Source organism: Streptomyces sp. P9-A4 (assembly GCF_036634195.1).
Classification (GTDB): Bacteria; Actinomycetota; Actinomycetes; order Streptomycetales; family Streptomycetaceae; genus Streptomyces.
This window is the reverse complement of the sequence record NZ_JAZIFY010000001.1, coordinates 5,201,854-5,316,821: the sequence shown is the minus strand read 5'-3', so window position 1 is coordinate 5,316,821 and position 114,968 is coordinate 5,201,854. Positions and strand designations below refer to the sequence as shown.

At 71.8% G+C, this 114,968-nt stretch carries 101 protein-coding genes and 1 tRNA gene (2 of these 102 only partly in view); 42 read left to right on the top strand and 60 right to left on the bottom strand.

Going from position 1 to position 114,968, the window contains the following annotated elements; genetic code table 11:
• The 3 genes from V4Y03_RS24090 to V4Y03_RS24080 all read left to right on the top strand — a co-directional run.
• Positions 1 to 677 carry the 3' end of a M4 family metallopeptidase gene (locus V4Y03_RS24090; RefSeq protein WP_317876802.1) on the top strand. 1,348 nt of this gene lie to the left of the window's left edge, so only the last 677 of its 2,025 coding nucleotides appear in the window; its start codon lies off the left edge, out of view; its stop codon occupies positions 675 to 677.
• Positions 678 to 753: 76 nt separating this feature from the next.
• Positions 754 to 1,410: a response regulator transcription factor gene (locus V4Y03_RS24085; protein WP_317876801.1), complete on the top strand. Its 657-nt coding sequence runs from the start codon at positions 754 to 756 to the stop codon at positions 1,408 to 1,410.
• Positions 1,403 to 3,043, top strand: a complete 1,641-nt coding sequence (locus V4Y03_RS24080) for a sensor histidine kinase (RefSeq protein WP_332436261.1) — start codon at positions 1,403 to 1,405, stop codon at positions 3,041 to 3,043. The genes V4Y03_RS24085 and V4Y03_RS24080 overlap by 8 nt, the downstream gene beginning before the upstream one ends.
• Positions 3,044 to 3,056: 13 nt before the next feature.
• Here the strand turns inward: V4Y03_RS24080 and glgP are convergent, their stop codons facing one another.
• The 6 genes from glgP to V4Y03_RS24050 all read right to left on the bottom strand — a co-directional run bounded on the left by glgP (position 3,057) and on the right by V4Y03_RS24050 (position 12,407).
• Positions 3,057 to 5,612: an alpha-glucan family phosphorylase gene (gene glgP / locus V4Y03_RS24075; protein WP_332436260.1), complete on the bottom strand. Its 2,556-nt coding sequence runs from the start codon at positions 5,610 to 5,612 to the stop codon at positions 3,057 to 3,059.
• A 106-nt stretch (positions 5,613 to 5,718) separates the two neighbouring features.
• Positions 5,719 to 7,128 carry an FAD-dependent monooxygenase gene (locus V4Y03_RS24070; protein WP_332436259.1) on the bottom strand — a complete coding sequence of 470 codons (1,410 nt, stop codon included), beginning with the start codon at positions 7,126 to 7,128 and terminating at the stop codon, positions 5,719 to 5,721.
• Positions 7,129 to 7,149: 21 nt separating this feature from the next.
• On the bottom strand, positions 7,150 to 8,259 hold the full coding sequence (locus V4Y03_RS24065) for a monodechloroaminopyrrolnitrin synthase PrnB family protein (protein ID WP_332436258.1): 1,110 nt from the start codon (positions 8,257 to 8,259) through the stop codon (positions 7,150 to 7,152).
• 104 nt (positions 8,260 to 8,363) lie between these two features.
• Positions 8,364 to 9,848 (bottom strand): MFS transporter, encoded by a 1,485-nt coding sequence (locus V4Y03_RS24060; protein WP_332436257.1) that lies wholly within the window; start codon positions 9,846 to 9,848, stop codon positions 8,364 to 8,366.
• Entirely contained in the window at positions 9,845 to 11,275 is a 1,431-nt protein-coding gene (locus V4Y03_RS24055; RefSeq protein ID WP_332436256.1) for a 4-hydroxyphenylacetate 3-hydroxylase family protein, read from the bottom strand. The genes V4Y03_RS24060 and V4Y03_RS24055 overlap by 4 nt, the downstream gene beginning before the upstream one ends.
• A 151-nt stretch (positions 11,276 to 11,426) precedes the next feature.
• Positions 11,427 to 12,407: an AraC family transcriptional regulator gene (locus tag V4Y03_RS24050; RefSeq protein ID WP_317875956.1), complete on the bottom strand. Its 981-nt coding sequence runs from the start codon at positions 12,405 to 12,407 to the stop codon at positions 11,427 to 11,429.
• A 117-nt stretch (positions 12,408 to 12,524) separates the two neighbouring features.
• On the opposite strand from V4Y03_RS24050, the gene V4Y03_RS24045 reads away from it, so the two are divergent.
• From V4Y03_RS24045 to V4Y03_RS24020, 6 genes are all read left to right on the top strand, one after another.
• Complete coding sequence (locus V4Y03_RS24045; RefSeq protein WP_332436255.1) at positions 12,525 to 13,475, top strand: SDR family oxidoreductase; 951 nt, start codon at positions 12,525 to 12,527, stop codon at positions 13,473 to 13,475.
• Positions 13,476 to 13,840: 365 nt separating this feature from the next.
• Positions 13,841 to 15,826 (top strand): alpha-1,4-glucan--maltose-1-phosphate maltosyltransferase, encoded by a 1,986-nt coding sequence (locus V4Y03_RS24040; protein ID WP_317875958.1) that lies wholly within the window; start codon positions 13,841 to 13,843, stop codon positions 15,824 to 15,826.
• The gene (treS, locus tag V4Y03_RS24035; RefSeq protein ID WP_332436254.1) at positions 15,823 to 17,517 is read left to right on the top strand and encodes a maltose alpha-D-glucosyltransferase; all 1,695 of its coding nucleotides are present in this window, start codon (positions 15,823 to 15,825) and stop codon (positions 17,515 to 17,517) included. The genes V4Y03_RS24040 and treS overlap by 4 nt, the downstream gene beginning before the upstream one ends.
• Positions 17,518 to 17,762: 245 nt before the next feature.
• Positions 17,763 to 19,112, top strand: a complete 1,350-nt coding sequence (locus V4Y03_RS24030; protein WP_317875960.1) for a maltokinase N-terminal cap-like domain-containing protein — start codon at positions 17,763 to 17,765, stop codon at positions 19,110 to 19,112.
• Positions 19,113 to 19,287: 175 nt separating this feature from the next.
• Positions 19,288 to 21,537 carry a 1,4-alpha-glucan branching enzyme gene (gene glgB / locus V4Y03_RS24025; protein ID WP_332436253.1) on the top strand — a complete coding sequence of 750 codons (2,250 nt, stop codon included), beginning with the start codon at positions 19,288 to 19,290 and terminating at the stop codon, positions 21,535 to 21,537.
• Positions 21,538 to 21,710: 173 nt separating this feature from the next.
• Entirely contained in the window at positions 21,711 to 22,601 is an 891-nt protein-coding gene (locus tag V4Y03_RS24020; RefSeq protein ID WP_332436252.1) for a ScbA/BarX family gamma-butyrolactone biosynthesis protein, read from the top strand.
• Here V4Y03_RS24020 and V4Y03_RS24015 read toward each other — a convergent pair.
• From V4Y03_RS24015 to V4Y03_RS24000, 4 genes are all read right to left on the bottom strand, one after another.
• Entirely contained in the window at positions 22,576 to 24,819 is a 2,244-nt protein-coding gene (locus V4Y03_RS24015) for a HelD family protein (RefSeq protein ID WP_332436251.1), read from the bottom strand. The genes V4Y03_RS24020 and V4Y03_RS24015 overlap by 26 nt on opposite strands.
• Before the next feature lie 168 nt (positions 24,820 to 24,987).
• Complete coding sequence (locus V4Y03_RS24010) at positions 24,988 to 25,326, bottom strand: thioredoxin family protein (protein ID WP_317876990.1); 339 nt, start codon at positions 25,324 to 25,326, stop codon at positions 24,988 to 24,990.
• Positions 25,327 to 25,331: 5 nt separating this feature from the next.
• Positions 25,332 to 25,742 (bottom strand): MerR family transcriptional regulator, encoded by a 411-nt coding sequence (locus V4Y03_RS24005; RefSeq protein ID WP_332436250.1) that lies wholly within the window; start codon positions 25,740 to 25,742, stop codon positions 25,332 to 25,334.
• Between the two features lie 379 nt (positions 25,743 to 26,121).
• Positions 26,122 to 27,534: a cation:dicarboxylate symporter family transporter gene (locus tag V4Y03_RS24000; protein ID WP_442809780.1), complete on the bottom strand. Its 1,413-nt coding sequence runs from the start codon at positions 27,532 to 27,534 to the stop codon at positions 26,122 to 26,124.
• 129 nt (positions 27,535 to 27,663) lie between these two features.
• Between V4Y03_RS24000 and V4Y03_RS23995 the strand changes: the two genes are divergently transcribed.
• The 4 genes from V4Y03_RS23995 to V4Y03_RS23980 all read left to right on the top strand — a co-directional run bounded on the left by V4Y03_RS23995 (position 27,664) and on the right by V4Y03_RS23980 (position 31,607).
• Positions 27,664 to 29,391, top strand: coding sequence for a sensor histidine kinase (locus tag V4Y03_RS23995; protein ID WP_332436249.1), 1,728 nt, complete (start codon positions 27,664 to 27,666; stop codon positions 29,389 to 29,391).
• A complete protein-coding gene (locus V4Y03_RS23990; RefSeq protein ID WP_332436248.1) occupies positions 29,388 to 30,086 on the top strand; it encodes a response regulator in 699 nt (232 codons plus the stop codon). The genes V4Y03_RS23995 and V4Y03_RS23990 overlap by 4 nt, the downstream gene beginning before the upstream one ends.
• Positions 30,087 to 30,230: 144 nt before the next feature.
• Positions 30,231 to 30,839, top strand: a complete 609-nt coding sequence (locus V4Y03_RS23985; RefSeq protein ID WP_332437254.1) for a helix-turn-helix transcriptional regulator — start codon at positions 30,231 to 30,233, stop codon at positions 30,837 to 30,839.
• Positions 30,840 to 30,866: 27 nt separating this feature from the next.
• Complete coding sequence (locus tag V4Y03_RS23980) at positions 30,867 to 31,607, top strand: tyrosine-protein phosphatase (protein WP_332436247.1); 741 nt, start codon at positions 30,867 to 30,869, stop codon at positions 31,605 to 31,607.
• Between the two features lie 21 nt (positions 31,608 to 31,628).
• On the opposite strand, the gene V4Y03_RS23975 is transcribed toward V4Y03_RS23980, so the two are convergent.
• Positions 31,629 to 32,822, bottom strand: a complete 1,194-nt coding sequence (locus tag V4Y03_RS23975) for a helix-turn-helix transcriptional regulator (RefSeq protein ID WP_332436246.1) — start codon at positions 32,820 to 32,822, stop codon at positions 31,629 to 31,631.
• A 276-nt stretch (positions 32,823 to 33,098) separates the two neighbouring features.
• Positions 33,099 to 34,124, bottom strand: a complete 1,026-nt coding sequence (locus V4Y03_RS23970) for an ATP-dependent 6-phosphofructokinase (RefSeq protein WP_317875539.1) — start codon at positions 34,122 to 34,124, stop codon at positions 33,099 to 33,101.
• Between the two features lie 280 nt (positions 34,125 to 34,404).
• On the opposite strand from V4Y03_RS23970, the gene pta reads away from it, so the two are divergent.
• The 3 genes from pta to pyk all read left to right on the top strand — a co-directional run bounded on the left by pta (position 34,405) and on the right by pyk (position 39,261).
• Complete coding sequence (gene pta / locus V4Y03_RS23965) at positions 34,405 to 36,498, top strand: phosphate acetyltransferase (protein WP_332436245.1); 2,094 nt, start codon at positions 34,405 to 34,407, stop codon at positions 36,496 to 36,498.
• Complete coding sequence (locus tag V4Y03_RS23960; protein WP_332436244.1) at positions 36,495 to 37,748, top strand: acetate kinase; 1,254 nt, start codon at positions 36,495 to 36,497, stop codon at positions 37,746 to 37,748. The genes pta and V4Y03_RS23960 overlap by 4 nt, the downstream gene beginning before the upstream one ends.
• 82 nt (positions 37,749 to 37,830) lie before the next feature.
• Positions 37,831 to 39,261, top strand: coding sequence for a pyruvate kinase (pyk, locus tag V4Y03_RS23955; protein WP_317875536.1), 1,431 nt, complete (start codon positions 37,831 to 37,833; stop codon positions 39,259 to 39,261).
• A gap of 162 nt (positions 39,262 to 39,423) precedes the next feature.
• Here pyk and V4Y03_RS23950 read toward each other — a convergent pair whose 3' ends face one another.
• The 4 genes from V4Y03_RS23950 to V4Y03_RS23935 all read right to left on the bottom strand — a co-directional run bounded on the left by V4Y03_RS23950 (position 39,424) and on the right by V4Y03_RS23935 (position 43,645).
• Positions 39,424 to 40,731 (bottom strand): hypothetical protein, encoded by a 1,308-nt coding sequence (locus V4Y03_RS23950; RefSeq protein ID WP_332436243.1) that lies wholly within the window; start codon positions 40,729 to 40,731, stop codon positions 39,424 to 39,426.
• A complete protein-coding gene (locus V4Y03_RS23945; RefSeq protein ID WP_317875534.1) occupies positions 40,721 to 41,299 on the bottom strand; it encodes a DUF6114 domain-containing protein in 579 nt (192 codons plus the stop codon). The genes V4Y03_RS23950 and V4Y03_RS23945 overlap by 11 nt, the downstream gene beginning before the upstream one ends.
• A gap of 106 nt (positions 41,300 to 41,405) precedes the next feature.
• Positions 41,406 to 42,074 (bottom strand): DUF6230 family protein, encoded by a 669-nt coding sequence (locus tag V4Y03_RS23940; RefSeq protein WP_332436242.1) that lies wholly within the window; start codon positions 42,072 to 42,074, stop codon positions 41,406 to 41,408.
• Positions 42,075 to 42,673: 599 nt separating this feature from the next.
• Positions 42,674 to 43,645 (bottom strand): tetratricopeptide repeat protein, encoded by a 972-nt coding sequence (locus V4Y03_RS23935; protein WP_317875532.1) that lies wholly within the window; start codon positions 43,643 to 43,645, stop codon positions 42,674 to 42,676.
• Positions 43,646 to 43,943: 298 nt separating this feature from the next.
• Between V4Y03_RS23935 and V4Y03_RS23930 the strand changes: the two genes are divergently transcribed.
• Positions 43,944 to 44,579, top strand: a complete 636-nt coding sequence (locus tag V4Y03_RS23930) for a TetR/AcrR family transcriptional regulator (protein WP_332436241.1) — start codon at positions 43,944 to 43,946, stop codon at positions 44,577 to 44,579.
• A 54-nt stretch (positions 44,580 to 44,633) separates the two neighbouring features.
• The gene (locus tag V4Y03_RS23925) at positions 44,634 to 45,074 is read left to right on the top strand and encodes a PPOX class F420-dependent oxidoreductase (protein ID WP_332436240.1); all 441 of its coding nucleotides are present in this window, start codon (positions 44,634 to 44,636) and stop codon (positions 45,072 to 45,074) included.
• Between the two features lie 115 nt (positions 45,075 to 45,189).
• On the opposite strand, the gene V4Y03_RS23920 is transcribed toward V4Y03_RS23925, so the two are convergent.
• From V4Y03_RS23920 to V4Y03_RS23905, 4 genes are all read right to left on the bottom strand, one after another.
• Positions 45,190 to 46,890, bottom strand: coding sequence for an acyl-CoA mutase large subunit family protein (locus tag V4Y03_RS23920; RefSeq protein ID WP_317875529.1), 1,701 nt, complete (start codon positions 46,888 to 46,890; stop codon positions 45,190 to 45,192).
• Between the two features lie 71 nt (positions 46,891 to 46,961).
• Positions 46,962 to 47,294, bottom strand: coding sequence for a DUF3817 domain-containing protein (locus V4Y03_RS23915; RefSeq protein ID WP_056567618.1), 333 nt, complete (start codon positions 47,292 to 47,294; stop codon positions 46,962 to 46,964).
• Between the two features lie 43 nt (positions 47,295 to 47,337).
• On the bottom strand, positions 47,338 to 47,847 hold the full coding sequence (locus V4Y03_RS23910) for a MarR family winged helix-turn-helix transcriptional regulator (protein ID WP_317875528.1): 510 nt from the start codon (positions 47,845 to 47,847) through the stop codon (positions 47,338 to 47,340).
• A 9-nt stretch (positions 47,848 to 47,856) separates the two neighbouring features.
• Positions 47,857 to 49,239 carry an MFS transporter gene (locus V4Y03_RS23905; protein WP_332436239.1) on the bottom strand — a complete coding sequence of 461 codons (1,383 nt, stop codon included), beginning with the start codon at positions 49,237 to 49,239 and terminating at the stop codon, positions 47,857 to 47,859.
• Between the two features lie 79 nt (positions 49,240 to 49,318).
• Between V4Y03_RS23905 and V4Y03_RS23900 the strand changes: the two genes are divergently transcribed.
• A complete protein-coding gene (locus tag V4Y03_RS23900) occupies positions 49,319 to 50,311 on the top strand; it encodes an ArsR/SmtB family transcription factor (protein ID WP_332436238.1) in 993 nt (330 codons plus the stop codon).
• 76 nt (positions 50,312 to 50,387) lie between these two features.
• Positions 50,388 to 51,404, top strand: a complete 1,017-nt coding sequence (locus V4Y03_RS23895; protein WP_317878238.1) for a glycoside hydrolase family 6 protein — start codon at positions 50,388 to 50,390, stop codon at positions 51,402 to 51,404.
• Between the two features lie 51 nt (positions 51,405 to 51,455).
• On the opposite strand, the gene V4Y03_RS23890 is transcribed toward V4Y03_RS23895, so the two are convergent.
• The 4 genes from V4Y03_RS23890 to V4Y03_RS23875 form a co-directional block, all read right to left on the bottom strand.
• Positions 51,456 to 53,417, bottom strand: coding sequence for a kelch motif-containing protein (locus V4Y03_RS23890; RefSeq protein ID WP_332436237.1), 1,962 nt, complete (start codon positions 53,415 to 53,417; stop codon positions 51,456 to 51,458).
• Between the two features lie 3 nt (positions 53,418 to 53,420).
• Positions 53,421 to 55,235, bottom strand: a complete 1,815-nt coding sequence (locus V4Y03_RS23885; protein WP_332436236.1) for a glycosyltransferase family 2 protein — start codon at positions 55,233 to 55,235, stop codon at positions 53,421 to 53,423.
• 184 nt (positions 55,236 to 55,419) lie between these two features.
• Complete coding sequence (locus V4Y03_RS23880; RefSeq protein ID WP_043219759.1) at positions 55,420 to 55,713, bottom strand: MTH1187 family thiamine-binding protein; 294 nt, start codon at positions 55,711 to 55,713, stop codon at positions 55,420 to 55,422.
• Positions 55,710 to 56,063 (bottom strand): DUF3817 domain-containing protein, encoded by a 354-nt coding sequence (locus V4Y03_RS23875; RefSeq protein ID WP_317876908.1) that lies wholly within the window; start codon positions 56,061 to 56,063, stop codon positions 55,710 to 55,712. Before V4Y03_RS23875 ends, V4Y03_RS23880 begins: the two co-directional genes overlap by 4 nt.
• A 107-nt stretch (positions 56,064 to 56,170) precedes the next feature.
• Between V4Y03_RS23875 and V4Y03_RS23870 the strand changes: the two genes are divergently transcribed.
• The 4 genes from V4Y03_RS23870 to V4Y03_RS23855 all read left to right on the top strand — a co-directional run bounded on the left by V4Y03_RS23870 (position 56,171) and on the right by V4Y03_RS23855 (position 58,834).
• Complete coding sequence (locus tag V4Y03_RS23870; protein ID WP_317876909.1) at positions 56,171 to 56,809, top strand: AIM24 family protein; 639 nt, start codon at positions 56,171 to 56,173, stop codon at positions 56,807 to 56,809.
• On the top strand, positions 56,809 to 57,459 hold the full coding sequence (locus tag V4Y03_RS23865; protein WP_317876910.1) for an AIM24 family protein: 651 nt from the start codon (positions 56,809 to 56,811) through the stop codon (positions 57,457 to 57,459). The genes V4Y03_RS23870 and V4Y03_RS23865 overlap by 1 nt, the downstream gene beginning before the upstream one ends.
• Positions 57,456 to 58,274, top strand: coding sequence for an AIM24 family protein (locus V4Y03_RS23860; RefSeq protein WP_317876911.1), 819 nt, complete (start codon positions 57,456 to 57,458; stop codon positions 58,272 to 58,274). The genes V4Y03_RS23865 and V4Y03_RS23860 overlap by 4 nt, the downstream gene beginning before the upstream one ends.
• 83 nt (positions 58,275 to 58,357) lie before the next feature.
• Complete coding sequence (locus tag V4Y03_RS23855; protein WP_332436235.1) at positions 58,358 to 58,834, top strand: MarR family winged helix-turn-helix transcriptional regulator; 477 nt, start codon at positions 58,358 to 58,360, stop codon at positions 58,832 to 58,834.
• Between the two features lie 85 nt (positions 58,835 to 58,919).
• Here the strand turns inward: V4Y03_RS23855 and meaB are convergent, their stop codons facing one another.
• Both meaB and V4Y03_RS23845 read right to left on the bottom strand, forming a co-directional pair.
• Complete coding sequence (gene meaB / locus V4Y03_RS23850; protein ID WP_317876913.1) at positions 58,920 to 59,876, bottom strand: methylmalonyl Co-A mutase-associated GTPase MeaB; 957 nt, start codon at positions 59,874 to 59,876, stop codon at positions 58,920 to 58,922.
• 25 nt (positions 59,877 to 59,901) lie between these two features.
• Positions 59,902 to 61,110 (bottom strand): acetyl-CoA C-acetyltransferase, encoded by a 1,209-nt coding sequence (locus V4Y03_RS23845; RefSeq protein WP_317876914.1) that lies wholly within the window; start codon positions 61,108 to 61,110, stop codon positions 59,902 to 59,904.
• A gap of 137 nt (positions 61,111 to 61,247) precedes the next feature.
• Between V4Y03_RS23845 and mce the strand changes: the two genes are divergently transcribed.
• The 7 genes from mce (at position 61,248) to V4Y03_RS23810 (ending at position 71,529) form a co-directional block, all read left to right on the top strand.
• A complete protein-coding gene (gene mce / locus V4Y03_RS23840; RefSeq protein WP_056567577.1) occupies positions 61,248 to 61,700 on the top strand; it encodes a methylmalonyl-CoA epimerase in 453 nt (150 codons plus the stop codon).
• A gap of 212 nt (positions 61,701 to 61,912) precedes the next feature.
• Positions 61,913 to 66,403, top strand: a complete 4,491-nt coding sequence (scy, locus tag V4Y03_RS23835) for a polarized growth protein Scy (protein ID WP_332436234.1) — start codon at positions 61,913 to 61,915, stop codon at positions 66,401 to 66,403.
• Positions 66,404 to 66,517: 114 nt separating this feature from the next.
• Complete coding sequence (locus tag V4Y03_RS23830) at positions 66,518 to 67,453, top strand: cellulose-binding protein (RefSeq protein ID WP_317878003.1); 936 nt, start codon at positions 66,518 to 66,520, stop codon at positions 67,451 to 67,453.
• A gap of 101 nt (positions 67,454 to 67,554) precedes the next feature.
• The gene (locus V4Y03_RS23825) at positions 67,555 to 68,523 is read left to right on the top strand and encodes an ABC transporter ATP-binding protein (protein ID WP_317878004.1); all 969 of its coding nucleotides are present in this window, start codon (positions 67,555 to 67,557) and stop codon (positions 68,521 to 68,523) included.
• 3 nt (positions 68,524 to 68,526) lie between these two features.
• The gene (locus V4Y03_RS23820; RefSeq protein WP_317878005.1) at positions 68,527 to 69,306 is read left to right on the top strand and encodes an ABC transporter permease; all 780 of its coding nucleotides are present in this window, start codon (positions 68,527 to 68,529) and stop codon (positions 69,304 to 69,306) included.
• Positions 69,307 to 69,517: 211 nt separating this feature from the next.
• Positions 69,518 to 70,690 (top strand): ABC transporter ATP-binding protein, encoded by a 1,173-nt coding sequence (locus V4Y03_RS23815; RefSeq protein WP_332436233.1) that lies wholly within the window; start codon positions 69,518 to 69,520, stop codon positions 70,688 to 70,690.
• Entirely contained in the window at positions 70,687 to 71,529 is an 843-nt protein-coding gene (locus V4Y03_RS23810) for an ABC transporter permease (protein WP_332436232.1), read from the top strand. The genes V4Y03_RS23815 and V4Y03_RS23810 overlap by 4 nt, the downstream gene beginning before the upstream one ends.
• Positions 71,530 to 71,569: 40 nt before the next feature.
• On the opposite strand, the gene V4Y03_RS23805 is transcribed toward V4Y03_RS23810, so the two are convergent.
• Positions 71,570 to 71,896 carry an ATP/GTP-binding protein gene (locus V4Y03_RS23805; protein ID WP_317878320.1) on the bottom strand — a complete coding sequence of 109 codons (327 nt, stop codon included), beginning with the start codon at positions 71,894 to 71,896 and terminating at the stop codon, positions 71,570 to 71,572.
• 198 nt (positions 71,897 to 72,094) lie between these two features.
• Here V4Y03_RS23805 and V4Y03_RS23800 point away from each other — a divergent pair, with 198 nt between their 5' ends.
• Positions 72,095 to 73,129, top strand: a complete 1,035-nt coding sequence (locus tag V4Y03_RS23800; RefSeq protein ID WP_332436231.1) for an LLM class flavin-dependent oxidoreductase — start codon at positions 72,095 to 72,097, stop codon at positions 73,127 to 73,129.
• A 156-nt stretch (positions 73,130 to 73,285) separates the two neighbouring features.
• Here the strand turns inward: V4Y03_RS23800 and V4Y03_RS23795 are convergent, their stop codons facing one another.
• Positions 73,286 to 73,678, bottom strand: coding sequence for an SCO5389 family protein (locus V4Y03_RS23795; RefSeq protein ID WP_073808533.1), 393 nt, complete (start codon positions 73,676 to 73,678; stop codon positions 73,286 to 73,288).
• 249 nt (positions 73,679 to 73,927) lie between these two features.
• Here V4Y03_RS23795 and nucS point away from each other — a divergent pair, with 249 nt between their 5' ends.
• A complete protein-coding gene (gene nucS / locus V4Y03_RS23790; RefSeq protein ID WP_317878322.1) occupies positions 73,928 to 74,599 on the top strand; it encodes an endonuclease NucS in 672 nt (223 codons plus the stop codon).
• A 96-nt stretch (positions 74,600 to 74,695) separates the two neighbouring features.
• Here the strand turns inward: nucS and V4Y03_RS23785 are convergent, their stop codons facing one another.
• The 3 genes from V4Y03_RS23785 to V4Y03_RS23775 form a co-directional block, all read right to left on the bottom strand.
• Positions 74,696 to 77,389 (bottom strand): ATP-binding protein, encoded by a 2,694-nt coding sequence (locus V4Y03_RS23785; RefSeq protein ID WP_332436230.1) that lies wholly within the window; start codon positions 77,387 to 77,389, stop codon positions 74,696 to 74,698.
• Between the two features lie 191 nt (positions 77,390 to 77,580).
• Complete coding sequence (locus V4Y03_RS23780) at positions 77,581 to 77,904, bottom strand: STAS domain-containing protein (protein ID WP_015036221.1); 324 nt, start codon at positions 77,902 to 77,904, stop codon at positions 77,581 to 77,583.
• 126 nt (positions 77,905 to 78,030) lie between these two features.
• Positions 78,031 to 78,879, bottom strand: coding sequence for a 3-hydroxyacyl-CoA dehydrogenase family protein (locus tag V4Y03_RS23775; RefSeq protein ID WP_317873986.1), 849 nt, complete (start codon positions 78,877 to 78,879; stop codon positions 78,031 to 78,033).
• A gap of 221 nt (positions 78,880 to 79,100) precedes the next feature.
• Between V4Y03_RS23775 and V4Y03_RS23770 the strand changes: the two genes are divergently transcribed.
• A complete protein-coding gene (locus V4Y03_RS23770) occupies positions 79,101 to 79,349 on the top strand; it encodes a hypothetical protein (protein WP_332436229.1) in 249 nt (82 codons plus the stop codon).
• On the opposite strand, the gene V4Y03_RS23765 is transcribed toward V4Y03_RS23770, so the two are convergent.
• Positions 79,328 to 79,966 carry a TetR/AcrR family transcriptional regulator gene (locus V4Y03_RS23765; RefSeq protein ID WP_332436228.1) on the bottom strand — a complete coding sequence of 213 codons (639 nt, stop codon included), beginning with the start codon at positions 79,964 to 79,966 and terminating at the stop codon, positions 79,328 to 79,330. The two genes, V4Y03_RS23770 and V4Y03_RS23765, sit on opposite strands and share 22 nt — an antisense overlap.
• 88 nt (positions 79,967 to 80,054) lie before the next feature.
• Here V4Y03_RS23765 and V4Y03_RS23760 point away from each other — a divergent pair, with 88 nt between their 5' ends.
• The 3 genes from V4Y03_RS23760 to V4Y03_RS23750 are packed head-to-tail and all read left to right on the top strand — an operon-like array spanning position 80,055 to position 82,174.
• Complete coding sequence (locus tag V4Y03_RS23760; protein WP_332436227.1) at positions 80,055 to 80,828, top strand: ABC transporter ATP-binding protein; 774 nt, start codon at positions 80,055 to 80,057, stop codon at positions 80,826 to 80,828.
• Between the two features lie 10 nt (positions 80,829 to 80,838).
• Positions 80,839 to 81,588: an ABC transporter permease gene (locus tag V4Y03_RS23755; protein ID WP_317873982.1), complete on the top strand. Its 750-nt coding sequence runs from the start codon at positions 80,839 to 80,841 to the stop codon at positions 81,586 to 81,588.
• Between the two features lie 13 nt (positions 81,589 to 81,601).
• Positions 81,602 to 82,174, top strand: coding sequence for a cob(I)yrinic acid a,c-diamide adenosyltransferase (locus tag V4Y03_RS23750; protein WP_317873981.1), 573 nt, complete (start codon positions 81,602 to 81,604; stop codon positions 82,172 to 82,174).
• Here the strand turns inward: V4Y03_RS23750 and V4Y03_RS23745 are convergent.
• On the bottom strand, positions 82,094 to 82,768 hold the full coding sequence (locus V4Y03_RS23745; RefSeq protein WP_332436226.1) for a hypothetical protein: 675 nt from the start codon (positions 82,766 to 82,768) through the stop codon (positions 82,094 to 82,096). The genes V4Y03_RS23750 and V4Y03_RS23745 overlap by 81 nt on opposite strands.
• 152 nt (positions 82,769 to 82,920) lie before the next feature.
• Here V4Y03_RS23745 and V4Y03_RS23740 point away from each other — a divergent pair, with 152 nt between their 5' ends.
• From V4Y03_RS23740 to V4Y03_RS23730, 3 genes are all read left to right on the top strand, one after another.
• Entirely contained in the window at positions 82,921 to 84,153 is a 1,233-nt protein-coding gene (locus V4Y03_RS23740; RefSeq protein ID WP_332436225.1) for a sensor histidine kinase, read from the top strand.
• The gene (locus V4Y03_RS23735; protein WP_317873978.1) at positions 84,150 to 84,803 is read left to right on the top strand and encodes a response regulator transcription factor; all 654 of its coding nucleotides are present in this window, start codon (positions 84,150 to 84,152) and stop codon (positions 84,801 to 84,803) included. Before V4Y03_RS23740 ends, V4Y03_RS23735 begins: the two co-directional genes overlap by 4 nt.
• Positions 84,804 to 84,924: 121 nt before the next feature.
• A complete protein-coding gene (locus V4Y03_RS23730; protein WP_442809555.1) occupies positions 84,925 to 86,772 on the top strand; it encodes a glycosyl hydrolase family 18 protein in 1,848 nt (615 codons plus the stop codon).
• A gap of 59 nt (positions 86,773 to 86,831) precedes the next feature.
• On the opposite strand, the gene V4Y03_RS23725 is transcribed toward V4Y03_RS23730, so the two are convergent.
• The 25 genes from V4Y03_RS23725 to V4Y03_RS23605 form a co-directional block, all read right to left on the bottom strand.
• On the bottom strand, positions 86,832 to 87,278 hold the full coding sequence (locus V4Y03_RS23725; protein WP_317873977.1) for a DUF2550 domain-containing protein: 447 nt from the start codon (positions 87,276 to 87,278) through the stop codon (positions 86,832 to 86,834).
• A gap of 143 nt (positions 87,279 to 87,421) precedes the next feature.
• Entirely contained in the window at positions 87,422 to 87,796 is a 375-nt protein-coding gene (locus V4Y03_RS23720; RefSeq protein WP_317873976.1) for a F0F1 ATP synthase subunit epsilon, read from the bottom strand.
• 111 nt (positions 87,797 to 87,907) lie between these two features.
• A complete protein-coding gene (gene atpD / locus V4Y03_RS23715) occupies positions 87,908 to 89,350 on the bottom strand; it encodes a F0F1 ATP synthase subunit beta (RefSeq protein ID WP_317873975.1) in 1,443 nt (480 codons plus the stop codon).
• Positions 89,350 to 90,267: a F0F1 ATP synthase subunit gamma gene (locus V4Y03_RS23710; protein ID WP_317873974.1), complete on the bottom strand. Its 918-nt coding sequence runs from the start codon at positions 90,265 to 90,267 to the stop codon at positions 89,350 to 89,352. Before V4Y03_RS23710 ends, atpD begins: the two co-directional genes overlap by 1 nt.
• Positions 90,268 to 90,287: 20 nt before the next feature.
• The gene (gene atpA, locus V4Y03_RS23705) at positions 90,288 to 91,886 is read right to left on the bottom strand and encodes a F0F1 ATP synthase subunit alpha (protein ID WP_056567515.1); all 1,599 of its coding nucleotides are present in this window, start codon (positions 91,884 to 91,886) and stop codon (positions 90,288 to 90,290) included.
• A 149-nt stretch (positions 91,887 to 92,035) separates the two neighbouring features.
• Positions 92,036 to 92,851 (bottom strand): F0F1 ATP synthase subunit delta, encoded by an 816-nt coding sequence (locus V4Y03_RS23700; protein WP_317873973.1) that lies wholly within the window; start codon positions 92,849 to 92,851, stop codon positions 92,036 to 92,038.
• Positions 92,848 to 93,393, bottom strand: a complete 546-nt coding sequence (locus V4Y03_RS23695) for a F0F1 ATP synthase subunit B (protein WP_056567509.1) — start codon at positions 93,391 to 93,393, stop codon at positions 92,848 to 92,850. Before V4Y03_RS23695 ends, V4Y03_RS23700 begins: the two co-directional genes overlap by 4 nt.
• Before the next feature lie 41 nt (positions 93,394 to 93,434).
• Complete coding sequence (gene atpE, locus V4Y03_RS23690; protein WP_317873972.1) at positions 93,435 to 93,701, bottom strand: ATP synthase F0 subunit C; 267 nt, start codon at positions 93,699 to 93,701, stop codon at positions 93,435 to 93,437.
• A gap of 91 nt (positions 93,702 to 93,792) precedes the next feature.
• A complete protein-coding gene (gene atpB, locus V4Y03_RS23685) occupies positions 93,793 to 94,602 on the bottom strand; it encodes a F0F1 ATP synthase subunit A (RefSeq protein WP_317873971.1) in 810 nt (269 codons plus the stop codon).
• 222 nt (positions 94,603 to 94,824) lie between these two features.
• Entirely contained in the window at positions 94,825 to 95,238 is a 414-nt protein-coding gene (locus V4Y03_RS23680; RefSeq protein WP_332436224.1) for a hypothetical protein, read from the bottom strand.
• Positions 95,239 to 95,502: 264 nt separating this feature from the next.
• On the bottom strand, positions 95,503 to 96,819 hold the full coding sequence (locus tag V4Y03_RS23675) for an MraY family glycosyltransferase (RefSeq protein WP_317873970.1): 1,317 nt from the start codon (positions 96,817 to 96,819) through the stop codon (positions 95,503 to 95,505).
• Positions 96,820 to 96,937: 118 nt separating this feature from the next.
• On the bottom strand, positions 96,938 to 98,185 hold the full coding sequence (gene glyA, locus V4Y03_RS23670) for a serine hydroxymethyltransferase (RefSeq protein WP_332436223.1): 1,248 nt from the start codon (positions 98,183 to 98,185) through the stop codon (positions 96,938 to 96,940).
• A 70-nt stretch (positions 98,186 to 98,255) separates the two neighbouring features.
• On the bottom strand, positions 98,256 to 98,903 hold the full coding sequence (locus V4Y03_RS23665; RefSeq protein WP_317873968.1) for an arsenate reductase/protein-tyrosine-phosphatase family protein: 648 nt from the start codon (positions 98,901 to 98,903) through the stop codon (positions 98,256 to 98,258).
• On the bottom strand, positions 98,900 to 99,547 hold the full coding sequence (locus V4Y03_RS23660) for an L-threonylcarbamoyladenylate synthase (RefSeq protein WP_317873967.1): 648 nt from the start codon (positions 99,545 to 99,547) through the stop codon (positions 98,900 to 98,902). The genes V4Y03_RS23665 and V4Y03_RS23660 overlap by 4 nt, the downstream gene beginning before the upstream one ends.
• A 49-nt stretch (positions 99,548 to 99,596) precedes the next feature.
• Entirely contained in the window at positions 99,597 to 100,442 is an 846-nt protein-coding gene (gene prmC, locus V4Y03_RS23655; protein WP_015036198.1) for a peptide chain release factor N(5)-glutamine methyltransferase, read from the bottom strand.
• A 46-nt stretch (positions 100,443 to 100,488) separates the two neighbouring features.
• Positions 100,489 to 101,565 carry a peptide chain release factor 1 gene (gene prfA, locus V4Y03_RS23650; RefSeq protein WP_317873966.1) on the bottom strand — a complete coding sequence of 359 codons (1,077 nt, stop codon included), beginning with the start codon at positions 101,563 to 101,565 and terminating at the stop codon, positions 100,489 to 100,491.
• Positions 101,566 to 101,662: 97 nt separating this feature from the next.
• The gene (rpmE, locus tag V4Y03_RS23645; RefSeq protein ID WP_015036196.1) at positions 101,663 to 101,884 is read right to left on the bottom strand and encodes a 50S ribosomal protein L31; all 222 of its coding nucleotides are present in this window, start codon (positions 101,882 to 101,884) and stop codon (positions 101,663 to 101,665) included.
• 158 nt (positions 101,885 to 102,042) lie between these two features.
• Positions 102,043 to 103,140, bottom strand: a complete 1,098-nt coding sequence (locus V4Y03_RS23640; RefSeq protein WP_332436222.1) for an LCP family protein — start codon at positions 103,138 to 103,140, stop codon at positions 102,043 to 102,045.
• Between the two features lie 215 nt (positions 103,141 to 103,355).
• Positions 103,356 to 105,410, bottom strand: coding sequence for a transcription termination factor Rho (rho, locus tag V4Y03_RS23635; protein WP_332436221.1), 2,055 nt, complete (start codon positions 105,408 to 105,410; stop codon positions 103,356 to 103,358).
• A 421-nt stretch (positions 105,411 to 105,831) separates the two neighbouring features.
• On the bottom strand, positions 105,832 to 106,749 hold the full coding sequence (gene thrB, locus V4Y03_RS23630; RefSeq protein WP_317874072.1) for a homoserine kinase: 918 nt from the start codon (positions 106,747 to 106,749) through the stop codon (positions 105,832 to 105,834).
• A 284-nt stretch (positions 106,750 to 107,033) separates the two neighbouring features.
• Entirely contained in the window at positions 107,034 to 108,104 is a 1,071-nt protein-coding gene (thrC, locus tag V4Y03_RS23625) for a threonine synthase (protein ID WP_332436220.1), read from the bottom strand.
• Between the two features lie 6 nt (positions 108,105 to 108,110).
• On the bottom strand, positions 108,111 to 109,409 hold the full coding sequence (locus V4Y03_RS23620) for a homoserine dehydrogenase (protein ID WP_317874076.1): 1,299 nt from the start codon (positions 109,407 to 109,409) through the stop codon (positions 108,111 to 108,113).
• Between the two features lie 146 nt (positions 109,410 to 109,555).
• A complete protein-coding gene (lysA, locus tag V4Y03_RS23615) occupies positions 109,556 to 110,947 on the bottom strand; it encodes a diaminopimelate decarboxylase (RefSeq protein WP_317874070.1) in 1,392 nt (463 codons plus the stop codon).
• An 11-nt stretch (positions 110,948 to 110,958) separates the two neighbouring features.
• Positions 110,959 to 111,975 (bottom strand): ArgS-related anticodon-binding protein NrtL, encoded by a 1,017-nt coding sequence (gene nrtL, locus V4Y03_RS23610; protein ID WP_332436219.1) that lies wholly within the window; start codon positions 111,973 to 111,975, stop codon positions 110,959 to 110,961.
• A 165-nt stretch (positions 111,976 to 112,140) separates the two neighbouring features.
• The gene (locus V4Y03_RS23605) at positions 112,141 to 112,653 is read right to left on the bottom strand and encodes a response regulator (RefSeq protein ID WP_332436218.1); all 513 of its coding nucleotides are present in this window, start codon (positions 112,651 to 112,653) and stop codon (positions 112,141 to 112,143) included.
• A gap of 181 nt (positions 112,654 to 112,834) precedes the next feature.
• Between V4Y03_RS23605 and V4Y03_RS23600 the strand changes: the two genes are divergently transcribed.
• A tRNA-Arg gene (locus V4Y03_RS23600) sits at positions 112,835 to 112,906 on the top strand.
• A 356-nt stretch (positions 112,907 to 113,262) separates the two neighbouring features.
• Here V4Y03_RS23600 and V4Y03_RS23595 read toward each other — a convergent pair.
• On the bottom strand, positions 113,263 to 113,481 hold the full coding sequence (locus V4Y03_RS23595) for a hypothetical protein (protein WP_332436217.1): 219 nt from the start codon (positions 113,479 to 113,481) through the stop codon (positions 113,263 to 113,265).
• On the bottom strand, positions 113,435 to 114,322 hold the full coding sequence (locus tag V4Y03_RS23590) for a hypothetical protein (protein WP_332436216.1): 888 nt from the start codon (positions 114,320 to 114,322) through the stop codon (positions 113,435 to 113,437). The genes V4Y03_RS23595 and V4Y03_RS23590 overlap by 47 nt, the downstream gene beginning before the upstream one ends.
• Between V4Y03_RS23590 and V4Y03_RS33940 the strand changes: the two genes are divergently transcribed.
• Positions 114,306 to 114,968, top strand: partial view of a DEAD/DEAH box helicase gene (locus tag V4Y03_RS33940; RefSeq protein WP_443079886.1) — the 5' portion only. Its footprint extends 66 nt past the window's final position; 663 of the gene's 729 nt are visible here — the first part of the coding sequence; the start codon lies at positions 114,306 to 114,308; the stop codon falls past the right edge of the window. The genes V4Y03_RS23590 and V4Y03_RS33940 overlap by 17 nt on opposite strands.

Here is a 114,968-nt window from a genome sequence, read left to right as displayed (position 1 = left end):
TCCACTACTCCTCGGGCCCGGCGAACCACTTCTTCTACCTGCTCTCCGAGGGCAGCGGCGCCAAGACCGTCAACGGCGTGAACTACGACTCGCCGACCTCCGACGGCCTGCCGGTCACCGGCATCGGCATCGACAAGGCCCGGCTGATCTGGTTCAAGGCGCTCACCACCAAGTTCGGCTCCTCGACCAACTACGCCGGCGCCCGCACGGGTGCCGTCGCGGCGGCCACCGAGCTGTACGGCGCCGGCAGCCCCGAGGTCAAGGCCGTGGAGGACTCCTTCGCCGCCATCAACGTGGGTCCGCGCTCCGGTGGCGGCACCCCGCCCACCGGCACCTCCTTCGAGAACACGGCCGACGTCGCCATCCCGGACGCCGGCGCCGCGGTCACCTCGACGGTCAACGTCACCGGCATCACCGGCAACGCGCCGAGCAACCTCTCCGTCGGCGTGGACATCGTCCACACCTGGATCGGTGACCTCGTCGTCGACCTGATCGCCCCCGACGGCTCGGTCTACAACCTGCACAACCGGACCGGCAGCAGCGCGGACAACATCCAGCAGACCTACACCGTGAACGCCTCCTCCGAGGTCGCCAACGGTGCCTGGAAGCTCCGCGTCCAGGACAAGGCCGGGTCGGACACCGGCTACATCAACAGCTTCAAGCTGACCTTCCCGTAAGCCTCACGGCACGGGAGCGGGCGCCCGGAGGGAAGCTTCCCTCCGGGCGCCCGCGCGTCTGCATACCCTGGACCGCATGATCAGGGTGCTGCTGGCCGACGACGAGACGATGATCAGAGCCGGGGTGCGGGCCATCCTCGCCTCCGACCCGGGGATCGAGGTGGTCGCCGAGGCCGGCGACGGCCACGAGGCCGTCGAGCTCGCCCGCGAGCACCGGCCCGACGTCGTCCTCCTCGACATCCGGATGCCCCGGCTCGACGGACTCGGCGCCGCCGAGGAACTGCGCGGGGTCCTGCCGGACGCGGCCGTCGTCATGCTCACCACCTTCTCCGAGGACGCCTTCATCGCCCGCGCCCTCGGCTGCGGCGTCAGCGGCTTCCTGCTCAAGTCCGGGGACCCGCGCGAGCTGATCGCCGGGGTCCGGGCCGTCGCCGGGGGCGGCGCCGCCCTCTCCCCCACCGTCGCCCGCCGGGTCATCGACACCCTCGGCGGCGAGCGGTTCACCCGCGCGGCCGAGGCACGGACCCGCCTGGAGCCGCTCACCGGCCGGGAGCGGGAGGTCGTGGCCCTCCTCGGCGCGGGCCTCTCCAACCAGGAGATCGCCGAACGGCTGTACGTCGTCGAGGGCACCGTCAAGGCGCACGTGAGCGCCGTCCTCGGCCGGCTCGGCCTGCGCAACCGGGTGCAGCTCGCGGTCCTCGCGTACGAGGCGGGGCTGGTCCCCGATGCCTGAGCCGCGCCGCGGGGCCGCCCGGGAACGCCTCTTCGACCTGGTCCTGTGGCTGCTGCTGTGCGTGCCGGTGCTGCTGAAGTCCGACCCGAACGACGGCGGCAGCTGGCCCCTGGTCGCCATCGGCGTCGTGGTCCTCGCCGGCTGTGTCGCGGTGAGCCGCAGATGGCCACTGCTCGCACTCGGCGTCACGGTCGCGGCGAGCCTGCCGGCCTCCCTTGAGCTGTTCACCCCCTCGTACAGCCTGGCCCTGATCGCCTTCGGCTACCTCGCGGGACGGCGGCAGGAGCACACCCGGGCGGCGCTGTGGCTGTTCGGCGCGGTCGCGGCCGTCGGTCTCCTCCTGACCCGCCTCACCCACACCTCGCTGGGGCAGTGGTTCACCCTGCTGCTCGCCCTCGCGCTGGCCGTCGTGGCGCCCTGGCTGATCGGCCGGTACGTGCGGCAGTACGACCGCCTCGTCCGGAGCGGCTGGGAGCTGGCGGACCGGATGGAACGGGAGCAGGCCGCCGTCGCCGACCGGGAGCGGCTGCGCGAGCGGTCCCGGATCGCGGGCGACATGCACGACTCCCTCGGCCACGACCTGGCCCTGATCGCGATCCGGGCGGGTGCCCTGGAGGTCTCGCCGGAGCTCGGACCCGCCCAGCAGCGGGCGGCGGGCGAGCTGCGCGGGGCGGCGGCGGACGCCACGGCCCGGCTGCGGGACATCATCGGCGTGCTCCGCGAGGAGGACGCGGGGGCGCCCACCACCCCGCCCGGCGAGACGGTGGAGGAGCTGGCCGCCCGCGCCCGCGCCTCGGGCCTGGCGGTCACCCTCGCCACGACCCCGGTCCCCACCCTGCCGGGGATGTCGGGGCTCGCGCTGCACCGGATCGTGCAGGAGGGCCTGACCAACGCGGCCAAGCACGCGCCGGGCGCGGCCGTCACGGTCACCGTCACCCCGAATCCGACGTACGTCCGGGTCAGGGTGGTCAGCGGGCCCGGCAGGGAACAGGGCGGCGGGGGTACGGACACGGGCGCGGCTGCCGGTACGGGTACGGGCGCCGGGCCCGACGGGCAGGAGCGGATCTCCGGCCACCGCCCCGAACCCGGTTCCGGACCCGGCCCCGACTCCGATTCCGGCGGCACCGGGCTCGTCGGTCTCGGCGAGCGGGTCCGGCTTGCCGGCGGCACGCTCACCCACCGGGCCACCCCGGACGGCGGCTTCGCCCTGGAGGCGGAGCTGCCCAGGAAGCCCCCCGCCCCGCTGCCCACCGCGCCCACCTCGGCCCGGGAGCTGGACCGGGCCCGCCGCGAGGTGCGCAAGGGCCTCGCGCGGGCGATCTGGATCCCGCTCGCGCTGCTCGCCGCGCTGGGCCTGCTGATGGCCGGGGTGGCGCTGTGGACGCAGTACCAGTCGTATCTGGAGCCGGAGGACTACGCGAAGCTGCGGGTCGGGATGAGCCTGGCGCAGATCTCCGAGGCCTCCGACGACCTGCCCGACCACCCGCTCGGACATCCCCCGCACGGGGTGCCGCCCGAACCGGCCGGCATGCACGAGTGCCGGTACTACCGGGCCTCGATGCTCGCGGCGATCCCGGTGTACCGGCTGTGCTTCGTCGACGGGCACCTCGCCGACAAGGCCGAGGTGCCGTGACCGCCGCCGGCGGCTACCGCAGCAGCACCCCCGCCCCCGCCCCCGTCGTCTCCTCCGGCAGTGCCATCAGGCCCAGTTCCGCCGGGTGGGCGAGGAGCGGATGGGCGGGGCGGACCCGGACCGTGCAGCCGAAGGTGCCGGTGCGGTCGAGTTCCAGGGTTCCCGCGTACGGCTGACGGCCCTCCAGGTCCGGGCCGCCCGCCGGCTTCAGCGGGACGGCACGGCTGTCGGCGAGGGTGTCGTCGGCGTCGACCCGGCCGGTGACGGCCTGCACCTCGACGTCCTCGGGGCCGAGCCCGCCGAGGGCCACCCGGACCCGGACGATCGGGGTCGCCCCGAGATCCGCGTCGGCCAGGTCGTCGGCGAGCCCGTCGCCGACCTCGACGTGGTCGACGGTCACCTTGGGCCAGGCGTCCCTGACCCGGGCCTTCCAGGCGGCGAGGTCGCGCGCCCGCTCCGGGGTGAGGGCCCGCCGGGCGCCGGCGGCGGGCACGTACAGCCGCTCGACGTACTCGCGGACCATCCGGTCGGCGAGCACCTTCGGGCCGAGGTCGGTGAGGGTGCGCCGGACCATGGCCGTCCAGCCGGCCGGGACGCCGTCGGCGCCCCGGTCGTAGAAGCGGGGGGCGACCCGGCGCTCGATCAGCTCGTACAGCGCGGCGGCCTCCAGGTCGTCGCGCCGGTCCTCGTCGGCGGCGGCGGCCCCGTCGGCGGTGGGGATCGCCCAGCCGAAGTCGGGCTCGAACCACTCGTCCCACCAGCCGTCGAGGACGGAGAGGTTGAGGCAGCCGTTGAGGGCGGCCTTCATGCCGCTGGTGCCGCAGGCCTCCAGGGGGCGCAGCGGGTTGTTGAGCCAGACGTCGCAGCCGGGGTAGAGGCCGCGGGCCATCTCCATGCCGTAGTCGGGCAGGAAGACGATCCGGTGCCGGACCCGGGGGTCGTCGGCGAACCGGACGAGTTCCTGCACGAGCCGCTTCCCGCCGTCGTCGGCGGGGTGGGCCTTGCCCGCGACGACGAGCTGCACGGGCCGCTCGGGGTGGAGGAGGAGGGTCCGCAGCCGGTCCTTGTCGCGGAGCATCAGGGTGAGCCGCTTGTACGAGGGGACCCGGCGGGCGAAGCCGATGGTGAGCACGTCGGGGTCGAGGACGGAGTCGGTCCAGCCGAGTTCGGCGGCTGCGGCCCCGCGCTGCCGCCAGGAGGCCCGCAGCCTCTCCCGTACATCGGTCACGAGCCGTTCGCGGAGGGTGCGGCGCAGGGCCCACAGCTCCCGGTCGGCGGGGTCGGGTCCGAGTTCGCCGACCTCGGGGGCGGCCCAGGTGGGGGCGTGGACGCCGTTGGTGATGGAGGTGATCGGCACCTCGTCGGCGTCGAAGCCCGGCCAGAGCCCGGCGAACATGGACCGGCTGACGGCGCCGTGGAGGGTGGAGACGCCGTTGGCGCGCTGGGCGAGGCGCAGGCCCATGGCGGCCATGTTGAAGACGCCGGGCTCGCCGCCGAGGGGGGTCTCTTCGCCGAGGGCGAGGACCCGTCCGGTGTCGACGCCGGGGAGGGCGCCGTCCTCGCCGAGGTGGCGGGCGACGAGGCTCCGGTCGAAGCGGTCGATGCCGGCCGCGACGGGGGTGTGGGTGGTGAAGACGGTGCCGGCCCGGACGGTCTCCAGGGCTCCGTCGAAGTCGAGGCCCTCGCCCTGGAGTTCGCGGATGCGTTCGAGGCCGAGGAAGCCGGCGTGGCCCTCGTTGGTGTGGAAGACCTCGGGGGCGGGAGTGCCTGTGAGACGGCAGTACGTGCGGACGGCGCGGACGCCGCCGATGCCGAGCAGCATCTCCTGGAGCAGCCGGTGCTCGCTGCCGCCGCCGTACAGCCGGTCGGTGACGCCGCGTTCGCCGGGGGCGTTCTCCTCGACGTCGGAGTCGAGCATCAGGAGGGGCACCCGGCCGACCCGGGCGATCCACAGATGGGCGTGGAGGCTCCGCCCGCCGGGCAGCGCCAGGGTGATCCGGGCGGGGGCGCCGTCGGCCTCGCGGAGCAGGGCGACGGGCAGCTCGCCGGGATCGAGGACGGGGTACTGCTCCTGCTGCCAGCCGTCGCGGCCGAGGGACTGGCGGAAGTAGCCGTGCCGGTAGAGCAGGCCGACGCCGATCAGCGGGACGCCGAGGTCGCTGGCGGCCTTGAGGTGGTCGCCGGCGAGGATGCCGAGGCCGCCGGAGTACTGGGGCAGGGCGGCGGCGACACCGAACTCGGGCGAGAAGTAGGCGACGGCGGCGGGCGCGTCGCCGGACCGGTCCTGGTACCAGCGGGGGGCGTGCAGATAGGTGTCGAGGTCCTCGGCTGCGGCCCGCAGCCGGGTCAGGAACTCCTGGTCGGCGGCGAGCGCGGCGAGCCGGGGGGCTTCGAGGGCGCCGAGGACCCGGACGGGGTCGGCTCCGGCCGGCCCCTCGGGGGCGAGGGAGTCGAAGAGCGCCCGGGTGGGCTGGTGCCAGGACCAGCGCAGGTTGTGCGCGAGGTCGGCGAGGGGTCGGAGGGTGTCGGGGAGGACGGGACGCACGGTGAATCGACGGATTGCCTTCACGTCGTCCACCTTCGCAGGCGAGTACGGAGCGGAGCGGGCGCACCACGCTGTGCGTCCGGCGTGCCGCTCCGACTGCCGGGGTGGCGCGCCGGCGGGCCGGGGCGCCTCAGCCGATGGCGGGGAGGGGCACCTCGTACGGGGAGCCCTGGTTGACGGTGGTCGGGTCGAAGGCGCCGGTGGCGGCGTACCGGCAGGCGATGGCGGCGAGTTCCTCGGCGGGGATGACCTCGTGGATGTCGGTGAAGCCGTGCGGGGCGCGGGCGTGGGCGAGGTTGATGACGACCTCGGGGCCGAACTCGCGGTTGGCCCGCTGGAGGGCGGTGGTGACGGGGCGGCGGGCGCGTTCGTACGCGGCGAGGCCCTCGGCGGGGTCGGCGGGGTGCAGGGCGAGCGCGTGGGCGAGGGCGCGGGCGTCGACGATGGACTGGGTCGCGCCGTTGGAGCCGATGGGGTACATGGCGTGGGCGGCGTCGCCGACGAGGGTGGTGCGGCCGTGGGTCCAGCGGTCCAGGGGTTCGCGGTCGACCATCGGGTACACATGGGCGGAGTCGGCGGCGCGCAGCAGGGCGGGGACGCTGACGCCGTCGAACTCCCAGCCCTCGTAGAACGGCAGGAAGGCCTCGACGGGGACGGGCCGGTTCCAGTCGCCGAGCAGCCGTTCGTCGCCCTCGGCCGCCCCGGCCGCGTCCGGGTCTCCGGCTCCGCGCGGGTCCGCCGCCGTGCCGGTGCCGGCCGCGGGGCGGGCGAGCGCCCAGTTCACCAGGACCTCCCCGCCGGGTCCCGTCGGCCGGCTCATCGGGTACACGACGGCCTTCTGCCGGTCGTCGCCCGCGATGAACATGGCCGGGCCGACCGTCCGCGCCGGCACCCGGGACACCCCCCGCCAGATCAGCGTCCCGTTCCACGGCGGGGCGCCCTCCGCCGGGTGTAGCGCGGCCCGTACCGCCGAGCGGATGCCGTCCGCGCCGACGAGGACGTCCGCTTCGAGGGAGGCCCGGCCGTGCACGGACCCCGCCCGGTGCTCCAGGCGCAGCCGGGGCCGCCCGCCCGGCAGCGGGTCCACACCGCACACCCGGACCCCGGTGACCAGGGCGGCCTGCCCGAGCCTGGCCCGTACCGCACCGGCGAGGACCTGCTGGAGGTGGCCGCGGTGGACCGACAGCTGCGGCCAGCGGTAGCCGGCGCCGAGCCCGCGCGGCTCGCGGGATATCAGCCCGCCCGAGCGGTGGTAGTAGCGCAGCTCGCGGGTGCGCAGGGCGCCCGCTTCGAGGGCGTCGAGCAGGCCGAGGGCGTCGAGTTCGCGGACCGCGTTCGGCATCAGGTTGAGTCCGGCGCCGACCGGGCGGATCGCGGGCGCGGCCTCGACGACGGTGACCCGTTCGAACCCGGCGGCGTGCAGGGCGAGGGCGGTGGTGAGGCCGGCGATGCCGCCGCCGGCGATCACGATGTGCGGTCCCTGCCGGCCGTATCCGTGGGCGGAGCGGTACGGGGACGGGGAGGGCGTGTGCGGGAACATCTCGACTGCTCCTTCGCGCCGCTAGGCGGCGGACGGCCCGACAGGGGCACCGGCGGGACGGCGCCGCACGGTCGCGCGGCGCACCATGGTCTCGTTCTCCCTGGTCAGATCCAGGATCGAGCGCAGCAGCGCGACCGGAGCCCCGCCGCTGCCCTCCTCGTACAGGCGCACGTCCTCGCGGTACGCCTTGCGGGCGATGCCGAGGTGCCGGGCGCGGAAGGTCTTCAGGAGGCGCAGCACCCGGCCGAGGGCCTGCGCCGAGGCGGTGAGCGCGGGTGGCAGCGGGTCCGCGCCCTCCCGGCCGACGGCGGCGGACAGTCTGCTCACCGCCGACACGCCGCCGCGGTGGCGGGCGTGGAAGGCGCGCCAGGCGGGCAGCGCGTACGGCAGGGACTCGGCGAGGAAGGCGTCGTAGGCGGGGTCGGGGCGGTCGCACTGCCAGAGCGTCAGGTCGACCAGCCAGAGCGGGACCTGGGCGGCGGCCGGGCCGAGGTAGGGGCGGCCGGCCACGTCGACCTCCTCGAAGTACGGGCGCAGGGTGAGCGCGAAGTACTCGGGCGGTACGTGGGCGACGGTGAGGTCGATGGAGTCGACCATCGTCCGCACATGCCGGCCCACCCGGTCGAGGGTGGTGGCGAACGCGGGGTCGTACGGATCGAGGCGGGCGATCCGGCCGCAGTCGTCGAGGGCGGCGACCAGGCCGGGGAACACCATCCGTACGGCCTCCTGGAGGCGGGCCTCGGTGGGGTGGCCGGTGTACGAGCGGCGGCGCGGGCCCGGCGGGTTCCACGTCGTGTAGTGGTGGACGGTGTCCCGGGGGATCATGTCGGTGCGGTGGCCGAGGAGTTCGAGGACGGGCAGCGCCTGCGGCACGGCGGCGAGGGGCTGTACGCCGTGACGTTTCAGCGAGCCGAGCAGGATGCCGAGGTCGCGCATCGCGGCGAGCGCGTCGGTGACGCTCCACCGCGCGGCCCGGCCGGGGTCCGGCAGGAGGGTGCGCAGGGCGGCGGCCAGGGCGGCCGTGTCGGCGTCCGCGTTCATGGCGGGGACCGCGGCGAGCAGGGCGTCGGCGCCGAGCGGGTCGGCGGCGCGTATGTCCTCGGTCGTGCGGGGCGAATCGCCGAGCGGCACTGCGGGGCTCCTCTCCTTCGGGGGCTCGGTTCGCCGGGGGTGCGCGGCTCACCCGCCGGTGGTGGGCGGTGTTCTGGTGGGGCGGGCGGGGTCGGCGGGGCGGGTCAGCGCGGGCCGGGTGTGCGCGGGTCCGGTGTCCGGGAGTCCGGGGCGGGTGCCGGGTCGGCCCCGGCCGCCGGTTCTCCCCGGTGGAGCCGTACGGAGAGGAGGGCGGCGACGGCGGCGAGCGCGGCGCCCGTGAGCAGGGCGGCGCGGTGGCCGGCGGTCTCGGCGACCGCCGGCCACCGCGAGGCGTCCACGGCCCCGGTGCGGCCGGCGGCGACGGCCACCAGGACGGCGAGGCCGAGGACGGAGCCGAACTGCTGGCTGGTGTTGACGAGTCCGGAGGCGAGTCCGGTCTCCCCGGGCGCGGCCTCGGCGGTGGCGGCCACGTTGGTGGTGACCACGACCAGCGGCAGGGCGGCGCCGAGGAGGAGGCTGGGGGCGAGGACCGTGTGCGCGAAGGTGCCGTCCGCCCGGAGGGCGAGGGCCAGCCACAGGGTTCCGGCGCAGAGGAGGACGAAGCCCAGCGTCGTGGTCCGGGGCAGTCCGAGCCGGAAGATGATCCGGCCGGTCTGCGGGGCGACCGCGACGACGACCAGCGAGAGCGGCAGCAGGCCGAGGCCGCCGCCCAGCGGCGCGTACCCGATGACGCTCTGCAGGTGCAGGCTGACCAGGAAGAACATCGGGAACAGCGTCATCTGGGCGAGCGCCGCGAGGAGGTTGGCGAGCCCGAGCGCGGGGCGGCCGAGGACCGCCGGGGGGACCAGCGGGGCGGCGGCCCGGGTCTCGACGGCGGCGAAGGCGAGGAGCAGCGCGAGGCCCGCGCCCCCGGTGGTGAGGGTCCGGGCGGAGAGCCATCCGGCCCCGGCGGCGCCGACGAGCGCGTAGGCGACGAGCCCGAGTCCGGCGGTGCCGGTGAAGGCCCCGGCGAGGTCGAAGCCGCCCCGGTGGTGCCGTCCGGAGCGGTCGGCGCTGCCCGTACGGCCGTCCAGGACCCGGAGCGCGAGCGCGCCGAGGGCGGCCGCGAGGAGGACGTTCAGCCAGAAGGTGGCGCGCCAGCCGAGGAGGTCGGTGAGGACGCCCCCGCAGACCGTGCCGAGGACTCCGCCGAGGCCGCCCATCGCGGCGAACGCGCCGAGCGCCCGGTGCCGGGCGGGGCCGTCGGGGAAGAGCAGGAGGAGCAGGGCGAAGGCCGAGGCGGCGGCGAGGGCGGCGCCGGCGCCCTGGGCGGCGCGGGCGGCGACGAGCGCGGCGGCGCCGGGGGCGAGCCCGCCCGTGGCGGAGGCGACGGCGAGGAGGACGAGTCCGGCGAGCAGGACCCGCCGGTGGCCGAGGAGGTCGGCGACCCGGCCGCCGAGGAGGAGGAGTCCGCCGAAGGTGATGAGGTAGGCGTTGGCGACCCAGGAGAGTCCGGTGGGGCCGGAGCCGAGGTCCGCGCCGATCGAGGGCAGGGCGACGTTGACGATCGCGGTGTCGGTGATCAGCAGCAGCTGGGTGGCGGCGAGCAGGGCGAGGGCCCCGCGCCGGGGCCCTGGTGGTGCGGTCACCGGGTCGTCCCCAGGCCGTACCCGTCGAGGCAGTCCTGTGCGAGGCGCTCGCACTCCTCGGCGGAACCGGCCCAGGTCTGCATCGTCAGATAGACGTGCGGGGCGCCGTGGTAGAAGCGCTCGTACTGCTCGTGGCGGCCGGCGAACTCGGAACCGAGCGCGTCCCAGGCGAGCTTGAGGAGTTTGATCCGGTCCTCGGCGGGGTGGCCGGGGGCGCCGAAGTAGCGGCGGACCAGCGGTCCGAGTTCGGGATGCAGCAGGTCCCGGCCGCTCGCCGGCAGCTGGACCAGGGCGCCCCCGGCGAGGAGCCTGATGTCCTGGAGGGCGCGCGGGTAGAGCTCGCCGGCCATGATCCGCTGGGCGAAGGAGATCTCCTGCCCGGGGCGGACGCCGCCGCGGCCCCCGTCGACCTGCTCGTAGGAGGCCTCCGCGGCGAGCACGAACGCCTTGGCCTGGGCGACCATCCCGAGGAGCCGGCCGACGGCCTGGGTGACGGGCGGCAGTTCCGCGGTGCCGTTGGAGCGGGTGAGGAGGATCGCGAGCCCGGTGAGGAACTCCAGCTTGGTCCAGAAGCGGGTGGCGGACTGGTGGACGAGGTTCGGGTAGGCGGGGGTGCGCCACCAGATGGCGCCGGTGGTGGCCGGGTCCCGGTAGGTGAGGACCCGTTCCCAGGGCACGAAGACGTCCTCGCAGACCAGCATCGCGTCGTTCTCGTCGTACCGGGAGGACAGCGGCTGGTCGAAGACGGACCGGGAGCGTTCCTCGTAGGAGGTGCGGGAGACCAGCTTGAGGCCGGGGGCGTCCGGCCGTACGGAGAAGGTGACGGCGTGCTCGGTGTCCCCGTCGGCGAGCGGTTCGATGGTGCCGACGAGGATCTCGTCGGCGAAGACGGCTCCGGTGCCGACGGTCTTGGCGCCGCGGACGACGATCCCGCCGTCCCGCTCGGCGACGACCCGCAGGGTGAGGTCGTCCTCGCCGTGCCCCGGGGCCGGGTTGGTGAGGGTGAAGGCGGTGTGCAGGTCGCCTTCGGCCAGCTGGCGGTGGAGGGCGAGGGCGTGCTCGGCTCCGTCGAAGGACTCCCCGGTGAAGACGTCGGGGGCGGCGGCGAACCCGGCCACGCCCGCGGCCATGTAGTCGGGGGTGCGGCCGAGGAAGCCGTATCCGGCGCGGGCGGTGGTCCGGAAGGCGCGGCGGCGGGCGACGAGGTCCTCGTACGAGCGGGGCACGGCGTAGGGGCGGCGCACCCCGCCCCGGACGAGGACGGGGCGGTGCACGGGGTCGTCGGCGAGGTCGTAGAGCCCGGCGAAGGAGGCCGCGGTGGCGCGGAAGGCGGGGTGGGTGGTGACGTCCTCGACCCGCTGCCCGTCGAGCCAGATCTCGCGCCCGTCGCGCAGCCCCTCCAGATACTCCTGCCCGGACCTCGTCACCGGTGTGTCGCCTCTCCTCGGATGTCACGGCTCTGCCGGACCCGAGCCTTTCCGGCACGGTCCGCCCCGGCAATGAACGTCCGTCCAGGGCTCCTTAAGAACCGTCCAGCCGCCCCGCGAAGATGTCAGGTCGGGCCGCGGCGGGGGCCGTTCAGGCCGCCCGGACGACTCCCGCGCGGTACTCCCCCGGGGTCACCCCGAACCATTTGCGGAAGGCGAGGTGGAAGCCGACGGCGCTCTGGTAGCCGACGCGGGCGGGCACGGCGGACTGCGGCAGCGAGGTCTCCCCGAGGAGCCGGCCGGCCTCCTGCATCCGGCGGGCGGAGAGGTGGCGGGCCGGTGACTCGCCGACCAGTTCGCGGAAGGCGGCGGTGAACGCGGAGCGGGACATGCCGACCTCCCGGGCGAGGGAGTCGATGGTCCACGGTTCGGCGAACCGGGTCGCCATCATGACGACGGCCCGGCTGATCCCGGGGTGTCCGAGCAGCGGCAGGGAGGCCGGGCTGTCGGCGAGTTCGCGGAGCAGCGGACGCAGGGCGAGGACGAGGGCCATCTCGAAGGCGCGCAGGGTGATGAGCCGGTCGCCGGGCCCGACGGGCCGGTCGGGGGCGGCGAGCAGCCGGAGGGTGTCGCGGAGCAGGGGTTCGCGGTCGACCTGGGCGCGGTCGAGGACGAGTGCCCAGGGCAGCGAGGTGTAGAGGCCGGTGGCGGCGCTGGCGTCGTAGTGGAGTCCGGCGCAGAGCAGCCGGCTCTCGGGGCCGGTGCCGTCGATGACGATCTCGCCCGAGGTGCCGGGCCTGCGCTCGGGCAGGACGGCCTTGAGCGGGAGGCCCTGGCGTTCGGGGCGGTCGGAGAGGCGGTGCGCGGTGCCGGTGGGGAAGACGACGAGGTCGCCGGCGTGCAGGGCGACGGGGGGTTCGTCGGCGGTGGTGATCCAGCAGTCGCCCTCGACGACGTAGTGGAGGACGGCGCAGCTGCGTTCGTCGTCCCCTTCGATGGCCCAGGGGGCTCGGACGTGCCAGCGGCTGTCGAAGACGCCGGTGAGCCTGAGAGGTTTGAGGAGTTCGCTCAGCAGGTCGTCGTGCCCGCCCTGGTCGAGTCGGTCGTGCCGGTCGGTTCCCACGGATTCCATGGACGATCCTTCAACTTCCGCCCCGGTTTGTTAATTGAACGGCCGAAGCCGCCGCGGCGAGCCTGGATGACGCCGGCACGGCAACGGCGGAAGTCTATCGAAGGGCCTCAGAGACACATGTCCAGTGAGATTCCGATGAGGGTGGCGGTCGTGGGGGCGACCGGGTTCCAGGGCGGTGCGGTGGCCCGTCTCCTCGCCGAACGGCACCACCGGGTGCGGACCCTGACCCGGCGTCCCGAGGCCGACCGGCCGCCCCTGCCGGGGGCCTTCTTCCTCGGCGGCGATCTGGGGCGGCCGGACGACGTGCGGCGGCTCTTCGAGGGGACGACGCACGCGTTCGTCACGATGCCGCTGGTGTACGAGGCCGAGCGGGTGGAGGCGTACGCCCGGCACATCGGGGAGGCGGCCCGTGAGGCGGGGACGGTCCGGCTGGTGCTCAACACCAACACCCGGATTCCGCTGGGTCCGACGGATGTCGCCGCGTTCGAGACGCGGCGGCTGGCGGAGCGGGTGCTGCGGGAGAGCGGGGTGCCGCTGGTGGTGATCCGGCCGCCGGTGTACCTGGACAACCTGTTCTCGCCGTGGAACGGCCCGTCGCTGGTCGACGAGGGGGTCCTCGCGTATCCGCTGCCGGAGTCCACGCGGACGGCGTGGCTCTCGCACCGGGGTCTGGCGCTGGCGGCGCTCTCGGCGCTGACCCGGGAGGGCCTGGAGGGGCGGACCTTCGACATCGGCGGGGAGCGTGCGCTGACGGGCGGGCAGCTGGCGGCGGCGTTCGGCCGGGGTCTGGGGCGGTCGGTGCGGTACGAGGAGCTGGATCCGGCCGTGTTCGAGCGGGGGCTCGGCCGGCTGCTCGGCCCGGATACGGCGGCCGGGGTCGCGGGGATCTACCACTACATGGCGAGCGGCGCCGATCCGCTGCTGATGGCGGACGACGACGGGGTGTCGACGGAGGTCCTCGCGCTCGAACCGGCCCCGGTGGAGGAGTGGGTGGCCCGCCAGCCGTGGCAGGTGTGGGCCTCGGGGGCGGACGAGGCGGACGAGGCGGACGGGACCCCGCACCGCTGAGCGGCCGGTCCGAAGCACCGCCGACCACCGGAGACGGCTCCGCCCGACAAGGGCGGGGCCGTTTCTTTGTCCGGGTCCGGTGCTTGCCCGCGTCCTTACGCCCCAGTAGCCCTGGTAGTTAACAAACCTCCGGGATTGCCCACCCGAGGAGCGTGGGAAGGCTCCTCCCCGGAAACCCCCGAACCCGTCTCCCCTCGACCTCCGTTCATCCATGATCGTCCCGTTTCATCCCTCTGTGCCCGCCATCCGGGTGAACGCGGACAGGAGCGGCCATGCCCGCGACCCGCCGGCCGTCGACGGAGCTAGAAAGAGCGCACCACCACCCGCACCCCCGTAACCCGTCAGGTGATGCTGTGAATCCGCTCATGGGACGCATTCCCGTACTGGACGTACGCCCGCTGGTCGACTGCGGCCGGCGCCCCGCCAAAGCGGTGGCCGGAGAGTCCTTCGAGGTGACGGCGACCGTGTTCCGCGAGGGCCACGACGCGGTCGCCGCCAATGTCGTACTGCGCGGCCCCTCGGGCCGCCCCGGCCCCTGGACGCCGATGCGCGAACTGGCCGAGGGCACCGACCGATGGGGCGCCGAGGTCACTCCGGACGTCGAGGGCCTCTGGACGTACACCGTCGAGGCGTGGAGCGACCCGGTGGCCACCTGGCGCCACACGGCGAAGATCAAGATCCCGGCCGGGATCGACTCCGAACTGGTCCTCGCCGAGGGGGCCGAGCTGCACGAGCGGGCCGCGAAGGGCGTCCCGAAGAAGGGCGGCGGGCGGGAGGCCGTGCTCGCGGCGGCGGACGCCATGCGCGACACCGCACGCCCGGCGGCGGTCCGGCTCGCGGCGGCGCTCAGCCCCCGGGTGGCCGAGGCCCTCGACCGGCACCCCCTGCGCGAACTCCTCTCCTCCTCACCCGCGTTGCCGCTCCAGGTGGAGCGGGAGCGGGCCCTCTTCGGCTCCTGGTACGAGTTCTTCCCGCGCTCGGAGGGCGTGCGGAAGGTCAAGGGGCGTACGGTGCCGGGGAACTTCCGCACCGCCGCCGAGCGCCTTCCGGCGGTGGCGGCGATGGGCTTCGACGTGGTCTATCTGCCGCCGGTGCACCCGATCGGCGAGACCCACCGCAAGGGCCCGAACAACTCCCTGTCGGCGGCGCCGAACGACGTGGGCGTGCCGTGGGCGATCGGCTCGCCCGAGGGCGGGCACGACGCGCTCCACCCGGACCTGGGCACCTTCGAGGACTTCGACGCCTTCGTGGCGCGGGCCCGGGAGCTGCGCCTCGAGATCGCGCTCGACTTCGCGCTCCAGTGCTCCCCGGACCATCCGTGGGTGGAGAAGCATCCGGAGTGGTTCCACCACCGTCCGGACGGTTCGATCGCGTACGCGGAGAACCCGCCGAAGAAGTACCAGGACATCTACCCGATCGCGTTCGACGTCGACATGGACGGGATCGTCGCGGAGACCGTGCGGGTGCTGCGGTTCTGGATGGGCCACGGGGTGCGGATCTTCCGGGTCGACAACCCGCACACCAAGCCGGTGGTGTTCTGGGAGCGGGTGATCGGCGAGATCAACCGGGCGGACCCGGACGTGATCTTCCTGGCGGAGGCGTTCACCCGGCCGGCGATGATGCGGACGCTCGGCGCGGTCGGCTTCCAGCAGTCGTACACGTACTTCACCTGGCGGAACACCAAGGAGGAGCTGACGGAGTACCTGACGGAGCTGTCCGGGGAGACGGCGGCGCAGATGCGGCCGAACTTCTTCGTGAACACCCCGGACATCCTGCACGCCTACCTCCAGGAGGGCGGCCGGCCGGCGTTCGAGGCGCGGGCGGTGCTGGCGGCGACGCTGTCGCCTTCCTGGGGCATGTACGCCGGGTACGAGCTGTGCGAGAACACCCCGCTGCGGGACGGCTGCGAGGAGTACCTCGACTCGGAGAAGTACCAACTGAGGCCGCGCGACTGGGAGTCGCTGGAGCGCTCGGGCGCCACGATCACTCCGCTGATCACCGCCCTGAACCGGATCAGGCGCCGCCATCCGGCGCTCCGCCGACTGCGGAACCTGACCTTCCATGACACCGGCAACGCGCAGGTGATCGCGTACTCGAAGCGCTCGGGTTCGAACATCGTTCTGGTGGTCGTCAACCTCGACCCGCACCACACCCAGGAGGCTTCACTCTCGTTGAACATGCCGGAACTCGGCCTCGACTGGCACGAGACCGTGCCGGTGCGCGACGAGCTCACCGGCGAGACCTATCACTGGGGCAGGGCCAGCTACGTGCGCCTGGAACCGGGTGTCACACCCGCGCACGTCCTCGTCCTGCGACCGTCCCCGCAGACCGGAGGGTCACCCACATCATGACTGTCAACGAGCCCGTCCCCGACACCTTCGAGGACACCCCCGCCAAGGACCGCGACCCCGACTGGTTCAAGCGGGCCGTCTTCTACGAGGTCCTCGTCCGCTCCTTCCAGGACAGCAACGGGGACGGCGTCGGCGACCTGAAGGGCATCACATCCAAACTGGACTACCTCCAGTGGCTGGGCGTGGACTGCCTCTGGCTGCCGCCGTTCTTCAAGTCCCCGCTGCGGGACGGTGGTTACGACGTCGCCGACTACACGTCGGTGCTCCCCGAGTTCGGCGACCTGGCCGACTTCGTGGAGTTCGTCGACGCGGCCCACCAGCGCGGCATGCGCGTGGTCATCGACTTCGTCATGAACCACACGAGCGACCAGCACGACTGGTTCCAGGAGTCGCGGCGCGACCCGGAGGGCCCGTACGGCGACTACTACGTCTGGGCGGACGACGACAAGCAGTACGCGGACGCCCGGATCATCTTCGTCGACACCGAGTCCTCGAACTGGACCTTCGACCCGGTCCGCAAGCAGTACTACTGGCACCGGTTCTTCTCGCACCAGCCCGACCTCAACTACGAGAACCCGGCGGTGCAGGAGGAGATCCTGTCCGCGCTGAAGTTCTGGCTGGACCTGGGGATCGACGGCTTCCGGCTCGACGCGGTGCCGTACCTGTACCAGCGCGAGGGCACCAACTGCGAGAACCTGCCCGCGACCCACGCCTTTCTCAAGCGGGTCCGCAAGGAGATCGACGACCACTACCCGGACACGGTGCTGCTTGCCGAGGCCAACCAGTGGCCGGAGGACGTCGTCGACTACTTCGGCGACTTCCGCTCGGGCGGCGACGAGTGCCACATGGCCTTCCACTTCCCGGTCATGCCGCGCATCTTCATGGCCGTACGGCGGGAGTCGCGCCACCCGGTCTCGGAAATCCTGGCGAAGACCCCGGAGATCCCGTCCGGCTGTCAGTGGGGCATCTTCCTGCGCAACCACGACGAGCTGACCCTCGAAATGGTCACGGACGAAGAGCGCGACTACATGTACGCCGAGTACGCCAAGGACCCGCGGATGCGGGCCAACATCGGCATCCGGCGCCGGCTCGCCCCGCTCCTCGACAACGACCGCAAGCAGATGGAGCTGTTCACCGCACTGCTCTTCTCGCTGCCCGGCTCGCCGGTGCTGTACTACGGCGACGAGATCGGCATGGGCGACAACATCTGGCTGGGCGACCGCGACGGGGTGCGGACCCCGATGCAGTGGACCCCCGACCGGAACGCGGGCTTCTCCTCCTGCGACCCGGGCCGGCTCACCCTGCCGACCATCATGGACCCGGTCCACGGCTACCAGGTGACCAACGTCGAGGCGGGCATGGCCTCGCCGTCCTCGCTGCTGCACTGGACGAAGCGGATGATCGAGATCCGTAAGCAGAACCGGGCCTTCGGGACGGGGATCTACACGGAACTCCCGGCCTCCAACCCGGCGGTGCTGGCCTTCCTCCGCGAGGACGGCGACGACCTCGTCCTCTGTGTGAACAACTTCTCGCGGTTCGCGCAGCCGACCGAACTCGATCTGCGGCGCTTCGACGGCACCCACCCGGTGGAGCTGATCGGCGGGGTGACGTTCCCGGCCATCGGCCAGCTCCCCTACCTCCTGACCCTTGCGGGTCACGGCTTCTACTGGTTCCGTCTCAAGAAGGGCTGACCGACGGTCGGTTCGGACGCGTCCGAGGCGGGACGGTTTCCTCCGCCCCGCCCCGGGCACCACGCCCCCCACACCTTCCACGTGTCGGTCCAGGTCCGTACGGGCCTTCTTGCCGGACCCGTACGGATCTTCCCCTTCCGACACGTCCCGCACATCCGGACAGCCCCAGCCGCCATCCGGGACACTCTGCGCATTTGAACGCAAACGACAGCCAACTGCGCGCCCCGGGGAAAGGACGCGATGCCATGCCGGAGACCGCATCCACCACCCGGGCCCCGGACGCCCTCCTTCCGTCCCTCGCCCCCCTGCTCCACGAATGGCTGCCACGGCAGCGCTGGTTCGCGGGCAAGGGCCGCCGGGTCACCGGATTCACCCTGGACGCGGCCACCGAGCTGCTCCCCCTGGACGGCACGGGACCCGGCCTCCTCCATCTGCTCGTACGGGTCGAACAGCCGGGCCGCCCGGCCGGGACGCCCGCCGACTGCTACCAACTGCTCCTGGGCGTACGGACCCAGCTGCCGCCCCGCCTCGCCCCCGCCCTGCTCGGGCGGATCCGGCAGGGCCCGCTGGCCGGACGCGCCGTGTACGAGGGGCTGCGCGATCCGCGGCTCGCCGGCCTCCTCTACGAGCGGCTGCGCACCCCGGGCAGGACCGGCCCGCTGCGCTTCCACGCCACGGCCTCACTGCCGCCCGCCCTCGCCCCCCGGATGCTCGACGCCGAGCAGTCGAACTCGTCCCTGGTCTATGGGGATTCGTTCATCCTGAAGATCTTCCGCCGGGTCAGCCCGGGGGCCAACCCCGACCTGGAACTGCCGCTCGCCCTCGCCGGGGCGGGCTGCGCCAGGGTCCCGGCCCCGGTCGCCTGGTTCGAGACGGGGGCGGCCACGCTAGGCGTCCTCCAGCCCTTCCTGCGCGGCTCCCGCGACGGCTGGCGGCTCGCGCTCGACGCGCTCGCCGACGGAAGGGAGTTCGCCGCCGAGGCACGGGCCCTGGGCCGGGCCACGGCCGAGGTCCATCTCGCCCTGGCCGAGGCGCTGCCGACCCGGCGGCTCGCCCGCGCCGAGACCGAGCAGCTCGCGGCGGCGATGGACCGGCGGCTGCACGCCGCCGCGCAGGCCGTCCCGGCGCTCATGCCGTACGTCCCCGGCCTCCGGGCCGTCTTCGAGGCGGCGAGCGGCGCGGACAGCGGGGGTGTGGTGCAGCGCATCCACGGCGATCTGCACCTGGGGCAGACCCTGCGGGGTTCCGACGGCGGCTGGGCCGTCATCGACTTCGAGGGCGAGCCGGCGAAGCCGCTGGACGAGCGGCGGAGCCCGCAGCCCACGGTCCGCGACGTCGCGGGGATGCTCCGCTCCTTCGACTACGCGGCCCGCACCCACCGCCCCTGGAACGCGGACTGGGCGGCGCGCTGCCGGGCCGCGTACTGCACGGGCTACGCGGAGGCGGCCGGGGCCGACCCCCGTACCGATCCCGCTCTCCTGCGCGCCTACGAGACCGACAAGGCGGTGTACGAGGTCGTCTACGAGGCCCGGCACCGGCCGGACTGGCTGCCGGTCCCGATGTCCGCGATCGAGCGCCTGTCGGCCCCCCGATGACCCGCCACGGGCGGGCCGCCGGGGCCCGGCCGCACCCCCGTTCGGACCAGCGCGGGGCGCCCCCCGGCGGCCCCCGCCTGCGGGAACCGCACGCGCCCCCGTTCGGCCGAGTGTCCCGCCCCGGCACCCCACCGTTGCGCATCCGTACCCCCCGTAACCCTCAGGAGGCATCCCGGTGACCGCCCGCCCCGCAGGCAAGTCGGCCCGCAGCACCAAGTCCCCCGCGCCCCGGACGGCGCCACCGCTCGACCCGGGCGACCGGGCCCGGCTGCTCGCCGGGGAGCACCACGATCCGCACGGTGCGCTCGGCGCGCATCCGGTGCGGGGCGGGGTGGCGGTCCGGGTACTGCGCCCGTGGGCGAAGGAGGTGGCCCTCCTCACCAAGGGCCGGCGCGTCCCGCTCACGGACGACGGCGACGGGTTCTTCTCCACGCTGCTCCCGCTGCTGCGCAAGGTCCCCGCGTACGAGCTGCGGGTCCGCTACGACGGGCCGGACGAGCTCGCCGCGCACGACCCGTACCGCTTCCTGCCGTCCCTCGGGGAGCTGGACCTGCATCTGATCGGGGAGGGCCGGCACGAGGAGCTGTGGACGGCCCTCGGCTCCCGCGTCATGACCCACGAGGGGGTGACCGGCACGCGGTTCGCGGTGTGGGCGCCGAACGCGCGGGGGGTGCGGGTCACCGGTGACTTCACGCACTGGGACGGCACCGGGCTGCCGATGCGCTCGCTGGGCTCGACGGGCGTGTGGGAGCTGTTCGTGCCGGGGATCGGCGAGGGCGCGCTGTACAAGTACGACATCACCCGGCCGGACGGTACGCACACGGTGCGCGCGGACCCGATGGCCCGGCGCACGGAGTGCCCGCCGAACACCGCGTCGATCGTCACCGAGTCGCACTACAGCTGGGACGACGCGGAGTGGATGGCGCGGCGCGGGGCGCGTCCGCACCACGAGGCGCCGCTGAGCGTCTACGAGGTCCATCTGCCGTCCTGGCGGCCGGGACTGACGTACCGCCAGCTGGCCGAGCAGCTGCCCGCGTACGTCCGGGACCTGGGCTTCACCCATGTGGAGCTGATGCCGGTCACCGAGCATCCCTTCGGCGGTTCGTGGGGCTACCAGGTCACCGGTTTCTACGCGCCGACGGCCCGGATGGGCACCCCGGACGACTTCAGGTTCCTGGTGGACGCGCTGCACGCGGCGGGGATCGGGGTCCTGATGGACTGGGTGCCCGCGCACTTCCCGAAGGACGACTGGGCGCTCGCGGAGTTCGACGGGCGTCCGCTGTACGAGCACGAGGACCCGCGCAGGTCGCACCATCCCGACTGGGGGACCCTGGAGTTCGACTACGGCCGCAAGGAGGTGCGGAACTTCCTGGTGGCGAACGCCGTGTACTGGTGCCAGGAGTTCCACATCGACGGGCTGCGGGTGGACGCGGTGGCGTCGATGCTCTACCTGGACTACTCGCGGGAGCACGGCGAGTGGCTGCCGAACGAGTTCGGGGGCCGGGAGAACCTGGACGCGGTGGCGTTCCTCCAGGAGATGAACGCGACGGTGTACCGGCGCTGCCCGGGGATCGTGACCTTCGCGGAGGAGTCCACGGCCTGGGACGGGGTGACGCGGGCGACGGACCAGGTGGGGCCCGGCGGCCACGGCGGTCTCGGCTTCGGCATGAAGTGGAACATGGGCTGGATGCACGACTCGCTGGAGTACGTGCGGAAGGAGCCGGTGCACCGGAAGTACCACCACAACGAGATGACCTTCTCGATGGTGTACGCGTACAGCGAGAACTACATCCTGCCGATCTCCCACGACGAGGTGGTGCACGGCAAGCGGTCGCTGGTGTCGAAGATGCCGGGCGACTGGTGGCAGCAGCGGGCGAACCACCGTGCGTACCTGGGCTTCATGTGGGCCCATCCGGGCAAGCAACTCCTGTACATGGGGCAGGAGTTCGCGCAGGGCTCGGAGTGGTCGGCGGACCACGGTCCGGACTGGTGGCTGCTGGATCCGGCGTACGGGGCGGAGGCCGACCACCGGGGTGTGCGGGATCTGGTCCGCGACCTGAACACGGTGTACGCGGCGACGCCCTCGCTCTGGGAGCGGGACACGGCCCCCGAGGGCTTCCAGTGGGTGGTCGGGGACGCGGCGGAGGACAACGTGTTCGCGTTCCTGCGCTTCGACGCGTCCGGGGCGCCGCTGCTCTCGGTGTCGAACTTCTCGCCGGTGGTGCGGCACGACTACCGGCTCGGTGTGCCGGAGGACGTGGTGGCCTGGGCGGAGGTCCTGAACACGGACGCCGGCCGGTACGGCGGTGGTGACGTGGCGGGGCGGGACCCGGTGAAGACCGAGTCGGTGCCGCACCACGGGCGGGCGGCGAGCCTGCGGATGACGCTGCCGCCGCTGGCGACGGTCTGGCTGCGTCCGGCCTGAGCCCGGTGCCGGGCGAGGCCCTGCGGTGCGGAGGGCCGTGGACGCAAAGGTCTGCGGCCTTCCGGTGACCGACGACCACTCCTTGATCGTTCATTCGTTCGGACACACCGCCCTCTGTTCGGCTATCTTCGCTCTCGGATCGTGCCGACGGATCCGGACGAGCGGGGACAACCATGCAGAAGACCGTGGAGCGGCCCCTGTCGCCGCAGCTCTGCCACCGGGCGCGCGGCGAGGACACCTTCCCCGTCGAGTGGCGGCCGCTCGACGGGCGGGAGCGCTTCGCGGTACGGGCCACCTGGCCCGCCGACCACCCGTTCTTCGCCCCGCTCGGCCGGGGCGACGAGCGGTGCCACGACCCGCTGCTCGTCGTGGAGACGCTGCGGCAGTCCACCATGGCCCTCCTGCACGCGGCCCACGGCATGCCGCTGACCCGGCACATCCTGCTCGGCGAGATATCCCTCTCCTGCGACCCGGCGGGGCTCGCGGTGGCCGGCGAGGACGTCGACATCGAGGTCCGGTTCACCGAACTCGTCTCCCGGGGCGGAGAGTTGAGCCGGATGCGGGTCGAGTGGACCGTGCGGCGGGCGGCGGGCGTCGTCGCGACCGGCGGGGCCGACGCCCGGTTCGCCGGCCCCGGGGCCTACCGCAGACTGCGCGGCGGACACGTCGAGCCCGGGGTCGTACGGCCGGGACCGGACGCCCGCCGGATCCCGGCGGACCGGACCGGCCGGACCAGGCCCGAGGACGTGCTGCTCGCCCCGGGCGACCGGGCGGACGCCTGGGAACTGGTCGTCGACACCGGCCACCCCACCCTCTTCCAGCGCCCCAACGACCACATACCGGGGATGCTCTTCCTCGAAGCCGCCCGCCAGGCGGCCACCGCCGCCGCCTGGCCCCGCCCCTTCGTGCCGGCCGAGCTGCGGATCGCCTTCCACCGGTACGCCGAGTTCGACGGCGGCCCCTGCCTGCTCCGGGCGGAGCCCGGGAGCACGGCGGGGTCGGTCCGGGTCACCGGCCACCAGGAAGGCGAGCCGCTGTTCAGCTGCGCGCTGCGGAGCGGATGATCCCGAGGCGCTGGGTCGCCCGGGTCAGCGCCACGTACAGGTCGTTGGTGCCGTGGACGGCGCCGGCGACGATGCCCTCCGGATCGACGACGAGGACGGTGTCGAACTCCAGGCCCTTCGCCTGCCGGGGGTCGAGCAGGACCACCGGCCGGGTGAGGTCGGGGGCCGGTCCGTAAGCGGCCTCCGGCAGGGCGGCGACCAGGCCGGGGTGCAGCTCCGGCGGGGCGATCACGGCGATCCGGCCCTCGGCGCGCAGCTCGGCCGCCACCGCGTCGGCGGCCTCCTTCACCGGGTCCTCGACGGTACGGTCCCAGGGCTCGACCCCGGTGGACCGCACCGAACTCGGGGGCTGGAACCCGGGGTCGTCGGCCCTTCGCACCTCGGCGGCGACCGCCATGATCTCGGCGGGCGTGCGGTAGTTGACCCCGAGGCGCACCAGCTCCCAGCGGTCCTCGACGTAGGGGGCGAGGATGCGTTCCCAGGCGCCGACGCCGGCCGGGTCGCCGGTCTGGGCGGGGTCGCCGACCAGGGTCATCGAGCGGTTGGGGCTGCGGCGCATCAGGAGCCGCCAGGTCATCGCGGAGAGTTCCTGCGCCTCGTCGACGATGATGTGGCCGAAGGCCCAGGTGCGGTCGGCGGCGGCCCGCTCGGCGGCGGTGCGGTGGTCGGCCTCCTCGTGGCGCTCGGCGAAGCGCTCGGCGTCGATGATGTCGTGCGCCGAGAGGACCTCGGAGGCGTCCTTGTCGTACTCCTCCTTGTCCTCGAACTCGTAGGTGCGGGAGGCGTAGGAGACGTCGAGGACGCCCTGCGCGTACTGGACCTGCTTCTGCCGTTCGGCCTCCTCGGCGGCGCGGGCGGCCGAGTCGTCCTCGCCGAGGAGTTCGGCGGCCTCGTCGAGCAGCGGCACGTCGGCGGGGGTCCAGGGGCCGCCGTCGCGGCGGATCTCGTCGGCGTCCGCGTCCGCCAGGTGGGTGGGCTCGGCCAGGTAGCCGGCGAGGAACTCCCCCGGGGTGAGCGCGGGCCAGAGGGTGTCGATCGCCGCGTGGACCTCGGGGTTGCCCGCGATGCCCTTGGCGAGCAGGGCGATGTCGTCGGGGCCGAGGAAGTTGGGGCCGCCGTACGGGTCGGCGCCGATCCGGTCCGCGAGCTGCTCGGCGAGCGCGTCGAGGATCCGGAAGACGAAGTACGGGCGGGCCAGGTTGTGGGGGAGGGCCGTCTCGCGTGCCTTGTGCCGGGCCTCCAGGGCCATGTCCCAGTCGATGACGAGGTCGCCGTCCTCGTGCGGGACGATCAGCGGTTCGCCGCGCTCGGGGACCTGCTGGCGGTCCCGTACGGCGGCGGCGAGCGCCCCGGCCATCGCGAGGTCGCCCTTCACGGCGGCGGCGCGGGGGGTGTCGGTGCCGGTGGCGCGGACGCCGGGGAACAGCTCGGCGGGGGTGGCGAGGAGGACGCCGGTCTCGCCGAGCGAGGGCAGGACGTTGCCGATGTAGCCGAGGAAGGCCGGGTTGGGGCCGACGATGAGGACGGCCCGCTTGGCGAGCTGCTCGCGGTGCGCGTAGAGGAGGTACGCGGCCCGGTGCAGCGCCACGGCGGTCTTGCCGGTGCCGGGGCCGCCCTCGACGACGAGGACCCCGCGGTGCGGGGAGCGGATGATGGCGTCCTGCTCGGCCTGGATGGTCTGCACGATGTCGTGCATCCGGCCGGTGCGGGCGGCGTCGAGCGCGGAGAGGAGCACCTCGTCGGCGTCGCGGCTCTCGTGGCCGGTGCGGGTGGCGTCGGCGAGGTCGAGCACCTCGTCGTGGAGGGAGACGACCTCGCGCCCCCTGGTGGTGATGTGCCGGCGGCGGGAGAGCCCCATGGGCTCGTAACCGGTGGCGAGGTAGAAGGGGCGGGCGATCTCGGCGCGCCAGTCCACGACGAGCGGGGTGCGGTTCGGGTCGTCCTCTCGGATGCCGAGCCGGCCGATGTGGTGGTCGGGGCCGTCCTTGAAGACCAGGCGCCCGAAGCAGAGCCCGCTCTCGCCCGCGTTGAACGCGGCGAGGAGCCCGGACTGCTCGGCGACCATCACGTCCCGTTCGAGACGGCCCTGGTTGCCGCCGACCCCGGGGGTGCGCAGGGCGCGCTCGACGGCGGCCTCGGCCTCGTCCCGCAGGACGTCGAGCCGTGCGTAGAGATCGGTGATGAATTGCTGTTCGTTCCGAAATTCCTCGGTTGACAATTCGACTCCCGGCGCGATACAGTGCGTTTATTGAACTTCTCCGTGTTTCTGGTGTGCCTAAATGGCGCGACAGACACGGAATCCATTAATATACGCGAGCAAATACCCCGACTGTCAATTCTAGTCGGGGTATTTCTGTATGCCCTGCGGAAGCTCCGGGCGCCGGGGCTACCCGAGGACGTCCTCCAGGTCCGCCAGCAGACGGCGCTTCGGCCGGGCGCCCACGAGGGACTTCACCGGCTCCCCCGCCCGGAAGACCATCATCGTCGGGGTCGCGAGGACCCCGTACCGCAGCGCGGTCTCCGGGTTGCGGTCCACGTCGATCTCCACGACGCGCAGCCGGGCCGCCTCCTCCGTGGCGATGGCGGCGAGCACCGGCTTCAGCTGCCGGCACGGCCCGCACCATTCCGCGGTGAACTTCACCAGGACCGGCAGCTCGGCCCCCAGCACCTCCGTCCCGAAGTCCGCGTCCGTGACCTCGGCCACGCTCTCCGTGTACGTCGTCAACTCCGTCACCCCTCCGCATCCGTCACCGTTTCGAGTTCGCACCGGGGCTCCGGGCCGTGCGGCAGTTCCGCCTCGGCCCGCAGCAGCTGGGCGCCCACCTGGGCGCGTACCGCCTGGAGCTGTTCGATGAGCCCGTCCAGCTCGGCGACCTTCCGCCGGTAGACGGCGATCGACGCGGGACAGGAGTCCCCCGCCGGATGGCCCGCGCGCAGGCAGTCGACGAACGGCCGCGTCTCCTCCAGCTCGAACCCGAAGTCCTGAAGGGTCCTGATCTGCTGGAGCAGCCGCAGGTCGTCCTCGTCGTACGTGCGGTACCCCTGCTCCGTACGCCGGGCGGTCAGCAGACCGCGGGACTCGTAGTACCGCAGGGTCCGTGTGGTGGTCCCCGCCTGCTCGGCCAGCTCTCCGATGCGCATGTCCCCGACCGTACGGCTTGACGCCGACGTCAAGGCAAGGAGTCGGTGTGATGCCGGCGGCGGCAGCGGTTTCCGCTCCGCCGGGGAGGTGAGCACGATCGAGGTGCTCGGCGGCATCGCGCGCAGCTCTCAGGGACTCGGCGGGGGCGACCGGGCTGGAACTGACGGAGGAAGAACTGAGAGAACTGAACGGCTGACGCTTCTCGGCCCGTGCGGGGCTCATCTCGGCCCGCCGCCGGGGGTTCACTCCGGTCCGGGGCTCATCTCAGCCCGTCCGGCGTTTGAGGACCGGGGTCCGGGGCGGAGCCCCGGTTCGGGAAGGGGCGGGGTGGGGAAAGAACCCCCGCCCCGCCCCGCCGTCAGGCTCCGGCCTCCGCCGTCACACCCCGGCCCGCGCCTTCTCCTCGCCCCCCTCGGCCCGCTGATCCGGCACCGGCACCGCGGCAGCGTGCTCGTCGACGAGCGTCTTCTCGTCGAACGGCACCCGCCCCGCCAGCACCTCCGTCACCCGCGCCTTGTCGATCTCCTTGGTCCACGTACCGACGAGCACCGTCGCCACCGCGTTCCCCGCGAAGTTGGTGAGGGCGCGCGCCTCGCTCATGAAGCGGTCGATGCCGACGATCAGGCCCACCCCGTCGACCAGGTCGGGCCGGTGCGACTGGAGACCGCCCGCGAGGGTCGCGAGTCCGGCGCCGGTGACGCCCGCCGCGCCCTTCGACGCGATGATCATGAAGAGGAGCAGCGAGATCTGCTCGCCGAGCGAGAGCGGGTCGCCCATCGCCTCGGCGACGAAGAGCGAGGACATCGTCAGGTAGATCGCGGTGCCGTCGAGGTTGAAGGAGTAGCCGGTCGGCACGGTGATGCCGACGACCGGCTTGCTGACGCCCAGGTGCTCCATCTTCGCGATGAGCCGGGGAAGGGCCGACTCGGAGGACGAGGTGGAGAGGATCAGCAGGAACTCGCGGCCCAGGTACTTCAGCAGGGACCAGATGTTGATCCCGGCGACCAGCCTGAGGATCGCGCCGAGCACGACGAAGACGAAGATCGCGCAGGTCAGATAGAAGCCGATCATGATGACGGCCAGTGACTTGAGCGCGTCGACGCCGGTCGCGCCGACGACGGCGGCGATCGCGCCGAACGCGCCGACGGGGGCGGCCCACATGATCATGCCGAGGATGCGGAAGACCAGCCGCTGGATGTGCCCGATCCCGCGCAGGACCGGCTCGCCGGCCGACCCCATGGCCTGCAGGGCGAAGCCCGCGAGCAGCGCGACCAGGAGGGTCTGGAGGACCTCGCCCTCGGTGAACGCGGAGACGATGGTCTTGGGGATGATCCCGAGCAGGAAGTCCGGCGTGGACTCGCTCGCGCCCTCCGCCTGCTTGGCCCCGGCCTCGGCCACCTCCTTGGTGAGGTGGAGGCCGGATCCGGGCTCCAGGAGGTTGCCGACGACCAGGCCGATCGCGAGTGCGACGGTCGACATGACCAGGAAGTAGCCGAGGGCGAGCCCGCCGACGGCGCCGACCTTGGCGGCCTTCCGCACCGAGCCGACGCCGAGGACGATCGTGCAGAAGATGATCGGCGAGATCATCATCTTGATCAGGTTGACGAAGCCGGTGCCCAGCGGCTTGAGCTCGACGGCGACGCCCGGGGCCAGGAACCCGACCGTGATGCCGAGCAGTACGGCGCCGATGACGGCCAGATACAGATAGTGGGTACGGTCCCGGCGTGCGGCCACGGGGTCCTCCTCGTGCTGATGGGTGTCCACGTCCCGGTGGACTCCGCGACTATCCATCAGCCTGTGACCGGGGTCACCGTTGCGTACGTTTCGTTCACGGCCGAAACGTCGGGCGGCCCGCGCGGGAAGGGAACGATTCGGGAACGCAATGCTCCGGAGCAAATTCCGGCGTGCACACTTACCCGCATGCGTTTCCCCCTCCCCCGCCCCCGCAGCCTGGCCGGCCAGCTCTTCGCGATGCAGGTCGTGCTGGTGGCCGTCGTCGTGGCGGGGTGCGCGGTCTTCGCGTACGTCACGGACCGGGCGCAGGCCGAGGAGACCGCGCGGCGGCAGGCGACGGCGACCGCCGCCGCCGTCGCCGACTCCCCTTCGGTGGTCGCCGCGGCCCGCTCCGCCGACCCGACGGCGGCCCTCCAGCCGTACGCCGAGTCGCTGCGCCGCCACGCGGGCGTGGCGTTCGTGGTGATCATGGCCCCGGACGGCACCCGCTGGACGCACCCCGAGCCGGAGCAGATCGGCCGGACGTACCTCGGGCACATCGAGCAGGCGCGGGCCGGCCGGCTGTACTCCGAGACCCACCTGGGGATCCTCGGTCCCTCCGTACGGACGGTGGCGCCGGTCCTCGACGGCGACGGCCGGGTGGTCGCGCTGGTCAGCGCGGGCATCACCATCGACAAGATCAGCGAGCAGGTACGCGAGCAGGTCACCGCCCTGCTCGGCATGGCGGGCGTGGCGCTGGCGCTCGGCGGCGCGGGCACGTACGTGGTCAACGCGCGGCTGCGCCGCCATACGCACGGGATGAACGCGACGGAGCTGAGCCGGATGCACGACTACCACGAGGCCGCGCTGCACGCGGTGCGCGAGGGGCTCGTGATGCTCGACGGGCAGCGGCGGATCGCCCTCATCAACGACGGCGCGCGGGAGCTGCTCGGCCTGGACGAGGGGGCCGTCGGCCGGCCGGCGACCGGACTCGGCCTGCCCGCGCCGCTGACGGGCGCGCTGCTGTCCTCGGAGCCGCGCGTCGACGAGACGCATCTGACCGCCGACCGGGTCCTCGTCGTCAACACCCGCCCGGTGGTGGGCGGGGAGCGGCGCGGCACCGTCGTCACGCTCCGGGACCGCACCGAGCTGCAGACGCTGTCCGGCGAGCTGGACTCGGAGCGGGGGTTCACGGAGGCGCTCCGCTCGCAGGCCCACGAGGCGGCGAACCGGCTGCACACCGTGGTGTCGCTCATCGAGCTGGGCCGGGTGGCGGAGGCGGTGGAGTTCGCGACGGCGGAACTGGAGCTCGCCCAGGCGCTGACCGACCGGGTCGTCGACGCCGTGGGCGAACCGGTGCTCGCGGCGCTGCTGCTCGGGAAGGCGGCGCAGGCCAACGAGCGGGGTGTGGAGCTGGTCCTCACCGAGGACAGCCGGATCGACGACGGCCTGGTCCCCGCGACGCTGCCGTCCCGTGACCTGGTGACGATCCTGGGCAATCTGATCGACAACGCCGTGGAGGCGGCGGGCGGCACCCCGCACGCGCGGGTGACGGTCACCGTGGCGGCCCGGACGGGCGACGGCGAGCTGCTGCTCCGGGTCGGCGACAGCGGCCCCGGCGTCCGCCCGGCCGACCGCGACGCGGTCCTGGGCCGCGGCTGGACCACCCGGGGCCCCGGCCGGGGCCTCGGCCTGGCCCTGGTCGGCCAGGCGGTCTCCCGCGCGTCGGGCACGCTGGACGTGACGGACGCGGCGGAGGGCGGGGCGGAGTTCACGGTCCGGCTGCCGCTGGCGGGCACCGCACCGGCACCCGCGCCCGCACCCGCCCAGGCACACGCACACGCACACGCACACGCAGTCGTCGGCCCCCGCCCGGGCGCCCGCCCCACCCGTACCCCCAGCACCGACAACCCCACCACCGAGGTGTCCGCATGAGTGGTGTCGCGCCCCTTCGCGTTCTCGTCGTCGAGGACGATCCCGTCGCCGCCGACGCCCACGCGCTCTACGCCGGACGCGTCGAGGGCTTCACCGTCGTCGGTGTCGCCCACTCCCGCGCCGCCGCCGTGCGCGTGCTCGACCGGACGCCGGTCGACCTGATCCTGCTCGACCTGTACCTGCCCGACGGGCACGGCCTCCAGCTGCTCCGCGCGCTGCGCGCCGCCGGGCACTCCGCCGACGTCATCGCCGTGACCTCCGCCCGCGACCTCGCCGTCGTACGGGAGGGCGTCTCCCTCGGCGTCGTCCAGTACGTCCTGAAGCCCTTCGCCTTCGCGACCCTCCGGGACCGGCTCGCCCGGTACGCCGAGTTCCGGGCCTCCGCCGGTGAGGCCTCCGGGCAGGACGAGGTGGACCGGGCCCTCGCGACCCTGCGGGCCCCGCACCCCGCGACCCTCCCGAAGGGCCTGAGCGCGCCCACCCTGGAGGCCGTCACCCGCGGCCTCAGGGCCGCCCCCGCCGGGCTCACCGCCGCCGAGGCCGGCGCGGCCGTCGGGATCTCCCGGATCACCGCCCGCCGCTACCTGGAGCACCTGGTCACGGGGGGCCGGGCCGTACGCGCCCCGCAGTACGGCCAGATCGGCCGGCCCGAGCTCCAGTACCGCTGGCTGGACGGCGGGAACCGCGGTTACTGATCGGTTCCCACGTTCCTACGACCTCGGACGTTGGCGGAACGCACCGTAGCCGGCCGTCACCCTCCGCACTACCGTGGCCGGGTGCACCAACCCTCCCCGCCCTTCGACGCCCTGGCCGCCCGTCGGCTCCGCGAGGGCCTCGGCATGACCCCGGGCCATGTCGCGTACGGCCTCCGCGCGCAGTACGGCCTCCTCGTCCACCCCGACACCGTCCTCGCCTGGGAACGTGGCCGCGCCGTCCCCGGCGAGCAGGAACTCACCGCCCTCGCCGGTGTGCTGTGGTGCTCCCCCGCCGAGCTGATCGCCGCCGCCTCCAGCCTGCGCGAGCACCGCATGGCGCGCGGGCTCACGGCGGACGAGCTGGCCCGGCACGTGGGGCTCTCGGCCCAGGCGTACCAGCGGATGGAGGACGAGGGGCGCTGGCGCGGCACCGAACGCCAGACGGCCGCCCTCGCCGAGGTCCTCGGCCTCGGCCCGCGCGCCCTGATCACCGCGACCGGCGGCGACGAGCGTCTCGCCGCGCTGCTGCGCGACGCCGCGACCACGCGCTGGCAGGCGTACGTGAAACCGGCGGTGAAGATGCTGCCGCTGCCCAAACGGACCGTGGAGTCCGCGCTCCGGCGGCTGCACGCCGAATACCACGCCCGGATGGCGGCGACCAGCAGCTGGGGCGCCTCGGCCGCGACCGGCGACGAGGGCCGCGCGTACCTGGACGGGATCACCGGCCACTTCTGGACGGCCACGGGCGTCTGAGCCGGCGCGGCTCCGTACATTGGCGTCGTGAGACGACACATACCTTTCGAACGACTCCACAACTTCCGTGACCTGGGCGGCTATCGGACCGCCGACGGCGGGACCGTGCGGTGGGAGACCCTCTACCGCTCCGACTCCCTCGCCAAGCTCGCGGACGCCGGACCGGACGACCTGGAACGCTTCCGCGCGCTGGCCGTGGCCACCGTGATCGACCTGCGCTACCCGTGGGAGATCGTCGCCAAGGGCCGTCTGCCGGAGACCCCGGGCATCGCCTGGCACAACCTCTCCATCGAGCACCGCCCCTACGACCAGGCGGAGATCGACCCCGCGCTCGACCCCTGGCGCTACCTCGCGGACCGCTTCGCCGAGGTCGCCGAGGACGGCGCGGCCGAACTCCGTACGGCCCTGGAGGTCATCGCCTCGGCCGACGGGCCGCTCGTCTTCCACTGCGCCTCGGGGAAGGACCGTACGGGTCTGCTCGCGGCCGTCCTCCTCGCCCTCCTCGGCGTCCCTGACGAGGAGATCCTCGCGGACTTCGCGCTCACCGAACTCGCCACGGAGCGGCTGATCGCCGACTGGCGGTCGACGCACCCCGGCCGGGAGCCGCGCTGGCCGGGGTACGGCCGGGCGCCCGCCGAGATCATCCGGCTGTTCCTCGCCGACCTGCGCGCGCGGTACGGCTCCGTGGACGCGTACGTCACCGGCCATGTCGGGCTCGACCTGGCGGTGGTGACGGCACTCAGGGCCCGGCTCGTGGAGGTCCCGTAGCCGCCGCGCCGCTCGGCCCGGTCAGTCCCGGCGCTCGAAGGTGAAGAGCTGGCCTGCGGCGTCCGGCGCGCAGGGCGCCTGGGCGAGCGGCGCCCAGGCCGCGTCACGGTCACCGGTGACCGTGACGCAGCCGCCGGGCGTCGCGGAACCGACCGGGACGATCCGGTGGCCCCGGACGGGACGGCCGTACGGTTCGAGGGCGAAGGTCTCCACCCGGCTCGGGTCGCCGCACTCGGAGTCCTCGTACGCGGCACCGGGGATGCGCCCGCCGGACGGTATGCCCGAGCAGCCGGGGCCGAAGTCCGGGTGGTCCGAGGCGATCCTCCACCGGCCGGCGCCCACCGCCACCAACGAGTAGAGCGGCACGCCCGCCTCGGCGCAGGGCACCTGGTGGACCTGCCCGGTCCGGGTGCCGCGCCGCTCCCCGAGGCAGAGGCCGGTACCGGTCACCCGGATGCGTACGTCCCCGGCGACGGGCGCGGCGGCGGAGGCGACGGGAGTACGGGGCGGCTGCCCGGCGGGCCCGGTGTGCCCGTCGCGCAGGAAGGCGACCACGCTGACACCGGCGAGCACGAGCCCGGCCACCGCGACGAGGGCGACGAGGGCGCGCCGTATCCGCGACGGGGCGGGGTCGGGGACGCCCTGGGCGTCGGGCCCCACGGGCCAGACGGGTGACGGCGGGCGGTGGGCGGGACCGGGCCCGTCCGAGGGCCGGGGCGTATTTGAGGGCCGAAGCCCGTCCGAGAGCCAGGGCGTATCGGAGGGCCGGGGGCCCTCCGAGGCACCGGACGCCCCGGAGGCTTCCGGTGAGCCCGAGGGGCCGGGCGCCCCCGTGTCCGTACCGCCACGGCCCGCACCCGTACCCGTACCCGTACCCGCATCGGGGCCCACGCCCTCGTCGGGACCCGCGCCCGCCTCCCCCTCCCCCCGTGCCCCCGCCAGCCGTCTCCGTGTCGTCTGCCAGTGCGCCAGCTCCGTCGGCGGCGCCCCGCACGCGCGGACGAAGACGGTCAGCAGTCCCTCACGGGGCAGGGTCGCGCGGGCCAGCATGTTGGCCACGGTGGACCGGGGCAGGACGTCCCCCCGCGCCTCCGCCCGCGCCGACAGGTCGCGGTAGGTCAGGCCCGACCAGTCCTTGAGGGCCTGGAGCCGCGCGAGGAACTCGGCGGGCGTCCGTGCCTCCCGCGGGTCAGGGGCGTGCTCCCCCGGGCTCATCCGCGCGTCTCCCTTCCGCCGGACGGGTCTGGGACATGTCCGGGACAGGCCCCAAGCCTTGTTGATCGCGCGCTCCGGCTCAAGAGTGGAATCCGGTATTTCCGGGGGTGATGCCGGGCACACAGATATGGCCCCGACCGTCCACGGGGGGACGGTCGGGGCCGCTCGGGTCCGCCGGGGTCCCGGTCGGGATCCGGGACAGGTCGGGCCGAAGGTCCCGGCCGAAGGGCCGAACGGCGGACCGGACAACCGGTCGGCCGAAGGGGCCGACAGGCCCTAGAACACCGACTCCGCCTCGAGCATGCGGTCCCCCGGGACCGTCTTGAGCTGGGTCACGGCCTCCGCCAGCGGCACCATCTCGATGTTCGTGCCGCGCAGCGCCGTCATCCGGCCGAAGTCGCCGCGGTGCGCGGCCTCCACCGCGTGCCAGCCGAAGCGGGTGGCGAGCACCCGGTCGTACGCCGTCGGCGTGCCGCCGCGCTGGACGTGACCGAGGATGACCGGGCGGGCCTCCTTGCCGAGGCGCCGCTCCAGCTCGACGGCGAGCCGGTTGCCGATGCCCTGGAAGCGCTCGTGGCCGAACTGGTCGATCTCGCCCTTCTTGTACTCCATCGAGCCCTCGGCCGGATGGGCGCCCTCGGCGACGCAGATGACGGCGAACTTCTTGCCGCGGGCGAAGCGCTCCTCGACCATCTTGACCAGGTCGTCGATCTGGAAGGGGCGCTCGGGGAGGCAGATGCCGTGGGCGCCGCCGGCCATGCCGGACTCCAGGGCGATCCAGCCGGCGTGGCGGCCCATCACCTCGACGACCATCACCCGCTGGTGGGACTCGGCGGTGGTCTTGAGGCGGTCCATCGCCTCGGTGGCGACGCCGACGGCGGTGTCGAAGCCGAAGGTGCGGTCCGTGGACGAGATGTCGTTGTCGATCGTCTTCGGGACGCCGACGACGGGCATGCCCGCGTCGGAGAGCATCCGGGCGGCGGTCAGGGTGCCTTCGCCGCCGATGGGGATGAGGACGTCGATGCCGTATGTGCGGGCGAGGTCGGGGGCGGACTCGGCGGCCTCGCGGAGCCGGTTGCGCTCCAGCCGGGCCGAGCCGAGGATGGTGCCGCCGCGGGCCAGGATGCCGCTGACGGCGTTGAGGTCGAGGGGGCGGTAGTGCCCGTCGAGCAGCCCCTTGAACCCGTCCTCGAAACCGATGACTTCGTCGTCGTGGCCGGTGAGCGCCCGGTGCACGACCGACCGGATCACTGCGTTCAGGCCGGGGCAGTCGCCGCCTGCGGTGAGAACTCCGATGCGCATCGTGCTGTGTCTCCTGCTCGGTCGCGTTCCGTGGTGAGCCACCGCAATTCTCACACGCCGGACCTGACCGGGCCGCTCGCGGCCGCTCCGCGCGTCCCTCCCGAGGCTTCCGAGGAGGCCTTTCGTCCCGGGTTCGGGGCCCTTCGTCCGGCGGGCGACTTAACTATCGGCGGGGGTATTGTCAAGGGGGTAATGCCGCCCTATCGGGGCCTTCTGAGTACGGCCGGTTGACGGCTGGGGCCGGCCCCGAGTTCCGCAGGACTGGACAGGAGACCACGGCGTGACGCGCAGCGTGTACGTGACCGGGATCGACCGCGGTGACGGCCGCCAGGTCGTCGAGCTGGGAGTCATGGAGCTCCTCACCCGACAGGTGGACCGGGTGGGGGTGTTCCGGCCACTGGTGCACGACGGCCCCGACCGCCTCTTCGACCTGCTGCGCTCCCGCTACCGGCTCTCGCAGGACGCCTCCACGGTCTACGGCATGGACTACCACGAGGCCTCCGCGCTCCAGGCCGAGCAGGGCACCGACGAGCTGGTCTCGCAGCTCGTGGACCGCTTCCACGCGGTGGCCCGCGCCTACGAGGTCGTCCTCGTCCTCGGCACCGACTTCGCCGCCACCCAGCTCCCCGACGAACTCGCGCTCAACGCCCGCCTGGCCAACGAGTTCGGCGCCTCCGTCATCCCGGTCGTCGGCGGCAAGGGCCAGCCGGCGGAGTCCGTACGGGCCGAGGCGCGCAACGCCTTCCGGGCGTACGACGGACTCGGCTGCGACGTCCTCGCGATGGTCGTCAACCGGGTGGCCGCCGAGGACCGGGAGGCCATCGCCGAGCGGCTGGCCGCCCGGCTGCCCGTGCCCTGCTACGTCCTGCCGGACGAGCCGGTGCTCGCCGCGCCCACCGTCTCCCAGATCACCCACGCGCTGGGCGCCTCCGTCGTCCTCGGTGACGACGCGGGGCTCTCGCGGGACGCGCTCGACTTCGTCTTCGGCGGCGCGATGCTGCCGAACTTCCTCAAGGCGCTGACCCCCGGCTGTCTGGTCGTCACCCCCGGGGACCGGGCCGACCTGGTCGTCGGCGCGCTCGCCGCGCACTCGGCCGGCACCCCGCCGATCGCCGGTGTGCTGCTCACCCTGAACGAGCGGCCCGGCGCGGAGATCCTGACCCTGGCGGCCCGGCTGGCCCCGGGCACCCCGGTCATCTCCGTACCGGGCAACAGCTTCCCGACCGCCGCCGAACTCTTCGCGCTCGAAGGCAAGCTGAACGCGGCCACCCCCCGCAAGGCGGAGACCGCCCTCGGTCTGTTCGAACGGCACGTCGACACGGCCGACCTGCTCAAGCGGGTCTCGGTGGCCCGCAGCGGCCGGGTCACCCCGATGATGTTCGAGCACGAGCTGATCGAGCAGGCGCGCACCGACCGGCGCCGGGTGGTGCTCCCCGAGGGCACCGAGGAGCGGGTGCTGCGCGCCGCCGACGTGCTGCTGCGCCGTGACGTCTGCGACCTGACCCTGCTCGGCGACGTGGAGACCATCCGCAAGAAGGCCGCCGACCTCGGCATCACGCTCGGGGACACGCAGCTGATCGACCCGCAGACCTCGGAGCTGCGCGACTCGTTCGCCGAGAAGTACGCGGTGCTGCGGGCCCACAAGGGCGTGACGGTGGAGCTGGCGTACGACGTGGTCTCGGACGTCAACTACTTCGGGACCCTGATGGTCCAGGAGGGGCTGGCCGACGGGATGGTCTCCGGCTCCGTGCACTCCACGGCGGCGACGATCCGGCCGGCCTTCGAGATCATCAAGACGAAGCCGGAGGCCTCGATCGTCTCCTCGGTGTTCTTCATGTGCCTCGCCGACAAGGTCCTCGTGTACGGCGACTGCGCGGTCAATCCGGACCCGAACGCCGAGCAGCTCGCCGACATCGCCGTCCAGTCGGCGGCCACCGCCGCCCGCTTCGGCGTCGAGCCGCGGATCGCGATGCTCTCGTACTCCACCGGCACCTCGGGCTCCGGCGCCGACGTCGACAAGGTGCGGGAGGCGACCAAGCTGGTCCGCGCGGCGCGGCCGGAGCTGCGGATCGAGGGGCCCATCCAGTACGACGCCGCCGTCGAGCCCTCGGTCGCGGCGACGAAGCTGCCGGACTCGGAGGTGGCGGGGCAGGCGACCGTGCTGATCTTCCCCGACCTCAACACCGGCAACAACACCTACAAGGCCGTGCAGCGTTCGGCCGGCGCCGTGGCCGTCGGCCCGGTGCTCCAGGGTCTGCGCAAGCCCGTGAACGACCTCTCGCGGGGCGCGCTCGTCAGCGACATCGTCAACACGGTCGCCATCACGGCGATCCAGTCCCAGGTCCCCTCCCAGGGTCAGGAGCTCCCCGCATGACCGCCCCCACCACCGTGCCCGCCTCCGTTCCGGCCCGCGTACTGGTCCTCAACTCCGGTTCCTCCTCGGTGAAGTACCAGCTGCTCGACATGCGCGAGGGCGGCCGGCTGGCGCAGGGGCTCGTGGAGCGCATCGGCGAGGAGACCTCGCGGCTCGTGCACACCCCGCTCCAGGGCGGCGGCGGAGAGAAGCGCGAGAAGACCGGCCCGATCGCCGATCACGCGGCGGCGCTCAAGGCGGTCGCCGAGGAGCTGGCGGCGGACGGCCTCGGCCTCGACTCCCCCGAGCTGGCGGCGATCGGCCACCGGGTGGTGCACGGCGGGCTGCGGTTCACCGAGCCGACGGTGATCGACGACGAGGTGCTCGCGGAGATCGAGCGGCTCGTGCCGGTGGCGCCGCTGCACAACCCGGCGAACCTCACGGGCATCCGTACGGCGAAGGCGCTCCGCCCCGACCTGCCGCAGGTCGCGGTCTTCGACACCGCCTTCCACACGACGATGCCGGAGTCGGCGGCGCGGTACGCGATCGACGTGGCGACGGCCGACGCGCACCGGATCCGGCGGTACGGCTTCCACGGCACCTCGCACGCGTACGTGTCGCGCGAGACGGCGAAGCTGCTGGGGAAGACGCCGGAGGAGGTGAACGTGATCGTGCTGCACCTGGGGAACGGCGCCTCCGCCTCGGCGGTGCGGGGCGGCCGGTGCGTGGACACCTCGATGGGTCTGACACCGCTTGAGGGCCTGGTCATGGGCACCCGCTCGGGCGACATCGACCCGGCGGTCACCTTCCATCTGAAGCGGGTGGCGGGGATGTCGGCGGACGAGATCGACGTACTCCTGAACAAGAGGTCGGGTCTGGTCGGGCTCTGCGGCGACAACGACATGCGGGAGATCCGCCGCCGTGTGGACGAGGGCGATCCGGCGGCGGCGCTGGCCTTCGACATCTACGTCCACCGGCTGAAGAAGTACATCGGCGCGTACTACGCGGTGCTCGGCCGGGTGGACGCGGTGGTGTTCACGGCGGGGGTCGGCGAGAACGCGGCGCCGGTGCGGGAGGCTGCGATCGCGGGCCTGGAGGAACTGGGTCTGGCGGTGGACGCGGACCTCAACTCCGTACGTTCCGACGAGGCGCGGCTGATCTCGCCGGACTACGCGCGGGTGGCCGTCGCGGTGGTGCCGACGGACGAGGAACTGGAGATCGCCCGCCAGACCTTCGCGCTCGTTCAGAGCAGAGCGGGCTCGAACGAGTGAACGCCTGAGCGCCCCCGCGCCCATTTGTACTTTCCGCCAGTCGGAATATTCCGCAGTGAAACAAACCGATAGGATCCGCCTCATGCGCCGTTCCAAAATCGTCTGCACGCTGGGCCCCGCCGTCGACTCGTATGAGCAGCTGAAGGCTCTCATCGAGGCCGGCATGAACGTGGCCCGATTCAACTTCAGCCACGGATCCCAGGCGGAGCACCAGGAGCGGTACGACCGCGTCCGGCAGGTCTCCGCGGACACCGGCCGCGCCGTCGGCGTGCTCGCCGACCTCCAGGGTCCCAAGATCCGCCTCGAGACCTTCGCCGAGGGCCCGGTCGAGCTGGTCCGCGGTGACGAGTTCACCATCACGACCGAGGACGTCCCGGGCGACAAGTCCATCTGCGGCACCACGTACAAGGGTCTGCCCGGGGACGTCTCCAAGGGCGACCAGGTCCTCATCAACGACGGCAACGTCGAGCTGCGCGTCGTCGAGGTCGACGGCCCCCGGGTCAAGACGATCGTCGTCGAGGGCGGCGTCATCTCCGACCACAAGGGCATCAACCTGCCCGGCGCGGCGGTCAACGTCCCCGCGCTGTCGGAGAAGGACGTCGACGACCTCCGCTTCGCGCTCCGGATGGGCTGCGACATGGTCGCGCTGTCCTTCGTCCGCGACGCCGACGACGTCAAGGACGTCCACAAGGTGATGGACGAGGAGGGCCGCCGGGTCCCCGTCATCGCCAAGGTGGAGAAGCCGCAGGCCGTCGAGAACATGGAGGCCGTCGTCGCGGCCTTCGACGCGGTCATGGTGGCCCGGGGCGACCTCGCCGTCGAGTACCCGCTCGAAAAGGTCCCGATGGTGCAGAAGCGCCTCGTCGAGATGTGCCGCCGCAACGCCAAGCCGGTCATCGTCGCCACCCAGATGATGGAGTCGATGATCACCAACTCCCGTCCGACCCGCGCCGAGGCGAGCGATGTCGCCAACGCGATCCTGGACGGCGCGGACGCGGTCATGCTGTCGGCCGAGTCCTCGGTCGGCGCGTACCCGATCGAGACCGTGAAGACGATGTCGAAGATCGTCGCCGCGGCCGAGGAGGAGCTGCTCTCCAAGGGCCTCCAGCCCCTGGTCCCGGGCAAGAAGCCGCGCACCCAGGGCGGCTCCGTCGCCCGCGCGGCCTGCGAGATCGCGGACTTCCTCGACGGCAAGGCCCTGATCGCCTTCACCCAGTCCGGCGACACGGCCCGCCGCCTCTCGCGCTACCGCACGCAGCAGCCGATCCTCGCCTTCACGACGGACGAGGGCACCCGCAACCAGCTCACCCTGAGCTGGGGCGTGGAGTCCTTCCTCGTCCCGTTCGTGGACAACACGGACGCGATGGTCGACCTCGTGGACGCCGAACTCCTGAAGCTCCAGCGCCACAACCAGGGCGACACGATGATCATCACCGCCGGCTCGCCCCCCGGCGTCCCGGGCACGACGAACATGGTCCGCGTCCACCACCTGGGCGGCAGCGAACGCGCCTGACGAGCCCCGGTCCACGACGAAGCCCCCGTCCGGTACGGACGGGGGCTTCGTCGTGCGTCACGGGCGGCTCGGGACTTCGAGACGGTCGAGACCGTCGAAGCGCTTCTCACCGGAAGAACGCCCCGTACATGCTGAGGCCGTCCTCCTGGAGTGGTGCCCGGGTCAGCTCGGTTCGATCGTGTTGCGGAGTTCCTTGACCCTGAGGGTGCCGCCGAACTGGCCGGCCTGCTTGAGCTTCACGTTGGTGAAGAAGACCCACGGGAGGTCCACCGGGGGCGGGGACTGGGCGCTGAAGGTGATCGGGACGAGGCCGATGAGGTTGCCCTTCAGCTCCTCCGTGTACATCGTCACCGTGCCCTCGGTGATCGTCGACGTCGAGCCCGCCTTGGAGCGCACATGGGCCGTGCGGCCGTCGGAGTGGTCCGTCATCTGGTGCAGGTCCTTGATGTCCACCGAGGTCGCGGTGAACTTGAGGACCTTCTTCGTCTTGCCGCCGTACGTCCTGACCTCGACGATGCCGTGGTACCTCAGACCGCTCAGGGTGAGCAGCGAGCTCTCCAGGCGCCACGACTCGTCCGGGAGCAGCGGGATGCCCGGCTCCAGTTCGGCCGCCGCGAGGGCCTTCGCGTCGAGTTCGGGGCACGGGAAGCGGGGCTTGGCGCCCTCGGGTATGTCCTCGTCCTTCTTGGCGTCGAGGCCCTTGGCGCTGTCCGGCAGCTGCTCGACCTTCACGCCGGCCTTCTCGGCCGCCTTCTCGATCGCCGCCTTGGTCTTCTCGGCGGCCGGATCGGCGGTCGCCTTCGGCTCGTCGGGGGTCGCCGCCTTCTGGGCGGGTGCCTTCGTCGTGGCAGGCGCGGGCGCCTGGGTCGTCGGGGCCGCTGCCGGCGCCGTCGTCGTGGGCGTCGTCGTGGGCGTCGCCGTCGGGTCCGGGCCGTCGAAGAGGTCCTTCAGAGCGTCGCCCCAGCCCAGCGGGTCGAGCGGGTTCTTCGACTTCGTCGGGGTCGGCGTCGGGGTCGGCGTGGGTGTCGCCGTGGCCGTCGGCGTCGCGGCCGGCGCGGTGCCCGACCGCTCCCGCGTCTGCTGCGTCGTCGCCTGACCGCTCTCCGTCGAAGTCGGCGTAGGCGTCGGCGCCGCGCTGCCGGTCGGTCCGGTGGTCGGCGTGGCCGTCGGGGACGCCGAGGCCGTCGACGTCGGGCTCGGCTTCGCGGTCTCGGCCGGCTTGGTCGGCTCCTCGGTCACCGGCTCGTCGGAGCGGGTCACACAGGGGCCGGGCGCGAAGGGGAAGTCCTTGTCGTCGGCGAGGGCGACCTTGGGCGTGAGGCCCATTCCCACGAACACCGCGGTCGGCATGGCGGCCAGCGCCATCGCCTTGCCCGCAGGGCCCTGGATCCTGTTCAGCAGCGTCTTGCGCGGGGCCGCGTGCCGCGGGCCCTCCTTCGCGAGCGCAGACTGATTCTCGTCACCCCGCACTGTTCCTCCCGCCGTTGGCGTCGATCGTCGTTTCGGTCGCGTGGTGCTCCGCCTCGCGCTGCTCCGGGACGCCGGCGGCGTACAGGGCCTCGGTCTCCGCCGGTTCGCCGTCGTGCTCGTCCTCGTACGCACGGTCGCGCTCGCCGTCGTTCTCCGCGTCCACGGCCTCCTCGACCGGTGGCGCGGGCGCCCACGAGGCGGACATGCCACCGCCGACGAGCGAGAACAGGAACCCGATCAGGAGACCGCCGAAGTTCGACACGGGGATGGAGACCAGCCCCAGCACGATCGTCGCGACGCCCGCGAAGACCCGGACGATGGGCTGGAACCACATCGTCAGACCGAGCGTGATCAGCAGGACGCCGATGATCAGCGCGCCGGATCCGGCGGTCGTCTTCATCGCCATGGTGATGTTGCCGAGCCGCATGTCCCCGTAGGGGAGGTAGGCGATCGGCAGACCACCGAGGATGGTGAACAGCCCTGCCCAGAACGGCCGGGTCTGCCGCCAGACCTTGAACCGGTTGTCCTGCTTGGGGACTCCGTGGGAGGCGGGGGTCTCGGCGCTCATGGAAACAGCTCCCTGGAAGCGGTGTTGCTGAGAAGAGGTGGAGAAGCGGGGACGAGGCCCCGGAGCGGGTGTGGGCCGCCGCGGCGGCCCACACCCAGGGGCTTGATCAGCCCTTGAAGCACTCCTGGCCCGTGCCCCGGCTCAGGGACAGCTTCAGGTCGGGGAGCTTGAAGGTGGCGGCCGTGGTGGCCCACGCCTTCTGCCTCACGTTGGTCAGCGTGACGCTGTCCGCGCGCTGCGCGAAGCCGTTCTCGTTGGCCTCGGTGTTGGGCTGGATGCCCTGGCCGTCCTTGTGCTTCGGTAGGGAGCCCGCCGCGACACCGATGTCGATGGCCGTGAACTCGGCGTCGGCCTCGAGGTACGAGACGTCGAGGTACAGGTCCTTGCCGATGACCTTGTCCGCGTCCTCGCCGGACTTGGCGGCGGCGCCGCCCGCTTCCAGGCGAAGGGTGACATCACCCAGGACCGGAACCGGCGTCACGACCGACTGGCACATGTTGGTGATCTTGGCCGTGTCGAAGCCGGAGACCGCCACCGGGGCACCGAACGGCGTGCCGTCCAGCTTCTTGCCCTTGGCGACGCTGCCGTACTGCACGAACTCCGTGCCCTCGAGCTTGTCGGTCGAGACCTTGAACTCCTGGCCGGAGATCGCGAACGACGCGGCGAGCGCACCCTGGGCCAGACCGACACCGATCGCGGCCGTCGCGGCCACACTCGGGACCATGACGAAGGCGAAGCGCTTCCATCTGGTCCCGCCACGAACCTGGGACTGCATGAGAATTCCTCCTTCTCGGACGTACATCTCCGGAAGGGCCGGGGCCCGTCCAGGGATGGGAGAAGAGCTACGTCCTCGGGAAGGAGAGCGCCGAGACGGCAGGCGGCGCGTTGCGCGTCCTCATCACCGGCGATCACCCCCGAGCGACAACCATGGGCCGCGCCACGGAGCACGGCCTGATCGGACAGGCCCCGTTCGGAAAGAGCGGGAACCCCCCTGTCCATGACCGGTGCCGGAACACCGGTCCGCCCGGTGGGGACCTTCGCCGCGTCCCGGTTGGTTGCCGGGGTGGTGCGGTTCGGACCGAGCGTCGCCGATCGTGGTCCATTCCGCGCCCTCGCACAAGGGGTTCGTTACTGGCTAGTAACGGGTGGATAACCACGCCATGGCGGGACGGGACCGAACGGGCACACAGGGTGCGTTCGAGTGGAGGGGAATGTCATGGAATCGCCGCAGAAAAACGGACAGAACACCGGGTTCGATTTACTGCAAGTAACAGCGGCCGCGATTACCAAGTTTTGGTAAAGCGCGGCCGCCTTTTGTCACCCTGCTGCCAAATCGTCAGACGATCGGACGCCCGGAACCGGGCACCGGACGCCTCAGAAGAGCACGCGGGCCAGAGCCTGCCGGGCCGCCGTCACACGGGGGTCGTCGGAGCCGATCACCTCGAACAGTTCCAGGAGCCTCAGCCGCGCCGCGTCCCGGTCCTCGCCCACCGTGCGCCGCACGGTCTCCACGAGCCGCCCGAAGGCGTCCTGCACATGACCGCCCACCAGATCCAGGTCGGCGGCGGCGATCTGCGCCGCCACATCGGCGGGGGCGTCCGCGGCGGTCTTGCGTACGGCGGCCGGGTCCAGACCCTGCACCCGGGTGAGCAGTTCGGCCTGGGCGAGACCGAGCTTGGCCTCGGGGTGGGCCGGGTCGTCGGCGAGCACGTTCTTGTACGCCTGCACGGCGCCGGCCAGGTCGCCCGCGTCGAGCGCGGACATGGCCGCTTCGAGCAGGGCGTCGTACGGGCCCACGGGCTGCGCGGCGGCACCGTCCTCGGCACCCTCGGCGCCCGCGTCCACGACGATGCCGGTCAGACCGAAGCGCTCCTCGCCGATCTGGATCAGCTGGTCGAGGGTCTCGCGGATCTGGGCCTCGGGCACCGCGCCCTGGAAGAGCGGCAGCGCCTGACCGGCGACCACCGCGAAAACGGCCGGAATTCCCTGGATGCCGAACTGCTGCATCAGCATCTGGTTGGCGTCGACGTCGATCTTCGCGAGCAGGAAACGGCCGTCGTACTCGACGGCGAGCCGCTCCAGGAGGGGGCCGAGCTGCTTGCAGGGCTCGCACCACTCGGCCCAGAAGTCGAGGACGACCGGGACCTCGGCGGAGCGCTGGAGCACATCGCGCTCGAAGCCCGCCTCGTCGACGTCGATCACCAGGGCGGACGGGGGCACGGCGGCGGTACCACCCTGCCGGGCGGCTTCGGCGCGCGTCTGCTCCGCCTTGGCCTTGGCCTCTCCGGCCGCCTTCACCGCGGCGAGGTCGACGACGCCGCTCATGGACATGTTTCGGGGCTGCATGCGTACATCCTCCCCCTTCCGCGCGCGTAAGCGGTAAGTCATGGCTGAACCGTGCCGTCCGCACGCCTCCCGCCGGTGTGCGAGACGTGGGGCGACACGGTTCTTCGTCTTCGTTTCGCACCGGGTCCCCACCCGGCGCCATGGTTGTCGCTCAGGCCGCTCAATGCCTTTCGCTACGGGTCGTAGCGTAACTGTCAGGGGGGATCCGACGGGAGGGCGCGGACCCGATCCGCACCGTGAACTGGCTCACACGCCGGGCCCCTGGCGCCGTACCTACCGGCGGGTATGGTCGACCTCCATGTGTAGCCGCACCAACCCTTCTCGCAGCCCCCGCACCGGGCGCCCCCGCTCCACCGCGGCCGACGCGGCCATCCTGGAGGCGACCCGCGCGGCGCTGGTCGAGCTGGGCTGGTCCAAGCTCACGATGGGGGACGTCGCCGGCCGGGCCGGGGTTGCGAAGACGACGCTGTACCGCCGCTGGGCCAACAAGAACGAACTCGTGGTGGACGCCGTCGCCGTCCTCTTCGACGAACTCGAACTGCCCGACCTGGGTTCCCTCCAGGCCGACATCGAGCATGTCGTCCTCCAGTTCGCGGCGCTGCTGGAACGCCCCGAGACCAAGACGGCGCTGATGGCGGTGGTGGCGGAGTCGACCCGTGACGAACCGCTGCGGGAGCGCATCCGCGGCTCGATCGTCGACCGGCAGAAGCGGCTCGTCCTGGCGGGCCGGGAGCGGGCGCAGCAGCGCGGCGAACTCCCGGCGGACCGCGACCCGGTCGCCGTCGACGCCATCGACGACCTGATCTTCGACGTCGTCGCGGGCGCGGTCGTGCACCGCGCCCTGGTGAGCGCGGAGCCGGTCGACGAGCCGTGGGTGGCGCGTCTGTCGGCCCTGCTCGTGGGCGGTCTGGGTGCGGTGGCCGCGCACGGCTAGGAGGTGCCCCTGCCGGTCTGGCCCGATCGGCGGGAGACGCCTAGCGTGACGGCCGTGATCACTGAACAGCGGAACCCCGAGCGGGACGGCGTCCGGCTGAACGACACCGTCCGCGCGCTGCTCGACGACATCAACCCGGCCGTGCTGGCCACGATCCAGCCCGACGGCTCCCCGCAGACCTCGGTCGTGTGGGTCGGCCGCGACGGCGACGACCTGCTGATCTCCAGCCAGGAAGGCCGCCGCAAGATCAAGAACATCCGGGCCGACGCCCGGGTCAGCCTCACCGTCCACGACCGCCGCGAGCCGGACCTGTACGCGGAGATACGGGGGACGGCGACGGTCACCGAGGACACCGGCCGCGCGCTGGCGGTGGCGCTCGCGGAGGGCTACGAGGGCGAGGGCGGCGGCCAGGAGTACCTGGACCTGCCGCCGGACCGGCTCCGGGTGGCGGTCCGGATCACCCCGACGAAGGTGCTGGGCTCGGCGGCGAGGTAGCGGGGCGGGGCGAGGGGCGGTGCGGGAGTTCCCGTACCGCCACGCACGACGAGGGGGCGGTACGGGAGTCCCCGTACCGCCCCTTTCACGTGCGGGGGCCCGGAAGCCCGGGGGATCAGAAGCCCGGCGGCTCCGTGTAGACGCCCCACTCGTCGCGCAGCGCGTCGCAGATCTCACCGAGCGTCGCCTCGGCGCGTACGGCCTCCAGCATCGGGACGATCATGTTGGAGCCGTCCCGGGCGGCGGCCAGCATCGCGTCGATGGAGGCGCGGACCTTGGCGTCGTCGCGGCGCTCCTTGCGCTCGCCGAGGACCCGGACCTGCTCCCACTCGACCTCGTGGCTGACCCGGAGGATCTCCAGGTCACCGGTGACGGAGCCGTGGTGGACGTTGACGCCGACGACCCGCTTGTCGCCCTTCTCCAGGGACCGCTGGTACTGGAAGGCGGACTCGGCGATCTCGCCGGTGAACCAGCCGTCCTCGATGCCGCGCAGGATGCCGGAGGTGATCGGGCCGATCGGGTGCTGCCCGTCCGGGTGGGCGCGGCGCCCGCGCTCCCTGATCTGGTCGAAGATCTTCTCGGCGTCGGCCTCGATGCGGTCGGTGAGCTGCTCGACGTACCAGGAGCCGCCGAGCGGGTCGGCGACGTTGGCGACGCCGGTCTCCTCCATCAGCACCTGCTGGGTGCGGAGCGCGATCTCGGCGGCCTGCTCGCTGGGGAGCGCGAGGGTCTCGTCGAGGGCGTTGGTGTGGAGGGAGTTGGTGCCGCCGAGGACGGCGGAGAGGGCCTCCACAGCGGTGCGGACGACGTTGTTGTAGGGCTGCTGGGCGGTGAGGGAGACACCGGCGGTCTGGGTGTGGAAGCGCAGCCACTGGGCCTTGTCGGTCTTGGCGCCGTAGACCTCCTTCATCCAGCGGGCCCAGATGCGGCGGGCGGCGCGGAACTTGGCGATCTCCTCGAAGAAGTCGAGGTGCGCGTCGAAGAAGAAGGAGAGGCCGGGGGCGAAGACGTCCACGTCCATGCCGCGGCTCAGGCCCAGCTCGACGTAGCCGAAGCCGTCGGCGAGGGTGTACGCGAGCTCCTGTGCGGCCGTCGCCCCGGCCTCGCGGATGTGGTAGCCGGAGACGGAGAGCGGCTTGTACGCGGGGATGCCCTGCGCGCAGTGCTCCATGAGGTCGCCGATGAGACGCAGATGGGGCTCGGGCTCGAAGAGCCACTCCTTCTGCGCGATGTACTCCTTGAAGATGTCGGTCTGGAGCGTGCCGTTGAGCACGGCCGGGTCGATGCCCTGGCGTTCGGCGGCGACCAGGTACATGCAGAAGACCGGGACGGCGGGCCCGGAGATCGTCATGGAGGTCGTCACGTCGCCGAGCGGGATGTCCTTGAAGAGGACCTCCATGTCGGCGGCGGAGTCGATGGCGACGCCGCAGTGGCCGACCTCGCCGAGGGCGCGCGGGTCGTCGGAGTCGCGGCCCATGAGCGTGGGCATGTCGAAGGCGACGGAGAGGCCGCCGCCGCCGGCGGCCAGGATCATCTTGTAGCGCTCGTTGGTCTGCTCGGCGTTGCCGAAGCCGGCGAACTGGCGGATGGTCCAGGTCCGGCCCCGGTAGCCGGTCGGGTGGAGTCCCCGGGTGAAGGGGTACTCGCCGGGCCAGCCGATGCGCTCGAACCCTTCGTAGGTGTCGCCGGGCCGGGGCCCGTAGACCGGCTCGACGGCGTCGCCGGAGAGCGTGGTGAAGTCGGCGTCCCGCTTGCGGGCCTTGTCGTAACGGGCCTGCCAGCGACGGCGGCCTTCCTCGATGGCGTCAGCGTCCATGCTTCGAATTTACTAGGACGTCCTAGTAAATGTCGACGGCAAACCTCCGCACATGTGTGCGGAGGTGGGGGTCAGGCCTTGACCGGCTCCGGCTGCGCGCCGCTGACCAGCGGAAGCGTCTCGGCGACGACCTTGCGCTCGACGAAGAACGCGGCGGTCGGGATGGTGCCGGAGACCAGCACCCACAGGAGCTTGCCGAACGGCCACTTCGCCTTGGAGCCCAGGTCGAAGGCGAAGACGAGGTAGATGATGTAGAGGACGCCGTGGAGCTGGGAGACCGCGAAGGTCAGGTCCTCGCCGACGCCGAAGCCGTACTTGGCGACCATGCACGCGCACAGGATGAGCAGCATGACGGCGGTCACATAGGCCATGACGCGGTAGCGGGTCAGCACGCTGGATTTCATGCCGTCGAGCGTAACCGCACGTTCCGGGCGATCTTCGCGCGGGTCAGCCCTCCTCGAAGTCCTCCGCCGCCACCCGCAGCGGCCTCAGCATCGCGAAGATCTCCGCGCACTCCTCCGCGTCGTAGGCGCCGAGCCCGAACTCCATCTCCATCAGGTCGCGGGTCGCCGCCTCGACCACCTCGCGGCCCTTCTCCGTGATGGTCGCGAGGGTGCCGCGGCCGTCGTTCGGGTTGGGGCGCTTGTCGACCAGACCGGACCTCACCAGCCGGTCCACCGTGTTCGTCACCGAGGTGGGGTGGACCATCAGCCGCTCGCCGATCTTGGACATCGGCAGCTCGCCGGCCTTCGAGAAGGTCAGCAGCACCAGGGCCTCGTACCGCGCGAAGGTCAGCCCGTACGGCTTGACGACGGCGTCCACCTCCGCGAGGAGGATCTGATGGGCCCGCATGATCGAGGTGATCGCGGCCATCGAGGGGACCGGGCCCCAGCGCTTCTGCCAGAGTTCGTCGGCGCGGGCGATGGGGTCGAAGGGGAGACTGAGCGGCTTCGGCACGCGTCGACCTTACCCATGGGCAACATGCCGGACAGCCCCGTCTCGTTCCTCGGTCGCCCCGGCCGCCCTCAGCTCGGCCGCGGCGGCCAGCAGGCAGAGCGTGCCGAGCACACCCGTGGCCGCGACGACCGTGTGCACGGGGGCGAACTCGGCCGCGACCCCGGCCCCGGCCATCCCGACGCCCTGGACGGTCATCATGCCCGCCGTCATCAGGGTCATCGCCCTCCCCCGGGTCTCCTCGGGGACGGCGGCGACGAACCAGGCGTCGAGACCGAGGGTGTACGCGCCGGTGGCGCCCGCCAGGAAGAGCGCGACGGCCGCGAGGGCGACGCCGGGCTTCGGTCCGTACAGCAGATAGGGCAGCACCCCGGTCACGGCGAGCGGCAGCACGATCCGGGAGCGGGTCGCGGCGCTCAGGAACGACCCGGCGAACAGCTCGCCCGCGATCGTGCCGACCGGCAGCGCGCACATGAGCAGGCCGAGCGCGGCCGTGGAGACACCGATCTCGTCGGCGTACGGGGCGGCCAGCGCCTCCGGTACGACGGCGAACAGCGGCGGCACCCAGAACATCAGCATCAGGGCGCGCACCCGCCGGTTCCGCAGCACCGCCCAGGTGCCGGCGAGCCCGCTCGCGGTCGTCCGCCCGGCGCCCCTGGCGGGCCGGCGGGCGGTGCCGAGGCGCAGCAGCAGCGCGGAGACGAGGAAGGTGACGGCGGTGACGGCGAGCGCGCCGCGCGGCGGGACGACGGTCAGCAGGACGCCGCCGACGGCGAAGCCGGTGAGCAGGGCGCTCTGGGAGACGATCCGCAGGAGGGAGCGGCCGAGGACGAAGAGGTCGCCCTCGCCGAGGATGTCGGCGAGGGTCGCCATCCGGGTGCCGTTGAAGACGGGCGAGACGACGGCGATGGCGCAGCGCAGCGCGAGCAGCAGGGCGACGGGGGTGGCGGGGGCGATCATCACGGCGACGCAGGCGGCGCAGACGAGGTCGCAGACGACGAGGAGGCGGCGGGGCGGGAGGCGGTCGGTGAGGCCGGCGAGGAGGGTGCCGCCGACGAGGTAGGGGAGGAAGCCGAGGGCGAAGGTGAGGGAGGAGAGCAGGGGGGAGCGGGTGAGGTCGTAGACGAGCACGGTGAGCGCCAGCTCGCTGACGACGACGCCGAGCAGCGAGAAGAGATGCGCCACGAAGACGAACCGGAACTCGCGGACGCGGAAGACGGCCCGGTAGCCGGGCGAGGGCGCGTCCCCGGGTGCGGGTGCAGGTGCATCCCCGGGCAAGGGCGCGGGTGCGTCCCCGCGTGCGGGTGCGGGTGCGGGCGCCCCGGCTGTGGCGCTTCCGTGGGCAGGGTCGTGCGCGGGCGCCGGTGCCGGCGCCCGGGTGTCGTTCTCGGGCATGGACGCAGCGTGCCGCCGGGAACGGGCTCGCCCTAGACTTTCGTGTCCAGCCGAATCTTCCGCCCGGGGAGGGCCGCCCGTGCCGTACCACCTGCGCTTCGGCGAGGCCGACCCGCTGCGCATCCGGTTCGCGATCTCGCCGCTCTGGGAGACCCACTCCGCCGTGCGGGTCCTCGCCCGGCCGGGGAAGCAGGGCTACCACCTGCCGTGGCTGCGGCGGATCGCGGGCGCCACGCGGGGGCTCGACCTCGGGCCGCTCCAGCTCCTGATGCCGCTGCGCGGGCACAGCCCGGACTTCCTCTATCCGCCGCCGCTCGGGCCCGTCGCCACCTTCGACGAGGAGATCGCCGCCGTACGGGAGACCGGTCCGGCCCTCGCTCTCGTGGACTTCGAGCGGGCGCTCGCCGAGACGCCGGGGGCCGCCGAGACGGAGGAGGGGCGGCGGCTGCTGGCCGATCCGGCCGACGGCGTACGGCGGCTGACGGTGCTTCTGGAGGCGGCCTGGGAGGCGCTGATCGCCCCCGAGTGGCCCCGGCTGCGGGCGCTCCTTGAGGCGGACGTGGCGTACCACTCGCGCCGGCTCGCCGAGGGCGGGCTCGAACGGCTCCTGAGCGAGCTGCACCCGGCCTTCGACTGGGCCGCGGAGACCGCCACCCTGCGGGTCGCCTACGCCGGGGAGCACGACCGCCCGCTGGACGGGCAGGGGCTCGTCCTCATGCCGTCGGTGTTCACCTGGCCGGACGTGGTGAGCGGTTTCGACCCGCCGTGGCAGCCGACCGTGGCGTATCCGGCGCGCGGGATCGGCGGGCTGTGGACCGCGCCCCGGAAGCGTACGCCGGAGGCCCTCGGGCGGCTTCTGGGGCCGGTCCGGGCGGACGTCCTGTGCGCCCTGGCCGAGCCGATGGGGACGACGGCGCTCGCCCATCTCCTCGGGCGGGCCCCCTCCTCCGTCTCCGCGCACCTCGCGGTGCTACGGGACGCCGGTCTGCTGACCTCCCGGCGGTACGGCCACCAGGTGCTGTACGAGCGGACCCCGCTGGGCATCGCGGTGTCGCAGCCCGACGCCGGCTGACCCTCGTGTCACGATGACCCGTATTGTCGCCTCACGCACGGTTTCGCACCGTCTCGTACCCGACTCTGGGGGCCGGATGTCCCGCCGCACCGTCACCGCCGTCGCCCTGACGCTCGTCTCCGCGCTGCTCCTGGCCGGGTGCGGTGAGGACGAGTCCCCGAAGGGCCCGGTCGGCCCGCCGTCCACGCGCGGCGAGGCCGCGGCGCCCGCGAGCGGGTCGCCGTTCTGGGTCGACCCGGAGAGCGACGCGGCGAAGCAGGTCCGCCGGTACGAGGCGCAGGGCAGGACCGAGGACGCCCGCGTCCTGAAGCGGATCGCGGACCGGCCGGTCGCGGACTGGCCGGCGGGTGACGACCCGGTGCCGGAGATCACCCGGGCGGTGCGGGGCGCGGCGGCCCAGAACCGTACGGCCGTCTTCGTGGCGTACAACATCCCGCACCGCGACTGCGGGATGTACTCGGCGGGCGGCTCGCACGACGCGCAGGCCTACCGGAACTGGATCGACTCCTTCGCGACGGCGCTCGGGGACTCCTCCGCGATCGTCGTCCTGGAGCCGGACGCGGTGCCGCACATGGCGGACGGCTGCACCCCGGCGCAGTACCACGACGAGCGCTACCGGCTGCTCGCGGAGGCGATCGAGCGGCTGAAGCGGCAGCCGCGCACCCGGGTCTATCTGGACGCGGGCAATCCGGCCTGGATCGACGACCCGGGGAAGCTGGTGGAGCCGCTGCGGCGGGCCGGGGTCGCCCGCGCGGACGGCTTCTCGCTGAACGTCTCCAACTTCCAGACGAACGACATCGTGCGGGGCTTCGGCGCGACCCTCTCCGGGCTGCTCGGCGGCACCCACTTCACGGTGGACACCAGCCGCAACGGCGACGGCCCCCTCCCGGGCGACCGGGAGGAGGCCTGGTGCAATCCGCCGGGCCGGGCGCTCGGCGTGCCGCCGACGGACCGGACCGGGGACGGCCTGGTCGACGCGTACCTGTGGATCAAGCGCCCCGGCGACTCGGACGGCCAGTGCCGGGGCGGCCCGGCGGCCGGGACCTGGTGGCCGGACTACGCGCTGGGTCTGGCGCGCCGGGCGAAGAACTAGCCGCCCGCCCGGCAGCTCAGCCCAGCTCGGCTCGGCTCAGCTCGGCTCGGCTCAGATCACCTGGATCCACTGCGCCTCGGACGGGATGCCGTTCGCGTCGGTGACGAAGAGCATGTACCAGCCGGGCGGGACCAGGGTCCGGTCCTGCGGTACGTCGACGGTGACCGTCAGCCCGTCCCGGCCCTTGCGCAGGCCCAGTTCGATCGAGCGCTGTTCGACGTCGGTCGTGTGGGTGACGGCGCTGGGCCGCATCAGCCGGGCCTTCGCGATCCGGCCGGCGTCCTTGGTCCTGAAGGTGGCGCGGCCGTTCTGGTCGAGTTCCCGCGGCCCCTCCCCCAGGACCGGCCGGTCGGCGCCGGCCTTGTGGAGGTAGGGCGGGGTGAAGACCTCGATGCGCTGTTCGAAGGTGCCGAGCTTGGTGTTGTCCTTGTCGTCGAAGAGCGGGTCGGAGCCGAAGGTGGCGACCCGGCCGTCGGGGAGCAGCAGCGCCTCGGAGTGGTAGTTGCGGCCGACGGTGGGTTCGGCGGCCTCGGTGAAGGCGTTGGCCCTGGGGTCGTAGAACTGGGCCTTGAGGATGTCGCTGCCGCTGCGGCCCCGGTAGTCCTCGGATCCGCCGCTGGTGAAGACGGTGTCGTCGGGCATCAGGACGCTGCTGAGGTAGCGGGTGCCCTGCGGGAGGGACGGTCCGTCGGTGAAGACGGGGCTGTCTGCGGAGACATCGACGATGGAGGTGCGGGCGGTGGACTTGGAGGACTCGCCGACCCCGCCGCCGCCGAGGACCATGACCTTCTGGTTCTGGGCGGGCGGGAGCAGCAGGGAGGCGGAGGTCTCCAGCTGGTCGGTGTCGGTGAGCCCGCCGAGCTCGGTGAAGGAGTTCTTGCTCAGGTCCCACAGGCCCGGCGCGCGGCCCTTCTCGGCGGGGCCGTAGCCGGCGTTGGAGCCGGTGTAGAGGAGCTTTCCGCCCTTGGTGAGGAAGAGGGAGGGGTAGGTGGGGAAGTAGTGGAAGGGGCCCTTGGACCACGTCTTGGTCTCGGGGTCGTAGATCTCGTTGTCGCCGGGGACGACGTCGCCGACGTCGTTGAGTCCGGAGACGGCGAGGACCTTGCCGTCCTCGAGTCCGACGAGGGTGGGGTACCAGCGGGCGTCCTTCATGGGCGCGACCGGGATGTACTTCTCGGCCTTCGGGTCGAACTCGTAGGCGCTCCTGATGCCCTGGAAGTCCTGCTTCTCGGTGGTGATCTTCTGCGCGAGGCCGTAGACGTTGTCGGCGGCATCGCCCTTGAGGCCGACGACCTCGTACTGGGCGGCCTGGGTGGTGAGGGCCTGCGGGCCCTCCTTGCGGGCCTCGACGAAGACCCGGGTCTCGGCGGCGGTGACCTTGGCCTTCCAGGGCTTCATCTGACCGCTCTCGAAGTACGAGATCTCGAACTCGCGCTTGGCCTTGGGGACGGTGACGTCGGTCTTGGAGACGTACTCGACCCCGGACGGGGAGCGGAAGACGGTGCCCTTCTTCAGGGTGACGGCCTCGTCGGGGTTCTCGTTCTTGACGCGCATGCCGCCGCCGGCCTTCTTGACCTCGCCGCCGAGGATCTCGTAGCGGGCGGTGCCGCCGGCGACGAGCAGCCGGCCGTCGGCGAGCTGGGTGTGGCCGGAGCAGAAGAAGTCCACGGGGGTGGGGATCTTCGTGAAGGTGTTCTTGGCCGGGTCCCAGAGGATGGTCTCGAAGGTCCCGGCGTCGAAGTTCTTCTGGTTGTTGCCGGAGCCGGCGATCAGCAGCACCTTGCCGGTGTGCAGGAGGGCGGCGTGGATGGCGTTGATGCGGTAGCCGTCGGGGACGGCGACCTCGGCCCAGGAGCCGAACTCCCGCTGGTACCCGGGCTGGGCGATCTTGTAGGCGTGGTACTTCTCCTCGGCGAAGGAGACGGCGGCGGGGGCGTTGAGCGCCGCGAGGACCAGCACCGCGGCGCTGCCGAACAGGGTCTTCTTGAACTTCTTCGACGGCCGGTAGGCCATGGCTCAGTTCCCTCCGGTCGTCGTGGGGGCGGGTGCGGGGGCGGCGGGCGGGACGGTGGCGGGGAGGACCCCGACCCCTTCGCGGGCGTCCGCGAGACCGCGCAGGCGGGCGCGGGCCCTGGCGCGGTCGCGGACCCGCCGCACACGGCGGGCCCGTACCGTCGTCCAGGCCCACAGGGTCACCGGGGCCAGCGAGACGACCAGGGCGAGGGACGCCCAGGTGTGCATGGCCGCGTGGGTGTGGCCGTAGTGGACGGAGGCGGCCAGTGAGGCGATGAGGACCACCGCCCAGTAGAGGTGGACGCGGAAGGTAAAAAGCCGGTCGGGGCTGGCCTCGCCGCCCTTGGGGGTGACGACGAAGCGGCCCCGGGTGCGCAGCACCGCCGAGCCGAGGGACTTGAGGTAGATGGGCGCGGAGAGCGCGGACATCGCCATGCCGGCGAGGCCGCCGGAGCCCTCGGGTTCGTGGGGCGAGACGTTGTGCCGGCGGTTCCAGAGGTAAAGGCCGATCTGGAGGGCGACGGCGTCGCTGTAGATCATCAGCCACACATGGGTGGAGACCTGGGTGCCGGAGGCGCCGAGCCAGAGGTGGAGGACGCAGCTGAGGATGCCGACGAACCAGTTGACGGCCGTCATCGGGTAGTAGACGAGCATCAGGGTGTAGTTGAGGAAGCGGCCCGGCGGGGTGCGGAAGGGCGCCTTCCAGAACTGCTTGACGATCGTCTCGTACGTGCCCCGGGACCAGCGGAGCTGCTGGGTGAAGAAGTCGGTCCAGGAGGCCGGCCCCTCGCCCACGGCGAGCACGTCGGGGGTGTAGACGGAGCGCCAGAAGCGGCCGGTGCGCGGGTTCTTCCTGCGGTGCAGTTCGAAGCCGGTGGCCATGTCCTCGGTGACGGAGTCGTACAGGCCGCCGATCTGCTTGAGGGCGGAGATCCGGACGACGTTGTTCGTGCCGACGAACATGGGTGCGTGGTAGCGGTTCCCGGCGCGCTGGATGAGGGCGTGGAAGAGGAACTGCTGCGACTCGGCGGCCTTGGTGACGATGTTGGTGTAGTTGCCGTACACCTGCGGGCCGACGACGAAGGCGATGTCGGGGTCGCGGAAGTAGCCGAGCATCCGCTCCAGGAAGTTGGGGAGCGGGACGTGGTCGGTGTCCACGGAGGCGAAGTAGTCGTAGTCGTCGCCGTGCAGGGCGAGCCAGGCGTTGTAGTTGCCGTGCTTGGTCCTCGCCCTGTGCGGGCCCTTCTTCCGGTTCCACTCGGGGACGCGAGCGCGGGTGAAGTGGCGGACGCCGAGTTCGGCGCAGAGCGCCTTGGCGTCGTCGGAGTCGCCCTCGTCGAGGAGCCAGATGTCGAGCGGGCCGTCGTGCCGCAGCCGGGTGGCGCCTTCGAGGGTGCCGCGGACCATGGAGAGCGGTTCCTTGCCCGGGACGTACGTGGTGAGGAAGGCGACGCGGGTGTCCTGTTCGGCGTACACGGGTATCGGGTCGCGGGCGACCATGGTGGCGTGGGCGATCGACGTGACGTTCACCAGCATGAAGAAGCAGATGAGGCCGATCGACACCAGCATCACGGTGTCGAGGTGGACGAGCCATTCCTCGCCGCCCTCGCGGACGGTCCAGTGGCTCGGCCAGACGAGATAGGCCAGGAGGACGGCCGAGAGGACCGGTGCGAGGCACATGAGGAGGACGGCCCGTATGCGGTGCGGCTCCTTCGCGAGCAGACTTCGGTACTGCACCTCGTAGGCCACCGGGTCCGGTTCCGTGAGCCGACCGGCGAGTCGGCTGTAGGTGTCGTAGTCGTAGCCTCCCGGCCGCACGGCGCCTCCAGCTCTCGTCGAACGGGTCGATACACCAACAAAAGGGGCAAACCTTCGGCGTGTCGACTGGAGTCGTCCGAGTGGGCGGCATCAGCGGGTACGGGAGCTCGGCCACGGCAGAAGCCCCCGGTCCCGAACGGCGGGTTCGGGACCGGGGGCTTCGGTGATGCGGAACGGGTCGGCGTCAGGCGCCGAGGTGCCGCTCCACCGTCTCGACCTTCGCGGTCAGACCGTCGGTGACACCGGGCCGGATGTCGGCCTTGAGTACCACCGAGACGCGCGGCGCCCGCGCCTCCACGGCGGCCACGGCGCGCTTCACGACGTCCATGACCTCGTCCCACTCGCCCTCGATGGACGTGAACATGGCATCCGTACGGTTCGGCAGCCCGGACTCGCGGACGACCCGGACGGCGTCGGCGACGTACTCGCCGACCTCCTCCCCCACACCCAGCGGGGTCACGGAGAACGCGACGATCACGCCTTCACCGCGCCCTCGGCCGCCGCGGCGCGGGCGCGGGAGGCGATGACCGCGTTCTCGGCCTCGCGCTTCAGCTTCCGCTCGGCGTAGAAGCCGCCCAGGGGCAGCACCGAGAGGACGAAGTACAGCGCGGCGGTCCCGAAGCTCCACTTGGTGCGGTTCCAGGCGTCGAGCCAGAAGAGGACGTAGAGGATGAACAGCACGCCGTGGATCGCGCCCATGACCGGCACCGCGTTGAAGTCCGTCGTCCGCTTGAGCACCGAGCAGAGCAGCAGGAGCAGGAACGAGACGGCCTCCGGCGCGGAGACGAGACGGAGCCGGTGGAGGGAGGAAGCGGTCTTGAGGTCCACGGAGGGGGTCACCTTCGTTCGATCTTGTGAACGGATGCACAAGGGCCCGACCATTGTGCACGGAGACTTTGCTGTTCCTTTGACCGGGTCCCCAGTACCTTCCTCGGGTGGCAACGTTCCGACTCCAGGGCAGCAGGGTGCTCGCCGTCTCCATGACCGGCGACGCCGTCAAGGCGAAGAACGGCTCGATGGTCGCCTACGACGGCCAGATGGCGTTCAAGAAGATGAGCGGCGGCGGTGAGGGCCTGCGCGGCATGGTGACCCGCCGGCTCACGGGTGAGCAGATGGAGGTGATGGAGGTGCGCGGCCAGGGGACCTGCTGGTTCGCCGACCGGGCCGCCGAGATCAACCTCGTCTCGCTGCACGGCGAGAAGCTGTGGGTGGAGGCGAGCAACCTCCTGTGCACGGACGCGGGTCTGCGGACCGGCACGACCTTCACGGGCCTGCGCGGCGGCGCGACCGGCAACGGCCTCTTCACCACGACGGTGGAGGGCACGGGCCAGGCGGCGATCATGTCCGACGGCCCGGCGGTGGTGCTGCGGGTGACCCCGCAGTACCCGCTCCAGGTCGACCCGGGCGCGTACATCGCACACCAGGGCAACCTCCAGCAGCACCTCCAGACCGGGGTGAACTTCCGCACACTGATGGGCGAGGGCGGCGGCGAGGCCTTCCAGATCCGCTTCGAGGGGGACGGCCTGGTGTACGTCCAGCCGAGCGAGCGGAACACGATCGGGGGCGACGTCTGATGCCGTTCCGTGAGATCAACTCGAAGATGGTCGAGGCGACCCTCGTCCCCGGCCGGCGGATGTTCAGCCAGCGCGGCGCGATGCTCGCGTACCGCGGCGACGTCAGTTTCACGCCGAACATCGCGGGCGGCCAGGGCGGCCTGATGTCGATGATCGGCCGCCGGGTGGCCGGCGAGGCGACCCCGCTGATGACGGTCGAGGGCAGCGGCACGGTGATGTTCGGGCACGGCGGCCACCACATCCAGGTGATCGCGATGACCGGCGACACCCTGTACGTGGAGGCCGACCGGCTGCTGGCCTTCGACGGCACCCTGGAGCAGGGCACGATGTTCATGGGCTCGCAGGGCGGGGTCATGGGCATGGTCCGCGGCCAGGTGACCGGCCAGGGCCTCTTCACGACGACCCTCAAGGGCCACGGCTCGGTGGCCGTGATGGCGCACGGCGGCGTGATCGAACTGCCGATCTCCCCGGGCCGCCCGGTCCATGTGGACCCGCAGGCGTACGTGGCCCACCACGGCGACGTACGGAACAAGCTGTCCACCGCGCTCGGCTGGCGCGACATGGTGGGCCGCGGCTCGGGCGAGGCCTTCCAGCTGGAGCTGAGCGGCAGCGGCGCGGTGTACGTCCAGGCCTCGGAGGAGAAGCTGTGAGCACGCCGACATGGGGCATCCCCGGGTCCCCTGGGCCCCAGGGGGTCCACGATCCGACGACGCTGCCGTCGGACGACAACGTGAACCCGTACACCTTCTGCGTGGAGCTCAAGGGCTCCCAGTGGTTCCTGCAGAAGGGCAAGATGATCGCCTACTACGGGCGGATCGAGTTCAACGGCATCGGGCACGGGCGGCTCGACCGGCTGGTGCGCACCTCCTTCCACTCGCCGCTGCACGCGAGCGACTGGGTGGTCGCGGAGGGCAGCGGGAAGATGCTGCTCGCGGACCGGTCCTTCGACGTGAACTCCTTCGACCTGGACGAGGGCAACCTGACGATCCGTTCGGGCAACCTCCTCGCCTACCAGCCCACGCTGGCGCTCAAGCAGTCGATCGTGCCGGGTTTCGTGACGCTGATCGGCACCGGAAAGTTCGTGGCGGCGTCGAACGGCCCGGTGGTCTTCATGGAGCCGCCGATGCGGGTGGACCCGCAGGCGCTGGTGGGCTGGGCGGACTGCCCCTCCCCCTGCCACCACTACGACCACGGCTACATGACGGGCGTGATGGGCGGCGTCCGGGCGCTGACGGGCATCGGGGGCACCTCGGGCGAGGAGCACCAGTTCGAGTTCGTGGGCGCGGGCACGGTCCTGCTCCAGTCGACGGAACTGCTGATGGCGGACCGGGCGATCGGCGCGCCCCCGGCCCAGGCGGGTGTCCCCGGCGGACAGGGGGCGCACGGTTCCGGCCAGGGCATGCCGGGCTCGGTACCGCGCCTTCCCGGCCAGCTCGGTGACCTCCAGCGGCGCTTCGGTCTGTGAGCGGTAGTCTGCGGAGTGTGACGTCCCCGAACGCCCGCTCCCAGGCTTCGTCAAGTATTCAACTTCTTAGGTAGAATCCACATATGGAGACCGAGACCGCCACCCCGTGGCTCACCGACGCCGAGCAGTGTGCGTGGCGCACGTTCCTGGACGTCCAGAGAATGCTGACGTACCAGCTGGAGCGGGACCTCCAGCCCTTCGGACTGACGATGAACGACTACGAGATCCTCGTGAACCTCTCGGAGTCGGCGGAGCGGCGGCTGCGCATGAGCGATCTCGCCGCGGCCACCCTCCAGTCGAAGAGCCGGCTCTCGCACCAGATCACCCGCATGGAGAACGCGGGGCTCGTACGGCGCGAGAACTGCGAGTCCGACCGGCGCGGGCTCTACGCCGTCCTCACCGACGCGGGCATGGAGACCATGCACAAGGTCGCCCCGCACCACGTCGAGTCCGTGCGCAAGCACTTCATCGACCAGATCGGCGGGGAGGCGCTCGGCGACCTCCACGAGTCGCTCAAGCCCGTCGCCGAGCAGCTGCGCGGACGGCGCGGCAAGCCGTGACCCGACCCGCGACCTGACATACACGGGTACGCGAGAAGGGCCTCTCCGGGACGACCGGAGAGGCCCTTCTCGTACGTACGGGGGATCAGTTTCCGGTCAGGCTCGCGACCAGTTCGTCGGAGGCCGCGTACGGGTCCAGGCCACCCGCCACGATCCGCTCGGCCAGCGCGTCCAGCCGCCGGTCGCCGTGCAGATCCCCGATCCGCTCGCGCAGGGCGGTGACCGCGATGGTCTCCACCTCGCGCGCGGCACGGGCCCGGCGGCGCTCCGCCAGGACCCCGTGCTCCTCCATCCAGGCGCGGTGCTTCTCCAGCGCCTCCACGACCTCGTCGATGCCCTCGCCGCGCGCCGCGACCGTCTTGACGATCGGCGGCCGCCAGTCGCCCGCGGCCCGCGCCTCACCGAGGCCCAGCATGTGGTTGAGCTCGCGCGCGGTGGCGTCCGCGCCGTCCCGGTCGGCCTTGTTCACCACGTACACGTCGCCGATCTCCAGGATGCCCGCCTTCGCGGCCTGGATGCCGTCGCCCATGCCCGGCGCGAGCAGCACGACCGAGGTGTCGGCCTGGGAGGCGATCTCGACCTCCGACTGCCCGACGCCGACCGTCTCCACGAGGATCACCTCGCAGCCGGCCGCGTCCAGGACGCGGATGGCCTGCGGGGCGGACCAGGCGAGCCCGCCGAGGTGGCCTCGGGTCGCCATCGAGCGGATGTAGACACCCGGGTCGGAGGCGTGCTCCGACATCCGGACCCGGTCACCGAGCAGCGCGCCCCCGCTGAACGGCGAGGACGGGTCGACGGCGAGCACGCCGACGCGCTTGCCGGCCCGCCGGTAGGCGGAGACCAGCGCCGAGGTCGACGTGGACTTGCCGACGCCGGGCGAGCCGGTCAGGCCCACCACGTACGCGCCGCCGGTGAGCGGCGCCAGCGCCGCCATGACCTCGCGCAGCTGCGGGGACGCCCCCTCCACGAGCGAGATCAGCCGGGCCACGGCCCGCGGCCTGCCCTCCCGTGCCTGGGTGACCAGTGCGGGGACGTCCACCATGTGCGTTGCTCCTCAGGGTCCGGAACTACTTGCCGTTGCCGGGCACGCGGACGATCAGCGCGTCGCCCTGACCGCCGCCGCCGCACAGGGCCGCCGCGCCGATGCCGCCGCCGCGCCGCTTGAGCTCGAGGGCGAGGTGCAGCACGACACGGGCGCCGGACATGCCGATCGGGTGGCCGAGGGCGATGGCGCCGCCGTTGACGTTCACCTTCTCGGGGGTAACGCCGAGGTCCTTCATTGACTGGACGGCGACCGCGGCGAAGGCCTCGTTGATCTCGATCAGGTCGAGGTCCTCGACGCCCAGGCCGTCCTTCTTGAGGGCGTGCAGGATCGCGTTGGACGGCTGCGACTGGAGCGAGTTGTCCGGGCCCGCGACGTTGCCGTGGGCGCCGATCTCGGCGATCCACTCCAGGCCCAGTTCCTCGGCCTTGGCCTTGCTCATCACGACGACGGCGGCGGCGCCGTCGGAGATCTGCGAGGAGGTGCCGGCGGTGATCGTGCCGTCCTTGGCGAAGGCCGGACGGAGCTTGCCGAGGGACTCGGCGGTGGTCTCCGCGCGGATGCCCTCGTCCTTGGCGAAGATCACCGGGTCGCCCTTGCGCTGCGGGATCTCGACCGGGGTGATCTCGGCCTCGAAGATGCCGTTCTTCTGGGCGGCGGCGGCGCGCTGGTGCGACAGCGCGGCGATCTCGTCCTGCTCGGGGCGCTTGATGCCGAGGCGGGTGTTGTGCTTCTCGGTGGACTCGCCCATCGCGATGTTCTCGAAGGCGTCGGTGAGGCCGTCGTACGCCATGGCGTCGAGCATCTCGATGGCACCGTACTTGAAGCCCTCGCGGGACTTCGGCAGCAGGTGCGGGGCGTTGGTCATCGACTCCTGGCCGCCGGCGACCACGATGTCGAACTCGCCGGCGCGGATCAGCTGGTCGGCGAGCGCGATGGCGTCGAGACCCGAGAGACACACCTTGTTGATGGTGAGCGCGGGGACGTTCATGGGGATGCCGGCCTTGACCGCGGCCTGGCGGGCGGGGATCTGCCCGGCGCCCGCCTGGAGCACCTGGCCCATGATCACGTACTGCACCTGGTCGCCGCCGATGCCGGCCCGGTCGAGGGCGGCCTTGATCGCGAAACCGCCCAGCTCCGCGCCCGAGAAGGACTTGAGCGAGCCGAGCAGGCGGCCCATGGGCGTGCGGGCGCCCGCGACGATCACTGAGGTGGTACCGGTCGTTCCAGACATGAGGCACGGCCCCTTGGGATGAGAGGTGAACGAGGGTTTACCGCCAATGTACTGAGGGGCGCCGCGCGCGGTCACCGGGCAGCCGGTGTGACGGCGCGCACGTTGCGTAACCACCTTCCTGGCGCTGCACTGGAGGAATGCTGACGCGAATCGACCACATCGGGATCGCCTGTTTCGACCTGGACAAGACCGTCGAGTTCTACCGTGCCACGTACGGTTTCGAGGTCTTCCACTCCGAGGTCAACGAGGAACAGGGCGTCCGCGAGGCCATGCTCAAGATCAACGGGACCTCGGACGGCGGGGCCTCGTACCTCCAGCTCCTGGAGCCGACCCGGGAGGACTCGGCGGTGGGCAAGTGGCTCGCCAAGAACGGCGAGGGCGTGCACCACATCGCGTTCGGCACGGCCGATGTCGACGGCGACGCCGAGGCCATCCGCGGCAAGGGCGTCCGGGTCCTCTACGACGAGCCGCGGATCGGCTCGATGGGCTCCCGGATCACCTTCCTCCACCCCAAGGACTGCCACGGGGTGCTCACCGAACTGGTCACCTCCGCCGAGCCGTCCGCTGACCACTCCTCAGCGGAGCACTGACCTCCGGATTCCTGGCCCGGTAGAGTGGGCGGCTCCGGGCCGGGGCCGGTCGGGGCCGCCCGTGCGGCATCGCAGTCGGGATGTCGGGGTCGTCCGATCTGCCACGATTCCCCGGGGGTCCGTCCTCGGCCGTGAGGGCGTTCTCGCAGGAGTTGCGACCAGGGTTGGGGTATCCCCTGCTCGAAGAGCTCGGGGAAGGATGGGACCGCGCAGTGCGGGGCTACGAACGCCAGGAGAGCCACCGAGCTGAAGACGACCATCTCGCCAGGTTCGAAGCCGAGATGGACCGGCTGAAGACCGAACGCGAGAAGGCCGTCCAGCACGCCGAGGATCTCGGTTACCAGGTCGAGGTCTTGCGCGCCAAGCTCCACGAGGCGCGCCGCACCATCGCGTCCCGGCCCGCGTACGACAGCGCCGACATCGGCTACCAGTCCGAGCAGCTGCTGCGGAACGCGCAGGCGCAGGCCGAGCAGCTCCGCCAGGACGCCGAGCGCGAGCTGCGCGACGCCCGCGCCCAGACACAGCGCATCCTCCAGGAGCACGCCGAGCACCAGGCCCGCCTCCAGGCCGAGCTGCACAACGAGGCCGTGCAGCGCCGCCAGCAGCTGGACCAGGAGCTCAACGAGCGCCGGCAGACCGTCGAGGCGCACGTCAACGAGAACGTCGCCTGGGCCGAGCAGCTCCGCGCCCGTACGGAGTCCCAGGCCCGCCGGCTGATGGAGGAGTCCCGGGCGGAGGCCGAGCAGTCGCTGGCCGCCGCCCGCGCCGAGGCCACCCGGCTCGCCGAGGAGACCAGCCGCCGGGCCGGCGCCGAGGCCGAAGCGGCCCGCGCCGAGGCGGAAGCGATTCTGCTGCGCGCCCGCAAGGACGCCGAGCGGCTCATCGGCGCCGCGTCCAGCCAGGCGCAGGAGGCCACCAGCCACGCCGAGCAGCTGCGCTCGACCACCACCGCCGAGACCGACCAGGCCCGCCGCCAGGCCACCGAACTCTCCCGCGCCGCCGAGCAGCGCATGCAGGAGGCCGAGGAGAAGCTGCGGGTCGCCCGCGCCGAGGCCGAGAAGGCCCTCACCGAGGCCAAGGACTCCGCCGCCAGGCAGCTCGCGAACGCCGAGTCGGTCAACGAGCAGCGCACCCGTACCGCGAAGGCCGAGATCGCCCGGCTCGTCGGCGAGGCCACCAAGGACACCGAGGCCCTCAAGGCCGAGGCCGAGGAGAAGCTGCGCGAGGCGACCGCCGAGGCGGAGAAGCTCGTCACCGAGGCCTCCGAGAAGGCCGCCACGGCCGCCGCCGAGGACTCCGCCGCCGCGCTCGCCAAGGCCGCCCGCAGCGCCGAGGAGATCCTCACCAAGGCGGCCGAGGACGCCCGGGAGACCACCCGCAAGGCCTCCGAGGAGGCCGAGCGGGTCCGCCGCGAGGCCGAGACCGAGGCCGACCGGCTGCGCGCCGAGGCCGGGGACAAGGCCGACGAGCTGCTCGGTTCGGCGAAGGACGACACCAAGGAGTACCGGGCCAAGACGGTCGAGCTCCAGGAGGAGGCCCGGCGGCTGCGCGGCGAGGCCGAGCAGCTGCGCGCCGAGGCCATCGACGAGGGCGAGCGGATCCGCGGTGAGGCCCGGCGCGAGGCCCTCCAGCAGATCGAGGAGGCCGCCGGGACCGCCGAGGAGCTGCTCACCAAGGCCCGTACGGACGCCGAGGAGCTGCGGACCAAGGCCGGCGCCGAGAGCGAGCGGGTCAAGTCGGAGGCGATGGAGCGCGCCCAGACGCTCCGAACCCAGGCCGAGGAGACCCTTGAGCGCACCCGCGCCGAGGCCGAGCGGCTGCGGACCGAGGCCGAGGAGCAGGCCGAGTCGGTGAAGGGGGCGGCCGAGGAGGCCGCCGCCGGGCTGCGCGCGGACGCCGAGCGGGCCGCCGAGGCCCGTCGCGCGGAGGCCGCCGAGGAGCTGACCCGGCTGCACACCGACGCCGAGGCGAAGGTCGCCGCCGCCGGGGAGGAGCTCACCGACGCGCGTGCCGAGGGCGAGCTGATCCGGCGCGAGGCCGCCGAGGAGACGGAGCGGCTGCGGACCGAGGCCGCCGAGCGGGTCCGCAACCTCCAGGAGCAGGCGGAGCAGGAGGCCGAGCGGCTGCGCGCCGAGGCCGCGTCGGACGCGTCGACCACGCGTACGGAGGCCGAGGCCGCGGCGGTACGGCTGCGCACCGAGGCCGCCGCCGAGTCCGAGCGGCTGCGGTCGGAGGCCCAGGAGACCGCCGACCGGGTGCGGGCCGAGGCCGCCGCCGCCGCCGAGCGGGTCGCCGCCGAGGCGGCCGAGGCGCTGGCCGCCGCGCAGGAGGAGGCCGTCCGGCGCCGCCGGGAGGCGGACGAGACCCTGGAGTCGGCCCGTTCCGAGGCCGGCCGGGAGCGCGAGCACGCCCGCGAGCAGTCCGAGGAACTCCTCGCCGCCGCCCGCAAGCGCGTCGAGGACGCGCAGGCCGAGGCGCAGCGCCTGGTCGAGGAGGCGGACACCCGCGCGACCGAGATGGTCACCGCGGCCGAGCAGACCGCCCAGGAGGTACGGGACTCGGTGGCGGGTCTGCGCGAGCAGGCCGAGGAGGAGATCGCCGGGCTGCGCAGCGCCGCCGAGCACGCGGCGGAGCGGACGCGGTCCGAGGCGCAGGAGGAGGCGGACCGGGTCCGCTCCGACGCGCACGAGGAGCGGGAGCGGGCGTCGGAGGACGCCGGCCGCATCCGGGCGCGGGTGCAGGAGGAGACGGAGGCCGCGAAGGCGCTGGCCGAGCGGACCGTCACGGACGCCATCGCCGAGGCGGAGAAGCTGCGGGCGGACACCGCCGAGTACGCGCAGCGGGTACGGACCGAGGCGACGGACTCGCTCGCCTCGGCCGAGCAGGACGCGGCCCGGACGCGGGCGGACGCGCGGGAGGACGCGAACCGGATCCGTTCGGAGGCGGCCGAGCGCGCCGAGTCGGCGGTCGGTGAGGCCCGTACGGAGGCGGAGCGGATCGCCGCCGAGGCGGAGCAGGTCCTCGACGAGGCACGCAAGGCCGCCGACAAGCGACGCAGCGACGCCGCCGAGCAGGCCGACGCGCTCATCGCGGAGGCCGCCGGCGAGGCCGAGCGGATCGCCCGCGAGTCGACCGCCGAGGCCGAGCGGCTGACCGCCGAGGCGGTCGAGCTGATGGAGACCGCCGAGCAGGACGCCCTGCGGCTCCGCACCGAGGCCGAACAGGTCAAGGCCGACGGGGAGGCGCACGCGGAGGCGCTGCGGGCGGCGGCGGTCGCGGACGGCGAGCAGGTCCTCGACGAGGCGCGCAAGGCCGCCGTCAAGCGACGCAGCGACGCCGCCGAGCAGGCCGACGCGCTGATCGCGGAGGCCACCGGCGAGGCCGAGCGGATCGCCCGCGAGTCGACCGCCGAGGCCGAGCGGCTGACCGCCGAGGCGGTCGAGCTGATGGAGACCGCCGAGCAGGACGCCCTGCGGCTCCGCACCGAGGCCGAACAGGTCAAGACCGACGGGGAAGCGCACGCGCAGGCCCTGCGGAACGCGGCCCTCGCGGACGGCGAGCAGGTCCTCGACGAGGCACGCAAGGCCGCCGACAAGCGACGCAGCGACGCCGCCGAGCAGGCCGACGCACTCATCGCGGAGGCCACCACCGAGGCCGAGCGGATCGCCCGTGAGTCGACGGCCGAGGCCGAGCGGGTCACCCGTGAGGCGGGCGAGCTCGCGGACGCCGTCACGGCGGACGCCCGTGCCGAGGCGGAGGCCACCGTGGGCTCCGCGCGGCAGGAGGCGGAGCGGATCCGTACCGAGTCGGAGCGGCTCGGGGCGGCGGCCGAGGCGGCGGCCGAGCAGATGCGCTCGGAGGCCCGCGAGGAGGCGGACCGGACGCTCGACGAGGCCCGTGAGGCCGGCGCGCGGAAGCGTTCGGACGCGGCGGAGCAGGCGGACCAGCTCGTCGCCAAGGCCCAGGAGGAGGCGCTGCGCGCCACCACCGAGGCCGAGACGCAGGCCGACACGATGGTCGGCGCGGCCCGCAAGGAGGCCGAGCGGATCGTGGCCGAGGCGACCGTCGAGGGCAACTCGCTGGTGGAGAAGGCCCGTACGGACGCGGACGAGCTGCTGGTCGGGGCGCGCAGCGACGCGACGGCCATAAGGGACCGGGCCGAGGAGCTGCGGGGCCGCATCGAGGGCGAGATCGAGGACCTGCACGAGCGGGCCCGCCGTGAGAGCGCCGAGCAGATGAGGACGGCCGGCGAGCGGGTCGACAACCTCGTGAAGGCCGCGACGGAGCAGCGCGCCGAGGCGGAGGAGAAGGCCAAGAAGCTGGTGTCCGAGGCGAGTTCGGAGGCGAGCAAGGTACGGATCGCCGCCGTGCGGAAGGCCGAGGCACTCCTCAAGGAGGCCGAGCAGAAGAAGGCCTCGCTCGTCGCGGAGGCGGAGGGCATCAAGGCCGAGGCCGAGCGCATCCGGGCGGAGGCGCTGGCCGAGGCGGAGACGACCGTCGCCGAGGGGCAGCGCGAGCTGGAGGTGCTCGTGCGGCGCCGCAAGGACATCAATGCCGAGATCTCCCGTGTCCAGGACGTGCTGGAGGCGTTGGAGTCTTTCGAGACTCCGTCGGCCGGTGCGAAGTCCCCGGGAGCGGTGGGTGCCAAGGCGGGCGCGTCAGCGGGTTCCACCCGTTCGGGTGGCAAGCCCCAGGACGGCTAGCCACTCAAAAGGCTGGACATTCTCCAGATCAAACGGGCATACGCTCGATGACACGCCGCTTCGGCCCCTAGGATTCCCTCTAACACCTCACCGGTCTCATTCGACAGGAAACCCATGAGCGACACATCCTCCCCCTTCGGCTTCGAGCTCGTGCGGCGCGGTTACGACCGCGGTCAGGTGGACGACCGCATTACCAAGCTCGTGTCCGACCGCGACAGCGCCCTGTCCCGCATCACCTCCCTGGAGAAGCGGATCGAGGAGCTCCACCTCGAGACGCAGAACGCCCAGGCCCAGGTCACCGACGCCGAGCCGTCGTACGCGGGGCTCGGCGCCCGGGTCGAGAAGATCCTCCGGCTCGCCGAGGAGGAGGCGAAGGACCTGCGTGAGGAGGCCCGTCGCGCCGCCGAGCAGCACCGTGAGCTGGCCGAGTCGGCCGCCCAGCAGGTGCGCAACGACGCGGAGTCGTTCGCGGCCGAGCGCAAGGCGAAGTCCGAGGACGAGGGCGTCCGGATCGTCGAGAAGGCGCAGGGCGAGGCCAACACGCTGCGCGCCGAGGCGCAGAAGGACGCGCAGTCGAAGCGCGAGGAGGCGGACGCCCTCTTCGAGGAGACCCGCGCCAAGGCCGCCCAGGCCGCCGCGGACTTCGAGACCAACCTGGCGAAGCGCCGCGAGCAGTCGGAGCGGGACCTGGCCTCCCGTCAGGCGAAGGCCGAGAAGCGTCTCGCGGAGATCGAGCACCGCGCGGAGCAGCTCCGCCTGGAGGCCGAGAAGCTGCGCACGGACGCGGAGCGCCGCGCCCGTCAGACGGTGGAGACGGCGCAGCGCCAGGCCGAGGACATCGTGGCCGACGCGAACGCCAAGGCCGACCGGATCCGCTCGGAGTCGGAGCGCGAGCTCGCGGCGCTGACGAACCGCCGCGACTCGATCAACGCGCAGCTGACCAACGTCCGCGAGATGCTGGCGACGCTGACCGGTGCCGCGGTGGCGGCGGCCGGCTCGCCGATCGACGACGAGCGCGCGGCCGGTGTCCCGGCCCAGCAGTCCCGCTGAGGCGTCGCTCTGACGCCGCGCCGGTAACGACTGCGTAGCGTTGCCCGAACCCCTCGTCATTCCGGTGGCGGGGGGTTTTGCGCGCCCGTAGGTTGGTACGCATGATCGAGCTTGAGGGCCTGACCAAGCGCTACGGGGCGAAGACCGCGGTCGACCATCTCTCCTTCCAGGTGCGTCCTGGTGTGGTCACCGGCTTCCTCGGGCCGAACGGGGCGGGCAAGTCGACGACGATGCGGATGATGCTCGACCTGGACAACCCGACGAGCGGGACGGTCCGGATCGACGGCAAGCACTACCGGGACCTCGCGGAGCCACTGAAGTACATCGGGGCGCTGCTCGACGCCAAGGCGATGAACGGCGGCCGTTCGGCGTACAACAACCTGCTGTGTCTGGCGCAGTCGAACCGCATCCCGGAGCGCCGGGTGGCCGAGGTGCTGGACCTGGTGGGTCTGACGCCGGTGGCGCGGAAGAAGTCGAAGGGGTTCTCCCTCGGGATGGGGCAGCGGCTGGGCATCGCGTCCGCGCTGCTCGGTGATCCCGAGATCCTGATGTTCGACGAACCGGTCAATGGTCTGGACCCCGAGGGAATTCACTGGATCCGCAATCTGATGAAGGCGTTGGCGGCGGAGGGCCGGACGATCTTCGTTTCCAGTCATCTGATGAGTGAAATGGCCCTGACAGCCGATCATCTGATCGTGATCGGCCAGGGAAAGCTGCTGGCGGACACGTCGATGGCGGATTTCATCCAGCAGAATTCCCGGAGTTTCGTACGGCTGCGGTCCCCGCAGCAGGAGCGGCTCAGGGACGTGCTGCACGCCAACGGGTTCGTCGCGGTCGAGGCGGGCAACGGGACCCTGGAGGTGGACGGGGCGACCACCGAGAAGCTGGGCGAACTGGCGGCCGGCAGCGGTCTCGTGCTGCACGAGCTGAGCTCCCAGCGGGCCTCGCTCGAAGAGGCCTTCATGCAGATGACGGCCGGTGCGGTGGAGTACCACTCGCACGGCACCGATGTACACGGCGGCGCCCCGGCGCCCGGCCCCCAGTGGGGCAAGACCTCCCAGGGAGCCTGAACGATGGCAGCGGCAACAGCGGTCCTGCAGTCCGAGTGGACCAAGATCCGGACGGTGTCGTCGACCGTCTGGACGCTGGCGAGCGCCCTGCTCGTCACGGTGGCGATGGGCGCGGCGCTGTGCGCCCTGATGAACTCCACCTTCAACGACCTCAAGGGCGCCGAGCAGGCGACCTTCGACCCGACCCTGATCAGCTTCTCCGGGATGATCCTGGGTCAGCTGGCGATGGTGGTCTTCGGCGTCCTGGTGGTGGGGACCGAGTACTCCTCCGGCATGATCCGCACCTCGCTGGCGGCCGTGCCGCAGCGCGCGACTTTCCTCTTCTCGAAGATCGCGGTCGCGGGCGGGCTCGCGCTCCTGGTGGGCCTGGTGACGAGCTTCCTCTCCTTCTTCCTGGGGCAGGCCCTGCTCGGCGAGCACCGGGCCTCGATCAGCGACGACAACGTCCTGCGGGCGGTGGTGGGCGCCGGGCTGTACATGGGCCTGATCGCGCTGTTCTCGATGGGTGTGGCGGCGATGCTGCGCTCGTCGATGCTGTCGCTGGGCATCCTGGTGCCGTTCTTCTTCCTGGTCTCGCAGATCCTGTCGGCGGTCCCGAAGGCCAAGGAGGTCGCCCGCTACTTCCCGGACCAGGCGGGCGCGAAGATCATGCAGGTCGTCCCGGACGCCATGAACACGCAGGAGGCTCCGTACGGCCCGTGGGGCGGGCTCGGGATCATGGTGATCTGGGTGGTGGCGGCGCTGCTGGGCGGCTATGTGGTGCTGAAGAGGCGGGACGCCTGATCCGGTCGGTCCTCCCCCCGGATCCCCCGCGGGTTCTCCCCCGATCCCCTGGGGGAGAACCCTGAGGTTCCCCCAGGGACTGCCCGGAGGTCGTCTCCGCTTCGCCGGAACCGTCAATGGCTGGATAAGCTCCTAGCTCATACGGGGGGCTCCGGCCTTCGGCCGCCACGCCCCGACATGGATGTGACCGACCTGTCGATGGGGCTGGAGAATGATCGAGGCAGTCGGCCTGACGAAGCGCTACGGCGCCAAAACGGCCGTGTACAACCTTTCCTTCCAGGTGAGGCCCGGTGTCGTCACCGGGTTCCTGGGGCCCAACGGGTCCGGCAAGTCGACCACCATGCGGATGATCCTGGGGCTCGACCGGCCCACCGCGGGGCATGTGACGATCGGCGGCCACCCCTTCCGGCAGCTGCCGAACGCGCCCCGGCAGGTCGGCGCGCTGCTGGACGCCAAGGCCGTGCACGGCGGGCGGAGCGCGCGCAGCCATCTGCTGTCGCTCGCGCAGCTCGCCGGCATCCCGGCGCAGCGCGTCGACGAGGTCCTCGGTGTCGTCGGCCTCCAGGACGTGGCCAGGCGGCGCTCCAAGGGCTTCTCGCTCGGCATGGGCCAGCGGCTGGGCATCGCGGCGGCGCTCCTGGGCGACCCGCAGGTGCTGCTCTTCGACGAGCCCGTGAACGGTCTGGACCCCGAGGGCATCCTCTGGGTCCGCAACCTGATGAAGAAGCTGGCCGCCGAGGGGCGGACCGTCTTCGTCTCCAGCCACCTCATGAGCGAGATGGCACTGACCGCCGAGCACCTGATCGTGATCGGCCGCGGCCAGCTCCTCGCGGACATGAGCGTCACGGACTTCATCTCGGCGAACTCCGCGGACTTCGCCCGGGTGCGGACCCCCGAGACCTCTCCGGCGCAGCGGGAGAAGCTGACGGCGGCGCTGATGGAGGCCGGCGGGCAGGTCCTCTCCGAGCCGGACGGCGCGCTCCGCGTGACGGGGCTGCCGCTGCCGAGGATCAGCGACCTGGCGCACGGCGCGGACGTACGGCTGTGGGAGCTGTCCCCGCACCAGGCCTCCCTGGAAGAGGCGTACATGCGCCTGACCCAGGGCGCGGTGGACTACCGCTCGACCGACGACCGGCTCGCGCACCTCCAGCCGCCGCTGCAGCCCGGCCACCCGGGATACGGGACGCCGCAGCAGCAGCCGGTGGTGCAGGAGGTGCCGCAGCAGGGCTGGTACGCCCCGCCGCCGCCCGGACAGAACCCGTACGCGGGAGCGCCCGGCCAGCCGCCCGCCCCCGGTCCGTACGCCGCTCCGGCCGCCGTGCCGCCGGGCCCCCAGCAGTCGAGCCCCGCCCAGCCGAGCGACACCACCAAGGACGCCCGATGACCGCCCCCGCACCGCACCACGCCCCGGCGCCGCCGTACAAGAACTACGTCTCCCCCATCCCGGTCCGCAGGGCGCACCTCGGTGACGCCCTCACCTCCGAGTGGACGAAGATCCGCTCGGTGCGCTCGACGCTGTGGACGCTCGGGGTGATGGTCCTGCTGATGCTGACCATCGGCCTGGGCGTCGCGGCCGTCGCGACGAACTCCGGGGAGTCGATGGGTGAGGAGTCGGCGCTCACCTTCGGCTTCTTCGGGATGCTGCCGGCCTCGATCTGTGTGATCACCCTCGGGGTGCTGACGATCGCCTCCGAGTACGGCACCGGCATGATCCGTACGACCCTGACGGCCTGCCCGAGCCGGGCGCGGGTGCTCACGGCGAAGGCGATCGTCTTCTTCCTGCTGGTCTTCACGGTCACCACCGTGGTCGCCACCCTGGTGGCGGTCGTGCAGGTCGCCCTCGTGGACGGGGCGGCCGAGCCGACGGGGTCCGAGTGGCTGCGGGCGACGGTCGGCGCGGGCGCCTACCTGGCCGTGCTGGGGCTGCTCTCGCTGGCGCTCGGCACGCTCATCCGGCACTCGGCCGGCGCGATCACGGTGATGATCGGCCTGCTGCTGCTGCCGCTGGTGGCGGCGCTGTTCATGTTCAGCGAGACGCTGCGCTCGGTGCAGGAGTTCCTGTTCACCTACGCGATCCCCTCGCAGATGATCGCGCTGTACGGCGACACTCCCCCGTTCGGGGACAGCGGCCCGGCGGGCTGGGAGCCGCTGCTGATCATGACGGCGGTCGCGGGGGCCGCCCTGGCCGGTGCGTACGCCGTGCTGAACAGCCGGGACGTGTAGGCCGCGGCGGGTACGGCCCCGGTGCCCCCGGCACCCCGGCTCAGTACCTCGGCGCGTTACGGGACCGCTGCACCCTGCTGGTGCGGCGGTCCTTCGCGTTCCAGCAGGCCTTGTGCCAGTGGCGCCGGTCGTCCACTCCGCCGTACTCCGGCCAGGCGACCACGTGCGGGGCGCCGCCGGGGATCTCCTGGTCGCAACCGGGGCAGCGGTAGCGCTTGCCGGGCGAGCTGGCTCCGGCGACGAGGCGGACGTACCACTCCTCGCCCTGCCAGGTCTCACTGCGTTGCGCGCCGCCGTACCGGTCGCCGTTGTCGCCCTGCTGTTCGGGCTTCTCGCCGCCTCGGGAACGGTTGTGGCGCGGGGACACGGGCACACCTCACGGGGTCTGGGAACACGGACCGTTCGTTCAAGCCTACGGGCCGCGACGCGGTGCCCCGGGCCCGCCGAAGGACGGCTTAGCCGAAAATCGCAAGAACTTCATGAACGGCCGTTGCCTTTGGCACGTGTCAGACGTTGGTGCCAGTGCGAGGGGAGATACGCGTCGGCCGCAAGGAGGCAGAAGGCGATGCGCGTGGGTACGTTCGTTCTGGCCGCCCAGTTCCCGGGTCAGGGGCAGGGAGAGGCCCTGCACCGGGCGGTGCGGACCGCCGAGGTCGCCGAGGAGGCGGGCCTCGACTCGGTCTGGCTGGCCGAGCACCACTTCGTGCCGTACGGGGTCTGTCCGTCGGCAGTGACCCTGGCCGCGCTGCTCCTCGGCCGCACCCGTCGGCTGCGGGTGGCCACGGCGGTGAGCGTGCTGCCGACCGTCCACCCGGTCGCCCTCGGCGAGCAGGCGGCGCTGCTGCACCTCACCTCGGGCGGCCGGTTCACCCTCGGGGTGGGCCGGGGCGGGCCCTGGGTGGACCTGGAGGTCTTCGGCGCGGGTCTCGGCGCGTACGAGAAGGGGTTCCCCGAATCCCTCGACCTGCTGCTGCGCTGGCTCGCCGAGCCGCGCGTGGGCGCCGAGGGAGAACGCTTCGCCTTCCGGGAGGTCCCGGTCGTGCCCCGCCCCGACGAGCTGATCGGCGGCGATCCGGCGCCGGAGGTCGTGGTGGCCTGCACCTCGCCGAGGAGTGTGCGGCTCGCCGCGGAGCGCGGGCTGCCGATGCTGCTGGGCATGCACTGCGGCGACGAGGACAAGACCGAGATGGTCGGGGCCTGGGCGCGCTGCGCGCGGGAGGCCGGGCGGGACCCGGACGAGATCGCGCGGATCGGCGGCCTGCACGTCTCGGCGGGGGTCGCGCAGCTCGCCGACCGGGGCGCGGACGCGGCCGAGGCACTCGTGAAGGCGATGCCGGGCTGGCTCAGGCAGGGCCTCGACGCGCATGTGACGGTCGACGGCCGGCACCGGGCGATGCGGGACCCCGTGGCGTACACGGAGCTGCTGTGCGGTCTGCACCCGGTGGGCACGCCACGGCGGGCGGCGGACCGGCTCGCGGCGACCGCCGAGCGCACGGGCATCACACGGTTCGCGCTGCTCGCGGAGGGCTCGGGCGACCTCGCGGCGACCGAGGAGAACGTCCGGCGGCTGGGCGCGGAGGTCCTGCCGCTGCTGGTGTGAGGGCGCTCGGGTCCGGGACTGTGCTGCCGCTCCGGTCCTGACCTGTGAGAGTGCTCCGGTCCGGGACTGTGCTGCCGCTCCGCACCTGTCGGTGCCGATGCGCGTCGGCTCACATCGATCGCGTTCAACCGCGATACGGAGCGGCAGCACCATGTCTCAGCAGTCGCGCAGTTCCGGCGACTGGTTCAGCAGCTGCCCCCGTACGGACGTGAAGCGGGCGAGCCGCTCGTCCACCGACGGGTCCAGCGGGAACACCGCCACCCGGTGGCAGTTCTGGAATGCGAGACGCACTCCGAAGTGCCGCTGCAGCGCACCACGAATGGCGTCGCTCGCGAGCGCGCGCAGCAGCTGACCACGTGCCTGCTCATTCGGCGGCGGCGTCTGGTTGTCGGCGAACTCTCCGCCGTCGACCTTCAGCTGGGCCACCAGAGAACTGATCATCTCCCATGCGAAGGGCAGGGAGGTCCGGACGCAGTCGACGAAGTCGGCTTCGTCGACCTCGCCTCGCTCGGCCTGTTCCAACAGAGCCGGTGAGACGTCGAGCGACATGGGTTCTCCTCTCGCGACCCCGCGGACGGGGTCTTGCGGGCAGGGACGAAGGCCGGCCGTACGCCACGCAGCGTGCACGGACGACGACCTCCAGCTTCCACGGTAAGCGCGCAGTCCTGCCCGCACCAGGAGATTGGGAACACAACCGGCTGATAACCGACGGGTGTTCGGCTCAGGATCACTGCCGGGCGGCCTCGGGCCGGTGCCCGAATCGCGCGGAAGAGCGCCCGTCTTGTAGCGTTGCGGACCATGCGTCTCGTCATTGCCCGTTGCTCCGTGGACTACGCGGGCCGGCTCACGGCCCACCTGCCCTCCGCGCCCCGTCTGATCCTGATCAAGGCAGACGGCAGCGTCTCCATCCACGCGGACGACCGGGCGTACAAACCGCTCAACTGGATGTCGCCGCCGTGCACCCTCAAGGAGGGGGCCGAGGCCGAGGCCGGCGTCTGGACCGTGATCAACAAAGCGGGCGAGAAACTGATCATCACGATGGAGGAGATCCTCCACGACTCCTCGCACGAGCTGGGTGTGGACCCGGGCCTCATCAAGGACGGCGTCGAGGCGCACCTCCAGGAGCTGCTGGCGGACCGCATCGAGATCCTGGGCGAGGGGTACACCCTGATCCGCCGCGAGTACATGACGGCGATCGGCCCGGTCGACATCCTCTGCCGCGACGCCGACGGCGGGACGGTCGCGGTCGAGCTCAAGCGGCGCGGCGACATCGACGGCGTCGAGCAGCTGACCCGCTATCTGGAGCTGCTCAACCGCGATCCGCACCTCGCGCCGGTGAAGGGCGTCTTCGCGGCGCAGGAGATCAAGCCGCAGGCGCGGGTGCTGGCCACGGACCGGGGCATCGGCTGCGTGGTCCTGGACTACGACGCGATGCGCGGCATCGAGGACGACAAGCTGCGGCTGTTCTGACGGCGGCGGCGGAGGTACGGGGACGGCCCCGGGTGCGGTGAACGCGCCCGGGGCCGTCCCCGTTCTCCGTACGGCGGTACGCCCCCCGTGCGTCCGTCAGGCGGGCGTCTCCGAGCCGGCCGGGGTGCCCGAGGCGGGCGGACCGCCGAGGGACGAGGAGGCGGAGTTGCTGGGGCTGTTCTCCCCCGTCGCCGGAGGAGCGCTCGTCGTCGTCGGCGGGGTCGTGCTCGGCTCCGGCGGCGTCGTCGACGGCGTCGGGCTGCTCGGCTTCGGCGGGGTGGTGCTGGGCTTCGGCGGGGTGGTCGACGGGCGCGGCGGCCCGGTCGTCGTGTTCGGGCTCGTGGGCGGCGCCGTCGTCGTGGGGGCCGTGGTGTCCGTCGGGCTGTCGGAGGTGGACGGGGTGCCGGAGGAGGGGCTGCCCGAGCTCGTCGGGTCCGTCGGGGAGGCGCTGCCGGAGCCGGACGGGCTCGGGGAGCCGGAGCCGGTGGGCTTCCCCGTCTCGCCCGGCTCCCCCTCCTCGCCCTCGGCCGGAATCTCGTCGGTGCCGTCCTCGGGGGAGCCCTCGCTCGCCGTGCTGTCGGTGGTGACGCGGTTGGTGGCCGGGTCGTCGCCGTTGCCGGAGGTGGCGCCGAGGGTCACGACGGTGCCGAGGACGGCGACGAGGAGCGCGCCCGCGCCGACGGCGGCGAGGTTGCGGCGGGCGCCGAGGAGGCCGCCCTTGAGGATGCCGCCCCCGGCCGCTCCCCTGCCCGCCCCCTCGGGCCCCTTGCGGCCGGAGTCGGGGCGGGTGATGAGCGTCGGGCCCTCGTCCGCGAAGTCGGGGAAGGCCGGGAACGGGGCGGTCGCCGGGGCCTGCACGGCACCCGAGGGAGGCAGCGCCGGCCGTACGGGCCCGCCGGGCAGCGGGGCGGTGACGGCGGCGGCGCTCCCGGTGGCCGGGCCGCGCAGGGCGGGGGTGCCGCGCGGCGGGGAGACGGGCTCCTCGGCGCGGACCGGGCCCGTGTGCGCGCCGGAGAGGTCGGCGACGAGGGCGAGCGCCCGCCGGCCGGCGACGGTGCCGCGCTTGTCGGCGAGCACCCCGCGCATCCCGATGGAGGCCTCGAGTTCGGCGCGGGCCCGCTCCAGGTTGCCCGCGCAGAGGGCGAGGACGCCCAGTTCGTGGTGGAAGTAGGCCTCCTCGGCGACCTCGCCGGTGAGCCGGGCGGCCTCCTGTCCGGCGCGCAGGGCCCGCTCCCAGGCGCCCCAGTGGAGTCCGGCGGCGAAGGCGGGCGCGGCGGCGCGGGCGAGGAGGACGGCGGTGGCGCGGTGCTCGGCGGTGACGTCGGCGTCCACGTCGGCGACGGACCCGCCCGTCCCGGGGCCGGCGACGAGGACGGACAGGGCGGCGAGGAGGGCGTCGGACTCGGCGGCGGCCCGCTCGGGGGTGACGGAGGGGTGGGCGGCCCACCAGGCGTAGTGCTGGGCCACGGTGTGGGCGCGGGCGGCGGCCTCGGGCTCGTACCCCTGGGCGAGGAGCTGGGTGAGGACCCCGGCGGCGAGCCGGTAGCGGGGGCCGACCGGGGAGAGCAGGCCGCAGGCCATGAGTTCGCCGAGGGCGGCGTCGGCGTGGGTGTCGCCGACGAGCGCCGGAAGGTGGGCCTGGTGCGGCACCTCGCCGCCGAGGGCGACGGCGAAGCGCAGGGCGGTCTGCGCGGAGCGGCTGAGGCGGGAGGCGAGCAGGGCGGCGGGGGCGGCGCCCTCGCCGAGGCTGGGCAGAGGTATCTCGCGCAGTTCGATGTCGGGGTCGTCGAGACCGTCGAAGGCCGCGGCGGCGACGGCGGCGGCAGCGTCGGGGTCGGTGGGCCCGAAGGCCTCTTCGAGGGCGCCGAAGGCGTCGAACTCGGCCGGGGTGACGCGCAGTCGGTCGCGCTGGCGGAGCAGCGCCCCGGCCTGGACGAAGCGCAGCGGCAGTCCCTCGGACTCGAACCACAGGTCGCCCGCCCAGTTCGCCTCCTCGTCGGTGAGGGTGCGGCCGACGGCGCTCTCCAGGAGCTTGAGGGCGGCGCCGCGGCCGAGGCCGGCGAGCTGGATCTCCTCGATGTGTGCGCCGGCGGAGGGGGCGGGGGTGTCGGGTCCCGCGGCGAGGAGGAAGGCGCATTCGGGGGCGGCGGCGAGGAGTTCGTCGAGGGCGGCGCCGCCGAACTCCAGGTCGTCGACGACGACGACGGCGCCGATGTCGTCGAGCCGGGCGAGGAGTTCGGCGCGGTCGGGGCGGTGGTCCGGGGCGTGGCGGACGGCGGTGAACAGCTCGCGGAGAAGTTCGAGGGGGGTGCGGTGGTGTCCGGAGAGGCGGATGACCCCGTCGGGTGCGAGGCCCTCGCAGTCGGCGGCGACGGCGTCGAGGAGGGCGGTTCGGCCGGATCCGGCGGGGCCGGTCAGCCGGGCGGAGCGTCCTCGGCCGAGGACGCCGGCGAGCCGGTCGCGCTGCTCCTGGCGTTCGAGGAGGGGCAGTTGGGGCGCGGCGGGGCCCGGCGGGACGGGCGGGGCCGCGGCGCGGGCGGCCTCGGCGCGTTCCTCGGGAGTACGGGGGCGGGGGGCGGCCGGTTCGCGGCCGGGCGGGCAGGCCTCGATCTCGCTGCCGTCGACGGGGTTGACGGTGACGAGCAGGTCTCCGGAGACGAGCCGGACGACGCGGGCCCTCGCGGGTACGGGTGCGGCGGCGGGCGCGGGTCCGGGCACGCCGCGGTCCTGGCGGGCCTCCCCCTCGGCGTCGTGACCGTACTCCTGCGACCCAGGGTTGATCGGGTCCATGGTGCAAGCCCCCAAGAAGCGGTGTCCGGTGCCCGCCGGGTGGTTCCGTCAATGTGCAGGCGACCGAACCCTAGACCGTGCTCGGACGCCCGGGAACAGCCGGGGTGCTCCCGAGACCAAGACGTCACGGTCTTGTGAGGATTGAGCGTGACGCCTGTTTCACACCACTGCTTCACCTGGCTGAGGGCACGTCACACGCGGGGCAGGGACTCCAGCGCGAGGCCGCCCTCGATGGCGAGGATGCGGTGCAGCTTGGTGGCGACGAGCAGGCGCTGCATCTGGGGCGGCACTCCGCGCAGGACGAGGCGCCGGCCGCAGCGGCCGGCCCGCCGGTGGGCGCCCATGATGACGCCGAGTCCGGTGGCGTCCCAGGAGTCCAGTCCGGTCAGGTCGAGCACCAGGTCGCCGACTCCGTCGTCGACGGCCGAGTGCAGGACCGTACGGGCGTCCGCCGCGCTGCGGACGTCGAGGCGGCCCCCGACGACCAGCTCGACATGGTCGCCCCTGATGTGCATATGCGCTCCCCGAGAGTGCTCCGTCTTCACAACGACTGACTGCCTCGACAGCAGAAGCGTTGCGCCTTGTCAGCGAACCGGTACCGAAATTCACCCCACGGGGTGAGGCGGGGTGGCGGGTACGGCTCAGTACTTGTAGAAGCCCTGCCCGCTCTTGCGGCCGATGTCACCCGCGTCCACCATCCGGCGCATCAGCTCCGGCGGCGCGAACTTCTCGTCCTGGGACTCGGTGTAGATGTTGTTGGCGGCGTTCACCAGGATGTCGATGCCGGTGAGGTCGGCGGTGGCGAGCGGGCCCATGGCGTGGCCGAAGCCGAGCTTGCAGGCGATGTCGATGTCCTCGGCGGTGGCGACGCCCGACTCGTGGAGCTTGGCGGCCTCGACGACGAGGGCCGAGATGAGCCGGGTGGTGACGAAGCCGGCGACGTCGCGGTTGACGACGATGCAGGTCTTGCCGACGGACTCGGCGAACGCGCGGGCGGTGGCGAGGGTCTCGTCGCTGGTCTTGTAGCCGCGGACCAGCTCGACGAGCTGCATCATCGGCACCGGCGAGAAGAAGTGGACGCCGACGACGGCCTCGGGGCGCTCGGTGACCGCGGCGATCTTGGTGATCGGGATCGCGGAGGTGTTGGAGGCGAGGACGGCACCGTCCTTGGCGATCTTGTCGAGCGAGCGGAAGATCTCGTGCTTGACGTCGAGGTTCTCGAAGACGGCCTCGACGATCACGTCCGCGTCGGCGACGGCTTCGAGGTCGGTGGTGGCGGTGATGCGGCCGAGGGCGGCCTCGGCGTCGGCGGCGTCAAGCCTGCCCTTGGCGACGAACCGGTCGTACGAGGCCTTGATGCCGTCCGTACCGCGGGTGAGGGCGGCGTCGGTGACGTCCCGCAGGACGACGTCCCAGCCCGCCTGTGCCGAGACCTGCGCGATGCCGGATCCCATGAGTCCGGCCCCGATGACGGCGAGCTTCCTGGCCACGATGTTCCACCCCTCAACGCCTGTTCACTTCTGGCTCTCCGGCGGAGATTAGCGGTCTCCGGGCGCCATGTGACCGTGAAGTAACGCGCGTCACGCCTTCTTTGACGGACGTCACACCCGCGGCACCCCGTTCGGGCGCCCACACGGTCCCCACATACCCTCGGGGGGTAAATGGTCGAGCGCACGTGTCCGGCGCCCGCCGCCCGAGAGGAGTTGCCGCCGTGCGCCCGTACACCCCGGGGACCGCTCCCGCTCCGCTGCTCCCAGAGGTCGCCGGCGTGGCCGTCCCGACGGGCTCGGCCCGCAACAGCTCGGCCCGGGAGCCCTCGCACGCCCTGGGGGCGATCGGTCCGCCGCCCGAGCGCGTCCGGGGCAGCGTCCGGATCTCGTTCGGCCACTTCCCCACGGAGGCGGACGCGGCCCGCGCGCCGGCGGCGGTGGCCGGGCGTCAGCTCTCCCGCACCGCGTAGCCGAGCACCCTGTCGCTCAGCAGCTCCTCGATCTCGTCGAGGAGTACGAGGGCCTCGCGGGAGACGGTGCTCGCCCTGGCCCCGTCGGTCATCGCGCGGGTGATGTAGCCGACGACGGTGCTCTCGATCCAGGCGAGCTGCCCGCCGACGAGCAGCGGCAGCGGGTCCTCGGCGGGCGCGCCGGTCTCCTCGCGGAGCGTGGCGACGACGGCGTCGTGGACCTGCTGCTGGACGTGGAAGAGCCGGGCCTTGAGGGTGGGGGCGTGCTCGATGACGTTCATGAAGGCGTCGAAGCCGTCCATGAGCCCGTACGCGGGTGACACCGCCCCGATGTCCTGGCGGAGTTCGCGCAGGACGGCCCGGGCGGCGGACTCGCCCCGGTCGCGGCCCCGGATCATCCGGGCGAGGCGCTGGGTGACGCCGTCCATCCGGTCGAGGAAGAGGTCCTCCTTGGCCGGGAAGTAGTTGTAGACGGTGTTGACGGAGACGTCCGCCGCCTCGGCGACGTCCGCGACGGTCACGGTCACGAAGCCGTGCTCCAGGAAGAGCCCGGTCGCGATGTCGGAGATCCGCTGCTTCGTCTCGCGCTTCTTGCGTTCCCTGAGTCCCTCGGCCATGCCCTCATCCTAGGCTCCCTGAAATTTCGGTGGCCCTGAAATTTTGGATGCGTTGCAAAATTACAGTGACTCTGTTTTTGTAGTCGCCATGCCCATCATCAGTACGGCCGGGCTCGCCCGGACCTTCACCACGAAGAACGGCCCCGTGGAGGCCGTCCGCGGAATCGACCTCACCGTCCGGCCCGGCGAGATCCTCGGCCTCCTCGGCCCCAACGGCGCCGGCAAGACGACCACCCTCCGCATGCTCACCACGCTCCTGCCGCCCACCGGCGGCGCCGCCACCATCGCCGGCCACGACCTCGTACGGGACCCCGCCGCCGTACGCCGGCGCATCGGGTACGTCGCCCAGTCCGGCGGCCTCGACCCCCAGGAGACCGTCCGCTCCGAACTCGTCATGCAGGGCAGGCTCTACGGCCTCGACCGGGCGCGCGCGAACGAACGCACCGAGGAGCTCGCGGCCGACCTCGGCCTCACCGAACTCCTCGAACGGAAGACCCCGGCGCTCTCCGGCGGCCAGCGCCGCCGCCTCGACCTCGCGATGGGGCTCACCCACCGCCCCGAGGTCCTCTTCCTCGACGAGCCGACGACCGGTCTCGACCCCGGCAGCCGCGCCGACCTCTGGGCCCTGGTGCGGCGGCTGCGCGACGAGCACGGCACCACCGTCGTCCTCACCACCCACTACCTCGACGAGGCCGACGCCCTCGCCGACCGGCTCGTGATCGTGGACAAGGGCACGGTCGTCGCCGAGAACAGCCCCGCGGGACTCAAGGCCGCGCACGGCGTGAGCACCCTCCAGGAGGCCTTCCTCGCCGTCACCGGCCGCGGCCCGGCCCCCGTCGACACCACTCCCGTAGCGGTCTAGGAGACCCGTGATGCTGCTCCACGACACCGCGCTGCTCTTCGGGCGCTACATCCGCCAGACCATGCGCTCCCCGTTCCAGATCTTCTTCGGCGCCCTGATGCCGCTGCTCTACCTGTTCTTCTTCGGACCGCTGCTCACCGGCCTCCCGCTGGGCCGCGAGGGCGACTCCTGGCAGATCCTCGTCCCCGGCCTGCTGCTGCAGCTCGGCCTCTTCGGCGCCTCGTTCGCCGGCTTCTCGATCATCATGGAGAAGAACTGGGGCGTGCTGGACCGGATGCGGGTCACCCCGGTGAGCCGGCTCGCCCTGCTGCTCGGCCGGGTCCTGCGGGACGCCACGCTCTTCGTCTTCCAGGCGGTCCTGCTCGTCCTGGTCGCGATCCCGATGGGCCTGCGGGCACCGGTCGCCGGGATCCTCATGGGCTTCGGCTTCGTGGCCCTGCTCTCCGCCGCGCTCGCCTCGCTCTCGTACGCGCTGGCCCTCAAACTGCGCACCCCGCAGGAGTTCGGCCCCGCGATCAACACGCTCGCGATGCCGTCGATGCTGCTCTCGGGGCTGATGCTGCCGATGGCCCTCGCCCCCGGCTGGCTCGACGTGGTCTCGCACCTCATGCCGTTCCGCTATCTGGTGGACGCGGTCCGGGAGGCGTACATCGGCCACTACACGACCCCGGCCATGCTGTACGGGGTGCTCGTCGCCCTCGGACTGACGGCGGTCGCCGTGACGGTCGGCACACGCACGTTCCGGAGCGCCGGTGCCTAACTAGGCTGGACCCATGGTCAATCTGACGCGCATCTACACCCGTACCGGCGACCAGGGCACCACGGCCCTCGGCGACATGAGCCGGACCGCCAAGACGGATCTGCGGATCTCGGCCTACGCCGACGCCAACGAGGCGAACGCCGCCATCGGCACGGCGATCGCCCTCGGGCAGCTCGGCGAGGAGGTCGTGAAGGTCCTCGTCCGCGTCCAGAACGACCTGTTCGACGTGGGCGCGGACCTCTGCACTCCGGTGGTGGAGGACCCCAAGTACCCGCCGCTCCGGGTCGAGCAGGGTTACGTCGACAAGCTGGAGGCGGACTGCGACCTCTTCCTCGAGGAGCTCGACAAGCTGCGCTCCTTCATCCTGCCGGGCGGCACGCCCGGGGCGGCCCTGCTGCACCAGGCGTGCACGGTGGTCCGGCGGGCGGAGCGCTCCACCTGGGCGGCCCTCGAAGTGCACGGCGAGACGATGAACGCCCTGACGGCCACGTACCTCAACCGTCTGTCAGACCTGCTCTTCATCCTTGCCCGGACGGCGAACAAGGAGGTCGGGGACGTGCTCTGGGTCCCCGGCGGGGACCGCTGACGTCCGACGCCCGGCGGGCGCGGCGGGCGGCTCGACGGGCGGCTCGCCGACCCGTTCGCCGACCGGGGCCTTCTTCGGCCAGATCGCGTAGCTGAGCGCGATCAGGCCGTGGATGCCCGCCGCCCGCCAGGCGACGAAGATCCAGCCGTAGAGACCGTCGGTGTCCCCGTCGCCGCCGACGTACCAGGCTGCCAGGAGCAGCAGTGCCGAGGCGACGGCCGCGGCGACCACGCTGCCCACCCAGACCGCGCCCTCGTGGCGGGCACGGGCCATCCCGTGGCGCGGCGGCTTCGCGGGCGGCGGCGCCCCGCCGAGACGGTGGGCCGCGTGCCCGTCGAGCCACTTCACGGTGCGGTGGCCGTGGCCGACGGTGTAGCCGATGTAGAGGGCGGCGAGGCCGTGCTCCCAGCTGGGGTCGGCGCCGTTCTTGAGGTCGATCGCGGTGGCGACGAGGAGAACGATCTCCAGGAGCGGTTCGCACAGCAGCAGGGCCATACCCGCCCGGGGCATCTTCAGCAGATAGCGGGTGGCGAGGCCGGCGGCCAGCAGGACCCAGAAGCCGACCTCGCAGACGACGATCAGCGTGACGATCACGGCGGTTCCCCTCTCGGTTCCCCTCCAGCGTCCCGTGGGACCGGCCGGGTTTCGTCGTCGCCGGTGACGACGTACGCCTACATCCTTCGACGGAGGCGGGGATCGGCCCGGACGAGGAGGTCCCGGCAGGTCGGGCCGTGTTGGATGAGAGCGTGACACTCCCCCGCCCGGTGACGACCCCCCGCCCGACCCCGATCCCCCGCCCGCACCGCGTCGACCTGCTCATCGCCCTCTCGGGGCTCGCGGTCGGGCTGCTCCTGTGGTCCTTCGGGCTGTACACGACCGACGACCGCGTCTTCGACCAGCGGTGGGCGGCGCTGGTGCCGCTCGCGGTGATGAGCGCCTGCGAGGCCGGGCGCCGGACGATGCCGCGGGCGGCGCTGACCGTGGGCACGCTCGCGATCATCGCGGACCAGTTCACCAACGGGAACCTGGTCACCGTCCTGATGTTCACGGACATCGTCTACGCCGCCGTGGTGTACGGACCGCCCGCCCAGGCCCGCCGCGTCCCCTATACGACCGGGCTGATCACGGTCGCGGTGACGATCGGCTTCCTCGTCTGGTGGCAGAACGCGCTGGCCCTGCTCGTCGGGGTGATCACGGGCATGGTCTCCTTCCTGCCCGCCATGACCGGCGCCATCGTCCGCAACCACCGGGAGGCCGCGGAGGCCGCCCGGCTGCGGGCCGAACAGACGGCGCTGCTGGCCGAGATGGACCGGGTGCAGGCGGTGGCGGCCGAGCGGGCCCGGATGGCGCGCGAGCTGCACGACATGGTCGCCAACCACCTCTCCGCGATCGCCATCCACTCCACGGCCGCGCTCTCGCTCGACGAACCGGCCACCACCCGGCAGGCGCTGACCGTGATCCGGGAGAACAGCGTGGCGGGCCTGGCGGAGATGCGACGGCTGATCGGCCTCCTCAGGGACAGCAGCGGGGACAAGGAGCCGGCCGCCGCGCCCACCCTCGCCGGTCTGGACGCGCTGGTCGGCCAGGCGCGGGCGAACGCCCGGCCGAGCGGTCTCGTACTGGTCCTCGACGACGGCCGGGGGAGCGACGCGGGCCTCCCGGCGCCGGTCGAGCTGGCCGCGTACCGGATCGTGCAGGAGTCCCTGACGAACGCGCTCAAGCACGCCGCTCCCGGCGAGGTCCGGGTGCTGCTCGGCCGGGCTCCCGACGCCCTGACGGTCGAGGTGACGAGTCCGTACGGGGAGCGCCCCGGTCCGACGGCTCCCGGTTCGGGGGCCGGTCTGGTGGGGATGCGGGAGCGGGTGGCGCTGCTCGACGGCGTCTTCGAGGCGGGGCCGGTCACGGACCACGAGGGACACAGACGATGGCGGGTCCGGGCGGAGCTGCCCGTGGCCGCGAGCGACGAGGAGCGGGCATGACGGTGCGGGTGGTGGTGGCGGAGGACCAGTCCGCGGTACGGGCGGGGCTGGTGCTCATCCTGGGGAGCGCGCCGGACATCGAGGTGGTCGGAGAGGCGGCGGACGGCGAGCGGGCGGTGGAGCTGGCGCGCGAACTGCGCCCGGACCTGGTCCTGATGGATGTGCAGATGCCCCGGATGGACGGGGTGACGGCGACCGGGATCGTGGTCGCGGAGGGACTCGCGGACGTCCTCGTACTGACCACCTTCGATCTGGACGAGTACGTCTTCGGGGCGCTGCGGGCGGGCGCCTCGGGCTTCCTGCTCAAGAACGCGGACGCCCGGGAGCTGATCGAGGCGGTACGGACGGTGGCGCGCGGCGAGGGGCTGATCGCGCCCGCGGTGACCCGGCGGCTGATCGCGGAGTTCGCGGCGGCGGGCCGTCCGGTGCGGGTCTCGGGGGGGACGGATCCCGCCGTGCTCGACGCGCTGACGCCCCGGGAGCGGGAGGTGCTCTCGACGCTGGGCCAGGGGCTGTCGAACGCGGAGATCGCGGTACGGCTCGACATGGCGGAGGCGACGGTGAAGACACACGTCAGCAAGGTGCTGGGCAAGCTGGCGCTACGGAGCAGGGTGCAAGCGGCGGTCCTGGCACAGGAGTTGGGGGTTTAACGGCGCACGGCAACGTTGGTCTGGACCTCTTGACGATTGGTCCAGACCTTCCTACTCTCGGGGCGCGCGCATCTCCACGGACCACCCCCACCCATGTCCGTCCGCAACTTGAGGAGCACCGTTGAGCACTCAAGCACCGACGCGCAGAACAGGGTTCAGACACCGGGCCGCCGCCGGTCTGACCGCCCTGATCCTGCCCCTGGCCGCCATGGTCGGCCTCGCCACCCCCGCCGAGGCCGCCACCTCGGCCACCGCCACGTACACCAAGACCCAGGACTGGGGCACCGGATTCGGTGCCAGCTGGACCGTAAAGAATACCGGTACGACCACCATCAGCTCCTGGACCGTCGAGTGGGACTACCCCGCCGGCACGTCCGTGACCTCCGCCTGGGACGCCACCGTCACCGGCTCCGGCACCCACTGGACCGCCAAGAACGTCGGCTGGAACGGCAGCCTCGCCCCCGGCGCCTCCGTCTCCTTCGGCTACAACGGCGCCGGCTCCGGCGCCCCCAGCGGCTGCAAGATCAACGGCGCCGCCTGCGACGGCAGCACCCAGCCCGGCGACAACCCGCCCTCGGCCCCCGGCACCCCCGTCGCCTCCGGCGTCACCGACACCTCGGTGAAGCTCACCTGGACCGCGGCCACCGACGACAAGGGCGTCAAGAACTACGACGTCCTGCGCGACGGCACCAAGGTCACCACCACCACCGGCCTCACCTACACGGACAGCGGTCTCACCGCAGGCACCGACTACAGCTACACGGTCGTCGCCCGCGACACCATCGACCAGACCGGCCCCGCCGCCGGCCCGGTCCCCGTCCGCACCACCGGTGGCGGCGGCGGCACCCCGCCCCCCAACGTCGTGAAGATGGGCTACTTCACCAACTGGGGCGTCTACGGGCGCAACTACCACGTGAAGAACATCGTGAGCTCGGGCTCCGCGTCCAAGATCACCCACATCAACTACGCCTTCGGCAACGTCACGGGCGGCAAGTGCACCATCGGTGACGCCTACGCCGACTACGACAAGGCCTACACCGCCGACCAGTCCGTCGACGGCGTCGCCGACACCTGGGACCAGCCGCTGCGCGGCAACTTCAACCAGCTGCGCAAGCTGAAGGCGAAGTACCCGAACATCAAGATCCTCTGGTCCTTCGGCGGCTGGACCTGGTCCGGCGGCTTCGGCCAGGCCGTGCAGAACCCGGCCGCCTTCGCGCAGTCCTGCTACGACCTGATCGAGGACCCGCGCTGGGCCGACGTCTTCGACGGCATCGACCTGGACTGGGAGTACCCGAACGCCTGCGGCCTGTCCTGTGACACCAGCGGCGCCGCCTCCTTCAAGAACATGATGCAGGCCATGCGCGCCAAGTTCGGCGCCAACTACCTCATCACCGCGGCCGTCACGGCCGACGCCTCCGCCGGCGGCAAGATCGACGCCGCCGACTACGCGGGCGGGGCGCAGTACATGAACTGGTTCAACGTCATGACGTACGACTTCTTCGGCGCCTGGGCGGCGCAGGGCCCGACGGCCCCGCACTCCCCGCTCACCGCGTACCCCGGCATCCCGCAGTCCGGCTTCAACTCCGCCGAGGCGATCGCCAAGTTCAAGGCGAAGGGCGTCCCCGCCAACAAGCTGCTGCTCGGCATCGGCTTCTACGGGCGCGGCTGGACCGGCGTCACCCAGGACGCCCCCGGCGGCACGGCGACCGGCCCCGCGCCGGGCACCTACGAGCAGGGCATCGAGGACTACAAGGTCCTGAAGAACTCCTGCCCGGCCACCGGAACCGTCGCGGGCACGGCGTACGCCAAGTGCGGCAGCAACTGGTGGAGCTACGACACCCCGGCCACGGTCACGTCCAAGATGAGCTGGGCGAAGAACCAGGGCCTGGGCGGCGCGTTCTTCTGGGAGTTCAGCGGTGACACCGGCAACGGCGAACTGGTCGGCGCCATCAACACCGGCCTGAGCTAGCCCGTACGACCGAAGAAGCGGGGGACGGCGCAGCACGCCGTCCCCCGCTTCCTCACGTACTAAGCGACATTCACCCGTTGCCCGGGAGGCGCTGCCTCCAGCCAGGCCATGAAGCCGGTCCGGGCGTCCTCGCTCATCGCGAGCTCCAGACGGACGCCCTCGTACATACAGGGCTGGATCACCATCTCGGACAGGAGAGCCAGCTCCTCCTCGCCCTCCGGCATCCGGCGCTCCAGAGCCACGATGGACGAGCGCTCCAGGGTACGGCGGGGGCGGGGCGAGTACGAGAAGACACGGAACCAGGCGATCTCGTCACCGCTGTAGCGGGCGACGCCGTACACCCAGCCCTTGCCGCTCGGATCCGGCTCGTCCGGGACGTTCCAGTGCAGCGAACAGTCGAAGGTGCCGCCGGCACGCTGGATCAGCCGCCGGCGCATACCGAAGACGAAGAGCCCGATCACCACCAGTGCGACGACCAGGCCGCACACGAGCAGAGCGAGGAACATCTTCACCGACCTCCTCGCTGCGTCCCGTAGCCGGCACCGCCGGCAGAACCGAATACAACCTGCATCTGCATCGCCTCAGCCGCGGCACGGTCCGGAAAATTCCGGACCGTGCCGCGGCTGAGGGCACTACTCTGCGCGGACCGTCAGCGGACCGATACCGCGCGCAGCCGTACATCGGCGCGCCGCTCGGCGGCGGCGTCCGAATCCGACTTCGCACGCTCCAGCGCGCGCTCGGCGCGCTGGGCGTCGATCTCGTCCGCCAGCTCGCAGACCTCCGCGAGCAGAGACAGCTTGTCGTCGGCGAACGAGATGAATCCACCGTGGACGGCGGCGACGACGGTCGCGCCCTCACTGGTACGGATGGTCACCGGGCCCGACTCCAGCACACCGAGCAGCGGCTGGTGGCCGGGCATGACGCCGATGTCGCCGGAGGTGGTACGCGCGATGACCAGGGTGGCCTCGCCGGACCAGACACTCCGGTCCGCGGCGACCAGCTCGACGTGCAGCTCAGCAGCCAAGGGTGGCTCCTCGGGTCACCACCCGGCGGTCGTGCCGGGTGTTGGGGTCAATTCTAAGGGGCGTGGTGAGGGGAGCGGGACAGGATCCCGCCCCCCTCGGGAGCACGGGGCTCAGGAGACGCCGAGTTCCTTGGCGTTGTTCTTGAGGTCCTCGATGCCACCGCACATGAAGAACGCCTGCTCGGGGAAGTGGTCGTACTCACCGTCGCAGATCGCGTTGAACGCGGAGATCGACTCGTCGAGCGGAACGTCCGAACCGTCCACACCGGTGAACTGCTTCGCCGCGTGGGTGTTCTGGGACAGGAAGCGCTCGACACGGCGGGCGCGGTGGACAACGAGCTTGTCCTCCTCGCTCAGCTCGTCGATACCGAGGATCGCGATGATGTCCTGGAGGTCCTTGTACTTCTGCAGGATTCCCTTGACGCGCGTGGCGGCGTCGTAGTGGTCCTGCGCGATGTAGCGCGGGTCCAGGATCCGGGACGTGGAGTCCAGCGGGTCCACGGCCGGGTAGATGCCCTTCTCGGAGATCGGACGGGAGAGAACCGTCGTCGCGTCGAGGTGGGCGAAGGTGGTGGCCGGAGCCGGGTCGGTCAGGTCGTCCGCGGGGACGTAGATCGCCTGCATCGAGGTGATCGAGTGACCACGGGTCGAGGTGATGCGCTCCTGGAGGAGACCCATCTCGTCGGCCAGGTTCGGCTGGTAACCCACGGCGGAGGGCATACGGCCGAGCAGGGTCGACACCTCGGAACCGGCCTGGGTGAAGCGGAAGATGTTGTCGATGAAGAACAGCACGTCCTGCTTCTGCACATCGCGGAAGTACTCCGCCATGGTCAGACCGGCGAGGGCCACGCGGAGACGGGTGCCCGGGGGCTCGTCCATCTGGCCGAAGACCAGCGCGGTCTTGTCCAGAACGCCGGCCTCCTCCATCTCCACCATGAGGTCGTTGCCCTCACGGGTGCGCTCGCCGACGCCCGCGAAGACCGACACACCGTCGTGCAGCTTGGCCACACGGACGATCATTTCCTGGATCAGAACGGTCTTGCCGACACCGGCACCACCGAACAGACCGATCTTTCCACCCTTGACGTACGGGGTGAGAAGGTCGACGACCTTCAGGCCGGTCTCGAACATCTCGGTCTTGGACTCGAGCTGGTCGAAGGCCGGGGCCTTGCGGTGGATCGTCCAGCGCGGCGCGTCGGCCACGGTGGACTCGTCGGCGTTCAGCACCTGGCCCAGCGTGTTGAACACACGGCCCTTGGTGACGTCACCGACGGGAACGGTGATGCCCGTGCCGGTGTCGGTCACCGCGGCCTGGCGGACCAGGCCGTCGGTGGGCTGCATGGAGATGGCGCGGACAACGCCGTCACCGAGGTGCTGGGCGACCTCGAGGGTCAGCGTCTTGGTCGCGCCCTCCTCGGTCGGGTCCATGACCTCGACGTGCAGGGCGTTGTAGATCGCCGGCATCGCGTCGACGGGGAACTCCACGTCGACGACCGGGCCGATGACCCGGGCGACGCGGCCCGTGGCGGCGGCCGTCTCAACAGTGGTCGTCATTACTTGTCACTCCCCGCGGTCGCGTCGGCCAGGGCTGCGGTGCCACCGACGATCTCGCTGATTTCCTGGGTGATTTCGGCCTGGCGGGCCGCGTTGGCAAGTCGGGAGAGGTTGTTGATCAAGTCTCCCGCGTTGTCGGTCGCCGACTTCATCGCGCGTCGCGTGGCGGCGTGCTTGGAAGCAGCCGACTGGAGCAGCGCGTTGTAGATCCGGCTCTCGACGTACCGCGGCAGCAGGGCGTCGAGGACGTCCTCCGCCGACGGCTCGAAGTCGTACAGCGGACGAAGCGTGTCCGAGTCGCCCGCCTCCTTCGCCACCTCGTCGAGGCTGAGGGGCAGCAGCCGGGCCTCGACCGCCGTCTGCGTCATCATCGAGACGAACTCGGTGTAGACGATGTGGAGCTCGTCCACACCACCCTCCGCCGTGTCCTTCTCGATCGCCTCGATCAGCGGAGCCGCGATCGTCTTGGCGTCGCCGTACGACGGCTGGTCCGTGAACCCGGTCCACGTGCCGGCCAGCTTCCGCTCGCGGAAGTTGTAGTGCGCGATGCCACGACGGCCGACGACGTAGATCGCGACCTCACGACCCTCGCGCTCAAGCTTCGCCGTCAGCTTCTCCGCGGCCTTGATGGCGTTGGAGTTGAAGGCGCCGGCCAGACCGCGGTCGCTCGAAAGAAGCAGAACCGCGGCACGGATCGGGTTCTCCGCCTCGGTGGTCAGCGGGTGCTTGTCGTTCGCACCCGTGGCCACCGCCGTGACCGCACGCGTCAGCTCGGTCGCGTACGGCGTGGACGCCTGCACCTTGCGCTGCGCCTTGACGACACGCGAGGCGGCGATCATCTCCATCGCCTTGGTGATCTTCTTCGTCGCGGTGACGGATTTGATGCGACGCTTGTAGACCCGGAGCTGCGCTCCCATGAGTCAGGTCCCTTCCGTCGTCACTTCGAGACGTTGACGGCGGCAGGAGCGTCCTCGCCCAGCAGCTTGCCGTCAGAGGTCTCGAACTGCTTCTTGAACTCCGCGATGGCGTCGCCCACGGCCTGCAGGGTGTCGTCGGACATCTTGCCGCCCTCACGGATGGAGGTCATGAGGCCGGAGTGGCTCTGGCGCAGGTACGCCAGGAGCTCGGCCTCGAAGCGGCGGATGTCGGCGACCGGAACGTCGTCCATCTTGCCGGTGGTACCGGCCCAGACGGAGACGACCTGGTTCTCGGTGGGCATCGGCTGGTACTGAGCCTGCTTGAGCAGCTCGACCATGCGCTGTCCACGCTCCAGCTGCGCCTTGGAGGCGGCGTCCAGGTCGGAACCGAAGGCGGCGAACGCCTCCAGCTCACGGAACTGGGCCAGGTCCACGCGGAGGCGGCCGGAGATCTGCTTCATCGCCTTGTGCTGGGCGGAGCCACCGACACGCGAGACCGAGATACCGACGTTCAGAGCCGGACGCTGGCCGGCGTTGAACAGGTCGGACTCCAGGAAGCACTGGCCGTCGGTGATGGAGATGACGTTGGTCGGGATGAACGCCGACACGTCGTTCGCCTTGGTCTCGACGATCGGAAGACCGGTCATCGAACCGGCACCCAGCTCGTCCGAGAGCTTCGCGCAGCGCTCGAGGAGACGCGAGTGCAGGTAGAAGACGTCACCCGGGTAGGCCTCACGGCCCGGCGGGCGGCGCAGCAGCAGGGACACGGCGCGGTAGGCGTCGGCCTGCTTCGACAGGTCGTCGAAGACGATCAGGACGTGCTTGCCCTGGTACATCCAGTGCTGACCGATGGCGGAACCGGTGTACGGCGCCAGGTACTTGAAGCCGGCCGGGTCGGACGCCGGGGCGGCGACGATCGTCGTGTACTCGAGCGCACCGGCCTCTTCCAGGGCGCCGCGAACGGACGCGATGGTCGAGCCCTTCTGGCCGACGGCGACGTAGATGCAGCGGACCTGCTTGTTCACGTCGCCCGAGCGCCAGTTGTCGCGCTGGTTGATGATCGTGTCGACACACAGAGCGGTCTTGCCGGTCTGACGGTCACCGATGATCAGCTGACGCTGACCACGGCCGACCGGCGTCATGGCGTCGACGGCCTTGTAGCCGGTCTCCATCGGCTCGTGCACCGACTTACGGGCCATAACGCCCGGGGCCTGCAGCTCGAGGGCGCGGCGGCCCTCGGTCGCGATCTCGCCGAGACCGTCGATCGGGTTGCCGAGCGGGTCGACGACGCGACCCAGGTAACCCTCACCGACACCGACGGAGAGGACCTCACCGGTGCGCTGCACCGGCTGACCCTCCTCGATGCCGCTGAACTCGCCGAGGACGATCGCACCGATCTCGCGCTCTTCGAGGTTCAGCGCGAGACCCAGGGTCCCGTCCTCGAACTTCAGCAGCTCGTTCGCCATGGCCGAGGGAAGTCCCTCGATCTTCGCGATACCGTCACCGGCCAGGCTGACCGTGCCGACCTCCTCGCGCGAGGCCGCGTCCGGCTGGTACGACTGGACGAAGTTCTCCAGTGCGTCCCGGATCTCCTCCGGCCGGATCGTGAGCTCCGCCATCTGGGTTCCCTGCTCTCCTTGTTGGGCCCGAAGTTTCTTAAGGGGTCTGGGGGCCGACCCCCAGGAATCTTCTGCAATCTCTGCACGGCCCAACCGGGCCGCTGGTGATGCTGTGTTGCTGTGATGCCTTGTGCTGCTGGTGACGGTCGTCAGCCGGCCAGTCGGCGGGTCGCCTCGTCGAGGCGCTCCGCGATCGAGCCGTTGATGACCTCGTCGCCGACCTGCACCGTGATCCCGCCGAGGACCGAGGGGTCCACGTCCAGGTTCAGGTGCATCTCGCGGCCGTACAGCTTGGCCAGTACGGCACCGAGGCGCTGCTTCTGCTGGTCCGACAGCGGCACCGCCGTGGTGACGACGGCGACCATCCGGTTCCGGCGCGCCGCGGCGAGCTTGGAGAGGGACTCGAGTCCCGCTTCCAGGCTACGTCCCCGGGGCTGGGTCACCAGACGGACGACCAGGCGCTCGGTGGCCGGGTCGGCCTTGCCGCCGAGCAGGCTGCGGAGCAGCGCGCCCTTGGCGGTGGCCGTGGCGGCCTTGTCCGTCAGCGCCGAGCGGAGCTCGGGGCTGGAGGACACGATCCGGCCGAAGCGGAACAGTTCGTCCTCGACGTCGTCGAGGGCGCCCGCCTTCTGCGCCGCGGTGAGGTCGGCGGTGTTCGCCAGTTCCTCGGCCGCGTCGACCAGGTCACGCGAACGCGACCAGCGGGAACGCACCATGCCGGACACCAGGTCGACGGCTTCGCCACCCACCTGACCGCTCAGGAGTCGCTGCGCGAGCTCGGCCTTTGCCTCACCCGACTGCGCGGGGTCGGTCAGGACCCGGCGCAGCGACACCTCGCGGTCGAGCAGCGTGGTGACTGCGGCCAGCTCGACCGCGAGCTTCGCCGCGTCGACCGACGTGTTGTCGGTCAGCGCGTCGAGGGACTCACGTCCTGCGGCCAGTGCCTCGCGGCTCGCTCCGTTCATCGGACGGCCTCGGCCTTCTCCTCGAGCTCGTCGAGGAAGCGGTCGATCGTCCGGCTCTGGCGGGCGGAGTCCTCGAGGGACTCGCCGACCAGCTTGCCGGCCAGGTCGGTGGCGAGCTTGCCCACGTCCTGACGCAGCGAAGCGGACGCGGCCTTGCGGTCGGCCTCGATCTGCGTGTGGCCGGCCGCGATGATCTCCTCGCGCTGGCGCTGGCCTTCCGCCTTCATCTCCTGGATGATCGCGGTGCCCTGCTCCGTCGCCTCCTGGCGAAGACGCGCGGCCTCGTGGCGGGCCTCGGCGAGCTGGGCCTTGTACTGCTCCAGCACACTCTGAGCCTCGATCTGGGCCGACTCGGCCTTCTCGATGCCACCCTCGATGGCCTCGCGACGCTGCTCCAGAACCTTGTTGATGTTCGGGAGGAGCTTCTTGGCGAGGAAGCCGAAGACGATGACGAAGGCGATCAGGCCGATGACGAGCTCGTCGAGATGCGGAATCAGAGGAGGCTGGGGCTCCTCCGCTGCCGCAAGAAGCAGAGCGTTCACATCAGTGCCTTCCGTAAAAAGAATCGGGCAGTCGGTCCGGCTTACTGGTAGACGAAGCCCATGACGATGCCGATGAGGGCGAGCGCCTCACAGAAGGCGAAGCCCATGATCTGGTTGGTGCGGATCAGACCGGCGGCCTCGGGCTGGCGGGCGAGGGCCTGCGTACCGTTACCGAAGATGATGCCGACGCCGACGCCGGGGCCGATCGCGGCGAGGCCGTAACCGATCGAGGCGACGTTGCCGACGACGTTGGTCTTGGCGCTGCCACCGTCGGCGGCGAGGTTGATCATGTCGAGAGCAGCGGACATGCCGTTACTTCCTTCTCTTTCAATGACCCGATGGGGGTTGGCCACCGGACGACTGATGGATTCGGGGGTGGAGCTACGGGGCCGGTACGGCTCAGTGGTGCTCGGCGAGCGCGCCCTGGACGTAGCTGCAGGCCAGGAGGACGAAGACGTACGCCTGGACAGCCTGGATGAAGAGCTCGAAGGCCGTCATCACGAGGACCATCACGAACGAGGCGCCGGCGTAGACGAAGCCCAGGCCGTTCATGAGGTACCAGGTGGCCAGCGAGAACATCACGATCAGCAGGTGACCGGCGAACATGTTCGCGAACAGTCGCACCGCGTGCGTGAAGGGCCGGATGAGCAGGTTCGAGAAGAACTCGAGGACCATGACCATCGGAAGGATCGCGCCGAGCGACTTGTCGTAGCCGACGATGTTCTTCCAGCCGCCGACGAAGCCGTGCTTCTTGAAGGTCAGCGAGACCCAGAGGACGTACACGATCAGCGCGAGACCGGCCGGGAAGGCGATCAGGGAGGTGACCGGGAACTGGGCGAGCGGGATGATCGACCAGAGGTTGAGCATCCACACGAAGAAGAACAGCGACACCATCAGCGGGACGTACTTCTCGCCGTCCTTCTTGCCGATGATCTCGTAGACGATGCCGCGGCGCACGAAGTCGTAACCGGCCTCGCCGACCATCTGCATCTTGCCGGGGATCAGCTTGGGCTTGTTGAAGGCGGCCCAGAAGAACCCGACGACCACGATCGAACCCAGGATCGCCAGCAGCATCGGCTTGGTGAAGTCGATACCGCCCACGGTGAACATGGGCTCGTACATGAACGTGTGCAGGCCCGGCGCCGGGAAGCCGCATCCACTGAAGATGTGGCAATCCGGGTCGAAGGCAAGCGTCTGGTCAGCACTCACCGCGGGCTCCTTCAGCGTGGCGCATAGGTACGGCAACCTCGTTGTGTCGGCGCGGCACGCAGCCGCGGGTCGGCACTGGACTGGTCTTACGGATAAGGGGGCGGCGGTTCGGCATCGAGCCTCGCGCTGGGACAGGCGTCTCGGATGCCCGCGCCCGCAGTGCCGCAGTTGGCACCGGACGATAGCAGGAAGCCGAACGCGGCTTTATCCCGGCCCTACCCTTCACGACTTCGACCCCGTGTTTCCGGGGTCGATGTACGTGATCTTGGCCTTCATGTAGGCCCGAGCCTGTGCGGCAACCCACACCACGGTCGTCGCGAGCAGCGTGAAGGCGAAGGCCTTGAAGTCGAACAGCGTCGTGTTCTTGAGCAAGGCCAGGAAGATGAAGAGCACCAGCAACTGGGCCGTGTAGAGCATGAGCCCCATGGCCTGGAAGAGGTGCGGAAGCGACTTCGCCGTCCGCTGCAGGACCACCTGCCCGATCCCCATGAAGAGGATCACGACCAGGGTGCCGACAACGGCACCGACAGCTCCCTTGCCACCCGCGATCACGCCGCTGATGACCGTGGCGAGAACGCCGACGACAGCGGTGGGAACAGCGGTGTGCAAGAGGATGCGTGCGTCGTTGGACGGCATGGCGGTGTCTCCGCAGTGATGGAGGGGGCGATGGTGTCGTCATGGACGAGCGTAAGCCCGGTCCGAGGTGGGTCTCGGGGCCAACGGACCGTCGCACTACGGTCTTTCGGCACTGTCGCCGGGTCTCGTGAACCGTATCACAAACTATTTGAATAGGTCTTTACCCATAAGGTGTGCCAACCATCACACATGAGAGTTACCCCGCGCGTGTGTGCACGACAGGGCGGCGCCTTGTCTGGTAATGGCCGCCAATGCGGCCATTCGTCAACTTGGCGTTCCGGCCTTCCTCCGGTCGGTGAAGCGCGCGCGGTTGCCGATGGCCGTGGACCCGTGGAGGCCGGCCGGCACCGGAACGCGTTCCTCCGCGCCCTCCGCGGGCTCCGGAGCGGGCTCCGCCACGACGGGGACCGGGGTACGGCGGCGGTAGCGGGGCGGCACGACCGACTGCGCCCAGCGGGGCGCCCGCGGCGTGAAGCGCGGCAGCAGGAGCAGCACCAGACCGATCGCGCTCAGCGCGACCACGCACAGCACGATCCACATCGACGCCGAGTGCACCGAGTACGCCAGCGTCCCGAAGGCGATCAGCGCCGACCAGAAGTACATGATCAGGACCGCGCGGCTGTGCGAGTGCCCGATCTCCAGGAGCCGGTGGTGCAGGTGCCCGCGGTCGGCCGCGAACGGCGACTGGCCCTTCCACGTACGGCGCACGATCGCCAGGACCAGGTCCGCCATCGGGATCGCGATGATCGTCAGCGGCAGCACCAGCGGGATGAAGACCGGCAGGGCGGCGTGGGTGGCCTGCCGGGTCGAACCCTCGAAGATCTTCAGCGCGTCCGGGTCGACCTGGCCGGTGATCGAGATCGCGGAGGCCGCCAGGATCAGACCGATCAGCATCGAGCCCGAGTCGCCCATGAAGATCCGCGCCGGGTGCATGTTGTGCGGCAGGAAGCCCAGGCACATGCCCATCAGGATCACGGTGAAGAGCGTCGCGGGGGCGGCGGCCTCGATCGTGTAGCCGTACCAGAGGCGGTACGCGTACAGGAAGAAGGCGGCGGCGGCGATGCAGACCATGCCGGCGGCGAGACCGTCGAGACCGTCGACGAAGTTGACCGCGTTGATGGTCACGACCACCAGCGCCACGGTCAGGAGCGTGCCCTGCCCGGGGGTCAGCGAGACGACGCCGACGCCGGGGATCGGCAGCCACAGGATCGTCAGACCCTGCGCGACCATCACGCCCGCCGAGATCATCTGGGCGCCCAGCTTGATCAGCGCGTCCAGCTCGAACTTGTCGTCCAGGACGCCGATCAGCCAGATCAGGGCGGCACCGGAGAGCAGGGCCCGCGGCTCGTTGGAGAGCTCGAAGACGCTGTTCAGGTTCTGCAGGTGGTCGGCGACGAGCAGACCCGCGCACAGCCCGAAGAACATGGCGATGCCACCGAGCCGCGGAGTCGGTTCTCGGTGTACGTCGCGGGCGCGGATCTCCGGCATCGCCCCGGTCGCGATGGCGAACTTCCTCACCGGACCGGTGAGCAGGTACGTCACCGCGGCCGTGACACAGAGCGTCAGCAGGTAATCACGCACGGGCTGCCCCACAGGAATCGCTGGCCATCTCAGCCCCACACCCTAGCCGTGCCGTCCATGTGCTTGGAGACACGCGGGCCGTCCGAACGGTTGCACAGCGACTTTCCCGGGTCTTCCCTCAGGGTCCATACGGGGGAAATCGCCCGGTCAGTGCCCTTACCTCCGCCCGCACCCTGGCGGTCTCCGCGGCGTCGTCGCGCAGCGCGGCGGTGAACAGCCCGGCGATCCCGGCCATCTCCGGGGAGCCCATGCCCTGCGTCGTCACGGCGGCCGTGCCCAGCCGGATCCCGCGCCCCACCCCGTACGGCAGGGCGCAGGTGTCGAGCACCACACCGGCGGCGGCCAGCCGGGCGCGGGCGGTGCGGCCGTCGATGCCGAGGGGTCCTGGGTCGGCGGTGATGAGGTGGGTGTCGGTGCCGCCGGTCGTCAGCGCGAAGCCCTCGGCGGCGAGGGCGGCGGCGAGGGCCCGGGCGTGCTCGACCACCTGATGGGCGTACGCGGTGAACGCCGGGGTGGAGGCCTCGCCGAACGCCACCGCCTTCGCCGCGATCGTGTGCATCTGGGCGCCGCCCTGGGTGAACGGGAACACCGCGCGGTCGATCCGCCCCGCGAGGTCGTCGCCGCAGAGGATCAGTCCGCCGCGCGGACCGCGCAGCACCTTGTGCGTGGTCGCGCAGACCACGTCGGCGTACGGGACGGGGTTCGGGGCCGCTCCCCCGGCGACCAGGCCGATGGGGTGGGCCGCGTCCGCGATCAGATAGGCGCCGACCTCGTCGGCGATCTCCCGGAAGACGGCGTAGTCGAGGTGGCGGGGGTACGAGATGGAGCCGCAGACGATCGCCTTCGGACGGTGGTGCCGGGCGAGGGCGGCGACCTGCTCGTAGTCGACGAGCCCGCTCTCGGCGTCGACGCCGTACGGGACGAAGTCGAACCAGCGGCCGGAGAAGTTGGCGGGCGAACCGTGGGTGAGATGCCCGCCGTGTTCGAGCCCCATGGCGAGAACCGTGTCACCGGGCCTGAGAAGGGCCGCGTACGCCGCCAGGACGGCCGAGGAGCCCGAGTGGGCCTGGACGTTCGCGTGGTCGGCTCCGAAGAGCGCGGTGGCCCGTTCCACGGCGATCCGCTCGGCGGCGTCGACGTACTCGCAGCCGCCGTGGTGCCGGGCACCGGGATAGCCCTCGGCGTACTTGTTGGCGAGGGGGGAACCGAGCGCGGCGAGGACGGCGGGCGAGGTGAAGTTCTCGGCGGCGATCAGCTGCAGACTGTCGGCCTGCCGGCGCACCTCACCGAGCAGCACGTCGGCGATCTCGGGATCCTGCCGGCGCAGGACGTCGAGACCCACTTCGGGGGGAGCGGTGACCGGCATGGCTGACTCCGGGCGTGGAGGGATGTCAGCACCAATGTAGGCAGCGCCGCCCCCACCCGCCCGCTGAGCGTCAGTCCCGCGCCGAAACGCCCGTCAGCGCCGTCACCACGGGATCCAGCGCCTGGTTGATCTCGTCGCCGATCGAGCGGAAGAACGTGATCGGGGCGCCGTACGGGTCGTTGACCTCGTCCGCGTCCACCGAGGGGGCGAGGAGCCACCCGCGTAGAGCCGCTGCCGCGCGGACCAGGGAGCGGGCGCGTTCCACCATGCCCTCGTCGTGGGCGTCCGGGAGGGTGGCCGGGTCGATCGCGCGGACCAGGCGGGTGAACTCCTTCAGGGTGAAGGTGCGCAGGCCCGCCGAGTGGCCCATGGAGATGACCTGCGCCCGGTGGTCGCGGGTCGCCGTCAGGACGAGGTCCGCGCGGATGACGTGCTCGTCGAGGAGCTCACGCCCCACGAAGCCGCTGTAGTCCGCGCCGAAGTCGGCGAGGACCAGTTCCGCGTTGGCCTCCATCGGGGCGCCCTCGTGGCCCCAGGTGCCCGCGCTCTCCACGATCAGGCCGCCGCCGAGGGGATCGCCGAGGCGGTCGCTCAGGGCATGGCGGGTCAGCCGCTCGGTGATCGGCGAGCGGCAGACGTTGCCGGTGCTGACGTGGAGGATGCGGAAGGTGGTGCTGTCTTCGAACCCCGCTATGCCACGCCCCTCAGGGGCGGTCAATGTGCCACCTCGAGGTCGGGTACGACCTTCCGGAGCTCCTCCGGCGACAGTGCTCCCTCGCGCAGCAGCACCGGGACCTTGCCCGTGACGTCGACGATGGACGAGGGGACGATCCCGGGCGTGGGTCCGCCGTCGAGGTAGACGGAGACGGAGTCGCCGAGCATGCCCTGCGCCGCGTCGCAGTCCTCCGGCGCCGGGTGTCCGGTGAGGTTCGCCGAGGAGACGGCCATCGGGCCGACCTCGGTGAGCAGCTCGATCGCGACGGGGTGCAGCGGCATGCGGATGGCGACGGTGCCCCGGGTGTCGCCGAGGTCCCACTGGAGGGACGGCTGGTGCCTGGCGACGAGGGTGAGCGCCCCGGGCCAGAAGGCGTCGACGAGTTCCCAGGCCTGCTCGGAGAAGTCCGTGACGAGGCCGTGGAGGGTGTTCGGGGAGCCGATGAGCACGGGCGTGGGCATGTTGCGGCCCCGGCCCTTGGCGGCAAGCAGGTCCGCGACGGCCTCGCTGCTGAAGGCGTCCGCGCCGATCCCGTACACGGTGTCGGTGGGCAGCACGACGAGCTCGCCCCGGCGGACGGCGGACGCGGCTTCGCGCAGGCCGGTCACACGGTCGGTCGCCTCGTTGCAGTCGTATCGCCGTGCCATCAGTTCCCGGCCTCCTCGTTCGCGTGGTTCGCCATGTCGGTCATGGCGGTCATGGCATTGCCTTGCGGGCGGTCGCGAAGCGCGGCCGGTTGTTCAGGTCCGGGTGGTCGGCGGCGTCGGCCCAGCCGGCCTCTTCGTTGAAGATCCACGGCACCTGCCCGCCCTGGGTGTCGGCGTGCTCGATGACGACGAGGCCGCCGGGGCGGAGCAGCCGGTGGGCGGTGCGCTCGATGCCGCGGATGGTGTCGAGGCCGTCCTCGCCGGAGAAGAGGGCCATCTCCGGGTCGTGGTCGCGGGCCTCGGGTGCGACGTACTCCCATTCGGTGAGCGGGATGTACGGCGGGTTGGAGATGACCAGGTCGACCTGGCCGTCCAGCTCGGGGAGCGCGCTGAGCGCGTCGCCCTGGTGGACGGTGACCCGGGAGCCCTCGGCGTTCTTCCGGGTCCACACGAGGGCGTCGTCGGAGAGTTCGACGGCGTGCACGCGCGAGCGCGGAACCTCCTGGGCCATGGCGAGGGCGATGGCCCCGGAGCCGGTGCAGAGGTCGACGATGAGGGGTTCGACGACGTCCATGGCGCGTACGGCGTCTATCGCCCAGCCGACGACCGACTCGGTCTCCGGCCGGGGCACGAAGACGCCGGGTCCGACCTGGAGCTCCAGGTAGCGGAAGAACGCCCGCCCGGTGATGTGCTGGAGCGGTTCGCGGGCCTCGCGGCGGGCGACGGTCTCCCAGTAGCGGGCGTCGAAGTCGGCGTCCTTGACGTTGTGCAGCTCCCCCCGCTTGACGCCGTGCACGAACGCGGCGAGCTCCTCCGCGTCGAAACGCGGTGAGGGAACGCCGGCGTCGGCCAGCCGCTGGGTGGCCTGGGCCACCTCGGCAAGCAGCAGGTTCACGCTGGTCCTCCGTGGTGCGGGGTGGGGCTTACGGAACTTACGCCACTTACGCCGCGGCGAGCTTGGCGGCCGAGTCGGCGTCGACGCAGGCCTGGATCATGGGGTCGAGCTCGCCGTCGAGCACCTGGTCCAGGTTGTACGCCTTGAAGCCGACGCGGTGGTCGGAGATGCGGTTCTCCGGGAAGTTGTACGTGCGGATCTTCTCGGAGCGGTCGACCGTGCGGACCTGGCTGCGGCGGGCGTCGGCGGCCTTGGACTCGGCCTCCTCCTGCGCGGCGGCGAGCAGCCGGGAGCGCAGGATGCGCATGGCCTGCTCCTTGTTCTGGAGCTGGCTCTTCTCGTTCTGGCAGGAGGCGACGATGCCGGTCGGCAGGTGGGTGATGCGGACCGCGGAGTCGGTGGTGTTGACCGACTGGCCGCCGGGTCCGGACGAGCGGTAGACGTCGATGCGCAGGTCGTTGGCGTGGACCTCGACCTCGACCTCCTCGGCCTCGGGCGTGACGAGCACGCCGGCGGCGGAGGTGTGGATGCGGCCGGCGGACTCGGTCGCGGGCACGCGCTGCACGCGGTGCACGCCGCCCTCGTACTTGAGGCGGGCCCAGACGCCCTGGCCGGGCTCGGTGGCGCCGTTGCCGCCCTTGGTCTTCACGGCGACCTGGACGTCCTTGTAGCCGCCCAGCTCGGACTCGGTGGCGTCGATGATCTCGGTCTTCCAGCCGACGCGCTCGGCGTACCGGAGGTACATGCGGAGGAGGTCGCCGGCGAAGAGGGCAGACTCGTCGCCGCCCGCGCCCGCCTTGATCTCCAGGATGACGTCCTTGTCGTCGCTCGGGTCGCGCGGGACGAGGAGCAGGCGGAGCTTCTCGGTGAGCCCCTCCCGGTCCTTCTCCAGCAGCTTGACCTCGGCGGCGAAGTCGGGGTCGTCGTGCGCGAACTCGCGGGCGGTCTCGATGTCGTCACCGGTCTGCTTCCAGGCCCGGTAGGTGGCGACGATCGGGGTCAGCTCGGCGTAGCGCTTGTTGAGCTTGCGCGCGTTCGCCTGATCGGCGTGGACCGAAGGGTCCGCGAGCTTCGTCTCCAGGTCGGCGTGCTCGCCGACCAGTTCCTCGACCGCCTCGAACATCGGGGGCTCCTGGGTTTTTCGTCAGTTGCTACGGGGACGGCAAAGCGCCGGTCCCGGCCACCCGCGCGGGGCGACCGAGGACCGGCGCAGGGGCTCGCTACTTGGCGGAGCCGGCGGCCTTGCCGAAGCGGGCCTCGAAGCGGGCGACGCGGCCGCCGGTGTCGAGGATCTTCTGCTTGCCCGTGTAGAACGGGTGGCACTCGGAGCAGACCTCGGCACGGATGGTGCCCTCGGTCAGCGTGCTCCGGGTGGTGAACGACGCGCCACAGGTGCAGCTGACCTGGGTCTCGACGTACTCGGGGTGGATCTCGCGCTTCAAGGTGTCTCCTAGTTTCGGGAGGGCTCCGGGTCGCTTCCGCGGGTTGCGGCAAACGTGAACCGGGGCCGACGTACCAGTCTGCCAGGACCGGCCGCATCTCCCAAAACCGGGGTCGGGCCGGAACTATTCCTGAGCCGCTCGGGGCGGCGCTTCCGGCGCTACTTCACGAGGCCGTCGGCCTTGCCGGTGGCGGTGTCCTTCGTGGCCGCCGCGGGGATCGGGAGGTCCTTCTTCAGGGCCGTCCAGACCTGCTTGGCCTGGGCTTCGAGGGGGACGACGCGGTTGGGGTCCCGGGGGTCGTACGCGACGGGCATGGTGACCATGTGGACGTTCTGGGCGCCGATGCCGGAGAGGCCCTCGGCGAAGCCCATCAGCTCCTGGACGGAGTCGAGTTCGGAGTCGGGCGTGATGGCCTTGGTGGCGGCGTCGGCGAGGCCGTACAGCTTCGTCGGGCTGGTGAAGACGCCGACGCTCTTGACCTGGTCGATGAAGGCCTTCATGAAGGCCTGCTGGAGCTGGATGCGGCCGAGGTCGCTGCCGTCGCCGACGCTCTTGCGGGTGCGGACGAGGCCGAGGGACTGCTCGCCGTCGAGGGTGTGGGTACCCGGTTCGAGGTCGAGGTGGCTCTTGCTGTCCTTGATGGCGGTGGTGGTGGTGATCTCCACGCCGCCGAGTTCGTCGATGAGCTTCTTGAAGCCGGTGAAGTCGACCTCGATGTAGTGGTCCATGCGGATGCCGGACATCGATTCGACGGTCTTGACGGCGCAGGCGGGGCCGCCGACCTCGTACGCGGTGTTGAACATGGCCCGCTGCTCGCCGGCGACGGTGGCGCCCTTGCCGTCCATGCAGGTGGGCCGGTCGATGAGGGTGTCGCGGGGTATGGAGACCACGCTGGCCTTCTTGTGGCCCTCGTAGACGTGGACGACCATCGCGGTGTCGGAGCGGGCGCCGCCCTCGTCCTTGCCGTAGGCGCCGTTGTCGCCGGAGCGGGAGTCGGAGCCGAGGACGAGGATGTCCACGGAGTCGTTGTCGGTGTCGTCGGGGCGGTCGGTGCCCAGCTGGGCGTTGATGTCGACGCCCTGGATGTTGCCGTCGAGCTTGAGGTACGCGAACCCCGCTCCGGCGCCGCCGAGGACGAGCACGGCGGCGGCGGCCGACAGCAGGATCGTCGTCCTGCGGCGTCGCGCTGCGGGCGGTTTGCGGCGGCGGCCGGTTCCCGCGCCGCCTATTCGGCCGCTCTTGTTCTGCTCGGTCATCGTCTTCCCTCGGCCCTCGGTTCACCATGTGTGACGGCGAAGCACCCGAAAGGGTTGCATATGGACCTGTGAGGTTTCGGTGAGCTCGGGCGGAAACAGCACTGCGCCCACCGTGCGGGCACGGTGGGCGCAGTGGTTTACGCAGGTCACGACGGGGTTACGGACACGGAGCCCGGGTCTCGTCGTGTGACGCAGCTCTCGCGTCGGCCGGGATGTCAGTCGTTGTTGGCGGCGCCCGGCGTCGTCTTCTGGATCTGGAGCAGGAACTCGCCGTTCGACTTCGTCTTCTTCATCTTGTCGAGCAGCAGCTCGATCGCCTGCTGCTGGTCGAGCGCGTGGAGCACACGACGCAGCTTCCAGGTGACGGCCAGCTCGTCGGCGCCGAGCAGGATCTCCTCCTTGCGGGTGCCGGACGCGTCGACGTCCACCGCGGGGAAGATGCGCTTGTCGGCGAGCTTCCGGTCGAGCTTGAGCTCCATGTTGCCGGTGCCCTTGAACTCCTCGAAGATCACCTCGTCCATGCGCGAACCGGTGTCCACCAGCGCGGTGGCGAGGATGGTCAGCGAGCCGCCGTCCTCGATGTTGCGCGCGGCACCGAAGAAGCGCTTCGGCGGGTAGAGGGCGGTCGAGTCGACACCACCGGACAGGATGCGGCCGGAGGCCGGCGCCGCGAGGTTGTACGCGCGGCCCAGGCGGGTGATCGAGTCGAGCAGGACGACCACGTCGTGACCCAGCTCCACGAGACGCTTGGCGCGCTCGATGGCCAGCTCGGCGACGGTGGTGTGGTCCTCGGCCGGACGGTCGAAGGTCGAGGAGATGACCTCGCCCTTGACCGACCGCTGCATGTCGGTGACCTCTTCCGGACGCTCGTCGACCAGGACGACCATCAGGTGGCACTCGGGGTTGTTGGTGGTGATCGCGTTGGCGATGGCCTGCATGATCATGGTCTTGCCGGTCTTCGGCGGGGCCACGATCAGACCGCGCTGGCCCTTGCCGATCGGCGACACGAGGTCGATGATCCGCGTGGTCAGCACGCCCGGGTCGGTCTCCAGACGGAGCCGGTCCTGCGGGTAGAGCGGGGTCAGCTTGTTGAACTCCGGACGGCCGCGGCCGGAGTCGGCCGCCATGCCGTTCGCCGAGTCCAGGCGGACCAGCGCGTTGAACTTCTCGCGGCGCTCGCCCTCCTTCGGCTGACGCACGGCGCCGGTGACGTGGTCACCCTTGCGCAGGCCGTTCTTGCGGACCTGGGCGAGGGAGACGTACACGTCGTTCGGACCGGGCAGGTAGCCGGAGGTCCGGATGAACGCGTAGTTGTCGAGGATGTCGAGGATGCCCGCGACGGGGATCAGGACGTCGTCGTCGGCGACCTGCGGCTCGCCGGCCTGGAAGTCGTCACGGCCACGACGCCCGCGACGGTCGCGGTAACGGCCCCGACGGCCGCGACGACCGCCCTCGCCGTCGTCGTAGTCGTCCTGCGGACCGGCCTGCTGGCCGCCCTGCTGGCCCTGGCCCTGGCCCTGGCTCTGCTGGCCCTGACCCTGGCCCTGGCCGCCCTGGCGCTGGCGCTGGCCGCCCTGGCCACCGCCCTGCTGCTCGTCGCCCTTGCCGCGGTCGCGCTGACGGTCACGGCGGTCACGGCGCTCGCCGCGCTCCCCGCGCTCGCCCCGCTCGCCGCGGTCACGGCGGCCACGGCCCTCGGCGCCGTCGACGGCGGCCTCGGCCTTGGCGTCGGCCTGCGTGTCGGTGCGGGCCTCGGTCTTCACGACCTGCGCGGCCTCGGCCTTGGCCTCGCCCTCCGGCGAACCGGCGGGGGCGGTGGCACGGCGACGACGGCGCTCGCCGGCCGGCTGGTCCTCCGAGGCCGGCTGGCCCGGGATGTCGATCTGCTGCGGGGCGACGGCCTTCTCGGCCGCCTTCTCCGCCTTGGGCGCGGCGGCCTCGGCCGCGGTCTCGCCCGTACGCGCCTTGGCGGTGGCACGGCGCTTCGGCTTGGTGTCGGCAGCGGCGTCGGCGGTCTTGGCGGGCGCGGCGGAGCCTCCGGCCTGCGCCTCCTTGATGACCTCGATCAGCTGGCTCTTGCGCATCCGCGCGGTGCCCCTGATGCCGAGGCCGGACGCGACCTGCTGCAGCTCGGCCAGGACCATGCCGTCGAGGCCGGTGCCGGAGCGGCGGCGCCGTGCGGTGCCGCCGGTGGCAGCACCTGCGGCGGGCGCGGGGGTGTCGACACTGCTGTCGGCAGTCACGCCCATCAGATCGGTGGTGTCGCTCACGAAGGGTCCTTCCCTGGAGCGGACGTCGGCCATCTGGCTCGGCGACCGGTTGTGCTGTCCGGCAGCGGTCCCGTGTTCGGTGGACCGTGTCCGGGGCGGTGGTCCCGCCGGGTGCGGCGGAAGAGAGAACGTGCTGTGGGTCCGGCCCGAGCGCCCCCTGCTCGGCCCTCACGCGGAAGAAGAGCGAGGGGTGTCGTGCCGGTTCCGGAGCGTGCTCGAAACTGCTCAGGCAGGCTGCTCAGGCAGTTGGGGAGGCTCCCGGAAGAATCGGTGGTCCCTGATGGGGACACTCAGCACCGCGCCACAAAGGCGCCGGGTGCTGACTTGAGGTTAACACTACCGGCTCCGACAAACATTCCCCCTCTCCCTCACCGGCAATCTCCTGTCCCGGACGCTGCCCGGCGTCCGGTCCGCCGTGCGCCTAGGGCGCCAGCGGCAGGACGCTCGCTCCGGACGCGTCGAGGTCGAGCCGGTTCGCCGCCCAGCCCTCGCCCGCCAGGCGGGCGACCTTGTCGGCCGTCCCGTGTTCGGCCAGCGCGAGGACCGTGGGGCCCGCGCCGGAGATGACCGCGGGGACGCCGTCCGCGCGCAGCCGGTTGACCAGGGCGAGGCTCTCGGGCATCGCGGGGGCCCGGTACTCCTGGTGCAGCCGGTCCTCGGTGGCCGCGAGCAGCAGTTCGGGGCGACGGGTCAGGGCCTCGACGAGGAGGGCGGCGCGGCCGGCGTTGGCGGCGGCGTCCACGTGCGGGACGGTGCGCGGCAGGAGTCCGCGGGCGGTCTCGGTCAGTACCGGCTTGCCGGGGACGAAGACCACCGGAACGATGGAGTCCGAGGGGTCCATCCTGATCGCCCGCGCGGCGCCGGACTCGGTCCAGGCGAGCGTGAATCCGCCGAGCAGACAGGCGGCGACGTTGTCGGGGTGGCCCTCGATCTCGGTGGCCAGCTCCAGCAGGGCGGCCTCGTCGAGCCGGGCGTCCCCGCCTATGGTCACGGCGCGGGCGGCGACGATGCCCGCGCAGATGGCGGCGGAGGAGGAACCGAGGCCGCGGCCGTGCGGGATGCGGTTGGCGCAGACGACCTCGAGGCCGCGCGGCTGCCCGCCGAGCAGGTCGAAGGCCGTGCGCAGGGAGCGTACGAGCAGGTGGCTCTCGTCGCGCGGGAGCGTCTCGGCACCCTCGCCGGCGATGTCGACGTGCAGCCCGGAGTCGGCGACACGGACGACGACGTCGTCGTAGAGGCCCAGCGACAGGCCGAAGGCGTCGAAGCCCGGACCGAGATTGGCGCTGGTGGCGGGGACGCGCACCCGTACGGCGGCGGCGCGGAACGCTGGACCGGCCATCGCTCGATGACTCTCCTTGATTGCGACAACGGTGTTTCTGTACAGCGGGTGTTGCGGAGGAAGTGCTCGGGGAACCCGGGGGCCGTTTCGGCCACGGGGGCGACAACGGCAGCGACACCGCGCATATGCGTCGGGGCGGGTTCGGTACAGCCTATCGAAGGAAGGTTCCGCCGCGACATAGGGCGCACAGGAGGCGCACGATGCGTGTCGCGAGCCAACCTGTGCGCCTATGTACATTCCTGATCGGGTTTCGATCAGCGCTTTCGCCCCGAAGGGGGGTGGGATCAGGCCAGACCGAGGCGTTCGGCGGCGGCGGCCGCGTCCACCGGGACGGTGACCGGCTGCGGCGCGCCGGCGACGGCCCAGTCGGGGTCCTTGAGCCCGTTGCCCGTGACGGTGCAGACGATCGTCTGGCCGGGATCCACCTTGCCCTGCTCGGCGGCCTTCAGCAGACCGGCGACCGACGCGGCCGAGGCGGGCTCGACGAAAACGCCCTCCTGCGCCGCCAACAGGCGGTAGGCGCGCAGGATCTCACGGTCCGTCACCTCGTCGATGAAGCCGCCCGACTCGTCGCGCGCGGCGATCGCGTAGTCCCACGAGGCCGGGTTGCCGATGCGGATCGCGGTGGCGATCGTCGACGGGTCCTTGACGACCTCGCCGCGCACCAGCGGCGCGGAGCCGGAGGCCTGGAAGCCCCACATGCGCGGGCGGTGGGTGGCGAGACCGTCGGCGGCGTACTCGCGGTACCCCTTCCAGTACGCCGTGATGTTGCCGGCGTTGCCCACGGGCAGGACGTGGATGTCGGGCGCGTCGCCCAGCATGTCCACGATCTCGAAGGCGGCGGTCTTCTGGCCCTCGATACGGACCGGGTTGACCGAATTGACCAGCGCCACCGGGTAGTTCTCGGAGAGGCTGCGGGCCAGCGTCAGGCAGTCGTCGAAGTTGCCGTCGACCTGGAGGATCTTCGCGCCGTGCACCAGGGCCTGGCCCATCTTGCCGAGCGCGATCTTGCCCTGCGGCACGAGGACGGCCGACACCATCCCGGCCCGTACCGCGTAGGCCGCGGCCGAGGCGGAGGTGTTGCCGGTGGAGGCGCAGATGACGGCCTGCGCGCCCTCCTCCTTGGCCTTGGAGATGGCCATGGTCATGCCCCGGTCCTTGAAGGAGCCGGTGGGGTTGGCGCCCTCGACCTTGAGGTGCACCTCGCAGCCCGTGCGCTCGGAGAGGACCTGAGCGGGGACGAGCGGCGTGCCGCCCTCACGGAGCGTGACGACCGGCGTCGCGTCCGTGACCGGAAGGCGGTCCCGGTACTCCTCGATGATGCCGCGCCACTGGTGGGTGCCCTTGTGGGTCATGGGTCCTTACTCCCCTTCAACACGCATGATGCTGGCGACACCGCGCACGGTGTCGAGCTTGCGCAGCGCCTCGACGGTCCCGGAGAGGGCGGCGTCGGGCGCGCGGTGGGTGACGACGACGAGGGAGGCCTCGCCGTCTCCGTCCTGGCGAACGTGCTGGCGCACGGTGTCGATGGAGACACCGTGCTCGGCGAAGACCGTCGCCACCTGGGCGAGGACGCCCGGCTTGTCGGCCACGTCGAGACTGATGTGGTACCGCGTCACGACCTCGCCCATGGAGCTCACGGGCAGCTGGGTGTACGCGGACTCGCCGGGGCCCTTGGCCTCGTTGAGCTTGTTGCGGCACACGGCGACGAGGTCGCCGAGGACGGCCGAGGCGGTCGGAGAGCCGCCGGCGCCGGGGCCGTAGAACATGAGCTGCCCGGCGGCCTCCGCCTCGACGAAGACCGCGTTGTACGCCTCGCGGACGGAGGCGAGCGGGTGGCTCAGCGGGATCATCGCGGGGTGCACGCGCGCGGTGACGGACCCGCCGTCGGCGGCCCGCTCGCAGATGGCGAGCAGCTTGACGGTGCAGCCCATCTGCTTGGCGGAGGCGAAGTCGGCGGCGGTGACCTCGGTCATGCCCTCGCGGTAGACGTCGTCGAGGCGCACGCGCGTGTGGAAGGCGATCCCGGCGAGGATGGCGGCCTTGGCGGCGGCGTCGAAGCCCTCGACGTCGGCGGTCGGGTCGGCCTCCGCGTAACCGAGGGCGGTGGCCTCGTCGAGCGCCTCGGAGTAGCCGGCGCCGGAGGTGTCCATCTTGTCGAGGATGAAGTTGGTCGTGCCGTTGACGATGCCCATGACCCGGTTGATCTTGTCGCCGGCGAGGGACTCGCGCAGCGGGCGGACCAGCGGGATGGCGCCGGCGACGGCGGCCTCGTAGTAGAGGTCCTGGCCGTGCTGCTCGGCGGCGGCGTGGAGCGTCGCGCCGTCCTGGGCGAGCAGCGCCTTGTTCGCCGAGACGACGGAGGCGCCGTGCTCGAAGGCGGTGGTGATGAGGGTGCGGGCCGGCTCGACCCCGCCGATGACCTCGATGACGACGTCGATGTCGCCCCGTTTGACCAGGGCGGTGGCGTCGGTGGTGATCAGCTCGGGCGCGATCCCCTCACGGACCTTGTCCGGGCGGCGGACCGCCACGCCGGCGAGCTCGACCGGGGCGCCGATGCGCGCGGCGAGGTCGTCGGCGTGCGTCGTCATGATGCGCGCCACCTCTGAGCCGACCACTCCACAGCCCAGCAGCGCCACCTTCAGCGGACGCGTACGCATCATCCGACCTCTTTCTCGTACTACTTCGTATCTCTACGTTCGAGTCTCTGCGGTTCTCAACGGTGGAACCAGTCTCACTCACCGGACGGGGGTTTCAGCCCCTCGTCCGGATCCTGAGACATCTATTTCATCACTCGACTATTTCATCATCCGACGTCGAGACGCAGGAGATCTTCCTCCGTCTCGCGCCGCACGATGACCCGTGCCTCGCCGTCACGGACGGCGACGACGGGCGGCCGGAGCGCGTGGTTGTAGTTGCTGGCCATGGAGCGGCAGTACGCGCCGGTGGCCGGCACGGCGATGAGGTCGCCGGGCGCCAGGTCCGAGGGCAGGAAGGCGTCCCGTACGACGATGTCGCCGCTCTCGCAGTGCTTGCCGACGACCCGCGACAGCATCGGCTCGGCGTCACTGGTCCGCGAGACGAGACTGACGCTGTACTCGGCGTCGTACAGGGCGGTGCGGATGTTGTCCGACATGCCGCCGTCGACACTCACGTACGTCCGCAGCCCTTCGAGGGGCTTGATCGTGCCCACCCGGTAGAGGGTGAAGGCGGTGGGCCCGACGATCGCGCGCCCCGGCTCGACCGAGATGCGGGGCGTGGCGAGCCCGGCGGCCTCGCACTCGCGCGTCACGATCTCGCCGAGCGCCTTGGCGATCTCGTGCGGCTCGCGCGGGTCGTCCTCGGAGGTGTACGCGATGCCGAGGCCGCCGCCCAGGTCGATCTCGGGCAGCTCCACCCCGTGCTCGTCACGGACCTCGGCGAGCAGCTGCACGACCCGGCGGGCGGAGACCTCGAAGCCGGCCATGTCGAAGATCTGCGAGCCGATGTGCGAGTGGATGCCGATGAGTTCGAGGCCGTCGAGCCTCAGCGCCCGGCGTACGGCCTCGGCGGCCTGCCCGCCGGCGAGCGCGAGACCGAACTTCTGGTCCTCGTGCGCGGTGGCGATGAACTCGTGCGTGTGGGCCTCGACGCCGACGGTGACGCGGATCTGCACCCGCTGCCGCTTCCCGAGGGACTGGGCGATGTGCGCGACCCGCACGATCTCCTGGAAGGAGTCGAGCACGATCCGCCCCACGCCGGCCTCGACGGCGATGCGGATCTCGTCCTCGCTCTTGTTGTTGCCGTGGAAGGCGATGCGCTCGGCGGGCATCCCGGCGGAGAGGGCGGTGGCGAGTTCCCCGCCGGAGCACACGTCGAGGTTCAGCCCCTCCTCCTGGAGCCACCGCACGACGGCCCGCGAGAGGAACGCCTTCCCGGCGTAGAACACGTCGGCGTCCTTGCCGAAGGCCTCGGCCCAGGCGCGGCAGCGGGCGCGGAAGTCGGTCTCGTCGAGGAAGTAGGCGGGGGTGCCGAACTCCTCGGCGAGGGCGTCGACGCCGATGCCCCCGAGGGTGACGACACCGCGCGCGTCCCGCTCCACCGTCCGGGCCCAGACCTTGGGGTCGAGGACGTTGAGGTCGGCGGGCGGCGCGGAGTAGTGGCCCTCGGGGAGGACATCGGCGTGACGGGGCCCTGCGGGGTGGGCGGAACGACTCATGTCTGGCTCTTTCAGATCCGATCGGGTGCGCTGATGCCGAGCACGGAGAGGCCACCGGCGAGCACCGTCCCGGCGGCTTCGGCGAGCGCGAGCCGGGAACGATGGGCGGCCGAGGGTTTCTCGTCGCCGAGCGGCAGAACACCGTGCTGGAACGCGAGCAGCGCGTCGGCGATGGTCTCCAGATGCCGGGCGACCCGATCGGGGGCGCGGTGGCGGGCGGCGGCCAGGAGGACGGGGGGGTGGTCGCGGAGGGCGCCGAGGAGAACGGGGTCTTCGGCTGCCGGGAGGGCGGTGCCGAGGAGTGCGGGTGCGTCGCCGTCGCCGTACGAGGGGACGACGCCGAGCTGTGCGCCGTTGACGAGCAGCCGCCGCACGCGGGAGTGGGCGTACCGGACCCGGAAGAGGGCGTTGCGCTCGTGCTGGACGAGGAGGGGCGGTCCGTCGAGGGGCCGGTCCTGGGGCGCGGCGCGGAGCAGGGCCCAGTGGGCGGCGTCGCTACCGAGGCCGTCGAGGGCGCCGGAGTCGTACGCCCCTTCCCGTACGTGGATCCGCTCGGTGCCGCCGAACCCGGCGTCGGCGCCCTGGCTCCGCAGCAGCCGGACGACGGTCCGGGTGACGAGGGCGGCGCGCGGCCCGGCCGTGTCCTTCGGGTCGGCGAAGCGGACGGTGGTCCCGGCGAGGGCGGTACCGCTGCCGTACGCGGCTCCGGCGTCCCGGACGGCCCGGACGAGCTCGCCGGCGGCGTCGCGCCGCAGGATGAAGTTGAGGAATCCGGGCCCGGTGATCTCGACGCATCGGAGCCCGGGGACGTCACGGAGGCGTTCCCGCAGGATCCCGGCGACATCGAGGGCGCTGCGTCCGGAGGGCCCGGCGAGGGTGAGGGCGATGTTGCTGGCGTACTCCCCCGCACCACCGGGCCGGGCCCGCTCGACCTTGACCCGGGGAGGCACGTCGACCCGCAGCGCACCGTCGTCGACCGCACGGCGCACGGCGTGCAGCACGGTGAGGGAGAGGTCCGCGGGGGTCACGGGTCAAGCCTAGGGGAGGAGGGGGGTGGGAACGCGAACCGGTTTCGGCATGCGGGCAGGGTGGAGGTGTCGGCGGGGGGGGCGCGATGGGCCACCCTCCGGCGGACCTGCCGCCACACCCTCGATCACCCGTCACGCCACGTCACGTCACCGTGGCGCTCACCCTCAGCAGTGACCGGACGCGTTCTGGGAGGTACGGCCGTCGAACGGCCGGTCGTTCGTGGGGCGGTCGTCTATCGGGCGGTCGTCGGCTGCGGCCGGGTCCTCTCCCCCGTCGGGCCCGTCGGATCCGGCGGACCCGCCGGCCTCGGGCCGCTCGCGACGCTCACGGTGGAGCAGCTGGCGCACGACGCGGACGAGTTCGGTGGGCTCGAAGGGCTTGGCGAGAAAGGCGTCGACGCCGGAGGCGACCCCGCCGGCGACCTCGTGCTCCCCGCAGGCACTGATGATCGCGACCGGCAGATGACTGGTCCTCGGGTCGGCCCGCAATCGCTCGGCGGTCTTGATCCCGTCCAAGCGGGGCATGACGACGTCGAGGGTGACGACATCGGGACGGACCCGGTGCACGACATCCAGACACTCGGCACCATCGGCCGCGGTCACGACCTCGAACCCCTCGAGTTCGAGATTGACCCTGATCAACTGCCGGATCACCTTGTTGTCATCGACAACGAGCACCCGACCGGACACGCCTGACACACGAACGAGAGTAGGCCGCCCAGAACAACCGCGTCCGGGTTTTGCCCACTTCTGACCCGTGCGGAGGACCCAGCCCCTGGTGACACCCCGGAAATACCTGTTCACAGCCACTCCCCAGGAGCTGGTAGTGTTCAACCCGTCGCCGCCGAACGCGGCGCACGCCCCCGTAGCTCAGGGGATAGAGCAACGGCCTCCGGAGCCGTGTGCGCAGGTTCGAATCCTGCCGGGGGCACTTCGCGAGAAGTGCTAAAGAAGCCTCTGACCTGCAGAAATGCAAGTCAGAGGCTTCTTGTTCATGCCAAAAGACACACGGCCTGTATGACCGTTGCGCTTTCTATCAGCTCGCCCCTCACACGTCCCTGACCGGTGGTTTTGCCTCGCCACGTCGACGGGATCGGGCGTCCCCGACCGCGTGAAACCGCTCGCGCGGGAGATGCGTGGGACGCAAAAGGTCTACGCGGACCGCCTGATCCTCCACGGGAGTCATGATGGCCCCTCAGTTGTACTCGTCCAGAAGCGCGTCGATGCGTTTGTTCGCGAGGGCCTGGCGCCCATAAAGGCACTTCGCATACCGGGTCATGAGGACCTCTACGCCGAGTGCCGCAGGTCGTAGGGGTGGGCGGCGAGGGGGGATCCCACCAGGCCCGGCGAAAGCGCGAGCTCGCGGGCCTCGTGCCAGGCACGGTCGTAGGTGGTGGATCCCACGATGCCGCCCTTCTCGTTGAAGAACAGCCGACCGTCGTCCGCGGTGCCGAAGGTGTCAACGCTCTCCCGCCACAGGCTGACGAGTTCGTGCGGGAGTGGCACCGTACGCGTGCCTCCCGGCGGGCGACTCTTCAGACCGCGCAGGTCGTGATTCCGGCCGCTGTCGGTCCACTTCTTGCCGACGGAGGGGCGTTGGCATGAAGGACCACGCTGCCCCACCCCTCTGTCGGCAGTTCGCAGTCCGGCAACGTAACCGCAACGGCTTCGGCCGGCCGCAGCCCCCGTAGTACATCCCGGCGAAGAGGCCGACCAGCCTCCGCCCCCGCGCCCGCCCGTAACCACCGACGTAGGAGACCGCACAGAGCAGGCTCCGGGCCTGCACGGGATTGACGACCACCCGGGGATCGACCTGCGGAACGGTTTCGGTGATGCGCCAGCTGATGTTGGCCAGTGGATCGGCGCGGAGCTGACCTAGCTCGATCGCGTACCGCACCGCGTTCACGAACGTCATCCGCTTGCGCCGCTGCGTCTCGGCAGCCGCGACCGTGCCGTCCCTCTTCAGCCGGAGGGCCTGCAGCACACCGCGCATCACGGCTGGGTCCAGCAGGTCATCCAGGGGGCGTGAGGCCCGGGCGACCCAGCCCAGGGCAAGCCGCACCTCTGTGGGCGCCTTGCGCACATCGGGACGGGGCACCACGAACGCCCAGTTTCGCAACGCCCGCCGCAACAACTCGTCATCCGGCCGGCCTCGCGTCCTTCGGAGCATGGCCTCGGTGATCGAGCACAGAGCATCGTTGGTCTCGCTCCGGGTCTTCGCCGCGACCTGCACCCAACGCGCCTCCATATATTCGAGCGAGAAGGCGTACCAGCTGAGGGCCAGAGCGCGCTCATTCCTCACCCGGCCGAAGTCATCAGCGGCGGCTTCCTTGATCGCCCGAACCAACGAGGACCCGATCTCGTCGGCAAGCGCTCTGACATCCGCCCCGTCCCCCGCCGCGCGCCCCCGGCGGGACGGTGCGGCAACCACCGCCCTCGGCCCACGCCCCTTCCTGGGAGTACCTCGTACCCCACCTGCCGAAGGCACTGCGCGATACGACGGTCGAGTATCTGACCACGACCTTCGCCTCGCCGAGCCCGAGACCCAGCGTGCGCTCACCGACTTCCTGACCGATCCCGCCGACGGCCTCTTCCGCGGGCCCTACCTCCGGATCCGGCAGCCTTTCCGGACCGCCGAGGGCGACTGGCAGCAGCACCTGGACTGGTGGCAGGGCGGTGATTTCCGGCCGTACGCGCATCAGGCCGAGGCCTTCGCCCGGCTCACGACCAAGGGCGGGCACGTTCCGCTGCCGACCTTGATCACCACGGGTACCGGTTCCGGCAAGACCGAGTCCTTCCTCCTCCCCGTGATCGACCACTGCCGGCGGGCGAAGGCGGCCGGGAAGCCGGGGGTCAAGGCCGTCCTGCTGTATCCGATGAACGCCCTGGCGGGCGACAGGCCGGCCGACTCGGTGATCTCCTGGACAAGGACGAGCGGCTCGCCGACGTCACCGCCGGGCTCTACATCGGTGAGGCCAGTTCGACGAAGAACG

Coding starts and splice junctions, on each gene's coding strand:
- V4Y03_RS24085 (WP_317876801.1), top strand. CDS start 754: ATGATCAGGGTGCTGCTGGCCGACGACGAGACGATGATCAGAGCCGGG.
- V4Y03_RS24080 (WP_332436261.1), top strand. CDS start 1,403: ATGCCTGAGCCGCGCCGCGGGGCCGCCCGGGAACGCCTCTTCGACCTG.
- V4Y03_RS24070 (WP_332436259.1), bottom strand. CDS start 7,128: ATGTTCCCGCACACGCCCTCCCCGTCCCCGTACCGCTCCGCCCACGGA.
- V4Y03_RS24050 (WP_317875956.1), bottom strand. CDS start 12,407: ATGGAATCCGTGGGAACCGACCGGCACGACCGACTCGACCAGGGCGGG.
- V4Y03_RS24045 (WP_332436255.1), top strand. CDS start 12,525: ATGTCCAGTGAGATTCCGATGAGGGTGGCGGTCGTGGGGGCGACCGGG.
- V4Y03_RS24040 (WP_317875958.1), top strand. CDS start 13,841: ATGGGACGCATTCCCGTACTGGACGTACGCCCGCTGGTCGACTGCGGC.
- treS (WP_332436254.1), top strand. CDS start 15,823: ATGACTGTCAACGAGCCCGTCCCCGACACCTTCGAGGACACCCCCGCC.
- V4Y03_RS24030 (WP_317875960.1), top strand. CDS start 17,763: ATGCCGGAGACCGCATCCACCACCCGGGCCCCGGACGCCCTCCTTCCG.
- V4Y03_RS24020 (WP_332436252.1), top strand. CDS start 21,711: ATGCAGAAGACCGTGGAGCGGCCCCTGTCGCCGCAGCTCTGCCACCGG.
- V4Y03_RS24005 (WP_332436250.1), bottom strand. CDS start 25,742: ATGCGCATCGGAGAGCTGGCCGAGCAGGCGGGGACCACCACACGGACC.
- V4Y03_RS24000 (WP_442809780.1), bottom strand. CDS start 27,534: ATGGATAGTCGCGGAGTCCACCGGGACGTGGACACCCATCAGCACGAG.
- V4Y03_RS23995 (WP_332436249.1), top strand. CDS start 27,664: ATGCGTTTCCCCCTCCCCCGCCCCCGCAGCCTGGCCGGCCAGCTCTTC.
- V4Y03_RS23990 (WP_332436248.1), top strand. CDS start 29,388: ATGAGTGGTGTCGCGCCCCTTCGCGTTCTCGTCGTCGAGGACGATCCC.
- V4Y03_RS23985 (WP_332437254.1), top strand. CDS start 30,231: ATGACCCCGGGCCATGTCGCGTACGGCCTCCGCGCGCAGTACGGCCTC.
- V4Y03_RS23975 (WP_332436246.1), bottom strand. CDS start 32,822: ATGAGCCCGGGGGAGCACGCCCCTGACCCGCGGGAGGCACGGACGCCC.
- V4Y03_RS23970 (WP_317875539.1), bottom strand. CDS start 34,124: ATGCGCATCGGAGTTCTCACCGCAGGCGGCGACTGCCCCGGCCTGAAC.
- V4Y03_RS23960 (WP_332436244.1), top strand. CDS start 36,495: ATGACCGCCCCCACCACCGTGCCCGCCTCCGTTCCGGCCCGCGTACTG.
- pyk (WP_317875536.1), top strand. CDS start 37,831: ATGCGCCGTTCCAAAATCGTCTGCACGCTGGGCCCCGCCGTCGACTCG.
- V4Y03_RS23945 (WP_317875534.1), bottom strand. CDS start 41,299: ATGAGCGCCGAGACCCCCGCCTCCCACGGAGTCCCCAAGCAGGACAAC.
- V4Y03_RS23940 (WP_332436242.1), bottom strand. CDS start 42,074: ATGCAGTCCCAGGTTCGTGGCGGGACCAGATGGAAGCGCTTCGCCTTC.
- V4Y03_RS23935 (WP_317875532.1), bottom strand. CDS start 43,645: ATGCAGCCCCGAAACATGTCCATGAGCGGCGTCGTCGACCTCGCCGCG.
- V4Y03_RS23930 (WP_332436241.1), top strand. CDS start 43,944: ATGTGTAGCCGCACCAACCCTTCTCGCAGCCCCCGCACCGGGCGCCCC.
- V4Y03_RS23920 (WP_317875529.1), bottom strand. CDS start 46,890: ATGGACGCTGACGCCATCGAGGAAGGCCGCCGTCGCTGGCAGGCCCGT.
- V4Y03_RS23915 (WP_056567618.1), bottom strand. CDS start 47,294: ATGAAATCCAGCGTGCTGACCCGCTACCGCGTCATGGCCTATGTGACC.
- V4Y03_RS23905 (WP_332436239.1), bottom strand. CDS start 49,239: ATGCCCGAGAACGACACCCGGGCGCCGGCACCGGCGCCCGCGCACGAC.
- V4Y03_RS23895 (WP_317878238.1), top strand. CDS start 50,388: ATGTCCCGCCGCACCGTCACCGCCGTCGCCCTGACGCTCGTCTCCGCG.
- V4Y03_RS23890 (WP_332436237.1), bottom strand. CDS start 53,417: ATGGCCTACCGGCCGTCGAAGAAGTTCAAGAAGACCCTGTTCGGCAGC.
- V4Y03_RS23865 (WP_317876910.1), top strand. CDS start 56,809: ATGCCGTTCCGTGAGATCAACTCGAAGATGGTCGAGGCGACCCTCGTC.
- V4Y03_RS23855 (WP_332436235.1), top strand. CDS start 58,358: ATGGAGACCGAGACCGCCACCCCGTGGCTCACCGACGCCGAGCAGTGT.
- meaB (WP_317876913.1), bottom strand. CDS start 59,876: ATGGTGGACGTCCCCGCACTGGTCACCCAGGCACGGGAGGGCAGGCCG.
- V4Y03_RS23845 (WP_317876914.1), bottom strand. CDS start 61,110: ATGTCTGGAACGACCGGTACCACCTCAGTGATCGTCGCGGGCGCCCGC.
- mce (WP_056567577.1), top strand. CDS start 61,248: ATGCTGACGCGAATCGACCACATCGGGATCGCCTGTTTCGACCTGGAC.
- V4Y03_RS23830 (WP_317878003.1), top strand. CDS start 66,518: ATGAGCGACACATCCTCCCCCTTCGGCTTCGAGCTCGTGCGGCGCGGT.
- V4Y03_RS23825 (WP_317878004.1), top strand. CDS start 67,555: ATGATCGAGCTTGAGGGCCTGACCAAGCGCTACGGGGCGAAGACCGCG.
- V4Y03_RS23820 (WP_317878005.1), top strand. CDS start 68,527: ATGGCAGCGGCAACAGCGGTCCTGCAGTCCGAGTGGACCAAGATCCGG.
- V4Y03_RS23815 (WP_332436233.1), top strand. CDS start 69,518: ATGATCGAGGCAGTCGGCCTGACGAAGCGCTACGGCGCCAAAACGGCC.
- V4Y03_RS23810 (WP_332436232.1), top strand. CDS start 70,687: ATGACCGCCCCCGCACCGCACCACGCCCCGGCGCCGCCGTACAAGAAC.
- V4Y03_RS23800 (WP_332436231.1), top strand. CDS start 72,095: ATGCGCGTGGGTACGTTCGTTCTGGCCGCCCAGTTCCCGGGTCAGGGG.
- V4Y03_RS23795 (WP_073808533.1), bottom strand. CDS start 73,678: ATGTCGCTCGACGTCTCACCGGCTCTGTTGGAACAGGCCGAGCGAGGC.
- nucS (WP_317878322.1), top strand. CDS start 73,928: ATGCGTCTCGTCATTGCCCGTTGCTCCGTGGACTACGCGGGCCGGCTC.
- V4Y03_RS23785 (WP_332436230.1), bottom strand. CDS start 77,389: ATGGACCCGATCAACCCTGGGTCGCAGGAGTACGGTCACGACGCCGAG.
- V4Y03_RS23780 (WP_015036221.1), bottom strand. CDS start 77,904: ATGCACATCAGGGGCGACCATGTCGAGCTGGTCGTCGGGGGCCGCCTC.
- V4Y03_RS23765 (WP_332436228.1), bottom strand. CDS start 79,966: ATGGCCGAGGGACTCAGGGAACGCAAGAAGCGCGAGACGAAGCAGCGG.
- V4Y03_RS23760 (WP_332436227.1), top strand. CDS start 80,055: ATGCCCATCATCAGTACGGCCGGGCTCGCCCGGACCTTCACCACGAAG.
- V4Y03_RS23755 (WP_317873982.1), top strand. CDS start 80,839: ATGCTGCTCCACGACACCGCGCTGCTCTTCGGGCGCTACATCCGCCAG.
- V4Y03_RS23750 (WP_317873981.1), top strand. CDS start 81,602: ATGGTCAATCTGACGCGCATCTACACCCGTACCGGCGACCAGGGCACC.
- V4Y03_RS23735 (WP_317873978.1), top strand. CDS start 84,150: ATGACGGTGCGGGTGGTGGTGGCGGAGGACCAGTCCGCGGTACGGGCG.
- V4Y03_RS23725 (WP_317873977.1), bottom strand. CDS start 87,278: ATGTTCCTCGCTCTGCTCGTGTGCGGCCTGGTCGTCGCACTGGTGGTG.
- atpD (WP_317873975.1), bottom strand. CDS start 89,350: ATGACGACCACTGTTGAGACGGCCGCCGCCACGGGCCGCGTCGCCCGG.
- V4Y03_RS23710 (WP_317873974.1), bottom strand. CDS start 90,267: ATGGGAGCGCAGCTCCGGGTCTACAAGCGTCGCATCAAATCCGTCACC.
- atpA (WP_056567515.1), bottom strand. CDS start 91,886: ATGGCGGAGCTCACGATCCGGCCGGAGGAGATCCGGGACGCACTGGAG.
- V4Y03_RS23700 (WP_317873973.1), bottom strand. CDS start 92,851: ATGAACGGAGCGAGCCGCGAGGCACTGGCCGCAGGACGTGAGTCCCTC.
- atpE (WP_317873972.1), bottom strand. CDS start 93,701: ATGTCCGCTGCTCTCGACATGATCAACCTCGCCGCCGACGGTGGCAGC.
- V4Y03_RS23680 (WP_332436224.1), bottom strand. CDS start 95,238: ATGCCGTCCAACGACGCACGCATCCTCTTGCACACCGCTGTTCCCACC.
- glyA (WP_332436223.1), bottom strand. CDS start 98,185: ATGCCGGTCACCGCTCCCCCCGAAGTGGGTCTCGACGTCCTGCGCCGG.
- V4Y03_RS23660 (WP_317873967.1), bottom strand. CDS start 99,547: ATGGCACGGCGATACGACTGCAACGAGGCGACCGACCGTGTGACCGGC.
- prfA (WP_317873966.1), bottom strand. CDS start 101,565: ATGTTCGAGGCGGTCGAGGAACTGGTCGGCGAGCACGCCGACCTGGAG.
- V4Y03_RS23640 (WP_332436222.1), bottom strand. CDS start 103,140: ATGACCGAGCAGAACAAGAGCGGCCGAATAGGCGGCGCGGGAACCGGC.
- thrB (WP_317874072.1), bottom strand. CDS start 106,749: ATGGCCGGTCCAGCGTTCCGCGCCGCCGCCGTACGGGTGCGCGTCCCC.
- thrC (WP_332436220.1), bottom strand. CDS start 108,104: ATGACCCACAAGGGCACCCACCAGTGGCGCGGCATCATCGAGGAGTAC.
- V4Y03_RS23620 (WP_317874076.1), bottom strand. CDS start 109,409: ATGCGTACGCGTCCGCTGAAGGTGGCGCTGCTGGGCTGTGGAGTGGTC.
- lysA (WP_317874070.1), bottom strand. CDS start 110,947: ATGAGTCGTTCCGCCCACCCCGCAGGGCCCCGTCACGCCGATGTCCTC.